Below are 112,740 nucleotides of genomic sequence, written 5' to 3'. Positions count from 1 at the left end.
CCCCGCCACCGGACGTTCGCTTTCTTTCCTCTGGCGCCCTGCCGTCATGCTATGCCGTCAGCGACTTCGCCGCCGCCTCTATGGCGGTGGTGGGCGCCTGGCTTGCCCGCGTGTGCCAAACCCGCGCCGTACCAGGTATAGACCGTCGGCTGGCCTCCTTCTGGTTTCAGGGCAGCGTGACGCCGCTCAATCGCTCTGCGCCTGTGCTGTGGGACCCGTTAACCGGGGATTATCAGACCGCAGATGGCTGGATAAGGCTCCATACCAACGCCGCGCATCACCGGCAGGCCATGGCGTCCGTACTGGGTAAACATGCGGATAAAGCCGCACTTGCTCCAGCGGTGCGGCAATGGCGCGCCGACGCGCTGGAGCAGGCGATCGTCGATGCCGGGGGATGCGCGGCGGCCATGCGCAGCGCAATGCAGTGGCAACAACACCCGCAGGGCTCGTCGGTGATACAGGAACCGCTGCTCCATGAGCAGTATACCGCGCCGGGACAACCGGCCAGCCGCCCTCTCGCGCCTGCGCGCCCGCTGCTGGGCGTCCGGATACTCGATTTAACGCGAATCATTGCCGGCCCGGTCGCGACCCGAATGCTGGCAGGGCTGGGCGCCGACGTCTTGCGTATTGACCCGCCGGACTGGGCGGAACCCGCTCTGGAGGAAGAGATCACGCCCGGCAAGCGCTGCGCGCGGCTGAACTTCCGCCAGGAGATTGACCGGCAGGCCCTGTGTGAAATTATCCGCAAAGCGGATGTCATCGTGCACGGCTACCGTGCCGATGCGCTGGAGGCGCTGGGGCTGGACGCCGCGGCGCGTCAGCGCCTCTCGCCGGGGATAATTGACGTCTCGCTGAACGCCTGGGGATGGAGCGGCCCGTGGCGCAACCGCCGCGGTTTTGACAGTCTGGTACAGATGGCCTGCGGTATTGCCGCCGCCGGACAGCAATGGCGGCAGTCAGAACGCCCGTTTCCCCTGCCGGTACAGGCGCTGGATCATGCGACCGGCTATCTGATGGCGGCAGCGGTACTGAAAGGTCTGCATGTCCGCCAGACGACGGGCCAGGGTTATCAGGCGCGTTTTTCTCTTGCCCGGACGGCGCATGAGCTGATGCGCTGGCCGGCTGCCGGGCAGCATGAATTCGCGCCACGAAATAAGCGCGATGAGCGTCCGGCCCTGGAATGGTCTGCCTTTGGCCTGGCGCAACGCCTGCGGTTCCCGCTACGGCTGCCGGGAACGCCGGTGCTGTGGTCGCGACCGCCGGTGCCGTTAGGCACCGACGAACCGCGCTGGCTTACTGCATGAGGAATTTTTCGAGGAACTGACGGGTGCGGGGCTGCTGCGGATTGGCGAACAGCGCTTTCGCCTCCCCTTGTTCGACGATACGGCCCTGATCCATAAAAATAGCGCGGTCTGCCACGTCGCGGGCAAAGCTCATTTCATGGGTCACAATGACCATGGTGCGCTTTTCCTGCGCCAGCTGACGGATGGTATTGAGCACCTCGCCCACCAGCTCGGGATCCAGCGCCGAGGTAGGCTCATCAAACAGGATAACATCGGGGCGCATCGCCAGCGCGCGGGCAATCGCCACGCGCTGCTGCTGGCCGCCGGACAGCCGCCGGGGGTAGCTCCCCTCCTTCCCGGTCAGCCCCACCTTCGCCAGCAGCTCGCGCGCCCGCGTCGTCGCTTCGGCTTTATTTTCGCCTTTAACGATAACCGGCCCTTCGATGATGTTCTCCAGCACCGTGCGGTGCGGGAACAGGTTGAAGTTCTGGAACACGAAGCCGACGTGCTGGCGCAAACGGCGGATCAGCCCCTTTTGCTGGCTGAGCGGTTTCGCCGTGTCGATGGTAATTTCGCCGACGCGAATGGTGCCGCTGTCCGGCTGCTCCAGCAGGTTGATACTGCGCAGCAGCGTCGTCTTCCCGGAGCCGCTTGGCCCGATGATCGCCACCACTTCCCCCTCTTTCACCTCAAGATCGATACCGTGCAGCACCGTCTGCCCGTGAAAGATTTTTACCAGGTTTTTAACGTCAATGGCGCTCATTTCGGCTCCCTCTCCTGGCGGTTAAGCTGGTTTTCAAAATAGTTCTGCAGCGCGGACAGCACCGTCGCCATCACCCAGTAAATCAGCGATGCCGCCAGGTACATGGTGAACACCTCCAGGGTGCGCGAGGTGATAAGCTGCGCCTGACGGAACAGCTCGGGCACCTGGATGGTAGCCGCCAGCGACGTATCCTTCACCAGGCTGATAAAGCTGTTAGACAGCGGCGGGAGCGCAACGCGCGCCGCCTGCGGCAGAATCGCGCGACGCAGCGTCTGCCACGGCGTCATACCGATACTGGCCGCCGCCTCCCACTGCCCCTTATCGATAGACGAGATCGCCGCACGCAGGGTTTCAGAGGTATACGCCGCCGTGTTCAGCGACAGGCCGATCATTGCCGCCGGAATCGGGTCCAGCTCAATACCAAACTGCGGCAGGCCGTAGTAAATCATAAACAGCTGTGCAATCAGGGGCGTACCGCGAAAAATCGAGATATAAAAGCGCGCCAGCCAGCGCACCGGCAGAACTGGCGACATACGCATCAGCGCCAGCAGAAAGCCCAACAGCAGGCCAAAGAACATCCCGCCAACGCTGAGCTGCAGCGTAAATACCGCGCCTTTAAGCAGGTAAGGCGCGGATTCCAACATCAGGTGAATACTTTCGTGCATTATCGTGATTCTTATCAGACGTGAGGATGATAGGCGAACAGCGCTGGCGCCCCGCCGGTATGAACGAACAGGACAGGCCCCTCATCCTTAAAGCGCTTCTGGCTGATGCCGTCGATAAGGCCGGCCATCGCCTTTCCGGTGTATACCGGATCGAGCAGGATGCCCTCAAGACGCGCCAGCAGCTTCACCGCCTCCATGCCCTCTTCATTCGGCGTGCCGTAGCCCGGGGCAAAATAGTCATCCCACAGGACGATGTCCGCTTTTGCCTGTAGCCCAAGGCTTTCCGCGACCGCCTGCTGCAGCGTGACCACTTTCGGCTTTTGTTCTGCGACCTTACGCGACACCGTCACGCCGATAAGCTCGACGTCCGGCATCAGCTGCTCCAGCCCTACCGCCAGCCCCGCATGCGTCCCCGCGCTGCCGGAAGCCACCACGACGGACGAGAGCGCTACCGCCCCTTCGCACTGCTGGGCAATTTCCAGCGCGCTTTCCACATAGCCCAGCGCGCCGAGCGCGTTGGAGCCGCCGACCGGGATCGCGTACGGGCGAAAACCCTGCGCTTCAAGGCGGGTCGCCAGTTCTTCCAGCTGACGGTTCGGATCGCTCAACGCGTCGCACATTTCCACCTGGGCATTCAGCAGGTCGAGCAGCAGGCGATTGCCGTTGCTGAGATAGTTTTCCGCCCGGGTGCCTATGGGGTTTTCCAGTAACGCGACGCAGTGCAGCCCCAGCTTTGCCGCCACCGCCGCCGTCTGGCGCACGTGGTTGGACTGGATAGCGCCCGCGGTGATCAGCGTATCGGCGCCTTCGCGCAGCGCGTCCGCGGCCAGGAACTCCAGTTTGCGCAGCTTATTGCCGCCCATCGCCATCGGCGTGACGTCGTCACGTTTGATAAAAATATCGCGGCCAAGATGGTCGGACAGGCGCGGCAGGTACTCCAGCGGCGTCGGGGCGCCAATAAATTCAAGACGAGGAAAGCGGGTGAGATTTTGCAGTGACATAGCACCTCCTGATTTTCTTTTTATTATGCACGCAGTTGCCAATGAAAAATAAAAAAAGGCGCTGTAATAGCGCCTTTTTTAAGCAACTGAGCTTAGTGCGTCACATCAGCGCCGAACCATTTTTCAGACAGCGCCTTCAGGCTGCCGTCTTTTTGCATTTCAGCAATCGCATTGTCGACCGCTTTCAGCAGATCGTCGTTGCCCTTGCGCAGCGCAACGCCGGACTCCTGGCGAGAGAACGCTTCGCCGGTTACCGCCAGCGTGTCGTTGGTTTTCTTCACCAGATCCAGCGCGGCCAGGCGGTCAACCAGAATGGCGTCGATACGGCCAACGCGCAGATCCTGGTACTTCGTCGGGTCATCATCATAGGTGCGAATATCAACGCCCTGCACGTTTTTGCGCAGCCACTCTTCATAGTTGGTGCCGAGGCCAACACCGACTTTTTTACCTTTCAGGTCGGCCGCCGTTTTAATGGTGCCTTCATTGCCCTTTTTCACCAGCGCCTGAATGCCGGAAACGGTGTACGGCGTAGAGAAATCATATTTCTTTTTACGCTCGTCGGAGATGGTTACCTGGTTAATCACTACGTCGATACGTTTGGAGTCCAGCGAGGCCAGCATACCGTCCCATTTCGTCGGCTTCAGATCCGCCTTCACGCCGAGATGTTTCGCCAGCTCATTGGCAAACTCCACCTCAAAACCGGTGAGCTTGCCGTCATCGCCCTGGAAGCTAAACGGTGGGTAGGTCCCTTCCAGGCCCACGCGCAGTGAACCGCGCTCTTTCACCTGATTTAACAGATTTTCCGCTGCAAATGTTTTTGCGCTGACGCCCGCCATTAACGCAACGGCCATCACCCCCATCAGCGCCTGACGGCCCAGAAGTGCTAGTTTCATAGTTACCCCGAATATTTGAAATTTCTTTGTAGTGTAAGGTGGTTAACCGGAACGGTAAAACACCGGTGAGCTACATCTTATTCCAATTTAATATATATCAGAGGTTGCCGCATACGCGAACTTCTGCTCGCCACAAACCAGGTGTAAACGCTGAAATTGCGCATATTTGCGTAGCGCAATGCGGTAGTTATTGGTGCTGGTCGACGGCAGCCATGGGGCCAGCGCTTCATCAAGCTCGCCATCGTTGAGCACATCGCGGTCAATTCCGGACTCGGAAAGGTGGTTGCCGAGGCGACGCAGGCGCACAACATACTCGCGCACCGTTCCCGGACTCATATCGGTTTGTTCGAAGAGATACTGCTTGAAGCCGATGATATCGAAGAAGTCGCTCTGCTCCTTGCAGTGCAGATCGCCGCAGAAACGACAAAGCGCCACCCACTCCTTACGCTCCTGCTGCCAGGCGGCATCATCAATCAGCGTATCAAGGCGCGAGATAGCAATCTTATTTACGATTTCACCGCGGCGAACCAGCGTGATGCGGTCGAGCAGCTTATGGCAGTGAGCGCAATGCGTCTGGCTGTGTTTAAAGTCTTTAAGGTAGCGGCTTAGAGGCCGTCTTTTTACGTGCTGCACCGTCATGATAACTCCTGGTTGTCAATGCATGTGCGGCATCTACCCAGGAGAGAACAACTATTCGCCCGCCTGGTACCTACCCAGTTTTGTTCGCAAACGCTTAATGGCCTGGCTGTGCAACTGGCTGACCCTCGACTCTCCCACGTCCAGTACGGCGCCAATCTCTTTAAGATTGAGCTCCTCCTGGTAGTAAAGCGTCAGAACCAGCTGCTCGCGCTCCGGTAAGGCTTCAATCGCCTCAATCACGCGCTGGCGCAAATTGCTCTCCATCAGCTGATGGAGCGGATTTTCCTGCTGATTCTCCTCAGTCACCAGCTCGATACTGTCGCCGTGCTCTTCCCGCCATTCGTCATAGGAGAAAAGCTGGCTGTTATTGGTATCCAGCAGCATCTGACGATACTCTTCAACAGCAATACCGAGCCGCTGCGCCACTTCGGTTTCCGTCGCGTTGCGCCCCAGCTCTTGTTCCAGTTGCCCCATCGCCTGCGCCACTTCGCGGGCATTACGCCGAACGCTGCGCGGCACCCAGTCGCGGCTGCGCAATTCGTCCAGCATAGCCCCACGTATGCGTTGTACTGCGTAGGTGGTAAACGCCGTTCCTTGCAGAGCATCGTAGCGTTCAACAGCATTCAATAACCCGATGCCGCCCGCCTGAAGCAGATCGTCCAGTTCCACGCTCGCCGGCAACCGCACCTGAAGGCGCAATGCTTCATGGCGTACCAGAGGTACGTAACGCTGCCACAGCGAGTGTTTATCCATTACACCTTCAGCGGTATACAGTGAATTCACGATAAACAGCCCTGCATTAAATGAGTTATCGGCATGATTATCCGTTTCTACAGGGGTTTTAATCGGCGGAATAGTGGCTAAAAGGAGGGGTTATTTACACAGTTAAGTGAAATTCGGGGGCAAAAAAAACCCCGCCGAAGCGGGGTTTGTGATACAGGTCAGGATTAGCCCTGCAGCAGAGACAGAACCTGCTGAGGAACCTGGTTTGCTTTGGACAGCACGGAGTTACCGGCCTGCTGAACGATCTGCGCTTTAGACATGTTGGACACTTCGGTCGCATAGTCGGCGTCCTGAATACGGGACTGCGCTTCAGACAGGTTGGTGGTGGTGTTGTTCAGGTTGGTGACAGCAGAACCCAGACGGTTCTGCACCGCACCCAGAGAAGAACGGAATTTATCTACAGACGCGATAGCTTTGTCCAGCAGAGCCAGCGGGTTGTTGCTAGAAGTACCTGCAAACTCAGCAGTCGCAGTAGTGATAGCACCACCAACACTAAGCTGAATACCAGTAGTGGCAGCACCGTTAGTCGGTGTTGCTGAGTCCTTGCTGTTAACCAGGTCAGCTGCAGCCACGCTAAAATTCTTGCCCTGTACAGTTACGTAACCAGTTGCTGCTCCAGTAGTTGGATCAGTACCTACTTTGATATACTGACCAGTAATTGTTGCGCCGTCAGTAGCGATACCATTTGCCGCATCACCATACTTAACATCAGTAGTATTAAGTTCAACTTTACCAGCATCACCTGCAGTTACGCTGCTATCACCAACAGATACTGAATAATAATCATTACCTGACTGAACAACATATTTGTCAGTACCAGTGATGTTGTGCAGAGACAAAGTGCTCGCATCAACCTTCAGGTTTTTGGCAACATCACTCAGATCGACATTTACCATCTGACCTTTATTTGCGCCGGTTCCGTTATCTACCACCTGATTAATGCTGTCGCCAACAGACAGAGATTGTTTAGAAACGGAGAAACCATTCAGACCCAGAGTAGAAGAGTCAATTTTCTGCAGGTCGATGTTGATGGTCTGGCCATCGTTCGCGCCAACCTGGATAGACATTGTGCCGTTTTTCGCCAGCACGTTCACGCCGTTGAACTGAGTCTGGCCGGATACGCGGTCAATTTCAGACAGACGGGATTTGATTTCGTCCTGGATAGAAGACAGGTCAGAGTCGGAGTTGGTGCCAGTCTGAGACTGAACGGTCAGCTCACGGATACGCTGCAGGTTGTTGTTGATTTCAGACAGCGCGCCTTCAGTGGTCTGCGCCAGAGAGATACCGTCGTTGGCGTTACGCGCAGCCTGGGTCAGGCCTTTGATGTTAGAGGTGAAGCGGTTAGCAATCGCCTGACCTGCGGCGTCATCTTTTGCGCTGTTGATACGCAGACCAGAAGACAGACGCTCAATGGAAGTCGAAAGAGCAGACTGGTTTTTGTTGATATTGTTCTGAGTGATCAGCGAAAGGCTGTTGGTATTAATGACTTGTGCCATGATTACGTTTCCTGTGTTTCAAGTCTGTGATTACGATTTGGGCTTCCACCCGTCGGCTCAATCGCCGTCAGTGTGGTTATCGTCGTCACCAGAGCAACCTTTAGAATTTTTTGCGTAATCACCCAAATATTTTTTTAGTCGCAGAAATACTCTTTTCTCCTGCCTTTATTCCCGCCATTAAAAAAACAAAATTAAACGTAAACTTTACGACATTCAGGCCGATAACCCCGGTATTCGTTCTACGTGTCGATACATTTAAGGAATAAATATGGCAAGTATTTCTACACTCGGGGTTGGTTCGGGCCTGGATTTAAATACCGTCCTGAGCAATCTGGAAACCGCAGAGAAAGCGCAGCTGACGCCTATCTCCAACCAGCAGTCTTCCTATACCGCAAAGCTGAGTGGATACGGCACGTTAAAGAATGCGCTGACCGCGTTCCAGACCGCCAACACCACGCTAAACAGCGCCGACCTGTTCACAGCCACGGCCACAACCAGTTCTACTAACGCGTTTAGCGCCACCACCACCGGCAGCGCTATTCCGGGTAAATACACAATTGCCGTTTCACAGCTGGCGCAGGCGCAGACCCTGACCACCACACAAACGCAAAGCGATACCAAAACGGCGATCGCCAGCGGCGATAGCGTGATTACTATTCAGCAGGGCGGCGGCAAAGACCCGGTCAAAATCAACCTCAGCGCAGCTAATTCTTCGCTGGCAGGCATTCGTGACGCCATCAACAACGCCAAAGCGGGCGTGAGCGCCAGTATCATCAACGTCGGCAACGGCCAGTATCGTCTGTCTCTCACCGCCAACAACACCGGCGCCGATAACGCCATGAGTATCAGCGTCAGCGGCGATAGCGCGCTGCAGAGCTTTATGGGCTATGACAAAACCGCCGCCACCAACGGTATGACTGAGAGCGTTACGGCGCAAAACGCCAAACTGACGGTCAACAATATCCCGATTGAAAACGACAGCAACACCATCAGCGACGCGCTGGAAAACATCACGCTGAACCTCAACGACGTCACCACTGGCAACCAGACGCTGAACATTACCAAAGATACGTCGAAGGCCGAGAAAGCGATCAACGACTGGGTCACCGCCTATAACTCGTTGCAGGACACCTTTGCCTCGCTGACCAAATACACCGCGGTCGATCCGGGCTCAGATTCTCAGGATTCCAGCAACGGCGCACTTCTCGGCGACTCGACGCTGCGCACCATTCAGACGCAGCTCAAAAGCATGCTCAGCAACTCGCTCAGCACCTCGTCGTTCAAAACGCTGGCCCAGATTGGCGTAACGACGGATCCGGGCACCGGCAAGCTCAACGTCGATAGCAAAAAACTCGAGGCTGCGCTGCAAAAAGACCCGGACGGCGTCGGACAGATGCTCGTCGGCGACGGTAAAAAAACCGGGATGACCACGACGATCGCCACCAACCTGACCAGTTGGTTGTCTAAAACCGGCATTATCCAGTCCGCAACGGACGGTGTCAGCAAGACGCTGAATAACCTGACGCAGCAGTATAACGATGCCAGTACGCGTATCGATAATATGATGGCGAGCTATAAAGCCCAGTTCACGCAGCTGGACGTATTGATGAACTCGCTGAACTCCACCAGCAGCTATCTGACTCAGCAGTTCACAACGTCCAGCAGCAAAAGTTAATTACGCTTAGGAGACACCATGTACGGCGCAAAAGGCACGCAGGCCTACGCAAAAATTGGAGTAGAAAGCGCAGTGATGAGCGCCAGCCAACAGCAGTTAGTCACTATGTTGTTTGATGGCGCGCTCAGCGCTCTTGTGCGCGCACGCCTGTTTATGCAGGACGGTAATACAGAGGGAAAAGGCCTTTCCCTCTCAAAGGCTATCAATATTATTGAGAATGGTCTCAAGGTCGGACTGGATGAAAAAAGCGATGATGAGCTTACGCAAAACATGATCGCACTTTATTCGTATATGGTCAGGCGCCTTTTGCACGCTAATCTGCATAATGATGTTTCCGCTATTGAGGAAGTTGAGCATCTTCTGCGTAATATTGCTGATGCATGGAAGGAAGTTGCCAACACGCCCAATTTGATTCAGGACGCCATCTAAATGAGTAACGCACCGCATCTGTATACCACGTATCAGCAGTTACTGGAGCAAAGCAAGGTTATGCTGCGGCTTGCCTCTGAAGGGCTATGGGATGAATTGATCGCCTGTGAGATGGACTATGTCAGTGCGGTGCAAACGGTCGTTCAACTCACGCAAGAAAATGCGTCGTTATCACAGGCTCAGGAGCACCTTCGCCCGGTACTGAGACAGATCCTCGACAATGAAAGTGAGATAAAACGCTTACTGCAGGCGCGGATGGACGAGTTAGCCAGGCTGGTTGGGCAATCTTCCATCCAAAAATCGGTGCTCACCGCCTACGGCAAACAGGGCGGCCATGTGCTGGTGCCGCAGGATAGTCTCGATGCGCCCGGCACCTGAGCGCAACGAAACCCCGGCAAGTTTCTGACGCCGGGGCTATTCGCTTACTTCCCTGCGCTTACTAATGGGTGCTTTTTCAGGTAGTCCGCACACGCCTGCGTTGGGTGGTCCACGCGCTTGAGGGTCATCCGGTCGTAACTAATGCGGTCGCCATCGCGCTCGATCAAATAAACATCACGCTTTTCCGTCACGTTATACATATCGTCTTTGTTCAGCATCAGCTTACCAGGCACCGCATGTACGCTGACCCACTGGCGGCAGTCCAGCGTATCCCCTTCTTTGGTGACCACCAGCGTCGCGATTGCCTCCGGGCTTACCATGGCGCTTTGCGGCCCTTCGGACTGCCAGACGCCGCTTAAGCCTGACGGCGCGGGATGTTTGACCACATCCTTGTAGTTATCCACCTGAACACAGCCGGTCAGCGCCAGCAGTGCGCCGATAATTGCAATTTTCTTCATCACTCATCCTGCAAACGGAGAAAAAAATATTGTGGCATTAACGGATTAACTCCGCCAGCCTTTCTCCCTGGAGCGCCGTTTAAAGGTCAGCGCGCAAAGGTACGTTATGGTGTAAAATCCAGCGCGACATTTTTAAATACTTTGTACGTCTGTTCGTCAGGAACAGGCGGCAATGTCGAGAGTTTTACCGCATTAACGGCGGCCTCGCAGACCTTCGGATCGCCCCCCGTTGTGTTCACGCTATTCACTGTGCCGTTTCGCTCCATTGATAACCGGAGAGAACACACTTTTCCCCGATAACGTTTTACGTCAAAAAAGTGTTTTGTAATTTCATCTCTCACCGCCGCGGCATAAGACGACACAGCAGGCGTTATTACTGGGGCCGTATGCGACGTTTTCCCTGCATACGGACCACGTTCGGGCGCCGCTGCTTTTACATCATCACGACTATGCGACATCCCAGTACATCCGGACACCAGGCAGATTGCTATCAGTATTATCTTTTTCATTACCGTCATAATTTTGTTCGGAAAAGAAAGAGTATCCTCTTCTTCCGTCAAATAATCTGCAAGGTGAATTTCAGTGCGAAAGGAGGGTAAATCGTCCATGAAAGCAGGAAAGGAACATCAGACAATACATACGCGTAATAACATCGTTATCACGCGTATAAGAATAATCAGCCGTATTATTCGATGGGAAAACGTCCTGATTACACCTGCATGCCCATCATCTCCTGGTACGCGGTCACCAGCTTATTGCGCACCTGAATACCGAGTTGCAAAGACACGGATGATTTTTGCAGGTCGGTCATCACATCGTTCAACGCCACGCCCGGCTCGCCGATGGCGAATTTTTCCGCCTGCGCGCGGGCGCTGTTCTGCGTGTCGCTGATGCGATCGAGCGCCGCATTCAACTGACCGGCGAAACTGATGCCCGGCTGCTCGTCAACCTGCTGATTGCGCGCGACATTGGCCGCCGCCTGCATCTGCGTCAGTACCCCTTCGATACCCTGAATTGCCATGTTAATCCCCTGATGTGTTACATGGGCAGTGAGATTAACAGCTTGTCAATAAGATAAAGGCGCTAATTAAAGGTAAAAAATCTGGCTATTTGACCCATAGAAAATCCCCGAACCACAAATAATGGCATGGCTATCAGTTTAAGTTTGCCGACCGGGAGTCTGCCTTGTTTTTGTACACGTTTAACGCCATCGGCCAGGATTTACGAGGTGCGCAATGAGCGCCACAGCTACGACCACGCCACAAACAAAACTACCAGAGTGGGTCAGTCGCCTGCGCGCGAACCCGAAGATTCCGCTTATGGTGGCCAGCGCCGCTGCGGTCGCCATTATCGTTGCACTCGTGCTGTGGGCGAAAAGCCCGGACTATCGCACCTTGTTCAGCAACCTCTCCGACCAGGACGGCGGCGCTATTGTCACCCAGCTGCAGCAGATGAACATCCCCTATCGCTTCGCGGACAGCGGCGGCGCGATTGAGGTTCCGGCGGATAAGGTCCACGAACTGCGCCTGCGGCTCGCCCAGCAGGGGCTGCCGAAAGGCGGCGCCGTGGGCTTTGAGCTGCTCGATCAGGAAAAATTCGGCATCAGCCAGTTCAGCGAGCAGGTCAACTACCAGCGCGCCCTGGAAGGCGAGCTGGCGCGCACTATTGAGACGCTGGGGCCGGTAAAAGGCGCCCGCGTTCACCTGGCGATGCCCAAACCTTCGCTGTTTGTGCGGGAGCAAAAGCTGCCTTCCGCCTCCGTCACCTTAAATCTCGAACCTGGCCGCGCGCTCGATGAAGGGCAGATCGCGGCCGTGGTGCATCTGGTGTCCAGCGCCGTCGCCGGCCTGCCGCCGGGCAACGTCACCCTGGTCGACCAGGCCGGTCATCTGCTGACGCAGTCCAACACCGGCGCCCGCGACCTGAACGACGCCCAGCTGAAATATGCTTCGGACGTAGAAGGCCGCATCCAGCGACGCATCGAAACCATCCTGTCGCCTATCGTCGGCAACGGTAACGTGCACGCGCAGGTCACCGCGCAGCTCAATTTTGACAATAAAGAACAGACCGAAGAGCAGTATCGCCCGAACGGCGACAGCAGCCAGGCCGTATTGCGCTCCCGTCAGGTGAATGAAAGCGAGCAGATCGGCAGCCCGTATCCGGGCGGCGTGCCGGGCGCGCTGTCTAACTCACCGGCGCCTGCGCCAAACGCGCCAATCTCCACTCCGCCGGCGAACCAGAACAACGGTCAGCAGCAGACCACCAGCACAACTAACGCCAGCGGTCCGCGCAATACCTCGCGTAACGAGACCAGCAACTACGAAGTCGATCGCACCATTCGCCATACCAAAACGAACATCGGCGACGTACAGCGCCTGTCGGTTGCGGTGGTCGTGAACTATAAAAACCTGCCGGACGGTAAGCCGCTGCCGCTGACCGCCGACCAGATGAAGCAGATTGAGGATCTGACCCGCGAAGCCATGGGCTACTCCGATAAGCGCGGCGATACCCTCAACGTGGTCAATTCCCAGTTCAGCGCGGGCGACGAAACCGGTGGCGAACTGCCGTTCTGGAAACAGCAGTCGTTCATCGACCAGCTGATGTCCGCCGGACGCTGGCTGCTGGTGCTGATTGTCGCCTGGCTGCTGTGGCGCAAAGCGATACGCCCACAGCTGGCGCGCCGTCAGGAAGAGGCCAAAGTCGCCCAGGAAGAAGCGCGTGTTCAGCGTGAAATGGCCGACGCGGTGGAAGTGCGTCTTAGCAAAGACGAACAGCATCAGCAGCGCCGCACCAACCAGCGCCTGAGCGCTGAGGTGATGAGCCAGCGCATTCGCGAAATGTCAGATAACGATCCGCGCGTCGTCGCGCTGGTCATTCGCCAGTGGATGAGTAACGATCATGAGTAATACCCTAAGCGGAACGGATAAAAGCGTCATCCTGCTGATGACCATCGGCGAAGACCGCGCGGCAGAGGTGTTTAAGCACCTCAACAGCCGCGAAGTACAGACCCTGAGCGCGGCGATGGCCAACGTGCGGCAGATATCGAATAAGCAGCTGACCGACGTGCTGGCCGAATTCGAGCAGGAAGCCGAACAGTATGCAGCGCTCAACGTCAATGCTAACGAATACCTGCGCTCGGTGCTGGTCAAGGCGCTGGGCGAAGAGCGCGCCTCGAGCCTGCTGGAAGATATTCTCGAAACCCGGGAAACCACCAGCGGTATCGAAACCCTCAACTTTATGGAGCCGCAGAGCGCCGCCGACCTTATTCGCGACGAGCATCCGCAGATCATCGCCACCATCCTGGTGCACCTCAAGCGCGGTCAGGCGGCGGATATTCTGGCGCTGTTCGACGAGCGTCTGCGCCACGACGTGATGCTGCGTATCGCTACCTTCGGCGGCGTACAGCCAGCCGCGCTGGCGGAGCTGACCGAAGTGCTCAACAACCTGCTCGACGGCCAGAACCTCAAGCGCAGCAAAATGGGCGGCGTGAGAACGGCGGCAGAAATTATCAACCTGATGAAAACGCAGCAGGAAGAAGCGGTTATCACCGCCGTGCGCGAATTCGACGGCGAGCTGGCGCAGAAAATTATCGACGAAATGTTCCTGTTCGAGAACCTGGTCGAAGTCGACGATCGCAGCATCCAGCGCCTGCTGCAGGAAGTGGACTCCGAATCGCTGCTCATCGCCCTCAAGGGCGCCGAACAGCCGCTGCGCGAGAAGTTCCTGCGCAACATGTCCCAGCGCGCGGCGGATATCCTGCGCGACGACCTGGCCAACCGAGGTCCGGTACGCCTGTCGCAGGTGGAAAACGAACAGAAAGCGATCCTGCTTATCGTGCGTCGTCTGGCGGAGACCGGCGAGATGGTAATCGGCAGCGGAGACGACACCTATGTCTGATACCACGCCGTGGAAGGTCTGGCAGCCTGACGATCTGGCCCCTCCTCTTCAGGCGTTTGCCCCCCTCTACAGCGAGCATGAGCCCGTCGTAGAGAGTGAGGAGGAAAACGTCCTTTCCGAAGAGCAAAAGCTCCAGCAGCAGCTGGCGCAGCTGCAAATGCAGGCCCACGAGCAGGGATATAACGCCGGAATGAACGAAGGGCGGACCGCGGGTCACGCCCAGGGCTATCAGGAAGGGCTGACTCAGGGCCAGGAGCAAGGTCTCGCCCAGGCCCAGCAGCAGCAGGCGCCGATTCACGCCCGCATGCAGCAGTTGGTCAGCGAGTTCCAGTATACCCTTGACGCGCTGGACAGCGTGATTGCCTCGCGCCTGATGCAGATGGCGCTGGAGGCCGCGCGCCAGGTGATTGGCCATGCCCCGACGGTCGACAACAGCGCCCTGATCAAGCAAATCCAGGGGTTGCTGCAGCAGGAGCCGCTGTTTAGCGGTAAACCGCAGCTGCGCGTGCATCCTGACGATTTACAGCGCGTCGAAGAGATGCTCGGCGCCACCCTCAGCCTGCACGGCTGGCGGCTGCGCGGCGACCCGACGCTGCATCCTGGCGGCTGTAAAGTCTCCGCGGACGAAGGCGATCTGGACGCCAGCGTCGCCACCCGCTGGCAGGAGCTGTGCCGTCTGGCCGCTCCGGGAGTGGTGTAATGACCGCCCGACTGACCCGCTGGCTTACCGCCCTTGATAACTTCGAAACCAAAATGGCGCAGCTGCCGTCGGTTCGTCGCTACGGCCGCCTGACGCGCGCCACCGGGCTGGTGCTCGAAGCCACCGGGCTGCAGCTGCCGCTGGGCGCCACCTGTATTATCGAACGGCTGGAAAACGGCGACGTTCGCGAAGTCGAAAGCGAGGTCGTAGGTTTTAACGGCCACCGCCTGTTCCTGATGCCGCTCGAAGAAGTGGAAGGCGTCCTGCCCGGCGCGCGCGTCTATGCGCGAAACGCCTGCGGGGAAGGGTTGCAGAGCGGCAAACAGCTGCCGCTCGGACCGGCGCTGCTTGGCCGCGTGCTTGACGGCGGCGGTAAGCCGCTGGACGGCCTTCCGGCGCCGGACACCACCGAAACCGGGGCGCTTATCACGCCGCCGTTCAACCCTCTGCAGCGAACCGCCATCGAGCACGTGCTCGATACCGGCGTGCGCCCGATCAACGCCCTGCTCACCGTCGGACGCGGTCAGCGCATGGGGCTGTTCGCCGGCTCCGGCGTGGGTAAAAGCGTTCTGCTCGGCATGATGGCGCGCTACACCCAGGCGGATGTGATCGTCGTCGGCCTGATTGGCGAGCGTGGTCGCGAAGTTAAAGACTTTATCGAGAACATTCTCGGCGCCGACGGCCGCGCTCGCTCGGTGGTGATCGCCGCGCCGGCGGACGTGTCGCCGCTGCTGCGCATGCAGGGCGCCGCTTATGCGACCCGTATCGCAGAAGATTTTCGCGACCGGGGCCAGCATGTGCTGCTGATTATGGACTCCCTGACCCGCTACGCGATGGCGCAGCGTGAAATAGCGCTGGCGATCGGCGAACCGCCCGCCACCAAAGGCTATCCCCCGTCGGTATTCGCCAAACTGCCCGCGCTGGTGGAACGCGCGGGCAACGGTATTTCCGGCGGCGGGTCGATCACCGCGTTCTATACCGTCCTCACGGAAGGCGACGATCAGCAGGACCCGATCGCCGACTCGGCGCGCGCCATCCTTGACGGGCATATCGTATTATCCCGACGCCTTGCGGAGGCCGGTCACTACCCGGCTATCGATATCGAGGCCTCTATCAGCCGCGCGATGACCGCGCTTATCACCGAGCAGCACTACGCCCGGGTCCGTAACTTTAAACAACTGCTCTCCAGCTTCCAGCGTAACCGTGACCTGGTCAGCGTCGGCGCCTATGCCAAAGGCAGCGATCCGATGCTCGATAAAGCCATCGCGTTATGGCCGCAGCTGGAGGCCTTTTTACAACAGGGTATTTTTGAGAAAGCCGACTGGGAAGATTCGCTGCAGGCACTGGAGCTCATCTTCCCGTCGGTCTGATAACGCAGGAGAGCGACCATCATGGCGCAACATGGCGCATTAGCTACGCTAAAAGAACTCGCGGAAAAAGAGGTCGAAAACGCGGCCCTGACGCTGGGTGAAATGCGGCGCGGCTGCCAGCACGCACAAGAGCAGCTGAAAATGCTGATGGATTACCAGTTTGAATATCAGAATAACCTGAACAGCGACATGACCCAGGGGATAGCCAGCCTGCGCTGGCATAACTACCAGCAGTTTATTCAGACCCTGGATAAAGCCATTGAGCAGCATCGCCAGCAGTTAGCGCAGTGGAGCAGTAAAGTCGACATGGCGCTCAACGTCTGGCGTGAGAAGAAACAGCGTTTGCAGGCATGGCAAACGCTACAGGACAGACAGGCCGCCGCCGCGCTGCTGGCGGAAAACCGTCTCGACCAAAAGAAAATGGATGAGTTTGCCCAGCGAGCAACCTTAAGGAAACCCGAATGATCACTCTGCCGAAACTTGTTGTCAGCGATACCGATCTTACCGCCTCCGGGCTGACGGCCAAAGCCGACAACGGCGCGCAGGATTTTCTCGCCCTGCTGACCGGGGCGCTGTCCGGCGCCGCGGTCACGACCAAAGACGGAAAACCCGCGCTGTCGCTGGCCGACCTGCAGGAAGCCAGTCGCCAGCTGCCGCAGGGGGACATCAAAAATACCCTTAACCAGCTGCTGGCGCAGCAGAGCGCCGACGACAGCCAGCAGGTAGATCTTACCGCGCTGAGCGATGCGCAGACGTTACTTAGCCAGCTGCCGGTCAGTATTAAGGGCGATGCGGCGAAACAGCTGAGCAAAGAGGTCGCCAAAGAGGATGACCAGCCGACGCTCAGCAATGAAGAGCTGGCTGGGCTTAGCGCGCTGATGGCGATGCTGCCGCATACCGCGACCGCCGCAACGGCGCCCGCAGCCGTGACGCCTGCCGCCGCCAGCGCCCTTCAGACCGCCTCAGCCGCAGGACTGGCCGCATCGTCTATCGCCACCGCGCCGCTCGGACAGCCTGGCGATGATAAACCGCTGCCGCTGGCGCATGCCGGCGCCGATAAGGGCCAGACCGTGAGCCACGGCGCAGCGCAGGAAGCGGCCACACCGCTGGTTGCCGCCGCCGCGGCGAAAGCCGATAGCGACAGTACGCCATCGCCCGCAGCGCCCGCGATGGCGCCCACGCCGGTCATCAGTAACGCCACGGCCAGTATCAACACCCACCCGGTTGTGACGGTGAATTCGCAGCTCGGTACGCCGGAATGGCAGCAGAACATCAGTCAGCACATCACGCTGTTCACCCGCCAGGGCCAGCAGACCGCTGAGCTTAAGCTGCACCCTGAGCATCTGGGCCAGGTAAACATCACGCTGAAGCTGGATGACAACCAGGCGCAGCTGCAGATGGTCTCGCCGCACAGCCACGTCCGCGCCGCGCTGGAAGCCGCGCTACCGGTGCTGCGCACCCAACTGGCCGATAACGGTATTCAGCTCGCGCAGAGCAATATCAGCGGCGACGGTTTTACCGGCCAACAGCAGCAGTCCTCCTCCTTCGGCCAGCAGCCATCGCACCGCCCGGCTGAAGGCGGCGCGTTTAATGCCGATGACGAAGAGGCGCTAAGCGTTCCGGCCTCGCTGCAATCTGCCGCACGCGGCGCTGGCGCCGTCGACATCTTCGCCTAACGCCAGAGGTAGCATGATAATTCCCGTCTTTTCCACGCTTTGACCAGCATCTAAGACGGGATAATCATTCGATACGCTGTACCAAACAGCTATACCGAAAACAGGAAAGCCGTATCAGATGACAGACTCCGCGATCACAAAGAAAAGCAAGCGTTCAATCTGGATCCCGCTGCTGGTGCTGGTGACGCTCGCCGCCTGCGCCACCGCTGGCTACAGCTACTGGCGCATGCAGCAACAACCTTCCGCCAGCGCGCCGAAAGAAGCGCCGCCGCCGCCCGCTCCGGTATTCTGGGCGCTGGACACGTTCACGGTTAACCTGGGCGACGCCGATCGCGTGCTGTATGTCGGCATTACGCTGCGTCTCAAGGATGAAGCCACCCGTACGCGTCTGAACGAATATCTGCCGGAAGTCCGCAGCCGCCTGCTGCTGCTGTTCTCCCGTCAGGACGCCGCTCAGCTGGCGACCGACGCCGGGAAACAAAAGCTGGTGGATGCCATTAAAGCCACGCTGGCGCCGCCGCTGGTGACAGGTCAGCCTGGCCAACAGGTGACTGACGTTCTGTACACAGCTTTCATTTTGCGGTAATTCCATGGGCGACAGCATTCTTTCTCAGGCCGAAATCGACGCGCTGCTCAATGGCGACAGCGAGCAGAGCGACGAGCCGCAGGCGGGCGCCGGTGGCGAAACCGACATCCGCCCGTACGATCCGAATACCCAGCGTCGGGTGGTGCGTGAGCGCCTGCAGGCGCTGGAAATTATCAACGAGCGTTTCGCGCGCCAGTTCCGTATGGGGCTGTTTAACCTGCTGCGACGCAGTCCGGATATCACCGTCGGCGCTATCCGTATTCAGCCATACCATGAGTTTGCCCGTAACCTTCCGGTGCCGACCAACCTTAACCTTATCCACCTAAAGCCGCTGCGCGGTACCGGGCTGTTCGTGTTTTCACCGAGCCTGGTGTTTATTGCCGTGGATAACCTGTTTGGCGGCGACGGGCGTTTCCCGACCAAAGTGGAAGGCCGCGAATTTACCCATACCGAGCAGCGCGTTATCAACCGCATGCTGAAGCTGGCGCTGGAAGCCTATAGCGACGCCTGGAAAGCGATTAACCCGCTGGAAGTGGAGTATGTCCGTTCCGAGATGCAGGTGAAGTTTACCAACATCACCACCTCGCCTAACGACATCGTGGTCAATACGCCGTTCCACGTCGAAATCGGCAACCTGACCGGCGAATTCAACATTTGCCTGCCGTTCAGCATGATTGAACCCCTGCGCGAAGTACTGGTTAACCCGCCGCTGGAAAACTCCCGCAGCGAAGACCAGAACTGGCGTGAAAACCTGGTGCGCCAGGTCCAGCATTCCGAGCTTGAGCTGGTGGCAAACTTTGCCGATATCTCCCTGCGCCTGTCGCAGATCCTGAAGCTCCAGCCCGGCGATGTGTTACCGATAGATAAACCGGATCGCATTATTGCCCACGTGGATGGCGTACCGGTGCTGACCAGCCAGTACGGCACGCTTAACGGTCAATACGCACTGCGCGTAGAGCATTTAATCAACCCGATTTTGAACTCGCTGAATGAGGAACAGCCCAAATGAGTGATATGAATAATCCGTCCGATGAAAACGGAGCGATGGACGATCTGTGGGCTGAGGCGTTAAACGAACAGAAAACGACGGGCAGCAAAAGCGCCGCCGATGCGGTCTTCCAGCAGTTAGGCGGCGGCGACGTCAGCGGTACGCTGCAGGATATCGATTTAATCATGGATATTCCGGTCAAGTTGACCGTCGAACTCGGCCGCACCCGGATGACCATCAAAGAGCTGCTGCGCCTGACCCAGGGCTCCGTGGTCTCGCTTGACGGCCTTGCGGGCGAACCGCTGGACATCCTGATTAACGGCTACCTGATAGCCCAGGGCGAGGTGGTGGTGGTCGCCGATAAGTACGGCGTGCGTATCACCGACATTATTACGCCGTCCGAACGCATGCGTCGCCTGAGCCGCTAAGATGAAAACGGAGACAGCCGTCGCCCAGCCGGTTCCAATGCCGGGCTCGCCGCTGCTGGAAGTCAGCGGCGCGCTGCTGGGCGTTATTCTGCTGATCTTCGCCGCCGCCTGGCTTGCCAAACGTTTTGGCCTGGGCGGCGTGAAACATTCGGCTGCGCGCGGCCTGAAGGTCAGCGCCAGTACCGCTATCGGCCAGCGCGAGCGCGTGGTGATTGTTGACGTTGAAGATGCTCGCCTGGTGCTTGGGGTAACCGCAGGCCAGGTGTCTTTGCTGCACACGCTACCGCCTGCGCCTGCCGAAGCCGAGGCGCCGAAAGCGCCCGCCCCTGATTTTTCGTCCCTGATGAAATCCGTTATCAAGCGTTCCGGGAGATCCTGATGCGCCGTTTGCTTTCCCTTTCGCTTGCTGCCCTGCTGCTGCTGTCGCCAGCCGCGTTCGCCCAATTGCCGGGACTGGTCAGCCAGCCGCTGCCGGGGGGCGGCCAGAGCTGGTCGCTGCCGGTGCAAACGCTGGTCTTTATCACCTCGCTGACCTTCCTGCCGGCAATCCTGCTGATGATGACCAGCTTCACCCGCATCATCATCGTGTTCGGCCTGCTGCGCAGCGCGCTCGGTACCGCCTCTGCGCCGCCAAACCAGGTGCTGCTGGGGCTGGCGCTGTTTCTGACCTTTTTTATTATGTCGCCGGTTATTGATAAAATTTACACCGACGCCTACCAGCCGTTTAACGACAATAAAATCACCCTGGAACAGGCTATCGACAAAGGGGCTCAGCCGCTGCGCGAATTTATGCTGCGCCAGACCCGCGAGGCCGACCTGGCGTTGTTCGCCCGCTTATCCCACAGCGAACCGATTCAGGGGCCGGAAGCGGTACCGATGCGCATTCTGCTGCCCGCCTACGTGACCAGCGAGCTGAAAACCGCGTTCCAGATAGGCTTTACCATCTTCATTCCGTTTTTGATTATCGACCTGGTTATCGCCAGCGTGCTGATGGCGCTCGGGATGATGATGGTGCCCCCGGCAACCATTGCGCTGCCCTTTAAGCTTATGCTTTTTGTTCTGGTGGACGGCTGGCAGCTGCTGGTCGGTTCGCTGGCGCAGAGCTTTTACAGTTAAGGAGCCGCGCAATGACGCCTGAATCGGTCATGATGCTGGGCACGGAGGCGATGAAAGTCGCGCTGGCCCTCGCCGCCCCTCTGCTGCTGGTCGCGCTGATTACCGGCCTGATTATCAGCATTCTGCAGGCCGCGACGCAGATTAACGAAATGACGCTGTCGTTCATTCCGAAGATCATCGCCGTGTTCGTGGCCATCATCATCGCCGGGCCGTGGATGCTGAATTTGCTGCTCGATTACGTGCGTACGCTGTTCAGCAATTTGCCCTACATCATCGGATAACCGCCGATGCTGCATCTCACCAGCGATCAATGGCTGCACTGGCTGAGCCTCTATTTCTGGCCGCTGCTGCGCGTGTTAGCGCTGGTATCCACGGCGCCTATCCTCAGCGAAAAAACGGTGCCGAAGCGGGTGAAGCTCGGCCTTGGCTTTATCATTACCGCGATCGTCGCCCCGACGCTGCCGCCGACCGACGTCACGCTATTTTCACCCAATGCGCTATGGCTGGCGATACAGCAAATACTGATAGGTATCGCGCTGGGTTTTACCATGCAGCTGGCGTTTGCGGCGATACGTACCGCTGGCGAAATCATCGGCCTGCAGATGGGGCTCTCGTTTGCCACCTTCGTGGACCCCAGCAGCAACCTCAGCATGCCGGTGCTGGCGCGCATCATGGATATGCTGGCGATGCTGCTGTTTCTGGTTTTTAACGGCCACCTGTGGCTCATCTCGCTGCTGGTGGACACCTTCCACACCCTGCCGATCGGCGGCTTGCCGCTCAACGGCAACGCGTTCCTCGCCCTGTCGCGCGCCGGGGGGCTTATTTTCCTCAACGGGCTGATGCTGGCGCTACCGGTTATCACCCTGCTGCTGACCATTAACCTGGCGCTGGGCATGCTTAACCGCATGGCGCCGCAGCTCTCGGTTTTCGTTATCGGCTTCCCTATCACGCTTACCGTCGGCCTTATTTTGATGTCGGCGCTGATGCCGCTTATTGCGCCGTTCTGCGAGCATTTGTTCAGCGAAATATTCGATCTTTTGGCGGATATTATCAGCGAACTGCCTAAAGTTTCTTCTCCTTAACACCGGCAGTGTTAATCTAAGGAAATTCTCAAAATAAGAATCGAAAAACATATACCAGGATATATCTGGCGCGGATTAATTGTTTTTATGCACCTCACATTACATAACATTCACTTTACTTTGGGAAGATTCCTGGCAAATTATACATAACTTTACGGGATAGTTATGGACGCTTGATTGTTAGCTCTTGATAAATTTATTTTTGGATTTTCCGTTAGCCGGCAAGAGCTAATTATCGTTATGCATTGAGTGAGGGTATGCCATGTCAACGATTATTATGGATATATGCAGTTACACCCGACTGGGATTGACCGGGTACCTGACAAGCCGGGGGATTAAAAAGCGTGATATCGGCGATGTCGACAGTGTGAGCGAGCTTGAGAAAGCCTGCGATACGCAGCATCCGTCTGTTGTGTTCATTAATGAAGACTGTTTTATCCACGACGCAGAGAGCAGTCAGCATATCAAGCAGATCATTAATCAACACCCCAGGACACTGTTTATTGTATTTATGGCGATAGCGAACATCCATTTTGACGAGTATTTGCTGGTTCGGAAAAATCTGTTAATAAGCTCAAAATCGATCACCCCGCAATCGCTGGACGATCTGCTGGCCGATTATCTGCAAAAAGAGAGCGGCGGCATCAGCAACATTAACATCCCGACGCTGTCGCTAAGCCGCACGGAATCCAGCATGCTGCGAATGTGGATGTCTGGCCAGGATACTATTCAAATATCCGACCAGATGAATATTAAGGCAAAAACGGTATCATCACATAAAGGTAATATTAAAAAGAAGATAAAAACGCATAATAAGCAAGTCATATACCATGTTGTGCGTCTGACGGATAATGTTACGACCGGTATTTACGTAAACATGCGCTGACCGGCGAGCACACTGGCAATATGACATTGCCAGTGTGCCAAAATGTTATTCGACTTTTTCGACAAAGATTCCGTCGGGGTGCCCTTTCTCGTTAAAGAACCAGATGCCCATCGGATAGTCTTCCAGCGACACCAGATACATGGTCCCTTCATTAAACTGTTCTATCGCCAGCACGACACCGGGGCGACGCGGCCCGCCATCCGTTTTGACCGTTACACGATCGTTTACCTGCATACATCTGTCTCCTGTCTTTTACTTCAGCCAGTGTAGAACAAAAGCGCCCGCGTAGCAGCGCCCTGTAAAGCGATGGGTATATACTTAAAAGGGTAACACAGAGAGGTACCACTGATGAAACCTGCCAAAGAGTACAGCGACACTGCCAAACGCGAGGTCAATGTCGATGTTGATGCCTTGCTGGCGGCGATAAATGAAATCAGCGAAAGCGAGGTCAGACGCGCGGGCGACGATCTACAGCATGTCAGCGTCGACGGTCGCGAATACCATACCTGGCGTGACCTGGCGGACGCGTTCGAACTGGATATTCACGACTTCAGCGTGTCTGAGATTGGCCGCTGATGATAAGAAAAAGCCCGGTCCATCAGGGCCGGGCAGAAACTTGCCAGAGCAAGAAGCACTTGTAAATTCGTTACACCAGAAAATCTGATGCGGGTATGACATTATCCGCAATTTTTTTGCATGACAAGAATTATTCGTCAAACTTATGGATAAATTCAGGGGGGTTGTCTGCAGGTTGCCGTTACGGTAAGGAAATCCCCCCGCCTTCCAGGTTTTCATTCCGCTGGCGGCGGTTCGCTACAGCAAACGCGATTGCGCCCGTCCTGTTTCGCCTGATACAGGCGTTTATCCGCCACCGACTGCAGGAACTCCACATCGTACTGGCCGCTTTCATCGCTACCGCTGACGCCAAACGAGGCGCTAATGCGCAGCATAACGCCCTTACCCAGCAGCAGCTCCCGGCTGTTGATTCGCTCGCGGATACGCTCCGCGGTAAGGCATGCCGCTTCTTTCGTCGCCCCGGGAAGCACAATGCAGAACTCCTCGCCGCCCACGCGCCCGGCAAGGTCCGCGCTGCCAATCCGGCTGCTGATAAGCCCGGCGGTATGTGCCAGCACCCGATCGCCGGCCTGATGGCCAAAGCGGTCGTTAATGCTCTTGAAACAGTCGAGATCCATCTGAATGACGGCGATGGGCTTCTGCTGCTCCCGGCACGACTTCATCGCCGTATTCGCCCGCTCAAACAGCGTCCCGCGATTGAACAGACGCGTCAGACCGTCGTACCACGCCTGCCACTGCAGCGATTTTTGCAGGGCCGTCATGTTATTCACCATCCGGTGGATAACCACCCAGGCCAGAATAAGCATCGAGGTAAACAGGATCCACAGCACGCCCAGCGCCATTGAAATACTGCCATACTCGCCGCGCAGCCCCTCCTGCAGATGATGGACGCGGATCAGCACGCCGTCGAAATTTTGCAGCTTTTGCCAGCTGATATAGCGCGTGTCCAGACGGAGACCGCCGCGGGTATCATGCTCAAACGCATGGGCGATCTGCGCTTTGTCCGGGTCCGTCAGCGATGTCGCGATGACGCCATCGGTCAACAGCGAGGTTATCTGGTTCATCCGGCGATCGTACAGCCGATATTCGCCCTCCTCCTCGCCTTCCGACGCCACCACCAGGTAGCGTTTGATCTGCGGCAGCGAAAACTCCATCGCCAGCACGCCGTACCAGTAATGATCGTAATCCACCGGCAGCGAAACCGCGACGCTTTGCACATTGCTGTCCGGGGCATGGGGCTGCCAGCGAAAACCGCGGCCCGGGTTATTGCGCTGCGTCTGGCTGGTAAACCATGGGCTGGTCACCAGCGCGTAGTACTGCTCTATTGTGTCTTTAGGGTCGGTTATCGACGGGTTTGTCAGAAAGAAACCGGCGCGGGAGACGTACAGCACCCGCTGCGCAACGCGCCTGACGGAGGTGGATAAGCGCAGGAGATAACCAACCTCAAGCGTCGCGGTCAGCTCGTTGCTCAGCCTTGGGTTATCGCGCGATAGCAGCGCGCTTTGCGCAATGAAATCATCAGATACGCCATAGACGGGCAGCGTCCGGCGATTATCGAGGGCAACAGACCACTGGGGCTGCTGGCGCCTTTGCATGAACGCCTCGGCCGCTCCGCGCAGCCCGCTAAAGGCCAGCGGCGTTTGCAGCGCCGCCTGCATGCCGTTGCGGTAGAACTTCAGGCCATCCAGATTTGCCTGCAGCTGCGCATCCATTTTATTGGCGACGTTTTCAAGGCTGTTGCGCTGGCTGGAGATATACGCTTCCTCCAGCACCACCACCTCGCGCCAGGCCAGCAGCGTCGAAAAGACCAGCACCACAAAAAAGCAGAGACTCACCACCCGCACGGGATTGTTGCGCCAGCTGAGCGTATTTAGCCACTGAAGGCTATCCACCTTTACAACGTGTGACACAGGCACTCCCTGTAAGTCCCCTCAAAACCCGAAACAGTGTCGCCGCGGTCGTCATCATCTCCCGATACTGAGAGTGACGATATCATCATAAATGTCACCCGCGGCGTTGCCCAACAGCCAGACGTTTTTTAATGGACGCCACCGCGCACCCGCGATACCGCCTTCACAATCCCCACCACCACGGCGCCAATGATAAAACCCAGTACCAGGTTCAGCAGCGTCGGAAGCCACCATGACACCGCGGACCCGACCGCGGCTGCCTCAATAGCATGATGCAGCGCCGGGATGCCGTGCGCCACGATCCCCCCGCCCACTAAGAACATCGCCAGGGTGCCGACAACCGACAGCACCTTCATCAGCCAGGGCGCAATAAACAGCAGCCCCTTACCGACCGCCTGCGCCAGAGGACCTCGTTTCTCCACCAGCCAGTATCCCATGTCGTCGAGCTTGACGATTATACCGACCAGGCCATAGACGCCGACGGTCACCAGGATAGCAATACCGGACAAAATGACTATCTGATTGACTAGCGGCGCCGCCGCCACCACGCCCAGCGTAATCGCCACGATTTCCGCCGACAGGATAAAATCGGTACGGATAGCCCCTTTGATTTTATCGCGCTCGAACGCCCTGGGATCCTGATTCGCCAGCGCCTCAAGCCGCTGCTGACGGGCCTGAGGATCTTCCTGATGCTTGCGCGCCTGCAGGCTATGCAGCACTTTTTCTGCCCCTTCGAAACACAAAAATGCCCCGCCCAGCATCAGCAGCGGCGTAATGGCCCAGGGAATAAACGCGCTGATCAGCAGCGCCAGCGGAACCAGGATCACCTTATTAATAAAGGCGCCTTTCGCTACGCTCCAGACGACCGGCAGCTCCCGGTTGGCACGCACTCCGGAGACCTGCTGCGCATTGAGCGACAGGTCATCGCCCAGCACCCCCGCCGTTTTCTTCGCCGCCAGCTTCCCCATCACCGAGATATCATCCAGCAGCGTGGCAATATCGTCGAGGAGTGTTAAAAGACTACTTCCTGCCAAAATCGCATTCCTTTCAAAAAGTGTCGGTATACCACTGAGTATGCAGCAAAACGCAGCGCATGCCACAGCCACCGCATGTCAATCAAAATAGCCCTGCAGCCACCAATTAAAGCACTCGCCAGACGGATAGTTTTACCGTTAACTATATGTGCCCTTCTTATTTTGCCATGAGGACGTATGCGCGTCAGACAATTGTTACCGCTCATTGGAGCGCTGTTTGCACTTTATATCATCTGGGGTTCGACCTATTTCGCCATCAGCATTGGCGTGGCCAGCTGGCCGCCGATGATGATGGCGGGGGTCAGGTTCCTCTCGGCGGGCATTTTGCTGATGAGCTTTTTGCTGTTAACGGGCCACAAGCTGCCCGCACGCAGGCCGCTGCTGAACGCGTGCTTAATCGGGGTGCTGCTGCTGGCGGTAGGCAACGGCTTTGTGACGATCGCCGAACACCAGCACGTTCCTTCGGGAATTGCCGCCGTCATGGTAGCGACCGTGCCGCTGTTTACCCTCTGCTTCAGCCGCCTTTTTGGCATCAACACCCGTAAACTGGAGTGGCTGGGCATCGCCATCGGTCTGGCGGGTATTATTCTGCTCAACAGCGGCGGCAACCTCAGCGGCAACCCCTGGGGCGCGCTGCTGATACTCATCGGCTCTATCAGCTGGGCGTTTGGTTCGGTATATGGGTCGCGCATTGAGCTGCCGACGGGGATGATGGCCGGGGCGGTCGAGATGCTGGCGGCCGGGATCGTGCTGATGTGCGCGTCGCTGCTCTCCGGCGAGCGCATGACGCAGTGGCCGACGCTGTCGGGTTTTCTGGCGGTCGGTTATCTGGCGGTTTTTGGCTCGCTGATTGCCATTAACGCCTATATGTATCTGATTCGCAACGTTTCCCCGGCGGTCGCCACCAGCTACGCCTACGTCAACCCGGTGGTGGCGGTGCTGCTCGGCACCAGCTTCGGCGGCGAGTCGCTCTCCGGCGTCGAGTGGCTGGCGCTGGGGATAATCATCTTCGCCGTGGTGTTGGTCACCCTGGGCAAAACGCTGTTCCCGGTTCGCGCGACGGCTAAGCCGTGCCGGTCTGAGGAGTAATGATTAACGGGGTCATCCCCTGAGTGTCGATCTGCGCGCTGGCCCCCCCGCCGCAGATCCACTCCTCCAGCCGTTCCGCTAGCGCTTTGTCTGAGAGCTTCTGCCGCCCGCGCAGGGCGCACTCCCACACCACCAGCACCCGCCAGCCGTCTGCGGCAAGCGCCGCGATGTCGCGCGCGTCCCGTCGCTCGTTTTTACCAATTTTCTCCAGCCAGAACGCGGTTCGCGTCGCCGGAACCTTAAAGAGATAGCAGTGGTGATGGTGCCAGAAGCAGCCGTGGGTGAAGATAACGCAGCGGTAGTCGGCCAGCGCAAAATCGGGCCGCCCCGGCAGGCTGGCCTCCTGGGCGGTGAAGGTGAAGCCAATTTCGGTCAGTAGCGCCGCCAGCCGCTTTTCGATCGCGGTATCCTGCGTACGGATGGCCCGCATGTTTTTACTGCGCGTCGCCTTGCTATGAACGTCCGCCATGGCGCTTCTCTTCGCCCCGCAGCGCAACCGCCTGCAGAATACGCGAACGCAGCAGTTTCGCCACCGCCGCAAACGCCGGGACAACCACCGAGTTGCCAAACTGGCGATAGGCCTGGGTGTCGGAAACCGGGATACGGAACTGATAGCCCTGCGGCGCTTCAAACCCCATTAACCGCGCGCACTCGCGCGGCGTCAGCCGACGCGGACGACGCCGCTGATTGTTCGGATCGTCGAAATCCCGTTCGCCTAATGCCTTATCCCAACCGCGATCGATCAGAATCTCCGCGCCGTCTTTGTAGTAGCGCGCCGAGAGCGTACGGGCGACGCTGTCGGGGTTAGTGGGGTCGACCAGCCCGTAGCCGAAGCCGTTCCCCCGGGCCTGGTGCTTTTTGGCGTAGCGGTAGAGGTATTTCCACAGCACCGGCGTCAAAATGAATTTTGCGTCGACGGTGGGCTCCAGCAGTTCGCCAAAGGTCGGACGCTGCGCCGGATAGAGCCCGGGCAGCGCGCGCAGGGAAAACCCCTGATGCAGGTTCAGGTCCCGACGAAAACCGACCAGCACGATGCGTTCGCGGTGCTGCGGCAAAAAGTGCCTGCCGTCGATAATTTTCGGGTCGTCGGCGCCCATCTCGGCGGCGTCGGCCACGTCATAGCCCAGGGCGTCGAGGGTTTGCATAATGATGCGGAACGTTTTGCCGCCGTCATGGCTTTTAAGGTTTTTGACGTTCTCCAGCACGAAGATCGCCGGACGGCAGGCATCAATAATGCGGGCGACGTCGAAAAACAGCGTGCCCTGGGTGTCGCAGGCAAAGCCATGGGCGCGTCCAAGCGCATTCTTTTTAGAGACTCCCGCCAGCGAAAACGGCTGGCAGGGAAAGCCCGCCAGCAGCACGTCGTGCTGAGGGATGACCCCGCGGATATGCTCAGCCGCTTCGCCGTCGGTCACGTTGGGCTGGTGGCTCAGGGTAACGCTGCGGATATCGTCATTAAACTGATGGTCCTGCGGGCTGCAGTACCAGTTGGCCTTGTAGGTTCGCACCGCGTGTTTGTTCCACTCGCTGGTGAACACGCACTGCCCGCCAATGGCTTCAAATCCGTGGCGAATACCGCCGATACCGGCAAAAAGATCGATAAAGCGAAACGCGTAGTCCGGATGGTTCGCAGGCGGTACAGGTAGCAGCGACTGGAGATGAGCCAGCTCGTTTTCGCTTGCCCGGGTGGCGATTTTTCCGATATCGACCGCACGTTTCAGAATGGCCGGACTCCAGTGCTGCTCGCCGACGGCATTCAGCCGCGCCACCAGGGTTTTAACGTCGTAAATGCCCTGAAGCTGCGCGAGCAGCGCCAGCGGATCGGCGGCGGGCTGTTCGAACGTCTGCGAAGTCTGTGTGGTGCGAGAAGGGTTTTGCTGCATTTCAATAACCGGAGCGGACAAATATCCCTGAGAGTACCATAAAAACACTCCAGTGCCTGTTCTCAGGGATAAAACCCCTGCGGCCGCTCACATCAGGGATAAAAACGGCGGATCACCGCCTCGTCGAGCCGCATCGGCTCGCCCTTAAGCTCTGCGGCGATTTTCGCCATAAAGTCCACCAGATAGCGCGCATTATGCTCCGCCAGCGCTCTGCCCTTCTCCGTTTGCATGGTGTGCGGCAGGCGCAGCAGTTTGCTCTGGAAGTGATCGAGGGCGTAGCGTTTATCATCCAGCGCCCGGCGATCGGCGAAGGGATCGTCGCTGTCGAATAGCGCGACGTTCAGCGCACCGGCCACGGCAAATACACGCGCCAGACCAATCGCGCCGAGCGCTTCAAGGCGATCGGCATCCTGCACGATTTTGGCTTCGAGGCTCTCTGCCGGGATCCTGGCGCTGAAGCTGTGCGCCTCAATGGCGTGCGCCACCGCCGGATACGCCTGCGCAGGAAAATCCGGGAAATCGTCCCGCAGGATAGTCAGCGTTTTCTCCGCCGCCATCCGGGAGGAGAGATGCCGCTGAGGGTGGTTCTTCGCCAGACTGACAATGTCATGAAAATAACAGGCGGTAAGGATAACCTGTTGGTCGGCCTCGCTCCCCTGCGCCAGCTGGCGGGCGGTCGCCCACACGCGGCGAAAGTGAGAAATATCATGTGCCGCATCATCACTGGCGTGATGTTGCTGCATCCACTGCTCAAAACGTTGCTGCCAGTTATCCAGTATCATGCCGACGCCTTTCGTTTCTTCCTCGGCCCTGCAGCATACCCCATTTTTATGTCATGCTCATGATGACTCTGAGGAGCGCGGACGTGTGTACCACGCGATGCCGCCCAGAATCAGCCCCACCACGCCCAGCACCAGAAACCCGGCCAGCGCCCCCAGCCACTTTCCTGCCGTCGAACTGAGCGAGCCGTCGATGGCCGCGCCGGGTACCGCCGCTATCTGGCTCACGACCCAGACGTAGCGCAGCATCGCCCACGCGAAATACCCGCAAAACGCATAAAAAACCCACAGGGCCAGCTTGCCACCCGGGCTGCGTACTGCTCTCTTCTCCATCATACGGCTCCCTTTTTTAACGTTGTCCTAAGGCCGTGCCTCTCTCGGCACCAATAAATGTGATAATCATCACATTATATCGCCATGAGGCAAACTGAAAAAGCCTTCCGCTACAGATCCCTCTTTACCCACAATTCCCGAGGTTTCGCCAGCACCATCTGAAGTGACAGCAGGCTGCCGATGGAAAAGCGGCGCGCCAGTCGTCAGGCCTCGCCGATTATTTTGGCAAAAGTATTTATCCGCACTTTATTTCAACGCGGCGCCATGCCAGTATTTTCGGCGAATAAACCTTCTGTTATTTTATATTTCACTCGTTTCTTCCAAAGATATTTTTCACCTGGCATTTGCCAGGTTTTTTTTTGCATTCATAATCCTCAACCGCCAATACTTCCTGATCCATTGAGATAGCATCTACTATTCACCAAACAAACACTAAAACATCAACAATAACGCATAAAAATCGATGTAAATCAACATAATGAATGAGTAAGCTTATTCAATAAAAAAGAAATATATATAGCTAGAAATGAAATAATTAGAAATATTTTAAATAATTTATTTACATTTATTCCTTGAATTAAAATGAACTTCACCGCTAGTATTCAAATGGTAATTCGGGTGGAATTACAAATATTCACAGTATCCATTATACAAAGGGAATATATAATGAAAAGAAAAGTACTGGCAATTATTGTGCCTGCATTACTGATCGCGGGCGCGGCAAATGCGGCAGAAATCTATAATAAAGATGGGAATAAAGTTGACCTTTACGGTAAGATCGATGCCCGTCATACCTTCTCCGATCACCCTGGCGATGACGGCGACGAAACCTATGTGCAGATCGGCTTCAAAGGCGAAACACAGATCACCAGCGATCTGACCGGCTACGGCCAGTGGGAATACAAAACCTACGCTAACGATACCGAAGGCGCTGGCGATAAGTCCTTCAACCGCCTGGCATTTGCCGGCCTGAAGTATGCCAACTATGGCTCCTTCGATTACGGACGTAACTACGGTACGGTGTACGACATTGAAGGCTGGACCGATATGCTGCCGGTGTTCGGCGGCGACTCCTACACCTGGACCGATAACTTTATGGTGGGCCGTACCAACGGCGTCGCCACATACCGCAACAGCGATTTCTTCGGCTTGGTTGACGGCTGGAACTTCGCGCTGCAATACCAGGGGGCGAACGAAAGCGGTTCAAACAACCAGGAAGGCACCAAGAACGGTCATGACAGCGTTCGCTTCCAGAACGGCGACGGCTTCAGCATGTCCACCACGTTTGACTTCAGCAGCGCCGTTCCCGCCATGCAGGGCTTCAGCGTCGGTGCCGCTTATGCGTCCTCCGATCGTACCAACGATCAGGTGCTTACCCGCGGCGTAATCAATACCTATGGCAACGGTAAAAACGGTACCGTAAGGGCCGGCGGCGATAAAGCGGATGTCTGGACGCTCGGCGCAAAATATGACGCCAACAACGTCTATCTGGCGATGATGTATGCGGAAACCCGCAATATGACCCCGTTCGGCGACGGCGGTATCGCCAACAAAACGCAGAACTTCGAAGCCGTAGCGCAGTATCAGTTCGACTTCGGCCTGCGTCCGTCTCTGGCGTGGGTCTATTCTAAAGGCGTTGACGTGGGCGTGCACTACAACAGCAAGGGTTCCTACCTGACCGATCAGGACCTGGTGAACTACATTGATGTTGGCGCCTACTACTACTTCAACAAGAATTTCTCCACCTACGTGGATTACAAAATCAACCTGCTGGATAACGACGCAAACTTCTACGAAGCTAACGGCATCTCTACCGATGATGTCGTCGGCATTGGTATGGTTTATCAGTTCTAAGCCCGCGGTTCTCTTTTGGGCCCGCCTCGTGCGGGCCTTTTCATTCCCCGCCGCTTACTCCAGATTCTGATAAATTTCCTCTTCCTGAGCAAAATGCAGCCGCAGGATTGCTTCCAGACCGTACAGAATGCGCTGCAGTTCGGCCACTGTTTCACTTTCAGGAATGCCGTCGACAGGTATTGTGGCGACAATCCGCCTGAGCCTGCGCCCCAGCTCAAAAATCTCCCGGTGCGTCCGGCTCATTGCGGCCATGGGATCGTCTCCTCCCAGGAGGTTCGCCAGGACAGGGTAGACATCCGTATCATCGGCCCGCTCATGAGGAAACAGCTTCTCCTGCAGCAGCAAGTCCAGCTCCACGACCGCTTGTCTTATCTGAGCGGGCGCGATGGTATTAAGCTCTCTCGTGACGCTCGTCAGCCGATCGAGAATGGGGGCGAGCGCAAGGTGATCGGCCCTGAGCGCCTGCAGCTCGACGGCTGACAGGCTGTGCTGACTGACGCGCAGCGGCACAATCCGCAAGGCGCGCAGCGCATTGAGGATAACCGCAACATCGATGACCTCCTGCAGAAATGCGCCGTAGAGCGGTGGGAGATATCCCCAGGCGGCAATGAGCATTGCCACGACGGACAGACCCATTCCGGCAATTACGCTTTGTAGCGCAATCGCCCGCGTCATGTGCGCCGTATGGAGCGCCTCCGCCAGACGGTCCAGCCTGTCCACGAGGAGTACGACATCGGCGGCTTCAGACGATGCCGCGGCGCCACGCGCGCCCATCGCCACCCCCACATCCGCCGCCGCAAGCGCTGGCGCATCATTTACGCCATCCCCCACCATCATCGTGATGCCCCGCCTGCGTCCGGCTTCAATCGCCGCCTGTTTTCCCGCCGGCGTTTGCTCAGCCAGCACCTCGTCAACGCCGACAACCGCGCCGATAGTTTCAGCGATTTGCTGATTATCGCCAGTCAGCATAATGATGTGCTGGATCCCGGCTCTGCGCAGTAATCGCAATGCGCGAGGCGTTTCCATCCGGATCTGATCGGCCAAATGCAGCGCGCCAGCCACCGCGCCCTCTATCGCGACAAACACGGCGACGCCCCCTTCCTCGGCAACGTCATGCAGGAAAGCCTGAGCCCAGTCGGGGGAAGGGATGAGAGAAGTTACAAATTCATAAGAGCCGATGACCGCAGGCTTTCCATCCACGTTGCCGATCAGCCCCGCGCCCCCCAGCTCCTTCACCTCCGTCGGAAGCGACAGCGAAAGACCGCGTTCGTGCGCCGCGTTCACCACCGCGCTGGCAATAACATGCCCGGACATCTGGTCCAGCGAGGCGGCAACGCCGAGAACGACATTAGGGTTAATGCCCCGGCTGGATTTGACAGACATCAGCTGAGCCCGCCCGCTGGTCAGGGTCCCCGTCTTGTCAAAAAACAGCACGCGGGTCTGTGCAAGCTGCTCAAGATAGCCGCCGCCTTTGATCAGCACGCCGCGTTTCGCGCATATCGACATACCGGAGACAATGGCGATGGGCACAGACAGGATCAGCGGACAAGGCGTAGCAACCACCAGTACCGCGAGGGCGCGCACGGGATCGCCGGTCAAAAGCCAGGCCACTCCGGCCATGCCTAACGATAAGGGAACAAACCACAGCGCGTAGCGGTCTGCAAGCCGTGAGGCAGGGGCTTTCGCGCTTTGCGCCGCACTAACCAGCCGGACAATACCGGCGAAAGTGCTTTCATTCGCGCTGGCGGTCGCCCGCATTTCGAAAGGCGCGCCAGCGTTAAGCACGCCGCTGCGCAGGGCGGCACCTTCTCTGCGCTCAACCGGCGTTGACTCCCCGCTTAACGCAGACTCATCAAGAATGGCGATACGCGATGTTAAATCGCCATCAACAGGAATGATTTCGCCACTGCGAACCAGCAGGCGATCGTGAGGCCGTACCTGATCCAGCGGGACCTGGACCACCGCATCATTGTCAAATCGGTTAGCGGTTCTGGGGGCTTTTGCCAGTAACGCCGACATTTCCCGCCCGGCACGACGCTGCGCAAAGCTTTCGAGGGATCTGCCGCTGGCAAGCATCACGGCGATAACCACTCCGGTCAGATACTCCTGCAGCACAATCGCGCCACAGATGGATATGAGCGCCAGCATATCCACCCCCGCCTCGCGTCTGGCCAGCGCGCGCAGGGTTTCATACACTAAAAAAACAAGCGCGGGAACGGCTCCGCCTGTCCATATCCCGTGGGCGAGTTCCTGATGCCCCCAAAGCATAAAACCCAGCCCGCTGACCAGCGCGGCCACAGACACGATAAAGATCAGAAAGTTAACCGAGCACAGCTGTTTCATGATGTGAAACTCCCTTGCTGCTGTAACGGACATATCGGCGTGCGGCAATACAATAGTATTTATACGCTAAAAGGTTCAGCGGATCATATCAGGGCTGGCGTTGCAGACGCATGTGACGCCTTCGCGATACAGTACCTTACTGGCCCCGGGCGATGGGGCCAGCTTCGGTGTTATACGTTCATGGCCTGCACAACGGCCCGCCAGGTCTTATAGCCACCGCTGAGGTTACGGGCGCGGAAACCGTGAGCCTGAAGGATACGCAATACGACATGGCCTCTTAAACCACTCTGGCACCCGATCAGGATCTCTTTGTCCCGGGGAAGGCTATCCAGATGGCTCCGGAGTTCATCCACAGGAATGGCCAGCGCATTAGGGTATTCGCCAAACTGGGCCAACTCCCCAGGGCTGCGGATATCCACCAGGCACTGACGCTCAGTATCCATTGTCACTATTTCTCCGGCATGACAGATGGCCGTATCCCCATTGATGACATTGCTCGCCACCATTCCGGCCTGATTGACCAGATCCCTCGCGCTGTTGAACGGCGGCGCATAGGTGAGCTCCAGATGTTCAAGATCGGTAACGCTTAACCCGGCGCGCTGCGCGACCGCCAGCACATCAATGCGCTTATCGACGCCGTTCTTGCCACTGCACTGGGCGCCCAGAATCGCACCGGAGATCGGGTCAAACAGCAGCTTCAGGCTCATCATCGTCGCGCCGGGGTAATAGCTGGCGCGATCGGCGCCGTGAACATACACCTTCTCGTAGCGGGCGCCATGCGCCTTCAGCTGCTTTTCACTGGCGCCGCAGCTGCCAATGCTCAGGGAAAAGACTTTGCAGATTGCCGTTCCCTGACTCCCGCGATACTGGCTGTGACGGTCAAGCATGTTGTCGGCCGCAATACGCCCCTGGCGGTTAGCCGGCCCGGCGAGAGGAAGTAGCGCAGGTTCGCCGAAGACGAGATCCGGGGTTTCGACCGCATCGCCAACAGCATAAATGTCCGGGAATGACGTCTGCATATTCGCATTCACCTGAATCCCGCCCCGTTTGCCGGAAACAATACCCGCCTCAACGGCCAGCCGGCTTTCCGGTTTAACGCCAATAGCCATCAGCACCATATCCGTACGCAGCGCGTCGCCGGACGAAAGCTCAACGCTCAGGCCGTCAGCCGTTCTGGATACCTGCTTTAATGCCGTCTTCAGCCGTAAATCCACGCCATGCTCACGAATTTCCTGATGTAGCGCGGATGCCATTTCCGGATCCACGGGCGCCATGACCTGTTCCCCCATCTCCAGCAGCGTCACGCGAATGCCCCGTTCGGTCAGAGCTTCCATAACCTCCAGACCGATGAAACCGCCGCCCACCAGCGTAGCGTGAGAAACCGAGCGTTCTGCAATCCATGCCAGGATGGCATCCATATCGCTTATGCTGCGAAGGGAAAATACACCCGGCTCCGCTACCCCAGGTATCGGCGGGATGACCGGCGCGGCGCCTGTACTTAACAGCAGGCGATCCCATGTCTCAGTATAGATTTCCCCGGTAGCGAGGTTCTTAACCGTCACCGTTTTTTGCGCCGGCTCAACCGACATCACCTCGTGACGCACCCGGACGTCAATATTGAAGCGAGCCTTAAACTCCTGCGGCGTTTTCAATATCAGCGACTGGCGCAACGGGATGGTCCCGCCAATGTGATACGGCAACCCGCAGTTCGCGAAGGAAACGTATTCCCCTCTTTCCAGCACCACGATATCGGCATCTTCTGACAGACGACGAGCTCTGGCGGCGGCGGACGCCCCACCGGCAACACCACCGACAATAACAATTTTCATCCTATCTTCCTCCCCAGTAGCGGCCAGGCAAGCGCAGCCAGACCTGGTAATATTATATCAAATTATATTATATAAAATTATATATTGAATAATGTCAACCCTCCTGACAGCGTGCGACGCCAGGAGCCCGCTACCGTCGCAGGGAGTTTGTTACCAGCGGTATTTCACCCCCAGCATCCCCTGGGTGTCGCTATAACCTTTATCACCCATCTGCACGCCCACGTTAGCCCACACGCTCAGCCGGTCATTCACTTTGCCCTCTACCCCGGTGCGAATTTCCGCCAGGTTGCGGGCGCCATCGCGGCGGACCGGGGTGCCGTCCATCCTCACGCCAAAGGTTTCGCTGTTGTGGATCCAGTTCACCTCCACGAACGGCTGGAATTCGCGCTGTTTGCCGTCATCCAGCTTGTGGTGGCTGTTCAGCCAGGTTCTGACACCCAGACGCGTCTGAATGTTGCCGTCGCCCTGGGTTTCGATGCGGGTGCCGTCATGCCGGGTATGTGCGTCGTCCTTCACGCCCATCCAGGTGACCTGCGCCTGCGGCTGGATATACCAGGCGTTCAGCGTCCCCTGGCTGCCGGTAAACTCCCCGGCCTTCAGGGTGTAACCGGCCTCCAGCGATGCGGTCAGCCCTTTTGAGCGGTAGCTGTCGCCGTCACGGTTATCCGCACTCACGCTGTTGTCGAACCAGTTGTACAGCATCCAGCTGTCGACATACGCCCCGGTTTTATCCGCCTCGTTCTGGTACCAGGTGCCGTACAGGCCAGCGCTGTAGCCGCTGATGCGTCCGTCAGAGCCGTACCCGGCGCGGTCGCTGCGGGTGTTGCTGCGCTCACTGGCATAGCCCCCCATCACGCCCAGATGCCAGCGGTCCTGGCCGTCGCGGCTCCACTGCGCGATATCGCCGCCCAGCTGCAGCACATAGCGGTTGCTCTGGGTCTTCAGTTGACCGTCACCAGCAGACGAACGCTCGTGACCGCCGACCTGCCGCATCCACAGACGGCTGGCCGGTCCCTCATCTTTCAGCGCACCAGTGTACTGCGGTTCACCGAGACGGTCGTGCAGACGGGTGTTAAACAGCGTGTTGGCCGCCGCGATATTGCTGATGTAGCTGCCGGCTTCCGGGCGCAGCGCATTCGCGGCCGTCGGATCAACGACCGGCGACGGAACCACCCCGCTCCATTTACTGGTCAGGTACCAGTTATTCGCCGCAGCGTCGGTGCCTTTCGCCAGGGTATAGACCCAGGCGCCAGCTTCCACGGTGCCGGTGGTCAGGGCAAAGTTCCCCGCAGAGCTACCTTCGACCTGAATCATTTCGATACCGTTCACCGTCTGTTTCCCGGTACCGCCGGTATTGGTCACGCTCACCCGAGTGTTGCCGGCTGTGCTGCCGTGGACGATCAGTTTGTCCGTCGGTGAGTCATCCCCGCCCAGCGCGGTGTTCATCGCGATAAGCCCGTCGCTGCCGGTGTAGTTGCCCTCAACGGTCAGGGTTTTGAAATCACTGCCCGTCGGCCTGGAAATCGCAATGGTCCCGGCGCTGCTCAGGTTGTTGACCTGCGAATCGGCAGTCATGTTCCAGCGGCTGGCCGTATCGATATCCACATCGGTCGGATCGATCCACCCGGTCAGTCGTGCGCCGTTTTGCAGGTTCAAGCGGCTGCCGCTGCTGCCGATGATGTTGCTGGTCAGCTGTGCGCCGCCGTTGACGCCATCAAGGATCAGTTCACCCGCGTTCAGCTCTGTGTCTGCGGTCCAGCCGGTCTGCCCCGCCAGCGTCAGGCTACCGTCACCGGTTTTGATAAAGCGACCGCCAGCCACATCGCCGTCGGCGATATCGCCTGCAAAGCGCGTATTGTCAGCGTCTGTGGCGTTAACGGCGGTCAGCGTCGCGCCGTTCAGCAAGAGCGTACCGCCGCTGCCGCTCAGGCGGTTGGCCTGCTGGTCGTTACCGTTCAGATCGAGCACGCCATCGTTGATGATGATGTCGCTGCTGCTGTTCAGGGTATCGGCGATATCGGTCCGCAGCGTGCCCGCATTGACGGTGGTGCTGCCGGTATAGCTATTGATGGCGGAGAAAATCAGCGTACCGTCGCCGGTTTTACTGAGGCTTTTTCCGTCCCAGCCGAAGCCATATGCGGCGGAGAGTGTGTTGTCCTGCAGTGCGTCGCCGAGGGTAAAGCTGTTATTGCCCGCGACGTTGAACGTACCGTGCGCACTGGCGTTTTCGGTGTTTAACCAGACCAGATCAAACTTCGCGATGACATTTTTGCTGTCGTTATCTTTCTTCGCCCATCCAATCAGGAAATGGTCAATATCGACGTAATCCTGCAAAGCCTGTCCGGCGACGGTGTAGCGGAAATCGCCGCCGATCCCGTTCTGGGTGTGGATCAGGGTATACTGATTCTCATCCGTGACGGGCGCGTAACCGGTAATATCCAGCGTATTGTTTCCTGCGAGCTGGAGCGTATCGGCACTCAGCGCCGGGTCGCTGGCAATATCGACCTGTGTGGCCACGCCGTTGCCGAGGTTCGCGTCAGCGGCAATGGTCAGCGTTTTATCCGCATCAATTTTCAACGTACCGCCAGACATATTCAGGCGGTTAGCGCCCACCGAGTTAGCTATCTGCAGGTCGCCGCTACCGGATTTTGTCAGCGTCTGAACGTTTTCCAGCGTCCCGGCAATCATGGCGCGATCGGCGATCGCCAGGTCCGCGCCGCTGTTGCCCATGGTCAACAGCGCACCGGGCTGGACATCCAGCGAGGTAAAACTCTGCGCCATGTTTTGTGCGTTCAGCGTCCCTTCGGCCAGATTGAAGCCGCCGCTATTGAGGAACTGCCAGGCGTTACCCGCCAATAAAACGCCCGAGCCTGTTTTTTCCAGTTTTCCCTGCCCCGTAAGAACGCCGCCGAGCGTCAGCCGATCGGTTCCGTCGGTTGCAATCGTCACCGTATCACCCGCCGCGGCGCCAATCAGTCGGTTACTGGCGTTGAGCTGCAGCGTGCTGTCGCCGCTGCTTTTAATCAGCGAACCATCAGCGAAATTCATTGTGCCGGATGAAAGCACATTCACAGCGTTCGCCGCCGTACCGGTTGATAATAATGTTGCGCCGTCCTTCAGCGTGAAGCTGGTGCTACTGGAGTTCACGCCGTACTGCGCGTTGTCTTTCAGCTCCATCTCGCCGCCATAAACGGTGGTTTTAGCGTAAATCCGCGATTGTGTGCTCAGTGAGCCAGCAGTGAAATCTTCCCCGGTAAAGGTGACTTTCCCGTCGGTACTGTCGCTGCCGTTGGTGGTGTTGATCCCGACAACCACATTCACGACTGCGCCGTTGGCGTTAAAGCTGGTGATCGGGTCGCGAAACAGCACCTGGCGTCCCGCTTCAGCGGCGATGTTCAGGGTGCCGTTCGGCTGGCGGATATTGATGGCGTTAGCCACCGCGTTGGTCAGATTAGGCGTCGTACCGGCGCCGACCTGGGTGAAATTATTATAAAACTGGATATCGCTGTTTTTTGCGTGCAGCAGGCTTGTGCCGGTGTAGCTCGCCCCGTTGCCGATCAAGATGGCGCCCGCAGACTGGGTATTGGAGTAGTTATCATGCACTTTTATGCCATCGGTGCCGTTTGTTTCCATTATCAGACCGGTCTGCGCAACAATGGCGCCCGCAGTATCTCTGATGCCCCGGTTGCCATAAATATCAGCGTTACCATAAAACTGCACATTTCCGTCGGAAAACAGCGCGCCGCCCGAGCTGGTTGAGTAGTTATTACCGATAATAACGATGGCGTCCGTGCCGCTGAAGATGATATCGCCCGTGTAACGTGTCCGAATGACGCCCCCGGAAATGCCGGGATTGGCGTTATTAGTCAGCGTTGCATTGCCTTCAAATATGACATCGCCGTTAATGGTATCAACAGCGGGATCGTAGGTGTATGCGCTGTTGTTATCAAATACGACGGTTCCGTTCGCACCGCGGAAAACCACATCCGAACTGGAGATAATAAGGCTGCGGGAGCCATTACTGGCATGGTTATCGATAAAACGTAGCTGGCTGCCATCGCCGAGCTCGTACACAATCCCTGAGGTAGTGGCAGCACTATAAACCGCCCCTCCCACAGAGTTGCTTATTGTCATATTAATACCGTCCAGCAGTTTAATGACCGCTTGCTGGGTTCCACTCAGGCTAATCAGGTTAACCCCGTTGCCGGTCGCATTAAACAGCCAACTGTCGGAACCCAGAGTCGTATTGCTGTCGACGATAAGCGTTGCCGGTGAGGTGCTGGTGCCATAAAAAATGAGATCAGATAAACGGTTTGCCTGACCTGAACCGGCGCCATAGAGCTGCGACAGATAAGCGGTATCTCCCGCATCGATCGCGACCGTCGCGGCGAACGACGGCGCTATCCCGATCATTGCCGACACGATAATGGCTACCGCCGCAGACAAGCCCGCCAGCGCGCGACGCCCGGTTCGTTTTCCTCGGGCCCTGGCAAACTCGGATACAGCGACCCAGGCACCAGTGGCTTCGCTACGGACAACTCTGAATATTTTGTTCATGTTACACGCTCGTTAACTATTTAAATCTGCCCATCTGTTTCAGCGGTTTTATAAAAATGTATATATGGGCTGCAGGTTTATTACGTTGAAATATAAAAATACCCGTCCCTTCAGAAGAAATATCCGAAAGAATTCTTTAACGGAATGTGAATTGCAGTTAAATAAGTGCCTTATTTATTTCCCACGCATTCCTGTTATGGAATAACTGTTACATAGACGTTAATTCCAATGCATCCTGAAAACGTCATCGGGGGAAATAGCTATCCACTGGAAATTATTACGATTTGCTCTGAAACCTGCATGCCAGATAAATGTTTCACATTGCCTGATAACTCCTTTTAAAAAGCAATGACAGAAAGGGAGTCAGAATATTTATGAAAATATATCCATAGCATTAGCGAGGTTTATCCGTATACCTGCGCTGATGCGATGATATTTAATTAGCACTCTTTAACTATTTCCTGAGTACAGTTTTACATTGCGCTGAAAACGAGTCAATAGAGGGGAAATGGATGGATCAAACGCTAATGACGCATCTTAATTACCTTGGCGAATAAATTCTTAGCGGTCCCTGCTTTTTATGCCTGTTTTATCGTGACTTACGATGCTCGCCTGTTTTTGATTTAAGAAATTTGTGCTGCGATTTAAGAACATTGTCAATTATTAAACTGTCTTATCATTCATTTATGATCGCACGATTTGCCACATGCAGAATGACAGAAATATGCATATAGGCCGTATACCCTTGCATAAGGGCACACGGCGCACTACTGCGCCCAGTCGCGACAAGCAACTTTTCTCCGGACACAAGACAGAAGGACAAGTCCTGGTTTACGCCAGGAAGGTTAAAATTACGCCTACACTTGATGCACCGATCCCTGAAAATATTCCCAATGGATATTCCAGGTAATTCCAAGTGTGATAGTGGTCGTTGAAAGAGGATTACGTAAATGGTTGAATAGTGGCGGAGAGAGGGGGATTTGAACCCCCGGTAGAGTTGCCCCTACTCCGGTTTTCGAGACCGGTCCGTTCAGCCGCTCCGGCATCTCTCCGCTGAGGTGGTTGCCATAATGCCAGGATCTTTGGCATTTTAACAGACCCTGTCCCTTTAATTGTGTTCAAGTGACGAGTTTGCGAGCAAAGCGATGATTAAATGGCCCTGGAAAACACATGATGCGCCCCACGAAGCCGGTATTCAGTGGGAACAGGCACTTGCGATTCCTGTTTTAGCGAACCTTTCGATTGATGAGCAGGAGAACCTGACTCACCTGGCGGAGCGTTTTTTGCAGCAGAAGCGGATTGTCCCCCTCCAGGGGCTCACGCTCACGCCGGAACAGCACGCGCGTATTGCCCTGCTGTTCTGCCTGCCTGTGCTGGAACTGGGCCTTGAGTGGCTTGATGGTTTCCACGAAGTGCTGGTCTACCCTGCCCCCTTTGTGGTCGACGACGAATGGCAGGACGACATCGGTCTTGTCCACAACCAGCGGGTCGTTCAGTCCGGTCAGAGCTGGCAGCAGGGCCCCATCATTCTGAACTGGCTTGATATCCAGGATTCATTCGACGCCTCCGGCTTTAACCTCGTCGTGCACGAAGTGGCGCATAAGCTTGATACCCGCAATGGCGATCGCGCCAGCGGCGTGCCGCTCATCCCGCTGCGCGAAGTCGCTGGCTGGGAACACGACCTCCATGCGGCAATGAACAACATTCAGGACGAGATAGACCTGGTGGGAGAAAGCGCCGCCAGCATTGATGCCTATGCCGCGACCGACCCGGCCGAATGTTTCGCCGTATTGTCGGAGTACTTCTTCAGCGCCCCGGAGCTTTTTGCCCCGCGTTTCCCGGCGCTGTGGCAGCGTTTTTGCCATTTCTACCGTCAGGATCCGTTATTACGAATTCGTGATAATGCCCACAGCAACGAAGGAAATCCGCGTACAGTTCACTAAAACAACACATTGCGCTAATCTCAGCCAGTTGAATCAGTAAGTTAATTTTAGTGTTGACACAAAAAACGACGGCCAGTAGTATTCGCCTCGTTCACACGATTCCTCTGTAGTTCAGTCGGTAGAACGGCGGACTGTTAATCCGTATGTCACTGGTTCGAGTCCAGTCAGAGGAGCCAAATTTAAAAACCCCGCCTCGGCGGGGTTTTTGCTTTCTGTCACGCCGGAACCGGCAAGCGGATACCGCTTTGCGACAGCAGCCCCATTTCGCAATACATCGCGCAGGCCGCACTGACGATCGACATTGCCAGCGCCGCGCCGCTCCCTTCGCCAAGACGCAGGTCAAGATGGATAAACGGTTCCAGCCCAAGGTGCTCCAGCGCCCGTTTAGCCCCCTTCTCAGCCGAAAAATGGGAAGGAATGCAGTAGTTTTTCACTTCCGGCGCAATCTGGCAGGCGGCGATCGCCGCGGCATACGAGAGGAAGCCGTCCAGCACCACAGGCAGTCCGCATGCGCCAGCACCCAGTATTACCCCAGTCATGCCCACCAGGTCATACCCGCCGACTTTTGCCAGCACATCGACGGCGTCACGCGCATCAGGTCTGTTAACCCGTATCGCCTGACCGACGATCGCCTCTTTATGCTGTACGCGGTCCTGCGGTAAATTCGCGCCGATCCCCACCACATCATGCGGGGCGCAGCCGGTCAGTACGCTGATTATCGCCGACGCTGGCGTCGTATTAGCAATACCCAGCTCGCCGACGCCAAATACGGAGATCCCCTCCTGCGCACGCTTTTTAACCAGCCCGGCGCTTGCCAGCAGCAGGCGCTCCGCATCCTGGCGCGTCATCGCTGGCCCCTGGGCGATATTACCGCACCCCCGGGAGAGTTTAAGGCTGAGCATATTGTCGATAGGCTCGCCATCAATACCGATATCGACAGGCAGCACCGAGGTCTGGCTATTGCGGGCCAGCACGCAGACCCCGGTCAGCCCTTTTTGCATGTTGATGGCCTGAATCCAGGTCACTTCTTTCGGCGTCGCCGCCACGCCTTCATCAAATACGCCATGGTCGGCGCACATGACAATAATCTCTTTTTGCAGATTATCGAGCCTGTCGATGCCCCACATCCCCGATAGCTGTATTGCCAGACTTTCCAGCCGCCCAAGGCTGTTAGTCGGCTTCACCAGGCCATCAATATGCCGGGAGGCCCCCTGCATTTTTTGCGTATCCAGCGGTCTGATGGCCGTCACCAGCTCCGTCAATGTCCCCATCCTCGTCATCCTCACTCTTCAGTTTGCCAAACGCTTCTGCCATTAAATACGCGCAACACCCAAAATCCGGCCTGATTATCAACGACCGTGTAGGCATCGTGCCCGAAAGGGAAATGCCACATCGCCTCCACGGGCATCCCTAGCCAGGTCGCCAGCATCAGGCTCAACACGCCCTGATGCGCCACAATCAGCGTGTCTGTATTCTCCCGCTGTTTACCTGTCTCATCCGCAGCCTGCCTGACGCGCGCGGCAAAGTGCGAGAAGGCCTCGCCGCCGTCCGGCGTGGCGTTTTGCCAGTCATCCATCCAGCGCTGCCACGACGCGGGGCTCTCTTTTTCGATGTCGCTGAAATGCCGCATTTCCCATTCGCCAAAATCCAGCTCATTGAGGCGCGAATCAACATGCAGCTCCGCCCCCGCCGGAACGACCAGCCGCGCCGTTTGCTGCGAGCGCTGCAGCTGGCTGACTATCGTCCGTCCAAAGGAGACCCCAGACAGATACCCGGCGACGCGCCGGCTTTGTCCAATCCCCTGTGGCGATAGCGATAAATCGGTGCTGCCGTAAAATACGCCGCTGACGTTGGCCGTTGTCTGACCGTGCCGAACCAGAAAAAAACGCATAAATCAGACCCACAATAGCGCCAGCAGGAAGACCATTTCGCCGATCTCTTCCATCGCCCCCAGGGTGTCCCCGGTCAGCCCTTTCAGCCGGCGGCTTAAAAAGGATTTCACCGCGTTGACGGCGGCCCAGGTGATAATACTGGCGATAAGCCCGCGTATCCCCGCCATGCCCACCACAAGCGCCATCCCGATGCATAAGGTGACGACGACCTCTTTGCCGCTAATGCACCCGAGATAGGCGTTCGCCATTCCCGCCCCTTCGCGCGCATAGCGCTGCCGGTACATGGCCAGTACCATGCCCGTACGCCCGACGACAGGGGCGCACACCAGCAGCGCAAACAGGGTATTTACCGGCAGATGCGCCAGGGAGATCACCGCAGCCACTTTGATGAGGATACAAAAGACAATCGCCAGACCGCCGTATGTCCCGAGCCGGCTGTCGCGCATAATCTCCAGCATACGTTCGCGGGTGCGCGCGGAAAAAACGCCATCGCAGGTATCCGCCAGACCGTCAAGGTGAAAGCCGCCGGTCAGCAGCACCAGCGCCAGTACCCAGGCGACCGCGCCAATATAGATTCCCCCGCCGGTCTGGCTCACCGCCAGATAGCCTAATCCGGCCAGTACGCCGACTATCACGCCGACTATCGGGAACCAGGGGACGCCACGGCCATACTGCGAAAACTCAACGCCATCGCTCCATTTTTCCGGTACCGGAATGCGGGTGATGAACCGCAGCGTCGCCCATAACATTTTTAACGGCATTTAATTTTTACTCCAATACCGGAGACGACCAGCCACACGTCCTGCGCGGCCTGCGCCAGCTTTTGATTCGCCCGCCCGGAAATATCAACAAAATGACGCGCCAGCCGATTTTCTGGCGTGATGCTCATCCCCAGCTCATTGGTCACAATGTAGACCGGCGCCGCCGACTGCTGGCATGCCGCAATCAGGTCGTCCACCTGCTGCTGCAACACCGCCTCGAGCGCCGGGAAATCGAGGGTGTCCGGCGAAGCGCCGCCGCTGGCCTCATAGAGCAGGTTCGACAGCATCGTGGTGATGCACTCCAGTACAACGCCTTCCCCTGGCTGCACCTGGTGGCGAATCACGTCGCCCAGACCGCGATACCCTTCCCAGGTTCGCCAGTGCGAGGGGCGCTGGGCGCGGTGCTTATCGACACGCAGCGCCATTTCGTCATCCGTGATAACGGACGTCGCAATATACAGAACGCGTTCACACTGCTGAGCCGCCAGCCGTTCGACGTGAGCGCTTTTCCCGCTGCGCGCTCCCCCGGTGACTAAAATCATGCGCCTTCCTCCCGATGCTCCTGCATTATTTTATAAATCTTTTGAATATCAATGTGCTCTCTCATGGCGCTCGCTAATATATCAAACTGCTGAGCCTTATACGCCGCGTAGTCTACCGCCACATCCAGCGGCGCTAATCCTTTGCGCTGGCGCAAACCGTCCACCATTGCGCGCGTGAAAGCATCGTTATCGAACAGGCCGTGAAGATACGTCCCTAGCACCGTCCCATCATCGCTAATGGCGCCGTCCGCTACGCGCTCGCCGTCTTTCTCCAGGAACAGCGCCGGGCGACAGCCGGAGGCCAGCTGCGTCTCCCCCATATGAATTTCATAGCCTTGCACCCTCACGCCTGAAGCCTGCGTCAGCCACGCGGGCAGCGATAGCGCCATTTGCGCCGAAACCTGGGTCGTGGTTTTGCGCTGCGCGAAGTGGGTCACGGTATTGAGCATGCCGAGCCCGGGCATCGTCCCCAGCCCCGACTCCACCTCATCGATAATGGTATCGCCGAGCATCTGATAGCCGCCGCAAATTCCCATGACAGGCACCTGCTGCCGATGAGCCTGCAGCACGGCATGCGCCATGCCGCTTTCCCGCAGCCAGACCAGGTCGCCCAGCGTATTTTTACTGCCCGGCAGGATAACCAGGTCGGCCTGCGCCAGCTCATGCGGATAGCGGACATAGCGCACGCGGACATCCGGCTGCGCCGCCAGAGCGTTAAAATCGGTGAAGTTGGAGATATGCGGTACCTGCACCACCGCAATATCGATCTCGCGCTGCGCTGTTTGCCGGTATTTTCCCTTTTGCAGCGCCACGCCGTCTTCATCTTCGAGATCCACATCCAGCCACGGCATGACCCCCAGTACCGGTACGCCGGTCAGGTTTTCGATCTGCTCAATGCCGGAATACAGCAGCGCCACATCGCCGCGAAACTTATTGATGATAACCCCTTTGACCCGCGCCCGTTCACCGTCGCGAAGCAGCGCCAGCGTGCCGTAGATGGACGCAAAGACGCCGCCCCGGTCGATATCCGCCACGAGGATCACCGGGCACTGCGCCATTTCGGCCATGCCCATGTTGACGATATCGCGATCGCGCAGATTGATCTCCGCCGGGCTGCCCGCCCCTTCCAGCACCAGCACATCGTGCTCCTGCGCCAGGCTGGTATAGACCTCCAGAATCTGTGCGCGCAGACGCGGTTTGTACTCGTGATAGCTGACGGCGTCCATATCGGTCGCCATCTGCCCCATCAGCACCACCTGCGCCTTGCGATCGCTGGTCGGTTTCAACAGCACCGGGTTCATCCGCACGTCCGGCGTAATCCCCGCCGCCTGTGCCTGAAAAATCTGCGCACGCCCCATCTCTTTGCCATCGGGCGTGATGCCGGAATTGAGCGCCATATTCTGCGACTTAAACGGCGCGGTCCGCAGGCCATCCTGATAAAAAATACGGCACAGCCCCGCCACCAGCACGCTTTTACCGACGTCAGACGCCGTTCCCTGCAACATAATCGCCTGCGTCATGAGGCCTCCTTCATTACGTTTTGTTGTCGCATACGGCTGAAAAATTCATCTTCTGTTTTGCATAACGGCAGCCCCAGCTGCGCATGCAGTTTAACCAGCCAGGGCTGCGTCAACCCGGCCTGCTCAATCAGCTCAGTACGGGCGAAGACGTCGCCCGGCGCGCCGTGCGCCAGCACTTCGCCGTGACGCAGAACGTAAACGGCATCGCTGACTTCATATATCAGGTCGATATCATGGCTGGAGATCGCGACGTGGTTTCCCTGCGCCACAATACGCCTGATAATCTCGATCATCTGCGCGCGTCCGGAAGGATCGAGGCCCGCCGTTGGCTCGTCGAGCAGCAGATATTTCGCCCGCAGCACCAGCGCCCCGGCGATAGCCACCCGCTTTTTCTGCCCATGGCTCAGGCACTGGATCGGCTGCTGGCGAAAGTGCTGCGCGTCGACCAGCGTCAGCGCATCGTCGACGCGCCGGGCAATTTCCGCCTCCGCCACGCCCAGGTTGCGCAGGCTAAAGGCGATATCGCTGTCGATATCGGTGTAAAAGATTTGCTGATCGGGGTCCTGAAACACCGTCGCCACCTGTTGACGTAGCGCCAGCAGGCCGCGCTTGCTGTAATCCAGCGGTTTTCCCTGCCACAGCACCGCGCCCTGCTGCGGCCGCAACAGGCCGCTCAGGTTCATAAACAACGTGGATTTTCCGCAGCCGTTCGCCCCTACCAGCCCGGTGACGGCATGCGTCGAAAAATCCAGCGTCAGCCCTTTAAGTACCTGCGCATCCTGATAGCGAAACCAGAGATCGGCGGTGGCAAGCATGGTGCAATTCCTTACAGGTGAAAATCACCCTGATACAGTTTGATATCAAGCACAGTGGCCATCTGCTGATAGCGGATCAGCACCCGGGTAAACAGCAAGCCGACCAGCATCGCCAGCGAGCGATAGCCCTGCGGCAGGCTACGATAACCAAAACGCAGCGTCTGCGCGCGGTGAATAGCCAGCGCTTCGTCTAACAGAATAAAAATAAAGCGCCAGGTCAGCAGAATCTGTTCGGTGAGCAGCCGCGGCACGCGCGCCCGCTTAAGCAGCACAATCAGCTGCGGAAACGGCAAATTCAGCACCAGCCAGAACGTCGACGCCAGCGCGGCAAGGCTGCGCCAGAAGGTTTCATTGGCGGTAGCCAGCCCCGAAGACGTAACCCCCAGCCAGTAGCCGCCAATCGGGACTCCCGCCGCCAGCGTCTGCGGGTCGCGGCTGACGCTGAACAGAATGGTCAGCACGCCGACCAGCAGAAAGCCGAACGGCAGCGCCATCCAGCGACACCAGCGCCAGAAGGTAATGCGCAGCAGCCAGCAGGTCAGCGCGGCAATCAGCGCCAGTTCGATAGCCTGCCCCGACGGCGGCAGGACAAACGCCAGGATAATCAGCAGCAGCCAGAGCAAAAATTTGCGCTCTGGCGCGACGTGAAACCAGCGGCTCTGGTAGCTAAGCCTGTCAAGCCCGGTCATCACGGCGCTGTCTGCCTTTGGTGTAGCCCAGAATGTAGAAGATAACCGCAGCGCCCAGCGAACCCTGTAGGGTAAACAGCAGGCTTTCAATTTCACCGCTGGCGGGTTCGTACAGCGGCGTAAACCACGGTTTGTAATGCGGAGCCACCACCTGGATCTGGCTTTCGGCTTCGCCATCCGAGCCGCCAAACTCACCGCCATGATCGATAAAAAATGGCAGGATCATCAGGGCGATCACCATCGCCAGCAGTATCAGCATCTTTTTCATTTCAGTGTCCTTGTGCGGTAATCAGCTGGCGTTTGGTCAACTGGTCGTAAATCATCACCGTCAGCAGCCCCTCGGCGATAGCGATTGGGATCTGCGTCAGGCAGAAAATGCCCATAAACTTCACGATAGAGCCCGTCGCGCCCGCCGTCGGGTCCGGAAAGGCCACGCCCAGCTGTACCGAGGTCACAAAGTAGGTCACCAGATCCGCCAGCATGGCGCACAAAAATACCCCGACATCGCGACGGATCCCGGCGCGGCAGGCCATTTTCCACACCATATACCCCACCACCGGGCCAATCACCGCCATCGACATGCCGTTAGCGCCCAGCGTGGTTAAACCGCCGTGCGCCAGCAGCAGCGCCTGAAACAGCAGCACAATGGCGCCAAGAATGGCGACAACGCCCGGCCCGAACAGGATAACGGCCAGCCCCACCCCGGTGGGATGCGAGCAGCTGCCGGTTACCGACGGGATCTTCAGCGCCGACAGCACAAAAATAAACGCCCCGCACAGCGCCAGCAGGACCTTCTGATGGCTGTCCTCCTGCACAATACGGCGCAGGCGCACCAGTCCGTACCACAGACACGGTAAAAAGAGCAGCCACCACGCCAGCGCCCACATCGGCGGTAAAAAACCCTCCATGATGTGCATCGCAAACGCCTGTTCCGGCACCACCATCAGCAATAGCGCCGCAGCCAGGCCGCTGAATGACAGCTGTTTAAGCTGTTGTTCGAGCTTCATTCTGCATACTCCCACTGTTTGTTGACCAGAATGGTCGAAAAATACGGTAACGGCTGGTCGTCCTCGACCTCGTTCAGATGCCGCCAGCACTGCTCGCCGGGGAGCGTGGCCTCGGACATCATCAGCGCGCAGCCCAGCAGTCCCGCCTGCCCCAGCAGCGCTTTAATACGCGCAAACCGGCCATAAACCTTCATCAGCACCAGGCTGTCGTGCTGCTTTAACGCCTGCGCAATTTCCGCTTCCGGCGCGGTACAGGAGATCACCGCCAGCGACTGCTGCTCCATCGCCAGCGGCGTTTTTGAACGGGCGGCAATGGCGGCGAACGAGGTCACGCCGGGAACAATCTCCAGCCAGTCCGGACAACCGATGCGCTGAAGTAAGAACACCCAGGTGCTGAACAGCATGGCGTCGCCCAGGGTGATGAAGCCGACCCGTTTGCCGCCCTTTACCTCACCGATCAACGCGGCGGCCACGTCGTCCCATACCGCCTCTTTTTCAGCGCTGTCGGCGCTCATGGGAAAATGGCAGCAGCGGATTTCGGTCTGCTCGCCGACGTACTCCCGGACGATTGAGAGCGCCAGGCTGTCGCCGCCTTTGCGCCCCGCCGGAGCGTAGAGGATATCCAGCGATCCGAGGATCCGTGAGGCGCGAACGGTAATCAGGTCGGCTGCGCCCGGCCCGGTGCTCAGGGCATACAGTTTACCGCTCATGCCGCTTCCTCCATCGCCACGCCCAGCGCCTGCTGTAAATGGGCGACAAACATCTCCCGCACCGCCGGGTTTTCCCCCAGTCCGCTCAGCCACGGCGTCGCCGGGATCCCGGCCGCGTTAAACAGCGTCTTCCAGGAGTCCTCTTCATCAGACGCCATGTCGTTGATGGCGTGATCGCCCGCCACCAGCATCAGCGGCATCAGATGCACGGCGGTGACGCCCTCTTTGCGAAGACTGTCAATCAGGATATCGACTTCCGGGTAGCTCTCCACCGCGCCAACGCGAGCCGGGAAACCCTGCGCCATCATCATGTGGTCAAGGCAGGCATAGGCCGCAAAGGCGTGGTGGCTGGCGCCGTGGCCCATAAACACCACTTTTTCCGTCGCCCCGAGCGTCGGCATCTGCTGTTGCAATGCGCGCATCAGCTGCGCGTAATCGTCGTGGCTGCTCAGCAGCGGTACGCCCAGCGTCAGGCGGGTAAACAGCGGACGCATACTCTGTACTTCGCGGACGATTTTTTCATATTCATCGCCGTTGATGATGTGCAGGGACTGAATCGCCACATCCTGATATCCCTGGTCCGCGAGCTTTTGCAGCGCCTGCAGCGGCGTATCAATATCAATACCGTCGCGCTGTTTGAGCTTGCGAATGATCATCCCGGAGGTGAACGCCCGAAACAGGTGGCGGTCAGGGCAGCTTGCCGCCAGCGCACGTTCGCAGGCCACAATGTTCTTCTCGCAGGTATCGTGATAGCTGGTGCCAAAGCTGACCACCAGAAGCGCCTTTTTCATCTCTAACTCCTTAAGCAGCGGCCAGCCAGCGCGACAAACGCTGTTTAAATGCGGCCTGACTTTCCAGTAACTCGTCTCCCGTCACCAGCGGCGCCGGGCGTGAAATCACGATGCAGGGAATACCTGCATCCAGACAGGGTTGAACCTTTTCCTGATAGCCGCCTTCTGCGCCGGAGGCTTTGGTAATCACGACGTCAGCCCGACACTGGCGATAAAACGCGGCGTTAAATTCAGCGCTGAAGGGCCCGCACATCGCGAAGATCTCTGCGACGCCAAAGCCGAGACCGGCGCACTGTTCAATCACATCGGGCACCGGCAGCACCCGGGCCAGCAGCGTTTTCTCCGGCAGCCCCGCGCGCCAGCGCGCCAGATCCTTACTGCCGGTTGTCAGCAGCACGCGCTCGCCAAACCGCCGCGCGATATCGCAGGCCTGTTCGATTCCCGGCACGCTGTAGAGCAGCGGATGGGTCAGGCCGCTGAGCTGCTCGGGGCGCTGATAGCGGCTGAGCGCAACGCCCGCAGCCTTACAGGCCAGCATGATGTTGCGGCTTACCACTTCGGCATACGGATGCGACGCGTCAATCACCCAGCGGGTCGCATTCTCCGTAAGCCAGGCAACCATCTGCTGCTGCTCCATGCGGCCACAGCGGACCTGGCCCTTAATGTCGCCCGCCAGGCGCTCCCCGGTCGGCGTCGCCACCGACAGGGTGTAGGCCACTCCGGCCGCATCCAGCTGCTGGCACAGCGCGCGGGCATCGCTGGTGCCGCCGATGACCAGCACATCGCCATCATTCACAGCACGTAACCTCGTGGTGTAATCATCAGTCCGTCCTGCACATAGGTGGCTTTATTCCCCACGATGACCAGGCTGGTCATATCCACCGGTTCAAAATCCATATCGCCCAGCGTGGTCAGCCATTTCTCCTGCTTTTTCCGCCCGGCGGACTTCACCACCCCCACCGGCGTCTGCGCGCTTTTACTGGCGCAGAGCAGCTCAAATGCGCGCGCCAGATGACCTTCGCGACCCCGGCTGCGCGGGTTATAGAAACAGATAACAAAGTCCGCTTCCCCGGCGGCGATAATGCGTTTTTCAATGACCGGCCACGGGGTCAGCAGATCGCTTAAGCTGATGTGGCAAAAGTCATGCATCAGCGGCGCGCCGAGCAGGGACGCGGCGGCGATACTGGCGGTCATCCCGGGAATCAGGCGAACCTCAACATCCAGCTTCTGTTTGCTGACCAGTTCCAGCACCAGCCCGGCCATGCCATAAATTCCGGCGTCGCCGCTGCTGATAAGCGCCACGTTATGTCCGGCCTGCGCCAGCTCAATCGCCGCCTGACAGCGTTCAATCTCTTTGCACATGCCGGTTTTGATCACCTGCTTGTCGCCGGTAAAGGCCTTCACCAGATGGGTATAGGTTTTGTAGCCAACGATGATTTCTGCCGCCTGCAGCGCCTCTACGGCTTCCATGGTCATCATGGCCTGCGAGCCAGGGCCGATCCCAATTACGGTTAACATCAGTGTGAAACTCCCAAAGTAATAGTGACGCCCTGTTCACGCAGGGTTTCGCCTAATAGTTGCCCATGACTCAGCAGCCAGGCTGCCGGACCAGAGACACTCCCCACCCCAACCGTCTGGCGCACAAACGATGACGTCGGGAAGCGGTGTTCATGCTCACGCAGCGCGTCAGCGGTAAAGGTTTCAAACGGCACGCGCCAGCTGGAGGCAAGCTGAATCAGTCCCGTTTCGTTTTTCTTCAGCGAGACGCTGCCGATCGCTTTCAGCGCCAGAGGATCGAACCGCTGGGCCTCAAGCTGGCGCGCCAGCAGCGCGGCCAGCAGCGGGAACGGCGTGTCGCGACGACAGCCAATACCCGCCACCACGCGCTGGGGCACCAGCTTCCAGTGCGGCAGCGGAAGTTCCGGCAGCTCGTTTCGCAGCGTGATGCACACCAGCGCATCCAGTTCGGGAAGCTGCTGCAGGCTGGTCACGGTGATAAATCCCCGGCGATCGCAACGGCTGACGTCTTCTGTCAACGCCTCATCCCACCACAGACCGACCCGCTGACGGCTGACCAGCATCTGGTTGACGATTTTTACCGCCGTCCGGAAGTCGGTCATCCGGGCGTTTAGCTGGAACGCGAGGGTATCCAGCGCCGCCATCTCATTAACGTCAGTGGCGGTGGTAATCACCGGGTCAGCCCCTATCATCCCTGCCAGATAGCGGGTTAACGCATTTGCGCCTCCCGCATGACCAGAGAGCAGGCTGATAACGTGCTGCCCGCGCTCATCGATCACCACGACCGCCGGATCGCTGAACTTGTCGCCGATCAACGGCGCCAGTACGCGTACCGCAATGCCGGCGGCGCCGATAAAGATCAGCGCAGAATAGTTAGCGAATGCCTCGCGAACCGTCCGGGCAAACCCGCCGTCAAACGGCGTAAACCCCTCTTCCAGCAGCTTTTCACTGGTAAAACAGGTCAACGGCAGCATCGCCGCCAGGCGTTTCGCCAACGCCACGCCGCCCGGCGTCAGGCAAAACAGCGCAATAGATTCAGGCTTTACGGTATTCATGGCTAAAATCCGCGGCATAGAGTTTTGAGTAGTGATACTCATCCCCCAGGAAATTCCCGACCAGAATGAGCGCCGTTTTACGGATCCCCGCGTCGCGCACTTTGTCGGCGATATCCGCCAGCGTGCCGCGCACCGTCTGGCTTTCCGGCCAGGTTGCCTTATAGATAACGGCGACGGGCGTGGTCGCCGGATAGCCGCCTTCAACCAGGCGTTCCGCCACCCGGTGAATGCGCTGAACAGAGAGATAAATCGCCATCGAGGTCTGATGGCTGGCAAACGACTCCAGCTGCTCGCGCTCCGGCACCGGCGTACGGCCTTCAAGGCGGGTGATAATCAGGCTCTGCGAGACTTCCGGAACGGTGTACTCAACCCCAAGCTCCGCCGCGGCGCCGAGGAAAGCGCTGACGCCCGGCACCACCTGCCAGGCGATGCCGCGTTTGGTCAGCTCTTCGCCCTGCTCGCGTACAGAACCGTAAAGCGAAACATCGCCGGTCTGCAGACGTACTACGGTCTTCCCGGCCTTCACCCCGGCCTCCATCAAATCGAGGATCTGCTCCAGATGCAGCTCCGCGCTGTCGTGGCACTGCGCCCCGCTCGGGCAATACGCCAGCAGTTCGGTATTGATAAGCGATCCGGCATAAATCACCACCTGCGCCTGTTGCAGCAGCCGGTAACCCTTAAGGGTGATCAGTTCGCGGTCGCCAGGACCTGCGCCGACAAACCACACACAGCGGGGATCAAACGTCTCAGACATGGTGTTCTTCCTTCTGACAGGCGATAACAAAAACGGGATTATTCGGTTTGAAATAGTGGCCGCTGCCAAGCGTAGCGAGCGTTGATACCTGCATTTGCAGACAATCCACATTCTGCGCGCCGGTCTGCTGGAGGTGAGCCAGCGCGCTATTGAGGTTTTCCATCAGGATAAAGGTCATCACCAGACGACCGCCGGGATGAAGCTGACGCATGGACCAGTCGATAAGCGGCGTCAGATGGCCGCCGCTGCCGCCCATAAACACCGCATCGGCTTTTTCGGCTACCGCTATCGGCGCCACGCCGGGCAGAATATCGATATTGCTACAGGCAAAATGCTGACGGTTTTCATCAAGCAGCCGCAGGGCCGACGGGTTGCGCTCGATGGCCGTCACGTGCAGAGAAGGAAACTGCAGCGCGGCTTCAATCGACACGCTCCCGGTCCCGGCCCCGACGTCAATCAGGTGGCTGGCGCGATGCAGCTCCAGTTTCGCGAGGGCCAGCGCGCGTACCGCCTCTTTGGTCATCGGCACTGTCTCACCGCGCAGGAAAAGCTCATCTTTCATCAAGGATCACCACTGCGTTCATCTCATAATCGGCACTGACCTCACTGACGGGCAGCCAGTGGATCCGTTCGTTTTCCATCGCCAGGTTTTCGCCAATCACCATCCAGCGCTGGCCTTTCCCGCGCGCCACCAGCTGCGCGGCGATGTCTTTCGGTCCACACAGGCCGTCGGTGACCATCGCCACTTTGTTATGGCGGACCAGCTCATCAAAATTGACGCTGCGGCCGTGGCTGCTGGTGAGCCACATCTCATTCATATCGATGCCCGCCTGCGCGCACAGGTACTGCACCGCGCTGATGCCCGGAATAATGCGCACGCGCGCAATGCCAAAATGCGCCACCATCCGCGTACCGATGCCGTAAAACAGCGGATCGCCGGAGGCCAGGATCACCACATGCTTGTCCTGCCGGGACGCAATCCAGTCCAGCAGCGCCGAAACGTTAGCACCAAGGGCAAACGTCTCGCCGCGAAACGTCGGGAACTGCTGTAAATGGCGTTTTCCCCCCACCAGCGCCTCCGCGCGATCAACGGCGTCGCGTGCGGCGGGCGTCATCAGATGCAGCCCCGAGGGCCCCATTCCCACTACTGTTAACATTGCATCTCCAGGGCGATCGCCTCGACCGGGCGGTTACTGCCCAGCACCTGGTTATCAAAGGAGAACATAATGGCGTCGCAGGTCGGCGGATTGTTGGTAAAGCGCAGCATCTGCATGACGCGCTGGCAGATTCGTACGGCAAGATGGCTGTAGAGATGCTGAAAACCGTACGCATCGATATGCTCCATCGCCGCTTCGGTGGTATCGCAATCGCTGACCAGCGTCAGCAGCTCCAGCGGCGCGCCGAGCAGCGCCAGGTGCGCCACCAGGGTTTCCATGCGCGCGTCGGCAATATGGCTGTGGGTGTGGAAGATCCCGGCGGCAATTTTGATAAGCTTGCCGGGGTGGCCGACCAGCACAATCTGGCGAAATCCCATGCGTACCGCTTCTTCAATCATGTAGCCGACAAAGTTGCTCATGGTGACCACCACGTCAGCGTCGAGACCCATCTGCTCGCGGACAAACCGCTCGCCGTGATTGCCAGGCACCAGCACCACCCGCTCCAGCCCGGCGGCGCGTTTTATTTCCAGCTCCAGGGATAACGAGCGTTTCCAGCTCTCCTCCGACATCGGCGTCACGATGCCGGTCGTGCCGATAATCGAGATACCGCCCAGAATGCCGAGGCGTGAGTTATAGGTTTTCTGCGCCCGCGCTTCGCCTTCAGGCGCAAAGATTTCAATGTCGGCCCCGCGCGCCGGACCAATCGCCTCACGGACGGCGGATTCAATGGTGTGGCGCGGGGTGCGGTTGATCGCCGCGCTGCCGACGGGCAGACCGATCCCTTTGCGCGTCACGGTGCCCACGCCTTCGCCGCCCCGCAGCGCTATCTCGCCGCTGTCGTTCAGCGTCACGCGCGCGAAAATCAGCATTCCGTGCGTGGCGTCGACATCATCCCCGCCGTCTTTGCGGATGGCGGCAATCGCCTGCTGCCCTTCGATGTGCGGCGACTCCACGTTCAGGCACAGCGTGACGCCGGAGGGCGTCACTATCGATACCTGGTGAATCAGATGCTGGCGCAGCACCATCAGCGCGGCGACCTTTGCCGCCGCGGTGGCGCAGGAGCCGGTGGTGTAGCCTTTACGCAATGCCTTGCCGTTATGCCATACCGGGGCATCGAAGGTTCGATCGCTCATCGTGCCCCCTGCAGGTGGTAAAGCATGGCGTTAACAATCGCCGCCGCCACGTTGCTGCCGCCCTTGCGCCCGAGCGCCGCAATGGCGGGAAGATGGCTGTGCGTCAGCGCCTCTTTCGATTCCGCCGCCCCGACAAACCCGACCGGCACGCCCACCACGCCGCTAACCGCAACCTCATGTTCGAGCAGGCGGAACAGCGCCGTCGGCGCATTGCCGAAAACAAACACCTTCTCGCTCTCTTCCGTTACCGCAATATCCACCGCCGCCATCGAGCGGGTGATCCCCTGCGCTTTTGCCTCCGCCACCACCCGCGGGTCGCTGATGTAGCAGCGACACTCGCCGCCAAATTTGGCCAGCAGCGTTTTGTTGATCCCGGAAAGCGCCATCGTGGTATCGGTGTAGATAACGGACGGCCGACTCAGCGCCGCACAGAGCCGCTCCAGCGCGTCGTCGGAAAACCAGAGAATATCCAGCCAGTCGAAATCCGCGGTGGTGTGGATCACCCGTTTGACGATCGCTTCGTGCAGCGGGCTGGCGAACCGGTACTCCGGCCGCGTTTCGCGGACTATCTCGCCGATGATGTCAAAACTTTTGGCTTCAATCGCCTGGGGCTGCTGGATGTATTGCATTGTCTTTTGTCCTCAGGCCGCGCCAACCGCCAGCCAGCGCGCGACGATAAACAGCGCCAGCGCCAGGGTGGAAGCGACCCACATCAGTCGAATCGTTCGGGAAATGTCGTCTACGGCAATCGGGCGCAGCGCGTCGCCGATCCACGGCTTTTCCACGCGCTGGCCAAAATAGTCGTTGGGGCCGCCGAGCCGGATGCCCAGCGCGCCGGCAACCGTCGCCTCCGCCCACGCGCAGTTGGGGCTGCTGTGGTTGTAGCGATCGCGCCAACCTGTGCGCAGCGCGCGGGAACCGTCGTTACGGCACAGAAACGCCGCAACGCTCAGCAAAAGCCAGCTCAGGCGCGCGGGAATATAGTTCGCCACATCGTCCAGCCGGGCGCTGACCATACCGATCGCCCGGTATTTTTCATGTTTGTAGCCCACCATGGAGTCGAGGGTATTGACCGCTTTGTAGGCCATCGCCAGCGGCGCGCCGCCCAGCAGGAGGAAAAACAGCGGCGCGATGATGCCATCTACGGTGTTCTCCGCCACGGTTTCCACCACCGCCCGATTGATCTGTTCCGGCTGAAGCTGCGAGGTATCGCGCCCCACGATCCAGGAGAGCTTTTCGCGGCTCTCGGCAAGGGCGCCAGCGCGCAGCGGCCGCTCAACGTCCTGCGCCGCTCGCGCCAGGCAGCGTCCGGCCAGCACGGTAAAAATCATCCATACCTCAACCGCCCAGCCCAGCCACGGATGAATCGTTCGCGCCAGCGCCAGCACGCCCCAGGCCACGGCCCAGGTCATCCCCACCACCACCAGCCACATCGCGCCGCCGCCGATGCGTAGCGCGCTGTCGCTATGGCAGTAGCGACGAATCACCCGCTGTAGCGCATTGATAAGATTGCCAATCCAGCGCACCGGGTGGGGCCAGCGTTGCGGATCGCCGATAATGACGTCGAGCAGCCAGGCGACGCACCATGCCAGCAGCGTCATAGCGCCTCCCTTGCCGCCGCCAGCCAGCGGTTAAGCATCTGCGGCCGCTGGGCAAAATGGACGTGCAGATAGCTGGCGAAGGCGTTGCCCACCTGCCAGCCGCCGGACCACGCCTGCAGCGTCAGCCCATCGCGTACTTTACGGCAGGCCAGCACCGCGGGGGTTTCAGGGGAAAAATCGGAGTAGTGGAACTCATGTCCACGCAGCAGCTCGCCGGTATCCGCTAACAGCGTTGGCTGCTGCGCCTGCGCCTCGCAGTAGCCAAAACGGGTCAGCCGTTTACCCATTTTGCTGTGGCCGGGAATGATATTGGCCATCCGATGGGTGACGCCATTGGCATCCTCAAGCGTGCTGCCGAGATACATCAGCCCGCCGCACTCGGCGTAGATCGCCGCGCCGCGCCGATGCGCCTCGCGCAGGCTTGCCAGCATGGAGGTATTTTCAGCCAGCATCGCCGCATGCAGTTCCGGATAACCGCCGCCCAGCCAGACCATCTGACAATCAGGTAAACGGCTATCGCGCAGCGGGCTAAAGCGGATAATCTCGACGCCGGTGCGTTCGAGCAGCGTAATGTTATCCGGGTAATAGAAGTTGAAGGCGTCGTCGTCGGCTAACGCCAGCGTCAGGCCTCTGCCCGCCTCTTCACCCGGCCGTTCCGGCCACGCTCCCTGCACAAGGGCCGGCAGCAGGCTCAACGCCAGCAGCTGATCAATATCCAGCGTGCGTTCGAGGGTTGCGGCAAACTCCAGCCAGGGTCGCTTATCGGCGACCGATTCGCGGGCCGTCACCAGCCCCAGATGGCGTTCGGGCAAGGAGACGCCATCCACGCGCGGAACATAGCCGAGAACGGGGACAGAACAGTAATGCTCGACAGCGGTTTTGAGCAGCTGAAAATGGGATTCGCTGTTGACGCGATTGACAATCACGCCCGCAATATTCAGGGCGGGATCAAAGTGCTGGAAGCCCATTACCGTGGCGGCAATGGAGGTGGAAACCGCTTTTCCGTCCACCAGCAGGATCACCGGACAGCCAAGCTGCTTCGCCATCGCAGCGGTACTGCAGTAATTCGGGTCGGTGCCGTAACCGTCGTACAGCCCCATTACGCCCTCAATGACCGCAACATCCGCCCGCTGCATGTGCTCGCAAAACAGCGCATTGAGTACCGGTTCGGGAAGCATGAAGCTGTCGAGGTTGCGGGAAGCGGTGCCGCTGACTTTCGTATGCCAGCCGGTATCGAGATAATCAGGACCCACTTTGCACGGCTGGACGCGTAGCCCACGCTGTTTTAACGCACTCAGCAGGCCCAGAGTCACCGTGGTTTTACCACAGCCGCTACCGGTGCCTGCCAGAACAAACGCGTACTGCTTTGCCGCCATGACCCTGATCCTGTTCAGGGTGGTAAGGGTGTATAGATACACGTAAACCCAGTCTTTCGACTGTATGTACCAGTGCAATCCACTTCCCACCGAAGTTGTTGAACGTTCCCGACAGGCAGGTCTTCTGGCTTAGCGTCCTCCTCGCCCGTCCTTCCCAATCTTGCGATCAGTGGTCTTCACGGGGTTGTCAGCATCACAGCAGCGGGGGCTGCGGGGGATTTTCACCCCCTTCCCAGGCACAATTGTGCCAAACCTGTCGGCTTACATTATGAGAAAATGGTATGTTCTCATAACAGCAATTAAATGCTTACGGCGCGTTCTTCATCTCAGATAAATACGTAAAAATGAAGCATGCGCTGAATAAAACTCCACGCCAGAATAATTGACGCCATTCTCAATGACTCAGTGCTTTATCACAAAAAATAAAAACCGCAGCTAATTGCACTTAAAATCTCAATATTTATTGCGCTATGACAAATTATCGCGCCACTTCATTTTTTTTCATTTTATAATGTTCAAAATGCATTACGATATCAAAAATCGGCAATGACAAAATATTGCTACTCAGGCCGAACCGGCAGGTAAATTATCAGTTGCCTGCTGACGATAAGCCTGAGGCGTGACCTGGTAGGTTTGGCGAAACACTTTGCAAAAATAGCTGGTTTGCGAAAAGCCTAAATTTCGCGCAATGCTGGCAATGCTCCAGTCGCTGTGGCAAAGCAATTCTCTGGCGCTGGCCATGCGCTGCTGGTTAACCCAGGCGTTGAAACCGATCCCCTGATATTTTTTGAACAGTTTGCTGAAATAGTACGGGCTAAGATAAACGTGCGACGCCACGTCCTCCAGACGCAGTTCGTCCGATAAATGCGCGTCGATATAGCGCAATGCCTTTTTCATTTTGCCGTCATGCGGGTTGGGTCCGCGGTTCTGACGCGCGGGCTCTGCCTGCTGCGGCGTATCTTTGATGACAACAAAATTAAGCTGTTTTTTCAGACAGTTTTCGACAATCAGCTTTAGCAGATCGGCAGATGCCATCACCCGCGAGTAGTCCATCTCCGGAACATTGCGAAACTCATTGAGCAGCTCGGGATCCGCCTGCCAGCGATCGTCAACGTTCAGAATATCGACCAGACTGACATCGCTGTCGTTACGCAAACGCACCTGCCCGCAGAGCACAAACCCCACCAGATGGCCAGAGATAACGAGGGGAATAGAGAAGTCGGTTAACCCGGCATGGCAGCGATAAATACAGGGCTGGTCTGATTTTGATGCCTCCAGCCCCCCGCAGCGATCGCTCATACGGCAACGGATACTGTGCTGAGGATGCTGCCGCATCAGCTGACAGAAAGGCGTGAAATTAAAGAGTTCAGAAATTTCATCACCGTGAATATTGACAACCACAACCGCCAGACTGGTGGCTTGCGCAAAATCCTGTGCGATTTTATTGATGAGTTCTGAGTTCAGTGTACTCGCAGAAATCATGATAAAACCCCTCAGTTAATCCATTGTTATAATAAACAACAATTATTTTACAACCACCGTTTCATGCGTCATCACCATCCTCTGTAAATGACCAGAAACTTGCCAAGACAATAACAAAAGTCTCCCAGGGTCGGGAGACTTTTTAGTCAGTTCGCGAAAGGAGATCACGAAATAATATTGAGAAATCTGATATCCGGTAAATTTTTACGTACTGCCCCGCACTTTATTCAACTTTACAGGTATTACAGGGCAAATTCGCGCCAATGAGGACACGGTAAATAGCGGCCCCCGCGCAAGCGCCAATCACCGGAGCCACGATCGGCACGATAAAATAGGGGATCTCGCGCCCGCCGGTCATGGCGATATTGCCCCACCCCGCTATCCATGCGAACAACTTCGGCCCAAAATCACGCGCCGGGTTCATGGCAAACCCGGTAAGCGGTCCGGTTGATGCGCCAATTACCGCGACCAGGATCCCTATCAGCAAAGGCGCCAGCGCGCCTTTGGGCACGCCGTTGCCGTCATCCGTCAGCGCCATAATCAGCCCCATCAGAATGGACGTGATCACCACTTCAACCAGCGCCGCCTGCCATACGCTGAGCGCTGCGGCCGGATAGGTGCTGAAAATGCTGGCCAACTGCAGGCTTTCCACGCTTCCGCGCACCATATTGTGCGTCGTTTCAAACTCGGTGAATAAACTTCCGTACAGCAGATACGCCAGCAGCGCGCCGCCGAACGCCCCGGCCACCTGGGCAAGCGTGTACGGTAAGACTTTACGTCCCGGAAAACAGGCAAACAGCCATAACGCGACGGTGATTGCCGGGTTCAGGTGTGCGCCTGATATGCCCGCGGTCAGATAGACCGCCAGTGAAATCCCCAGCCCCCAGATAATGCATATCTCCCATAACCCCAGACTCGCCCCTGCAACCTTGAGTGCGCTCAGACAGCCGATACCAAAAAACAGAAACAGCCCGGTGCCCAAAAACTCGGCAATGCATTGCGCTTTTAGTGAATCATTCATTGTGACACCTTTCTTCAAGAGTTCGTGTCTTTACCAGCGGACGCCCTGCTGGTAGCGAAGTACATCGAGACTTACTATAAAAAGCGCGGTCTGCAAATTGTTGGCAACCTGAGTACCACCCCCTTCGAAAAATCGTGTTGCGATAACAAATTCTTGTCTTTCATTTATTAATAAGGGGATGAATAACGGGCGCCTGGGCCATAAAAATAAAACACTCATGATAATAAAATATTGCCAATAGCAGAGTGTTAATTTCAAACCAGCATCACATAATGATTTTATCGCATAGCAAAAGATATTTACCCTGTCACCTGTGAAAATGTAAATATGGAATAACAATAACCAAATAATCACATCACGAATATATAAATACATATTTAAAATCATAGATATACGAAGTTATAAAACAATTTTATACCATTGCTAAACCACTATTTTTCCACACTCGACTTCAGGTCAGCCATTCTTTTTCCTCGCTTCTTTTTATAGTCATCAACATCGGGAAAACCCAGGCGAGGTCTTTATGCAACAAGAAGCGTTAGGAATGGTAGAAACCAAAGGCTTAACTGCAGCCATAGAGGCCGCAGACGCAATGGTGAAGTCGGCCAATGTGATGCTGGTCGGCTACGAAAAAATTGGCTCAGGGCTGGTGACCGTCATCGTTCGCGGTGACGTTGGCGCGGTAAAAGCGGCAACAGACGCCGGTGCCGCAGCCGCACGTAACGTGGGAGAAGTGAAAGCCGTACACGTCATTCCACGCCCTCATACCGACGTAGAAAAAATCTTACCGAAGGGAATTAACCCATGAGCAGCAATGAACTGGTGGAACAGATCATGGCGCAGGTGATTGCCCGTGTGGCGACGCCGGAGCAAAGGGTCATCCCTGATACCCCTCATCCAAAACGAGACACGGCTATGGCAGAAAAGAGCTGCAGTTTAACGGAATTTGTTGGCACCGCCATTGGCGACACCGTCGGTCTGGTGATCGCGAATGTGGACAGTGCCTTACTGGAAGCGATGAAGCTTGAAAAGCGCTACCGCTCCATTGGCATCCTGGGCGCGCGCACCGGCGCAGGTCCGCACATCATGGCCGCCGACGAGGCGGTAAAAGCGACCAACACCGAAGTGGTCAGCATTGAGCTGCCTCGCGATACCAAAGGCGGCGCCGGTCACGGTTCGCTGATCATTTTAGGCGGCAACGATGTCTCTGACGTGAAACGCGGGATTGAAGTGGCGCTCAAAGAGCTCGACCGCACCTTCGGCGACGTGTACGCCAACGAAGCCGGACACATCGAACTGCAGTACACCGCTCGTGCCAGCTATGCGCTGGAAAAAGCGTTTGGCGCACCGGTTGGCCGCGCCTGCGGCGTGATTGTCGGCGCTCCGGCCTCTGTTGGCGTGCTGATGGCGGATACCGCCCTGAAATCCGCCAACGTCGACGTTGTGGCTTACAGCTCTCCAGCCCGCGGCACCAGCTTCAGTAACGAAGCCATTCTGATTATCTCCGGCGACTCCGGCGCGGTGCGACAGGCGGTTATCTCCGCACGAGAAATCGGCAAAACCGTTCTTTCAACGCTCGGTTCGGCGCCGAAAAACGATCGCCCGTCCTATATCTGAACTCCGTGAGGCTGATTCATGAGATCGAAAAGATTTGAAGCACTGGCGAAGCGCCCTGTGAATCAGGACGGTTTCGTTAAAGAGTGGATCGAAGAAGGCTTCATCGCGATGGAAAGCCCCAACGATCCAAAACCCTCGATAAAAATCGTTAACGGCGCCGTCGCTGAACTCGATGGCAAAGCGGCCAGCGCCTTTGACTTGATAGACCACTTTATCGCCCGCTACGGCATTAACCTGGCGCGCGCTGAAGAGGTCATGGCGATGGATTCGGTGAAACTCGCCAATATGCTGTGCGACCCCAATGTGAAACGCAGCGATATCGTTCCGCTCACCACCGCGATGACGCCAGCAAAAATCGTCGAAGTGGTGTCGCACATGAACGTGGTCGAGATGATGATGGCAATGCAGAAAATGCGCGCCCGTCGGACCCCCTCTCAGCAGGCGCACGTCACCAACGTTAAAGACAACCCGGTACAGATCGCTGCCGACGCCGCCGAAGGCGCATGGCGCGGATTTGACGAACAGGAAACGACGGTGGCGGTGGCGCGCTACGCCCCGTTCAACGCTATCGCTCTGCTCGTCGGCTCTCAGGTTGGCCGCCCTGGCGTGTTAACCCAGTGTTCGCTGGAAGAGGCCACCGAACTGAAGCTCGGCATGCTGGGCCACACCTGCTACGCCGAAACCATTTCTGTTTATGGCACTGAGCCGGTCTTTACCGACGGTGACGATACGCCGTGGTCGAAAGGTTTTCTGGCCTCTTCCTATGCCTCCCGCGGGCTGAAAATGCGCTTCACCTCCGGTTCCGGCTCCGAAGTGCAGATGGGCTATGCCGAAGGCAAATCCATGCTCTATCTGGAGGCCCGCTGCATCTACATCACCAAAGCCGCTGGCGTTCAGGGGCTACAGAACGGCTCCGTTAGCTGCGTGGGCGTGCCGTCAGCGGTACCGTCAGGCATTCGCGCTATTCTGGCGGAAAACCTGATCTGCTCGGCATTGGATCTCGAATGCGCCTCCAGTAACGATCAGACCTTTACCCACTCCGATATGCGTCGTACCGCGCGCCTGCTGATGCAGTTCCTGCCGGGTACCGACTTTATCTCCTCCGGTTATTCCGCCGTACCGAACTACGACAACATGTTTGCCGGTTCGAACGAAGATGCTGAGGATTTCGACGACTACAACGTTATCCAGCGTGACCTGAAGGTTGACGGCGGTCTGCGCCCGGTGCGTGAAGAAGACGTTATCGCCATTCGTAACAAAGCCGCCCGCGCGCTGCAGGCCGTCTTTGCCGGGATGGGGCTGCCGCCTATTACCGACGAAGAGGTCGAGGCCGCGACCTACGCGCACGGCTCAAAGGATATGCCGGAACGTAACATCGTTGAAGACATCAAGTTTGCGCAGGAGATCATCAGCAAAAACCGCAACGGTCTGGAAGTGGTGAAAGCGCTGGCCCAGGGCGGGTTTACCGATGTCGCCCAGGACATGCTCAATATCCAGAAAGCCAAGCTGACCGGGGACTATCTGCATACCTCCGCCATTATCGTCGGCAGTGGACAGGTGCTCTCGGCGGTCAATGACGTCAACGATTATGCCGGTCCTGCAACGGGTTATCGCCTGCAGGGCGAACGCTGGGAAGAAATTAAAAACATCCCTGGCGCACTTGATCCCAACGAGCTTGGCTAAGGGGTGAACAATGGAAATCAATGAAAAACTGCTGCGCCAGATAATCGAAGACGTCCTGTCCGAAATGCAGACCAGCGATAAGCCGGTTTCGTTCCACGCGCCGGTGTCGGCCGCGCCCGTCGCGACCGCTGGCGACAGCTTTCTGACCGAAATTGGCGAAGCCAGACAGGGTACCCAGCAGGATGAAGTGATCGTGGCCGTGGGTCCGGCGTTTGGCCTCTCCCAGACCGTCAATATCGTCGGGTTACCGCACAAAAGCATTCTGCGCGAGGTGATCGCCGGGATTGAAGAGGAAGGCATTAAGGCGCGCGTGATCCGCTGCTTTAAATCCTCTGACGTCGCGTTTGTCGCCGTTGAAGGCAACCGCCTGAGCGGATCCGGTATCTCCATCGGTATCCAGTCAAAAGGCACTACGGTCATCCATCAGCAGGGGCTGCCGCCGTTGTCGAATCTGGAGCTGTTCCCGCAGGCGCCGCTGCTGACGCTGGAAACCTATCGTCAGATTGGTAAAAACGCCGCGCGCTACGCCAAGCGCGAATCGCCGCAGCCGGTACCCACGCTGAATGACCAGATGGCGCGGCCGAAATATCAGGCGAAGTCCGCCATTTTGCACATTAAAGAGACGAAGTATGTCGTGACGGGCAAAAACCCGCAGGAACTGCGCGTGGCGCTCTAATAAGGATCCCTTTATGAATACCGATGCAATTGAATCGATGGTTCGGGACGTGTTGAGCCGCATGAACAGCCTGCAGGGCGATACGCCCGCGCCTGCTGCGGCAGTTAGTCACTCAACGCATGCCGCAAAAGTGAGCGACTATCCGCTGGCGAATAAACACCCTGAGTGGGTAAAAACCGCGACCAACAAAACGCTGGATGAGTTCACTCTGGAAAATGTCCTCAGCGACAAGGTTACCGCGCAGGATATGCGCATCACGCCGGAAACGCTGCGTATCCAGGCGGCTATCGCCAGAGATGCCGGACGCGATCGCCTGGCGATGAACTTTGAGCGTGCCGCCGAACTGACTGCCGTGCCGGACGATCGAATCCTCGAGATCTACAACGCTCTGCGTCCGTACCGCTCCACAAAAGAGGAGCTGATGGCCATCGCGGACGATCTTGAACGTCGTTACCAGGCGAAAATTTGCGCGGCGTTTATCCGTGAAGCCGCTGCGCTGTACGTCGAACGTAAAAAGCTCAAAGGCGACGATTAAGGGGCCGCTATGCAATATATCGCTGGCATTGATATAGGCAACTCATCGACAGAAGTCGCGCTGGCGACCCTGGATGAGGCCGGTGCGCTCACGATTACCGGTAGCGCGCTGGCGGAAACCACCGGAATCAAAGGCACATTGCGTAACGTGTTTGGGATTCAGGAGGCGCTTACGCTTGCGGCCAACAACGCAGGCATCAGCATCAGCGATATTTCGCTCATCCGCATCAACGAGGCTACGCCGGTCATCGGTGACGTCGCGATGGAGACCATCACGGAAACCATCATCACCGAGTCCACCATGATCGGCCACAACCCGAAAACGCCGGGCGGCGCCGGCCTGGGCGTGGGCGTCACCATTACGCCGGACGCTCTGTTAACCCATCCGGCGGATACGCCCTACATCCTGGTCGTGTCGTCGGCGTTCGATTTTGCCGACGTCGCCGCCATGATTAACGCCTCTGTCCGCGCCGGATATCAGCTAACCGGCGTTATTTTGCAACAGGACGACGGCGTGCTGGTCGGCAATCGTCTGGACCAACCGCTGCCCATCGTTGATGAAGTGCTGTACATCGACCGCATTCCGTTGGGGATGCTGGCGGCTGTTGAGGTCGCGGTTACTGGCAAGGTCATTGAGACGCTTTCCAACCCCTACGGGATCGCAACGGTGTTTCATCTCAATGCCGACGAGACCAAAAATATCGTGCCGATGGCGCGGGCGTTGATTGGCAACCGCTCCGCCGTGGTGGTGAAAACGCCGTCGGGCGATGTGAAAGCGCGCGCCATTCCCGCCGGGAATATTGAGCTGCAGTCGCAGGGACGCACGCTGCGGGTCGATGTTGCCGCAGGCGCCGACGCCATTATGAAAGCCGTCGGCGAATGCCCGAAACTGGATAACGTGACCGGTGAGGCCGGGACCAACATCGGCGGCATGTTAGAGCATGTGCGCCAGACGATGGCGGAGCTGACCAACAAGCCGAGCTGCGAGATCTTTATCCAGGATCTGCTGGCTGTCGATACATCCGTTCCGGTCAGCGTTACCGGCGGTTTGGCCGGTGAGTTCTCACTGGAACAGGCCGTAGGGATTGCCTCAATGGTGAAGTCCGATCGCCTGCAGATGGCAGCGATCGCCCGCGAAATAAAGCAGAGGCTGAACGTTGATGTCCAGGTCGGCGGCGCCGAGGCCGAGGCCGCCATTTTAGGCGCCTTGACCACCCCAGGTACGACCCGTCCGCTGGCGATTCTGGATTTAGGCGCTGGCTCTACCGATGCCTCTATCATTAACCCGAAAGGCGAAATTATCGCCACTCACCTCGCCGGCGCGGGCGACATGGTCACCATGATCATCGCCCGCGAGCTTGGTCTGGACGACCGCTATCTGGCCGAGGAGATCAAAAAGCATCCGCTCGCCCGAGTGGAAAGCCTGTTTCATCTGCGCCACGAAGACGGCAGCGTGCAGTTCTTCCCTGCTCCGCTGCCGCCTGCGGTATTTGCCCGCGTTTGCGTGGTGAAACCTGATGAACTGGTGCCGCTGCCCGGCGACCTGGCGCTGGAAAAAGTCCGCGCTATTCGCCGTAGCGCCAAAGAGCGTGTTTTTGTCACCAACGCCCTGCGCGCGCTGCGTCAGGTCAGCCCAACCGGCAACATTCGCGATATTCCCTTTGTGGTGCTGGTCGGCGGCTCGTCCCTGGACTTTGAGGTTCCCCAGCTCGTCACCGATGCGCTGGCGCACTACCGGTTGGTGGCCGGGCGCGGCAACATTCGCGGAACCGAGGGGCCGCGGAATGCCGTCGCCACGGGGTTAATCCTGTCATGGTACAAGGAGCTCGCCCGTGGACGGTAACAGCAGCGCGCCGGCAATCGTTATTTCCCCCCTCGGCGACAGTATCCAGGCCTGGAACGACGTGCTGCTCGGCATCGAAGAAGAGGGGATTCCCTTCGTTATTCAGCCGCAGGATGACAGCGATGTCACCCGCTGCGCCTGGCTGGCGGCGCGACGGTCGCCGCTGCTCGTCGGCATTGCCTGCGACAGAGAAACGCTGGTTGTGCATTACAAGAATTTACCCGCATCAGCGCCGCTTTTTACGCTGACGTATCGCCAAAACAGCCTTGACCGACGACGCACCGGCAACAACGCGGCAAGGTTAGTCAAAGGGATCCCCTTTCGGGATCTGAATGCCTAAGCAACAGGAGAATCGCAGTATGAATAACGCACTGGGACTGGTTGAAACAAAAGGGTTAGTCGGCGCAATTGAAGCCGCAGATGCCATGGTGAAATCCGCCAACGTGCAGCTGGTCGGCTACGAAAAAATTGGCTCAGGACTTGTGACCGTAATGGTTCGCGGCGACGTTGGCGCCGTGAAGGCAGCCGTTGACGCAGGCAGCGCTGCAGCCAGCGCGGTTGGCGAAGTGAAATCCTGCCACGTGATTCCGCGTCCGCACAGCGACGTGGAGGCCATTTTACCGAAGTCAGCCTGAAGTCAGCAATGAAGGAGCACAGCGTGAAGCAATCACTGGGATTACTTGAAGTTAGTGGTCTGGCATTAGCCATCAGTTGCGCGGACGTCATGGCGAAAGCCGCCTCCATCACGCTGGTTGGCCTCGAAAAAACCCAGGGTTCAGGCTGGACGGTGATCAAAATCACCGGTGATGTGGCATCCGTGCAGTCCGCCATCATCACCGGCGCCAGTTTTGCCGACCTGCAGAATGGTCTGGTGGCGCAAAAGGTTATCGCCAGACCCGGAGAGGGGATTCTGTCTCGTGAAACGGTGACGGAGTCATCGTCCGTTCCCCCCCTGCAACCTGACGCTGAAGCCGCTGGCGAAGAGCCGGTGCCGGAAGCGGCACCTGAAGAGCGGGTTATCAGCTGCAATCTGTGTCTGGACCCGGCCTGTCGGCGGCAAAAAGGCGAACCCCGGTCACTCTGCCTGCATGCCGGTAAACGAGGTGACGCGTAATGGATAAGCAACTTCTGGAGACGACGGTCAGCAAAGTGCTGGATGAAATGCGGGAGCGCCCTATTCCGCTGGGCGTTTCCAGCCGTCATATCCATCTCAGCGCGAAGGACTATGCACGCCTTTTTCCGGGCCAGCCCATAAGCGAGAAAAAAGCGCTGCTGCAGCCCGGGCAATATGCGGCGGACCAAACCGTCACCCTGGCGGGCCCAAAGGGCGAGTTAAACAACGTTCGCCTGCTGGGACCGTTGCGGAACGTAAGCCAGGTGGAGATTTCCCGTACCGACGCCAGAACATTAGGTATCGCCGCGCCGCTGCGGATGTCCGGCAACCTCAGCGGCACACCGGGCGTACGGCTTATCAGCCCGTATGGCGAGCTGGATTTAACGTCTGGTGTGATCGTCGCCCAGCGCCATCTCCATATGTCTCCGCTTGATGCGCTAATCCTGCGCGTTGCCCACGGCGACAGCGTATCCGTTGCCATTGAAGGCGGTGAGCGGCGGCTGATTTTCGATAACGTCGCCGTTCGCGTCTCGCCGGATATGCGTCTTGAGATGCATATCGATACCGATGAGGCCAATGCGGCGGGGGCCGATAGCCCGCAGGCGTTCGCAACGCTGGTAACCCCGCGATGAACGGTGAACGGCTGCAGCACGTCATTGAGGAGGTGATCTCCCGCCTGCAACAACGCGCGCAAAGCTCGGCCACGCTCAGCGTCAGACAGCTGCGGGAAGCGAATCTGCGGTTCCTGCTTTGCCAGTATTCCACCCTGCGCATTCTGCAGGTTGACCTGCCGCTGCTGGAGCAGATTGCCCGGCGGGATTCGTCAGATAACACGGCGGCCATCATTCATGAAGCGCTGGCGTGGGGAGCCTGTATACAGCTGTCGGTACAGCATCAATTACTGTCAGCGCTGCCGGTGACAAGGCTGGCCCGTTTGCCGCTGGCCTTCTGCGATGAGCGGGGACAGCCCGTTATTTTGCACCCGGCCCGGCTTTTAAGTTACGCCGACGTTGCGCGCCTTCGCGGCGAAACGCTGGTGCTATCTCGCCGGTGCGTGGTAACTGCCCTGGCCCACGATGCGGCGAGTTCGCGACATATCCAACTTATTACGCAGGAGTAAACCATGCATCTTGCTCGCGTTACAGGCGCGGTGGTATCCACGCAAAAATCCCCCTCGCTGGTAGGGAAAAAACTCCTGCTGGTGCGCCGGGTAAGTGCCGATGGAGAGCTTCCGCCCCACCCTGTCGCCGGGGACGAAGTGGCGGTTGATTCGGTTGGCGCTGGCGTCGGCGAGCTGGTGTTGCTCAGCAGCGGCTCCAGCGCCAGGCACGTGTTTTCCGGGCCGAACGAAGCCATCGATCTGGCCGTGGTCGGCATTGTCGACACGCTTTCTCGCTGAGGGGGAATTATGGCGATTTACACCCGTACGGGCGACGCAGGCACTACCGCCCTGTTCAGCGGGCAGCGCGTCAGCAAAACGCACCCGCGCGTTGAAGCCTACGGCACGCTTGATGAACTCAATGCCGCCCTGAGCCTGTGTTTCTGCGCCGTAGCCAGTGAGCCGCATCGTGCGCTGCTGGAGTCTGTCCAGCAGCAAATTTTCTGGTTCAGCGCCGAGCTGGCCTGCGAAGACCAGGCGCCAGCGCCGGATCAGCGCATCATCAGTGCGGAACAGATAGCCGCGCTGGAGGCGGCGATTGATACCGCCATGGGGCGCGTGGCGCCACTGCGCAGTTTTATCCTGCCCGGCCGCTGCGAAGCCGCAAGCCGCCTGCATTTGGCCCGCACGCTGGCCCGGCGGGCCGAGCGACGTCTGGTGGAGCTCTGCGCAAGCGTGCCCGTCAGGCATGAGCTACTGCGTTATATCAACCGGCTCTCGGATTGTCTGTATGCGCTGGCGCGCGCCGAAGATAGCGATGCTCATCAGCGCAACATCATTCAGGAGGTGACGACGCGTTATCTGGCGTCAGCGCACGCTCCATCCGCGAAGGAACCCGCTATGTCTCTCTCTTTTCAGGATCTTCATCAGCTCACCCGCACAGCCGTGGAGCGGGCGCAGGCGCTGCTGGTGCCGGTTGTCGTCAGCATTGTTGATGCCAACGGCACCGAAACCGTGACGTGGCGAATGCCGGATGCACTGCTGGTCAGCAGCGAGCTGGCGCCCAAGAAAGCCTGGACCGCCGTGGCGATGAAAACCGCAACGCATGAGCTTGCCGGCGCCGTACAGCCTGGCGCGCCGCTATACGGGCTGGAAAGCCATATGCAGGGAAAAGTGGTCACCTTTGGCGGCGGCTACCCGCTGTGGCGCGACGGATTACTCATTGGGGGTCTTGGCATCAGCGGCGGCAGCGTTGAGCAAGACATGGAGATTGCACAGGCCGCCATTGCGGCCATTAACGTGGGAACACATCAATGAAGACTTCTGAGCTGGAAACCCTCATTCGGCGCATTTTGAGCGAACAGCTGGCCCCCGCGAAAGCGGAAACAAAAACGCACGGTATTTTTTCGTCCGTCGACGAGGCCGTCGATGCCGCCCACCAGGCCTTTTTACGTTACCAGCAGTGCCCGCTTAAAACCCGCAGCGCCATCATCAGCGCCATTCGAGACGAGCTGGCGCCGCAGCTCTCAGCGCTGGCGGAAGAAAGCGCAGCAGAAACGGGAATGGGTAACAAAGAGGACAAGTTTCTCAAAAATAAAGCGGCGCTGGATAACACGCCGGGCATCGAAGATTTAACCACCACCGCCCTGACCGGCGACGGCGGCATGGTGCTGTTTGAGTACTCGCCGTTTGGGGTAATAGGCGCCGTGGCCCCGAGCACGAACCCGACGGAAACCATCATCAACAACAGCATCAGCATGCTGGCTGCCGGCAACAGCATTTACTTCAGCCCACACCCTGGCGCGAAAGCGGTGTCGCTCAAACTGATTGCGGCGATCGACGATATCGCCTTCCGCTCCTGCGGGATCCGCAACCTGGTAGTGACCGTGGCTGAACCCACGTTTGAAGCGACCCAGCAGATGATGGCGCACCCGAAAGTTGCCGTGCTGGCGATCACCGGCGGTCCGGGCATTGTGGCGATGGGAATGAAGAGCGGTAAAAAAGTGATTGGCGCAGGCGCAGGCAACCCGCCGTGTATCGTTGATGAAACCGCTGACCTGGTAAAAGCGGCGGAAGATATCATCAACGGCGCGTCGTTTGATTACAACCTGCCCTGTATTGCCGAGAAAAGCCTGATTGTTGTTGAGTCGGTTGCCGGGAAGCTGATTCAGCAGATGCAAAGCTTTGGCGCGCTGCTGCTTACCCCGGCAGAAACCGACAGGCTGCGCGCAGTTTGCCTGCCCGAGGGGCTGGCGAATAAGCGGCTGGTCGGCAAAAGTCCGTCGGCCCTGCTTGAGGCCGCCAGCATCGCCGTTCCCGCAAAAGCGCCGCGCCTGCTCATTGCCGTGGTGAATGCTGACGATCCCTGGGTCACCCGCGAGCAGCTGATGCCGATGCTGCCGGTAGTTTACGTGCCGGATTTTGACCGCGCGCTGGCGCTGGCGCTGAAGGTTGAGGAAGGTCTGCACCACACCGCCATCATGCACTCGCAGAACGTTTCACGGTTGAATCTGGCTGCCCGGTCTTTGCAAACCTCCATTTTTGTGAAAAACGGACCGTCCTATGCGGGCATTGGCGTCGGCGGCGAAGGTTTCACCACCTTCACCATCGCCACGCCCACCGGTGAAGGCACCACCTCAGCGCGAACGTTTGCCCGTTCCCGCCGCTGCGTGCTGACTACCGGTTTCTCAATCCGCTAACGAGGTGGCGATGAATACCTTTTCACTGCAAACCCGTTTGTACAGCGGACCGGGAAGCCTGAAAGCGCTTGGCCGCTTTACGAATAAGCATATCTGGATTATCTGCGATGGATTTCTGGCGCGATCGTCGCTTATCGACACGCTGCGCGCTGCGCTTCCGGCCGATAATCGCATCAGCATTTTCAGCGAAGTCACCCCGGCCCCCACGATTAGCACAGTGGCGCAGGGGATTGAACAGATGCAGTCTCTGCGTCCCGATGTGGTGATCGGTTTTGGCGGCGGCTCGGCGCTTGATGCAGCAAAGGCGATTGTCTGGTTCAGCCGTCAGTCTGGCGTCGAAATCGAAACCTGCGTGGCAATCCCCACTACCAGCGGCACCGGTTCAGAAGTGACCAGCGCCTGCGTCATCAGCGACCCGGACCAGGGGATTAAATACCCGCTGTTTAACAATGCGCTGTACCCGGACATGGCAATTCTCGACCCGGTGCTGGTGGTCAGCGTTCCGCCCGCCATCACCGCCAATACCGGTATGGACGTCCTGACGCACGCGCTCGAAGCGTATGTCTCTTCGCGCGCCAGCGACTTCACGGACGCGCTGGCAGAAAAGGCCGCTCAGCTTGTATTTCAGTATCTCCCCGTCGCGGTTCGCAAAGGCGATTGTCTGGCAACGCGGGGCAAAATGCACAATGCCGCCACGCTTGCCGGGATGGCCTTTAGCCAGTCGGGGCTTGGGCTCAATCATGCGATTGCCCATCAGTTGGGCGGTCAGTTCCATCTGCCGCACGGCCTGGCGAACGCCCTGCTGCTCGCGCCGGTGATCCGCTTTAACAGCGCCGATCCGCGTGCGGCAAAACGCTATGCCCGGTTCGCGAAAGCCTGCCATCTGTGTCCGGACAGCGCAAACGACACGGCCAGCATCAACGCGTTAATTCAGCACATCGGGCAGCTTAAAAAAGCCTGCGCGATCCCCGCGCCGTCCGTCGCGCTGCACGAGGGTAGGCAAAGCTGGCCGCAGCGCATACCGGCGATGGCTAAGGCGGCGCTGGCGGACGTAACGCTTAAAACCAACCCCCGTACGGCGGATATGGACGCCATTGCTGAACTGCTTGAGGAGCTGTTATGAATACGGCGCTGAATACTGAATCCTCTTGTTACGATGCGCTGACCATCCGCGACGCTGTTCGCGCGGCTGGCGTGGTCGGCGCCGGTGGCGCAGGGTTTCCGACACATATCAAACTGCAGGCGCAGGTCGATACCTTTCTGGTGAACGCTGCGGAATGTGAGCCGCTGCTGAAAGTCGATCAGCAGCTGATGGTTCAGCAGGCCGACCGCCTGATTCGTGGCGTACAGTACGCAATGAAAGCAACGGGCGCCAGCGAGGGCATTATTGCGCTAAAAGAGAAATATCAGCCTGCTATCCACGCGTTAACCCCGCTATTGCCCACCGCTATCAGGCTGCACATTCTGCCTGACGTGTACCCGGCAGGGGATGAGGTGCTCACTATCTGGATGGCGACGGGTCGTCGCGTGCCGCCCGCCGCGCTCCCCGTCAGCGTCGGCGTGGTGGTTAATAACGTACAGACCGTGCTGAATATCGCCAGAGCCGTTGAGCAGCAGTATCCGGTGACGCGCCGGACGCTGACCGTCAACGGCGCGGTCGCGAAGCCGCTAACGCTGACCGTACCTGTCGGCATGTCCCTACGGGAGGTTCTGGCGTTGGCCGGGGGCACCACCGTGGACTCACCCGGATTTATCAACGGCGGCCCGATGATGGGCAGTCTGATCGCCTCGCTGGATAGTCCAGTAACAAAAACCACCGGCGGCCTGCTGGTTCTGCCGGGCTCTCACCCGCTGATCCAGCGCCGTATGCAGGATGAGCGCACCGTGCTGTCCGTGGCCAGAACCGTGTGCGAACAGTGTCGTTTGTGCACCGATCTCTGCCCGCGGCATCTCATCGGCCACGCGCTGTCGCCGCATCTGCTGGTACGCGCCGTCAATTTTCAGCACACCGCCACGCCGCAGATGCTGCTCAGCGCCCTGACCTGCTCGGAATGCAGCGTCTGTGAAAGCGTGGCGTGCCCGGTCGGCATCTCGCCGATGCGCATTAACCGTATGCTCAAACGTGAGCTCCGGGCGCAGAACCTGCGCTACGAAGGGCCGCTGAACCCTGCCGATGAGATGGCGAAATACCGCCTTATACCGGTGAAACGGCTGATTGCCAGACTGGGGCTGAGCCCGTGGTATCAGGAGGCGCCGCTCTCAGAGGTTGCATTCACCACCGAAAAAACCACGCTGCTGCTGCGCCAGCATATTGGCGTGAGCGCCACCCCCTGCGTGCAAACGGGCGACCGCGTCGTGCGGGGTCAATGTGTTGCCGATATCCCGCCGAATGCGCCAGGCGCGCCGGTTCACGCCAGCATTGACGGTATTGTCAGTGACGTGACGGAACAGGCCATTACCGTTGTAAGAGGTTAACCATGTCTCAGGCTATAGGTATTTTAGAACTCACCAGCATCGCCAAAGGGATGGAAACCGGCGATGCGATGTTAAAAAGCGCCAGCGTGACGCTGCTGGTCTGCAAAACGATCTGTCCGGGTAAATTTCTGCTGATGCTGGGCGGCGATGTCGGCGCGGTACAGCAGGCAATCGCCACCGGCGTCTCTCTTGCCGGGGAAATGCTCGTCGACAGCCTGGTGTTACCCAACATTCATGCCAGCGTGCTCCCGGCAATCAGCGGCCTGAACGGCGTTGACCAGCATCAGGCCGTGGGGGTCGTTGAAACCTGGAGCGTGGCGGCCTGCATCAGCGCAGCGGACCGCGCGGTAAAGGCCGCGAACGTCACGCTGGTGCGCGTGCATATGGCGTTCGGCATTGGCGGCAAATGCTACATGGTGGTCGCCGGAGAGGTTTCCGACGTGAGCAATGCCGTGACCGTCGCCAGTGAAAATGCGGGTGAAAAGGGCTTACTGGTCTCCCGCGCCGTGATCCCCCGCCCGCACGAAGCGATGTGGCGTCAGATGGTGGAGGGATGATGGACAGACAGCCGACGACGGATCGCATGATCCAGGAGTATGTGCCGGGTAAGCAGGTCACGCTGGCGCACCTGATCGCAAATCCCGGTAAGGACCTGTTTAAGAAGCTGGGTTTGCAGGATACGGTTTCCGCCATTGGCATTCTGACCATTACGCCAAGTGAAGCCGCCATTATCGCCTGCGACATTGCCACCAAGTCCGGCGCCGTAGAGATAGGTTTTCTCGATCGCTTTACCGGCGCGGTGGTGCTGACGGGCGACGTCTCAGCGGTCGAGTATGCGCTTAAGCAGGTGACCCGCACGCTGGGGGAAATGATGCGCTTCACCGCCTGCCCCATCACGCGGACATAATGCCATGAAACGCATGATGCTAGTTGGGCCCAGCCGGTGCGGAAAAACATCGCTCACCCAGTGCATGCGCGGGGAGGCGCTGCACTATCAGAAAACGCAGGCGATCGTCTGGTCACCTGCCGCCATCGACACTCCCGGCGAATACCTTGAGAACCGCTGCCTGTACAGCGCGCTGCTGGCCAGCGCCTGCGAGGCGGATGTTATCGCCCTGGTACTCAGCGCGGATGCGCCCTGGTCGCCTTTCTCGCCCGGCTTTACCGGGCCGATGAACCGGCCGGTGATTGGCCTGGTCACTAAAGCGGATTTAGCAAACGCACAGCGCATCTCCCTGGTCGCAGACTGGCTGACGCAGGCCGGTGCGGAAAAAGTCTTCATCACCAGCGCGCTGACCCACTCAGGACTCGACGAGATGTTCGCCTTTTTGAATACAGAGGAGCCCTCATGTCTTACAAAATAATGGCCATTAACGCGGGCAGTTCATCCCTGAAGTTTCAGCTACTGGCGATGCCGCAAGGGAGTACGCTCTGCCAGGGGCTCATTGAGCGTATTGGGATGCCGGATGCGCGGATAACGCTAAAAACGCCCGCCGAGAAATGGCAGGAGACGCTGCCCATCGCCGATCATCGTGAGGCGGTCACGCTGCTGCTGGAAAAGCTGTCGGGCTATCGCATTATCCGAAGTCCAGAGGAGATTGACGGCGTGGGTCACCGCGTGGCGCACGGCGGTGAAATCTTCAAAGATTCCGTGCGCGTCACCGACGAAACGTTAGCGGAAATTGAGCGCCTTGCCGAACTGGCACCGCTGCACAATCCGGTTAACGCTCTGGGCATCAGCGTATTTCGCCAGCTGTTACCTGACGTGCCCGCCGTCGCCGTTTTTGATACCGCTTTTCATCAGACGCTGGAAGAACCCGCCTATATCTACCCCCTGCCGTGGCGCTACTATTCGGAGCTGGGTATTCGACGCTACGGGTTTCACGGCACCAGCCATAAATATGTCAGCGCTACGCTCGCCGAAAAGCTGGGCGTGCCGCTAAGCGCGCTGCGCGTCGTGTGCTGTCACCTGGGCAATGGCAGCAGCATTTGCGCCATCAAGGGCGGTCGGTCGGTCAATACTTCTATGGGATTTACGCCCCAGTCCGGCGTGATGATGGGCACCCGTAGCGGCGATATCGACCCCTCCATTCTGCCGTGGGTCGCCCTGCGCGAAGGCAAATCGCCTCAGCAGCTTAATCATCTGTTAAACAACGAGTCGGGGCTGCTGGGGGTTTCCGGCGTATCACCAGATTACCGCGACGTGGAACAGGCCGCAGAGGGCGGAAACCGCCAGGCGCAGCTTGCCCTTACGCTGTTTGCCGAACGCATTCGCGCCACCATCGGCAGCTATATCATGCAAATGGGCGGTCTGGATGCGCTGGTTTTTACCGGCGGTATTGGCGAGAACTCCGCTCGCGCCAGGGCGGCAATCTGTCAGAACCTGCACTTCTTAGGGCTGATCGTCGACGAAGAGAAAAACCGGCAAAACGCCGCCTTTATTCAGGCTGAAAACGCGATGGTTAAAGTTGCGGTCATTAATACCAATGAGGAGCTGATGATTGCCAGAGACGTGATGCGTGTCGCCCTGACGGAAACTGTGACCCAGCGCGTGCCTGCCTGACATTGCCGCACGGCAAATTGCGGCAAATCATGGTAATAGCGCGATCGCCATGACACTATGCCCCGGGAATTGCTGACCAGAAAGGTGAAAACGTGGCTGTTGCGCAGTGCCCCGCATCGTGCGGAGAACTTATCCAGGGCTGGATTTTGGGCAGTGAGAAACTGGTCTCCTGCCCCGTCGAATGGTACAGCACCGTTGAGGTCAGCCACGGCTCGCCGTTGGCGAATGAACGCCCGCTGTCACGCGCGATGGTTGAACGGCTGCTGCAGCACTGGGATTACCCGGCGCATCTGAGCCAGGACATCCGTATTGATGTCCATTCGACGATCCCCGTTGCCAAAGGCATGGCCAGCAGCACGGCGGATATCGCCGCCACCGCCGTTGCCGCCGCCCACCATCTGGGACATCAGCTGGATGAAAGCACGCTGGCGGCGCTGTGCGTTTCGCTTGAACCCACCGACAGCACCGTGTTTCGCCAGCTAACCCTTTTCGATCACAACGATGCCTCCACGCAGATCGCCTGCAACACGCAGCCTGAGCTCGACCTGCTGGTGCTCGAAAGCCCGCAAACGCTGCGTACCGCAGATTACCATCGAATTCCACGCCAGGCGGGGCTACACGCCGGCGCGCCGGCGCTGAAGCGCGCATGGGAAAAGGTGCAGGAAGCCTGCATGACGCAAAACCCCTACCGGATGGGCGAAGCAGCCACCCTCAGCGCCATCGCCAGCCAGACGCTGTTGCCCAAACCGGATTTTGATGCGCTGCTGTCACTGGTGGAAGAGTGTGATTTGTACGGCGTGAACGTGGCGCACAGCGGCAGCGTTGTGGGGCTGATGCTGGACAGACGCAAAGATGACGTAGACCATGTCAAATGGCTGCTGGCGAAAAAACAGCTCGCCCGCCACTGGCCTGAACAGCATCTGCTGCGGATGGTAAACGGCGGCGTGATCCTACGCTGATAGCAGCCGGTGCCGGATAAGCCATTCCACCTGCTGCTCAACCTCCGCCGAATTGCCCTGCTGTAAAGCCTGCTGTAGAGGGCCGTGCTGAAAAAACGCGGTCCAGAATGTCCGTTTGCGCTCCCGATCGCTGCACGCGTTATTCACTCTCTCACGGAGGCTTCCCGCCAGTAGCACTCTCTCACGCATGCCTGCGGGAAGGTGTCCGGCAACATGCGCTTTCAGAATTTTGCTGTACACCGGCGCGTTGCCCCCGCAGCTCAGGGCGATAATGACCGGCGAACGGTCGATAATGGCCGGAGTGATAAACGAGGCCGCCGAAGGGTCATCAACCACATTGCAAAACACGCGCTCCGCGCTGGCAGCCTCAGCAACCTGGCGGTTCACCACGGGGTCGCTGGTCGCAGCGATCGCCAGCCAGCACGACTCAAGATGCTGCGGCGAAAAAGGCGCCTGCCGCCACTCGATATCATACTGCGCGCGCAGATTGTCCAGCTCCGGCGTAATGGCTGGCGCCACCAGACGCAGCAGCGCCCCGGCCGCCAGCAGGCCTTGCGCCTTATGCGTCGCCACCCGTCCGCCGCCGACGATCAGGCAGCGTTTATCCTGCAGGCGGCAAAAGATTGGAAAATATTCCATCGTCAGCGTCGTGTAAAACGTGAGTAAGCGCCTCGATAAACCGGCGGTTTTCCGCTTCGGTACGCACGGCAATCCGGTACCAGGCGCTATCAAGCCCCGGATAGTTTTCGCAGTGGCGGATAAGAATATGGTGGCGCAACAGCGCCGCCTTCAGGTTGAATCCCTGGCGCAGGCAGCGAAAGAAAATAAAGTTGGCCTCCGGCTTCCAGACCATCAGTGATGGAAAGCGCGCCATCGCCTGCAACAAAACGTCGCGCTGCCGGGCGATATACGCATGGCTGCGCGAAATATAGTCCTCATCCGACAGCAGGTGTTGCCCCACAAGCGCGGAGAAGGCATTCACGGACCAGGGCTCGCGGGTGCGTTTCAGATGGTGAATGGTTTCCTTATTTCCGCTCAGCAGATACCCAAGGCGCAGTCCGGGAATGGCGAAAAACTTGGTCAGGGAACGCAGCAGGTAGAGATAGCGTGACCCGGCCAGCCGCGGCGCCAGTGTTGAGCCCTGCGGCAGAAAATCGATGAAAGCTTCATCAACAATCAGCGCGATGTGCAGCTCTTCGCACAGCGAGGCCAACCGGTCGAGCAGTCCGGCGTCAGGCATTAATCCGGTCGGGTTATTGGGTGTTGCAATAAACAGGCAGTCGGGTCTGTGGGTACGCACAGCGTCCAGTAACGCGAAGTCCACCTGGAACCCGTCCTGCTCACTCAGCGCATAGTCAATTATCTGGCACCCCTGCTGCTGCAGCGCCCGACGGTATTCAGCGAACCCCGGCACCAGCAGCATCGCGCTACGGGGAGCAAGGGTACGCACCAGGCCGTAGATCAACTCCGTTTCGCCATTACCGGCAATCGTCTGGTCATACTCGCACCGATTGGCGCTGGCCAGCGCCTGATGGAGATGCCGGTACTCAACGTCAGGGTAATGCGTGATGATATCCAGGTGGGACACAATCAGCGCCCTGACGCGCTCAGGCAGCCCTAACGGATTGATATTCGCGCTGAAATCCAACAGTAACGCGGGGTCAATACCCAGCTGCTGCCCCGTTTCTACCACGTTACCACCGTGCTCGCTCATTCGTTTCTCTCGCAAAAGAGGCAGAATAACATCAGACAATATCCTGACTGATATTTATCTGCGATGCGGAAAACGCCAGTATCTCCTGTAGGTTAACGACGTCCCCAATGACGATCAGGGCCGGAGCATGCAGTTTTTGCCGTTCGACTTCGAGGTGAATATCGGTCAGCGTGCCTTTGGCGATCTGCTGACGGGGCTGGCTGGCATACATCACCACCGCCACCGGCGTCTCGGCGGACATCCCCCCCTCGATAAGCTGCTGACAGATCTCCGTCAGCCGGGTCATGCCCATCAGAATGACCAGCGTACCGTTGATTTGCGCTAATGCATGCCAGTTTTGCGGGTCGTTCCCCTGGCACAAATGCCCGGTCACAATATGGAAACTGGAGGCATACTGGCGATGCGTGACCGGGATCCCGGCATAGGCCAGCCCGCCAATCGCGGAGCTGATGCCGGGGACAATTTCGAACGTCAGGCCGTCTTTCGCCAGCTGTTCAGCCTCCTCGCCCCCACGCCCAAAAACATAGGGATCGCCGCCTTTCAGGCGTACAACCTGCCGACCGTCTCTGGCATGCTTGACCAGCAATGCATTGATCTGCTCCTGAGGCACCGGATGATGGTTCGGGGTTTTGCCGACGTCGATAATCAAAGCGTTTGTCGGCGCCTGTTTTAGCAGCTCGGGGTTGACCAGGCGATCGTGCACAATCACCTCCGCGTGGCGGATGCAGTGCAGGCCTTTTACCGTAATTAAAGACGCATCGCCAGGCCCCGCGCCAACAAGCCAAACCTTCCCTTTACTCATCGTTATATCCTCGGCTTAAATATTAAGACACGCAAAAATTTGCTTAATTAAAATCAACGCTGAATTATACAGCCCCTCCAGACGGTAAAAATTTGATGCATTTATCACTCTTTATTAATTTTACAAATAGAGTTTATGACCAATATCAATAAAACAGCGAATACCGCATTACGCCGGCGTGACGGGCAATAAACCGCCCGGCGGCAAGACTTTAAATAATCCGCATTTCATGCCATCAATAATAAAACTGGCGCTTGATCACAAATATAAAATCCATTTTACCAAAGGCGTTTACAAATAAATAATACCGCGCAAAACACAATCACACAATACATTGATTTTAAACACATTTTATAAAAACAGTCCGATATCATCGTTTTCGGAAGGATTTTTTGAAAATAGATCAATTGCTTCCCCATTCTCTTCCACAGAAACTCCACCACCATTAACAGACCATCAGCGCATTACCCATTTTTTTAATGCGTATCGTATTTTTACTACCAGCCCTACAGAGGATTACCCATGAAGAAATCAACACTTGTTATTGGCGTCATTGGTGCTGACTGCCATGCGGTAGGCAATAAAGTTCTGGACCGCGTTTTTACTGCCCACGATTTTCACGTAATCAATCTTGGCGTGATGGTGAGCCAGGATGAATATATTGATGCCGCCATCGAAACGGGTGCTGATGCCATTGTCGTTTCATCCATCTACGGCCATGGCGATATCGACTGCCTGGGGCTGCGCGAGCGCTGCATTGAGCGCGGTATCGGCGACATTCTTCTTTTCGTTGGCGGCAACCTGGTCGTCGGTAAGCACGACTTTGCCGATGTCGAAGCCAAATTCAAAGAGATGGGCTTCAACCGCGTTTTCGCCCCAAGCCACGACCTCGAAGACGTCTGCCAGCTGATGGCGAACGATATCAATAAGCGCCACGGCATTGAACAGCGCTGTCTTGAAGAGGCCTTCTGATGCAAACCGTCTCTGTCGATATCGGCTCGACGTGGACCAAAGCAGCCCTCTTCGCACCGGAGGGAGATGAGCTGACGCTGGTCAATCACGTTCTCACCCCGACGACGACCCACCATCTGGCGGAAGGATTTTTTGCCAGCCTCAACCAGGTGCTGAACGTTGCCGATGCGCGTCCGTTACTGAACAGCGGAGAAGTGACGCTGAAATACTCTTCGTCGGCAAAAGGCGGACTGGCCGTTGCCGCCATGGGTCTGGTACCGTCGATAACCCTGGAGTCAGCAAAAGTCACTGCCCATTCGGCGGGCGCCAAAATCGCCCAGTACTACTCGTATAAACTGAACCGCCACGATATTCAGGCGCTGGAGGCCTCGCCGCCAGACATTCTGCTGTTCACCGGCGGTACGGACGGCGGCGAAGAGAGCTACGGTCTCGCCAACGCCCGCGCGCTGGCCGCGTCAAAACTGGATTGCGCGATTATCTACGCCGGCAACCGCGACATTCAGGACGACGTGCAGGCCATTCTCGGCCACAAAGATCTGACCACGGTCGACAACGTTCTGCCCGACCTCGATCACCCGAATCCGTATGCCGCCCGCAAGGCCATCTGCGATGTTTTTCTGTCCCGCATCGTGAAGGGCAAAGGGTTAGACGTCATCGTCGGGGAAACCGGTGAAGAGCCGATGCCAACGCCGTGGACCGTTTACGAGCTGGTGAAAGCCATCAGCGATGTCGACAGCGCGTGGAAAGAGTTCATGCTGATCGACATGGGCGGCGCCACCACCGACGTCTATTCCGCCAGCGCCAACACGCTCTCCCCGGATACCGTGCTGCACGGCGTACCGGAGCCGTTTGTCAAACGCACCGTCGAAGGCGACCTCGGCATGCGCGTCTCGGCGGTCGTGGTAGGCGAAAGCACCGCGGAGCTGGTAAACGTGGTGTTCGCCAACCAGCCGCTGCGCCAGGACGCCTTTTATCGCTACCTGCGTCACCTGGTTGCGCACCCGGATTATCTGCCTGCCAACGAAGAGGAAAAATTCTTCGATACCCTGCTGGCCGGGCTGTGCGTTGGCTACGCCAGCGAGCGCCACGCCGGTACTAAAAAGCAGGTCTGCACCTGTGTGGGCAACGTCGATCTGCAGATGGGGCGCGATCTGACCACCGTGCGTAAAGTGGTCGGTTCCGGCGGATGGCTGTCCCGCGCCAGCCAGTTCGACGTTCACCGCTGGCTGAAATACCGCGAGCTGGACGACGAAGGCAGACGCATTCTCTTACCTGGGCAATTTGACTATTACCGCGATGCAAAAGGCCTGCTTCCTCTGCTGGCAAACGTTGCCAGGCTGTACCCGCAGGCTGCGGCCCGTACCAGTATTCATTGTTTAACCCTATAAAACCTAAGGCAGCAACGAATGGAACTTCGAAATAAAAAGCTAACCCATGACGAATTCATGACCGAGCGGCAACAGGTATTGCAGACCTGGCATACCGGCAAGGACGTTGAGAACTTCGAAGATGGCGTGAAATACCAGCAAACCATTCCTGAGAAAAAACGCTTTTCTCACGCTCTACTGAAGGCCGACCAGGAAGGTAAAACGCTGAGCCAGCCGCGCGCCGGCGTGGCGCTGATGGACGAACACATCGCCCTGCTCAAAACGCTGCAGGAAGAGTGCGATCTGCTGCCCAGCACTATCGATGCCTATACCCGCCTGAACCGCTATGAAGAGGCGGCGGTAGGGATCCAGAAATCTATCGAAGCGGGCACCTCCAAGCTCAACGGCCTGCCGGTGGTTAACCACGGCGTCGCGGCCTGCCGTCGAATGACCGAAGCGCTGGAGAAACCGATTCAGGTGCGTCACGGCACCCCGGATGCCCGCCTGCTGGCAGAAATTTCCATGGCCAGCGGCTTTACCAGCTACGAAGGCGGCGGCATCTCCTACAACATTCCGTACGCCAAGCGCGTCACGCTGGAAAAATCCATCCGCGACTGGCAGTACTGCGACCGCCTGATGGGCCTGTACGAAGAGCACGGCATTCGCATTAACCGCGAGCCGTTTGGCCCGCTGACCGGCACCCTGATCCCGCCGTTTATGTCGCACGCGGTGGCGATTATCGAAGGTCTGCTGGCGCTGGAACAGGGCGTCAAGTCCATCACCGTCGGCTACGGCCAGGTGGGCAGCCTGACGCAGGACATCGCCGCAATTCAGTCCCTGCGCGAGCTGTCCCACGAATACTTCCAGAATTACGGCTTCGATGATTACGAGCTGAGCACCGTCTTCCACCAGTGGATGGGCGGCTTCCCGGAGGACGAATCCAAAGCCTTCGCCATTATCTCCTGGGGCGCGGCGGTGGCCGGTATGTCCGGGGCAACCAAAGTGATCACCAAGAGTCCGCACGAAGCCTTCGGCATTCCGACCGCGGCCGCAAACGCCCAGGGGCTGAAGGCTTCGCGCCAGATGCTCAATATGGTCAGCGACCAGAAATTCCCGCCGTGCGCCGCCGTCGAGCAGGAAGTCGAGCTGATTAAGAGCGAAGTCCGCGCCGTGCTGAAGAAAGTCTTCGAGCTGGGCAACGGCGATGTCGCGCGCGGCACGGTGCTGGCTTTTGAAGCGGGCGTGCTGGACGTACCTTTCGCTCCGGCCTCCTGTAACGCAGGCAAAATCCTGCCGGTGCGTGATAACGCGGGGGCGATTCGCGTGCTGGAAGCCGGTGCGGTTCCGCTGCCGAAAGATATTCTTGCCCTGCACCACGACTACGTCGCCGAACGCGCGCAGTTTGAAGGACGCAAACCCTCATTCCAGATGGTTGTTGATGACATCAACGCGGTATCCCACAGTAAATTAATAGGAAGACCATAATGAAAATTAAACAGGCCCTTTTCACCGCTGGCTACTCCTCATTCTATTTCGACGATCAGCAGGCGATTAAAAACGGCGCGGGTCACGATGGGTTCATTTATACCGGTGCGCCGGTAACCCCTGGCTTTACCGCCGTGCGCCAGGCCGGGGAATGCGTTTGCGTACAGCTGATTCTGGAAAATGGCGCGGTGGCCGTCGGCGACTGTGCCGCCGTACAGTACTCCGGCGCAGGCGGTCGCGACCCGCTGTTCCTCGCGCAGCATTTTATTCCGTTCCTGAACGACCACATTAAACCGCTGCTGGAAGGCCGCGATGTGGATACCTTCCTGCCGAACGCCCGTTTCTTCGACCAGCTGCGCATCGACGGCAATCTGCTGCACACCGCCGCGCGCTACGGCCTGTCTCAGGCGCTGCTCGACGCCACCGCGCTGGCTACCGGCCGCCTGAAAACGGAAGTGGTTTGCGACGAATGGCACCTGCCGCGCGTTCCGGAAGCCATTCCTCTCTTTGGCCAGAGCGGCGACGATCGCTACATCGCCGTCGACAAGATGATCCTTAAAGGCGTTGACGTGCTGCCGCATGCGCTGATCAACAACGTCGAAGAGAAGCTGGGTCTGAAAGGGGAGAAACTGCGTGAGTATGTGCGCTGGTTGTCCGACCGCATCCTGAGCCTGCGCACCAGCCCGCGCTATCATCCGACGCTGCACATAGACGTGTATGGCACCATCGGTCTGATTTTCGATATGGATCCGCTGCGCTGCGCTGCGTACATCGCCAGCCTGGAAAAAGAGGCGCAGGGTCTGCCGCTGTACATTGAAGGCCCGGTGGATGCCGGTAACAAACCGGATCAGATCCGCCTGCTGACCGCCATCACCAACGAGCTGACCCGTCTGGGCTCCGGCGTGAAAATTGTCGCTGACGAGTGGTGCAACACCTATCAGGACATCGTCGACTTCACCGATGCCAAAAGCTGCCACATGGTGCAGATCAAGACGCCGGACCTCGGCGGCATCCACAACATCGTGGACGCGGTGCTGTACTGCAACAAGCACGGGATGGAAGCCTATCAGGGCGGCACCTGCAACGAAACCGAGATCAGCGCCCGCACCTGCGTGCACGTCGCATTAGCCGCACGCCCCATGCGCATGCTGATCAAGCCGGGGATGGGGTTCGACGAAGGCCTCAATATCGTGTTTAACGAAATGAACCGCACCATCGCGCTGTTGCAGACTAAGGATTAAAGATGGCACGTACATTTAAGATCTTATCACCGACGGCTATCCTGGGTTATGGCTTCCCGGAAGAAAGTTTTCGTAAAGCCATGGAAGAGTCGCCGGACCTTATTGCTGTTGATGCAGGTTCATCCGACCCGGGCCCCCACTACCTGGGAGCCGGTAAGCCCTTTACCGACAGGGCCGGGGTGAAACGCGACCTGCGCTATATGATCGTGGCAGGCGTGAAGAACAACATTCCGGTGGTGATCGGCACCGCCGGAGGGTCCGGCGCCGCGCCGCACCTGGAATGGTGCCGGCAAATCATCCTGGAGATTGCCCGGGAAGAGAAGCTGTCATTCTCAATGGCGCTGATCCCGTCTGATGTCGATAAAGAGACTGTTCACCAGGCGCTGGATAACGGCAAAATCACCGCGCTGGATTTTGTCCCGGCGCTGACCCACGAGGCCATCGAAGAGAGTACCTACATCGTTGCGCAGATGGGCGTCGAGCCTTTCCAGCGGGCGCTGGAAGCTGGCGCGCAGGTGGTGCTGGGCGGCCGGGCGTACGATCCGGCCTGCTTTGCCGCGCTGCCTATCATGCAGGGCTTCGATGAAGGTCTGGCGCTGCACTGCGGCAAAATCCTTGAGTGCGCGGCCATTGCCGCCACCCCGGGGTCAGGCTCCGACTGCGCGATGGGGATTATCGACGACAACGGCTTTACGCTCAAAACGTTCAATCCGAAGCGCAAGTTCACCGAAACCTCGGCGGCGGCGCACACCCTGTATGAGAAGTCCGATCCGTACTTCCTGCCGGGACCGGGCGGCGTACTGAACCTGAAAGGGTGCAGCTTCAAGGCGGTGAACGACGGCGAAGTGTACGTCAGCGGCTCCCGTCACGAAGAGACGCCGTACGCGCTGAAGCTGGAAGGCGCGCGTCAGGTGGGCTTCCGCTGCCTGACCATTGCCGGAACGCGCGACCCGATTATGATTGCCGGGATCGATAAGATTCTCGAAGAAGTCCAGATCAGCGTAAAACGCAACCTCTCGCTCAACGACGACAGCATCCGCATGACGTTCCACCTGTACGGGAAGAACGGCGTGATGGGTAGCCATGAGCCGATGCGGTCTGCCGGTCACGAGCTGGGCATTTTGCTTGACGTGGTCGCGCCGACGCAGGATATCGCCAACAGCGTCTGTTCGCTGGTGCGCTCTACCCTGCTGCACTACGGCTATGAAAACCGGATCGCGACCGCGGGCAACCTCGCCTTCCCGTTCTCGCCCTCCGATATTCAGAGCGGCCCGGTGTATGAGTTCTCAATCTACCATCTGATCGAGGCAAGCGACGCGCTGCGGTTTGATTTCCACATTGAGCAGGTGACGCCAGAAGGAGTTCAGTCATGAAACACGGGATTTGCTCACTGGCGCAGGTGATTCGTTCCAAAAACGCCGGGCCGTATGAGCTGGTTTTAGATATTTTATTTAAAACCCGGGAGGACTATCAGCGGGTAAAAGCCTCGGAGCAATTAACGCCACAGCTTATCGCCCGCTTATATAACGTCGAGCCCGACTTTATACACCGTATTATCTGGTTCGATCCGGCAAATGCGGTAAAAATTGTCATGCCTCGCGATATTATCTCCGGCAACGTCGGTGACAATGATGTTTATGGTGCCCAGCAGCATGCACCGTTATTAAGTATTGAGTTCGACCTGTAGCAATAACAATACAACAACGCCCATTGGCATACAGATATTTGCTGTATCACTGTATGCCAGATAATTCATGCGGTTGGTCACAACAGGCGTGCGTCTGAGCCTCTGTCCGGGTTCAGGCGTACGCGACCCTACACATTAACCAACCTTTATCCGATGGAGTAAACATGAAGAAAATTAGTTTAACTAAAATGATCATATCCGGTCTGATACTCGGCATGATTGCCGGGGTGATCATTAATAATATGGCATCAGCAGATACAGCAAAGTCGTACGCACAAGATATTTCTATTTTTACCACCATATTTTTACGTATGGTAAAAATGATTATCGCCCCGTTAGTCATTTCAACGCTGGTGGTCGGCATTGCCAAAATGGGCGATGCGAAAACGCTGGGGCGTATATTCTCAAAAACCTTTTTCCTCTTTATTTGCGCCTCGCTGCTGTCCATTGCGCTGGGTCTGATTATTGTCAACATCTTCCAGCCCGGTGCCGGTATTAACTTTGTGCCCCATGATGCCGGGGCCGTCGCGGCCGTGCAGTCCGAGCCCTTCACGCTGAAAGTGTTTATCTCCCACGCGGTGCCGACCAGTATCGTTGACGCCATGGCCCGTAACGAAATTCTGCAAATCGTCGTGTTCTCGATTTTCCTCGGCTGCAGCCTGGCGGCCATTGGCGAGAAAGCGGAGCCTATCGTTAAGGTGCTCGATTCGCTGGTGCACGTCATGCTGAAGCTGACGGGTTACGTCATGCTGTTTGCGCCGCTGACCGTTTTTGCCGCAATCTCCGGGCTGATTGCCGAACGCGGCCTGGGCGTGATGGTCAGCGCCGGTATCTTCATGGGCGAATTCTACATGACGCTGGGCATGCTGTGGGCCATCCTGATCGGCCTGTCCACGGTGATTGTCGGTCCGTGCATCAGCCGTCTGACGAAAGCGATTTTCGAACCCGCGCTGCTGGCGTTCACCACCTCAAGTTCTGAAGCCGCTTTCCCCGGCACACTGGACAAACTGGAAAAATTTGGCGTCTCCTCCAAGATTGCCAGCTTCGTGCTGCCGATTGGCTACTCCTTCAACCTGGTCGGCTCGATGGCCTACTGCTCGTTTGCCACCGTGTTTATCGCCCAGGCGTGCAACATTGAGCTGAGCATGGGCGAGCAGATCACCATGCTGCTGATCCTGATGCTGACCTCCAAAGGGATGGCGGGCGTTCCGCGTGCGTCGATGGTGGTTATCGCCGCCACGCTAAACCAGTTCAACATTCCGGAGGCGGGGCTGATTCTGCTGATGGGCGTCGATCCGTTCCTCGATATGGGCCGCTCCGCGACCAACGTGATGAGTAACGCGATGGGCGCGGCAATCGTCGGCCGCTGGGAAGGCGAGCACTTCGGCGCGGGCTGCCGCGGCAAGGTTCCGGCCAAAGAGCGCGCGGCGACCGAAACCGAAGTCGCCATGTACTGATTACTCAGGCCAACGCATGTTGGCCTTTCATCTCCCCGATGACCAGGATCGTCCCATGAAGACCACTATTTTCGGCGCAAGCCTCTTATCCGTCAGCTTATTGTTTAGCGCCGCCACGCTGGCGCAACCCACGCCGGACTACGCCCAGCTTATTGAGCAGGCGCACCAAAAATATAAAGGCAACCATGAGGGAAAAGTCGCCGACTACATCCCTGCCCTGGCAACCTATAGCCCCAACAATTTTGCCATCACTATCGCGACGGTGGACGGCAAAATTTACCAGGTTGGCGATGTGAAAAAAGCCTTCCCGATGGAGTCCCTGAGCAAAGTTTTCACGATGGCGCTGGCGATGGAGCAGCGCGGCCCGCAGGAGGTGCTGGATAAACTCGGCGCCAATGCCACCGGCCTGCCCTTCAACTCCGGTTTAGCCGTCGAGCTCACAAGGGGCGCGCCGGAAAACCCGCTGGTCAATGCCGGGGCGATGAGCACGGTAAGCCTGATCGAGGCGAAAGATAAAACCGACCGCTGGAACAAAATCCTCAACAACCTGAACGCCTGGGCCGATGCTTCGCTGACCGTCAACGAGCCGGTATTCAAGTCAGAAATGGAAACCAATCAGCACAACCAGGCGCTGGCGATGCTGATGGCGTCTTACAACAGCTTCTATGGCGACACGCGGGAAGCCGTCGAAATCTATACCCGCCAGTGCTCGGTGGATATCACCGTTGAGCAGCTTGCCAAAATGGGCGCGGTGCTGGCCAACAAGGGTAAATCGCCGTTCAACGGCAAACAGCTGCTGAATGAACGCTATGTGCCGCAGGTGCTGGCGGAAATGGCGATTGCCGGTCTGTATGACGGTAGCGGCAAATGGCTGTACAGCGTGGGCATTCCGGCGAAAAGCGGCGTCGGCGGCGGAATGGTTGCCGTGGTGCCGGGGCAATACGCCATCGCAGTCTATTCGCCGCCGCTGGATGCCGCCGGCAATAGCGTCCGCGCCCAGCAGACGATTGAGTATGTCGCCCATGCGACGCAGGCCAACCTCTTTTTAGCGCATTAAGCCCGTGCCGGATAAGGCGCTCGGCCGCCGTCCGGCAAAAAACTCAAAGGTGAGAAGTACTATGTCTAAACCATTTGTCTGGCAGGAACTGTTTGTTCAGAGTAAAGATACAACGGAATATGAGTTACTCAGTAATCAACATGTTACGGTGACGGAATTAGAGGGAGAAGAGGTCATCAAGGTCGCGCCCGAGGCGTTAACCCTGCTGGCTCGCCAGGCGTTTTATGAAGCGTCATTTTTCCTGCGCGCCGGACATTTAAAGCAGATAGCCAGCATCCTGCATGACCCGCAGGCCAGCAGTAACGATAAGTATGTCGCCCTGCAGCTGCTGCGCAACGCCGAGGTGTCGGCAAAAGGCGTTCTGCCGAACTGCCAGGATACCGGGACCGCGACCATTGTGGCATGTAAAGGACAGCGCGTATGGACCGGCGGCGATGACGCCGAAGCCCTGAGCAAAGGGGTTTACGCTACGTTTAGCGAGTGCAATCTGCGCTACTCGCAAAACGCGCCGCTGGATATGTACACCGAGGTGAATACCGACACCAACCTGCCGGCACAGATTGACATCAGCGCCACGCCGGGCAACGAATACAAATTCCTGTTCGTCAACAAGGGCGGCGGCTCAGCCAACAAAGCGGCGCTGTTCCAGGAGACGAAATCCATTCTGCAGCCGGAAAAGCTGACCGCGTTCCTGATTGAAAAGATGAAATCGCTCGGCACCGCCGCCTGCCCGCCGTACCACATCGCCTTTGTCGTCGGCGGTCTCTCCGCCGACCAGTCGCTGAAGGTCGCGAAGCTGGCCTCGACAAAATATTACGACAACCTGCCCACCAGCGGGAACGAGCTGGGCCAGGCGTTTCGCGATACGGCGCTGGAAGCCGCGCTGCTCAACGCCAGCCGTGAGTTCGGCATCGGCGCGCAGTTTGGCGGTAAATACTTCGCCCACGATATTCGTGTGATCCGCCTGCCGCGTCACGGCGGCTCCTGCCCGATTGCCATGGCGCTCTCCTGCTCCGCCGATCGCAATATCAAAGCGAAAATCAACAAGCACGGCATCTGGCTGGAGAAACTCGAGCATAACCCGGGGAAATTTATTCCTGACTCCTGCCGCGTGGAAAACAGCGGCCAGACCGTACAGCTCAATCTCAACCGCCCGCTGCGCGAGATCCTCCACGACATGTCCGCGCTGCCGATTGGCACCCGGCTGTCGCTGAGCGGTCCGATTGTCGTCGCCCGCGATATCGCCCACGCGAAAATCAAAGCGCGTCTGGATAACGGCGAGCCGATGCCGGACTACATGAAAAACCATATCGTCTATTACGCGGGCCCGGCAAAAACGCCGGACAATCAGGCCTGCGGCTCGCTTGGCCCGACCACCGGCGGGCGCATGGACGGCTATGTCGATGCCTTCCAGGCCGCAGGCGGCAGCCTGATCATGCTCTCCAAAGGCAACCGCAGCCAGCAGGTCACCGATGCCTGCCATAAGCACGGCGGCTTCAACCTCGGCAGCATCGGCGGCGCGGCGGCCCTGCTGGCGCAGCAGTATGTGAAAAGCCTGCGCTGCCTTGAGTATCCTGAGCTGGGGATGGAGGCGGTGTGGATGATGGAAGTCGAAAATCTGCCGGCCTTCGTGCTGGTGGACGACAAAGGGAATAACTTCTTCAGCCAGTTTGAGCAGCAGCATCGCTGCGCATCCTGCCCGGCCGGACATTAAGGAGCCATGATGGAAGCGCGAGCCAATGCAGACAGACACCGCCAGCGGCAGCAAAAGCTGAAGGAGCAGGTCGATACCCGCGTGGCGGCGGCAACGGAGAAGAAAGGGATTCTGATAGTCTTCACCGGCAACGGGAAAGGGAAATCCACGGCGGCCTTTGGCACGGCGACGCGCGCCGTCGGGCACGGTAAAACCGTCGGCGTCGCGCAGTTCATCAAAGGCCAGTGGGATAATGGCGAGTACAACGCCCTGCACCCGCTCGGCGTCGAGTTCCACATTATGGGCACCGGCTTTACCTGGGAAACGCAAAACAGGGAGGCGGATATTCAGGCCGCCACGGCGGTCTGGCAGGAGAGTAAACGCATGCTGGCCGACCCGGGTTACGATCTGGTGGTGCTGGACGAGCTCACCTACATGCTGGCCTATCACTATCTGGATACCCAGGAGGTGATCGCCGCGGTTAAGAACCGTCCGGCGCAGCAAAGCGTGATCGTCACCGGACGCGGCTGCCACGTTCAGCTGCTGGAGATTGCCGACACGGTAAGCGAAATGCGCCCGGTGAAGCACGCGTTTGACAGCGGTATTCAGGCGCAGGAGGGAATCGACTGGTAGTTATCTTTACCGGATGGCGCGCTGAACAGCCGTCATCCGGTACGATTACCCCACCGGGGAGACCACCGATTTTTGCAATAACCACTCGCGGAACGTTTGTAACGGCAGGGACTGGGACTTCTCCTCCCGCCACGTCATGACAAAACGGTTGCCGGTACGGATGGGAACATCGCAGGGAATAACCATCTCGCCACAGTCCAGATCGTGCTGAATGGCAAAGCGGGGAAGCAGCGCCACGCCAAGATTCGATCGCACGGCGGCAATCAGCATAGAGAGGAGGTCAAACCGCGGGCCAAGATTCACGTCCGGGCTGGTAATGCCGGAAAGCGCAAACCACTCCTGCCAGCCGTTTATGCGGGTACTCTGGTGTAACAGAGGAAACTCTCTCAGCAGCTCTTCGACCCCCAGCTTCTGTTCCGCATTGGGGAGCAGGCTTCTGCTGCAGACCGGCAGGATTTCCTCTTCGAATAAATAGTCGACTTCCGACCACGGCGGACAAAAATCTGCGCGCATAATAGCCGCATCGTATTCGCGATTTAAAAAATCGCCGATGTTCGCCAGAGAGTGAATATTGACAATTATATCAGGATTTAATTTATTAAATTCCCATAAATTAGGGATCAGCCAATGCGTGCTGAAGGTCGGGTTTACCGCCAGCTCCACAACCTGGACAGCAGGCTGCCAGGTCATTATCATATTTGTGTCGCGTTCCAGCTTATTAAGCGTTTCTTTAACAATCGTCAGATAATGCTTTCCGGCTGCATTCAGAAAAATCCGTTTTTTAGCATGGCTAAATAATGATGTGTGTAAAAAATCCTCCAGGGCCGTCACCTGTCTGAACACTGCACTTTGCGTTAACGCAAGCTCTTCTGCCGCGCGGGTATAGCTCTCGTGACGCGCCACAACTTCGAACGTCACCAACAACTCGGTCTTGGGTATCTTGCCTCTCATCATGTCTTCCATTCATGGCGGGTAACAGTAATTTTTTGAAGCGAATAAACCTTGCTTCTGAAGAATGTGCCAGTTATATTTTAATTATGCGCAGGCGTCATTGATCCATACCATGATTTAATCATTTTAGATTGCAACACTAAACTATTTGCTGAAGTTTCAACGAAACATGAAAGATTATTAAGAACCTGCTCACCTGTGCGCTTTGCGGAATGGATACAGCAGTTTATTAAACGGAAACGCCCGCCGCCGTTAATAATCCCACCAGCATAATATGCTAAAAGCTAAAAAGGTTAAAAACAAACCCCGCGCCAGAAATAGCCCGGGGTTTGTTTTATTTTATAAAAATGTCTTCAGCTGCCCGTTTGCCGCGGCAGCGCCCCGCTGCTGATATTCACCGGCATACCGGAACGCCGCTCAAGCGCCGCATCGGCCCGGTAAACGTCGACGCCCGATCCCTGAACAAAGTTTCGCAGCTCCGGGGTCATCGGCAGCGGTACCTTCCTGTCCGACTCGAACTCGGCGCGGTTACGCGACAGCGGCTCATGAACCTCCACCCAGCGCTTACCGTCCGGCTCCGTCGTATACTTCACCGGTCTGTCGATAACCTGCACGCGGGTGCCGACCGGCACGTTGTCGAACAGGTATTTGATGTCATCGTTACGCAAACGAATACACCCCTGGCTTACCCGCAGCCCGATACCAAAGTTCGCGTTCGTGCCATGAATGGCGTACAGCCGACCAATATAAATGGCATATAACCCCATCGGGTTTTCCGGCCCGGCAGGCACCATGGCGGGCAGTGTTTTGCCCTCTTTGGCATATTCCCGCCGCGTGTTCGCCGTCGGCACCCATGTGGGTCCCTCCTGCTTACGCTCAACGGCCGTGACCCAGTTTCGCGGCGTTTCGCGCCCGGCCTGCCCGATACCAATCGGCAATACCTGAACCGTATTGCCGCCCGGCGGGTAGTAGTACAGGCGCATTTCCGCCACGTTAATAATAATACCTTCCCGTACCGTATCCGGCAGAATAAGCTGCTGCGGCACGACCAGCGTCGAGCCGGACCTCGGCAGGTAAACATCCGCGCCGGGGTTAGCCTCAAGCATATTACTCAGCCCCTGCCCATACCGGGCGGCAAACGCCTCCAGCGGCAGCTTATTATCATGTGGAACAGTGATGGTCTGCGTGCTCCCGACCAGCCGACTCCCTTCAGGCGGTAGCGGATAACTCACCGCCAGTGCGCTCTGGCTGGTAAGCAAAACGGACAATACACAAAGCAAATTAAAACGACGCATGATTTCCCTTCCTCAGTAGCGACAACCGTCACTGAATTATAGCGTTTTTACTCGTTTATCGATCGTCGGTAAAACGTGGCGCTGTCGGCAGGTTAACCGGCCGGTAGTCCGTCACCTGCGCCATCCTCTCCCGTACAGAAAAGTGGATCAGCGCATCGTCAGGAAGGCGACGAGGTTCGCCCATCGGCAAATACCAGCCCCACAGCGCCCTGCGCGCCGGCCACTCGCGCCAGCGAACGCGCTTAGGCAGCCACTCCAGGATCCACCAGCCGCCGGTCAGCGAGCGGTGCAGTTCGGCACCCGGATTGGGCGCAACAAACGTCTCTTTACCATGCGGCGACGTGCCACCGTCGGCGATGCTCCGGCGGAGGCTGTCGTGAAAGGTCAACCCGGCGGCCTGCGCTTCGTCAAGCATCCACCCCAGCGGGTATTTCGCCAGCCCGCTGGCGGATTCCGGGTAGCCGCCGCCGACATCCGCATGCACACCGGCAAACCACACCTGCAGAATATCTTGCGGCGTTTCGCTGGATTTATCATAGGGGTCGGGGCGATACGACTGCGGCGACGTCCAGCGGTTTAACCGGAACATACGACGGCGCTCGTCGATGGATATCGCCTGGCGGAAGGTTTTTACCGCCGCATTAGTACGGGTAAAACGCAACGTTTGCAGGCTTGGGATCAGCCGGTCGCCGCGCGGTACGATAATTGACGCTACGGTATCCCAGACGCCGATAAATTCAATTCGCGCGGGACGCCCGCCTGCGACGTTGCCAAACAGCCAGGCGGTCTGGAGTTCAGCGCTGGCCAGGGGCTCGGGTTTGTCGCCGCTGGCTTTTTTGTAGGCCGTCAGCCCGTAACCCGCGAGATTTCGCTGATCGGGCGGTAAAATTCCGATGGTTTCCACCAGCGCGGCCACGACGCGTACGGTGTAGGCACCGCGGCTAAACCCCAGCAGGTAGATACGATCGCCCCGCTCCCAGTGCTGGCAGAGAAAATCGTACGCTTCCAGTACGTCGTCATCAAGACCGTAGCCGGTAGCCACACCAAACACCGAACGCACCTTTTGCCGTAGCCGCTGCCAGGCGTTGTCCTGGTTCAGCGTCCCGATACCCGGGGTATAAAGCACCCGCTGTTCCGGGGTTTTCTCGAGGATCCGGTAAAACTTAAGCACGTTCGACATCGTGGTATTCAGCTCGTTGCCGGTGCCATCGCAACAGATCACTATCCGTTTACTCATCATGCCCCTCCGTTATACCGTTCAGAGGAAAAATAGCATGGGGAACGGCGCTATGCGTTACACAGCGCACAGAATAGCGCGTCGAGGCTGTTTTAGATCTGGTAGTCAATAGCGGCTTCTTCCGGCTCCATGACCTGACGCCGGATATCGTCGACCGACAGCCCGGCATTGCACAGCTCGATAAACCGCCATACGTAGTTACGCTGCAGCTGGCCGCGCTTGAGCCCCAGCCAGACGGTGCTGGCATCGAACAGATGATGGGTATCCAGACGGCGCAAACGCCCGGACTCCAGGCTGTCGTTCGACTGCTCGGCCACCAGCCCAATGCCGAGGCCCAGCTCGACGTAGGTTTTAATTACGTCGGAGTCCTGCGCGCTTAGCACCACATCCGGAATAAGCCCCTTGCGGTTAAAGGCCTCGTCAATGCGCGAACGGCCGGTTATCCCCTGGCGGTAGGTCACCAGCGGCCAGCGGGCGATGGCCTCCAGCGTCAGCGGGTTTGTCTGGGTGAGTGGATGATCCTCCGGCACCAGCAGGTTGTGGTGCCAGCGAAACCAGGGAAACGCGACCAGAGACGGGTCGTTGCTCAGCCGCTCGCTGGCGATACCGATATCCGCGCCGCCGTTTTGCAGCAGCGTTTCAATTTCCTGCGGCGTACCCTGAATCAGCTCAAGGCGAACGTCGCTGAACAGCTCGCGAAAGGCTTTGATCACCGGCGGCAGGCTGTAGCGCGCCTGGGTGTGGGTCGTGGCGATAGTCAGCACGCCGGTGGCGTCGTTGGTGAACAGATCGGCCAGGCGGCGCACATTGCTTGCCTCATTGAGGATCCGCTCGGCGATCACCAGCAGGGCCTTACCAGGCTCGGTCATCCCCAACAGGCGCTTACCGCGACGGATGAAGATCTCAATGCCTAGCTCTTCTTCCAGTTCGCGGATATGGCGGCTGACGCCGGACTGCGAGGTATAAAGCATATTGGCGACTTCCGTCAGGTTGTAGTCCTGTCGCGCCGCCTCGCGGATAATTTTAAGTTGCTGGAAATTCACCCTTCCCTCCGGGACTGTCAGACGTAAGCCTATTGTTAGCGCCTGCCTTCGGGGGAACAAATAATAAAAACCAGCAACTTATGCTTTTAAAGCATAACGCTAGCTGACCAGCTGCAGCTCTCGATTCTCCAGCGACGGACGGCTCACCAGCGACAGCAGGATCTCTTTTACCGCCTGCGCCTGCGGCGACAGCCCGCCGCGCGCCGACATGTTCAGCGCCAGCGGCAGATGCATCGACGGCGTGGCGATCCGCGCCATCCAGCCGTTTGCCGCCTGGCACAGCGAGCGCGCCGCCGACTCCGGCAGTACCGTCACCCCCATCCCGCTGGCAATGGCCGCCGTGAGCGTAGAGATGGAGTCAATCTCGCCAATGATTTTCGCCGTCAGACGACGCAGCGAAAACGCCTCGTCCACCCGGGCGCGCACCGCGCTGTAGTCGCACGGCAGCAGCAGGTTCATTTCCGATACCGCCAGCAGATCGACGCTCTGCCCCGGGCAATCACAGGTGCCCACCAGCCAGAGATCCTCTTTCAGCAGCGGCTGGCTGGTGATCCCGGCCACCGGCGAGCGCTCATACAGTACCGCCATATCCAGCTGCCCTTTCAGCAGCTTGTCGTTGAGGACCGAACCGCTGTTTTCGTGCAGATAAACCTGCACTTCCGGCAGCTCGTTGCGCACCGCCTGCAGCAGCGGCATGGTCAGCGACGACGTCGAGGTACCGGGCGCCAGGCCAATCGCCACCTGGCCGCGCAGCGTCTGCCCGATGCTGTTCACCGCCAGCTGCGCCTGTTCGCACTGACGCAAAATGGTTCGCGCGTGGGTATAGAGTATTTTGCCCGCCTCCGTCGGCGTGACGCCGCGCTTGGTGCGAATCAGCAGCTGCTGATCCAGCTCCCCCTCAAGCGTCGCCACCTGTTGGCTCAGCGCCGGCTGCGCGATATGCAGGACTTCCGCGGCCTGGGTCAGGCTGCCGATATCGACGATTTTTACGAAGTACTTCAGCCGTCTTAAGTTCATGTTGCCTCCTGTAAGGGATGCCAGTGCCAACGCCGGCAGTTCAGATATCGGAGGTATTGCAAGATGCCTGCCAGTTTTTACCCTCACCGCTAACAGGCCGGAGAATAAGCGTTTCTGATAATCCCGACGCGCTTCGCCATACGTCAACGGATTACCCTATGCCCTATCAGGGGGTAGAGATGCACCATCGGCGTGCAGTTCGCTGAAACTTTCGCCAAAGATGCGCGTTTTGATGAAATAGTCAGCAAACGAACCCGCAGAGCGCACTCAGCCTTTGACATGCGCGGGGCGCATCGTTACTATGCGCCCCGTTCACACGATTCCTCTGTAGTTCAGTCGGTAGAACGGCGGACTGTTAATCCGTATGTCACTGGTTCGAGTCCAGTCAGAGGAGCCAAATTTAGAAAAGCCTGCTTTCGAGCAGGCTTTTTGCTTTTGTGCGTCCGGCCGTTTTCTCCGCTCAAAGCGTGGGCGTCCACAATGTCATGAAGGCCAGATATACTCCGGTGCTGCCTGATTTACATCTTTTGGCACGTGCCGGGTAAATGTATTTTCCAGCCCTTCAGGTTCATACACTCCCTTCGTCGATAAGCGTCACACCGCAGGGAGTTCTGAGCCAGCGCGGCGCTTTCATTTCCGCAGTGAAGTAGTTAATCAAATCATACAGCAGAGAGCTAAGCTGTTTTTCTGTTTCAGCGGAAAGCCCCTGAGCAGACAACGTCTGCGTCAGCGCGAGGCAGTAGCTACAAAGCTCGGTACACTCAGGAGAGAAACGCGGCGCCTGGGTGGGACGAACATCCACCGTAAGGCTTTCAATAAGGTGGGTGGGAATCGGGTCCAGTAAGGTCGGTTCTAATAGCGCCAGGCAGGCGTTTATTCTGCCGTAGAGCGCCATTCTGAGCGTGGGGTCATCGCTTTCAATCAGGGTGCTTACGAAGGTTTCGCAGCGTTCGGCCAGTACCGTGAAATCCGTGGCGGCACTGAGGGGAACAGCAAGTAACGGGTGTGTTTGCGTGGGGATAGTAGCCATAGTGGCAGCCTCCTGTAACAGGTTTAAAACCCACCACCAGAGGTTCCAATCTCATGGTGATGGACTGAACGAGGTTGGAACTACCGGCGTTACAGGTAACCGGCGCACCTTACGGTGCCCTCGCCCAGCCCACCATTGAGATGTAGCCGAACGCACGACATAAAAATGACGCTAGCGCGTCATATGTCGCCTGTAACGTTTCCAGGGTTCCAATCCTGACACCTGATTTTGCAGGTGCGAGCTAAGGATACTGCGTTACTTCATCAGCGGCAAGGAATATCCTCATAAAAACACAGGAATTAATTCATAAATTCAATAGGTTACCGGCAATGATATTCCACATGAATTTCTCGCGGTAACTCCATCCTAGAACATATTTACAGACACAATGGCTGTCCGGATAGACGAGTGTGAATGCACTTTTGATACGAAACTACCTGTATGGACCTCTATGAGCGAGGAGCTGACATTCGTAACTGTTCTAACCACTGATAATAGCATTACTTAAATAGCGGTGTGTTACTCAATATGGAGCAAGTTAGAAGAACTAACAATTTAATATTTCCTGTTATTGTGGTAACGTCGGTTTTCATCTAACTTATCTGAATAAATGCTGATGAATTTATTCTAATTATGCAAGGTTTGACTATGGATGATATCTCATTATCTATTGCAAGAAACATGTTTCACCTCCAGGTTTATGAGTCTGACGGAGTTCGCTTTGAAGACTTGTTTTCAAAAATTATGTACTATAAATCGCCAGGTTTTCAGCAGGTGAAACCGCATGGTAATGTTGGTGATAGAAAGAATGATGGTTTTATTAAGGATGAAGGTGTCTATTATCAGGTGTATGCGCCGGAAGATGCATCTAACAATGTATTAACTGCTGTAAATAAAATAAAAGATGATTTTCAAGGTTTAATGGAATACTGGCATGATATATGCCCCATTAAAAAATATTATTTTGTCTTAAATGATAAATATAAGGGTTCCTTGCCTCAGTTGCACAAAGAGTTAATTAACTTGCAACGTAATTTCAATTTGATTGATACTGGGGTTTTTGTAGCGAAAGATCTTGAACGCGACCTTTTCAACTTACCAGATGATATGATTCGTTCAGTTGTTGGGCACCTACCAGATATTGACCATGAAGAATATATGTTTGTATCCGGATTTACTTGCTTCATCTCTGCTTGGATTAATTTTGAAAAAGTTGCTAGGTATAATATTTGTTCGGTAAAAGAACCTAATCGTCCTCTTTTTATAGGGAGAATAGTAGATGTTTTAGTTCAAAATAAAATAATTTCTACGCAGGATGCAGCTTTTATTAAACACATTACTCAAATTAGAAATCGTCTTGTGCATGGGGTTTCGATGATAGTCCCTAAGAAAAGTGAGATAGATGTATTAATTCTCATTACCGAAAGAGTAAAACTAGCTGGTGTATATCGTCTAGAATGAATGTAATAAGTGAATTCATAGGTTGCATTACTAATTTTTATTTTGATTGCCACTAGATAAAATACTGCAATGGAAACTCCGGTAATGACTCCAATTTACTGATAGTGTTTTATGTTCAGATAATGACCGATGACTTTGTCATGCAGTTCCATCGACTTTGAGAACGACAACGACTTCCTGCTCAGCCTGGCCAGATGCTGCCTCAGAACCAGGTTATGCCGCTCAATACGCTGCGTATACCGCTTGCTGATGACGTGCAGCTTTCCCTTCAGGTGGGATTCATACAGCGGCCAGCCGCCCGTCATCCATACCACAACTTCAAACGCTGACAACAGGCTCAGAAGATGCTCCAGTGTGGCCATCGTACGTTCACCAAAGACGTGGGCCACAACCGTTCTGCGTATCCTATCATACGCGTAAAACAGCCAGCGCAGGCGTGATTTAGCGCCGACGTAGCCCCCACTGTTCGTCCACTTCCGCACAGACAATGACGTCACTGCCCGGCTGTATCCGGGAAGTTACTGACTGCGGCCTGAGTTTTTTAAATGGCGAAAAATCGTGTTGAAGCCAACACCCATAACGCGAGCACTGGCTCGACATCCGACCCCATTCATGGCCATATCAATGATTTTCTGGTGTGTACCGGGCTGAGAGGCGGTGTAAGTGAACTGTAGCTGCCATGTTTTACGACAGTGAGAACAGAGATAGCGCTGATGCCCGGGAATACTTTTACCGTTGCGCATCACGCCTTCAGTAGCAAAGCAGGAGGGACAGCAGACGGAGACGGAAGCCACAAAAGCACCTCAAAAAAGCCATCATAATCTAAATCAGTAAGTTGGTAGCATTACCATAATTTGGGTCCACACTATCCGCTTCGGTAACCGCAAGTTATCCTAGTTCTGATTTCGATTCAGATGCTGAAAACTCTGTACCAAGTACTTTTTCTGTTGAGGCCAGATATGGATAGCGATCAAGAGTTAGAAGATGTATTTTTGCCTCAAGTAAATCACCCTCTTTGAAAAATTCTCCTTCATTATATGGCGTAGTTTCCCACGACAGTTTGTCCTTATATCCGTCTTCAGTTTTAAATGAAACGACCCGGCATCTCTTGTCCTCAGGTACTTCGACTAATGCTGCATGGTCGCCACGTGGATTACGATGGATGACTTCGCAGAACTGGCCCATATAAGGTTTTCCTCGCAGATGTTCGCATTGAGAGTAACGCTTACCGCAAATAGAGCAATCCAACCTATCTGAAACAAATCCTGCACTAATGAATACCTGTTGCGGGAAAAGTTTAGCTTCAAGCTGCTCCAAAACCTCTCTCCGTTGGTCGCAGTGCGCAAATCCCCTATGTGCACGACTTGCGTCTAAACAGCCCATTTGAGCTGCAACAAGTTGGTCCCATGCCTCATTCGGCATATCACGTTTCAGCAAGATCCACATCATTAATTCTGACCTCACAGCACCAATGGCACACTCGAAGCCTAAGAAAAGGTTCGCATTTTCTTCATTACAGCGAAGTATCTCTTCGTGCTTAAACCGAGTGGCGTTATATAACAAATGATCTAGTGCCAAACATTGTTCTAGTTGCAACTGACTAGAACGGGTTAGAAATAGGAACGTTTCAGCTTGCTTCATGCCATTATTGAAGAAATTGATTACCTGTTCGAAGGTCATCTTCCCTGATTGCTTTACGATTGTGTCGTTCACTATTCTCCCCCTAATTCCTTAACAATTTGGGCAATATTAATCAACCCATCAGGAGGTCCACTATAGTGAACCTCTTTGCAAGAACCATCTGCTTGTTGGATGATGACATCGAGCGAGGCCTTGCTATTCTTGGCTCCTTTGAACAAGTCATACAGATAGTTCGTGATAATTCCGAGAGTTATGGATAGAACATTGGGATTCTGCGATAGCAGGCCTGTCGATATAAAAAGTGTAGGTCCAAACCACTCAAAGCCGTACTGTTGCAGATACGAAGGCTGATTATCCTCGTCGAAAATCTCGACATAGGGGATCTTGCTTATCTTGAGCAGAGTCCGCACTGTGTCAGATTCAACGTGCTGACGAAGGTCATCGACAGACTTTGCAGTTGCTAGATTACTAGGTAGGATTGCAAGTCCGTTGGGAACAGAAACTCCAAAGTCTTTCAATTTATCAGAAATGGAAACGTAATCGCGCACTTCTGTACTCATAGAGTTCATCCCTCTGTTATGTTGTTTCGGAAATGACCACAAGCAAATGTATATATTAACCGTTTGCGAAGGCATCCATACCGATCATGCGTGGTGTAGTTGCGTACTAATTTACGCTATCTATTTAGAATTGTGAAAGGTCAGCTTCTGGCACAAAACCGACTTTCCGTTCCCCGCAAAATCCCCGTCCATCCGGTTTTACTCTTTATCTCCCCTCCCCCGCATCCCCAGTCTTTTGTTTCACATTCCTGTGACATACTATCGGGTAACACCACAGCACTGCTGAAACAAGGAGCGAAGGATGAACACGAAGGGTGCCGGTCTGACCCCTGAACAGGCGCTGGACCAACTGGAAGCGCTGTATAACCAATCGGTCGCCGCGCTGCGCGAAGCCATTGGTCGCTATATCAACGACAACACCCTCCCCGATAGTGAAGCCCGCGCACACGGGCTTTTTGTTTACCCGGCGCTGTCGGTCTCCTGGGATGGCGAAGCGCACAGCGCGCTGAAAACCCGCGCCTGGGGCCGCTTCACTCACTCCGGCTGCTACACCACCACCGTCACCCAGCCCGCGCTGTTTCGTCATTATCTGCTGGAGCAGCTCACCTCGCTGTACCAGGACTACGGCGCGCACATCGTGGTGGAGCGCTCGCAGCATGAAATTCCCTATCCGTACGTGATCGATGGCTCAACCCTGACGCTTGACCGCTCGATGAGCGCCGGACTGACCCGCCACTTTCCGACGACCGAGCTGTCGCAGATCGGCGATGAGACGGCGGACGGGCTTTTCCACGGCACCGAGTACTACCCGCTATCGCACTTTGACGCCCGTCGCGTGGATTTTTCCCTCGCCCGCCTGCGCCACTACACCGGCACGCCGGTCGAGCACTTTCAGCCGTTCGTGCTGTTCACCAACTACACCCGCTATGTCGATGAGTTCGTGCGCTGGGGCTGCAGCCAGATCCTCGACCCGGACAGCCCCTACATCGCGCTCTCCTGCGCCGGCGGCGTGTGGATCACCGCCGATACCGAAGCGCCGGAAACCGTCATCTCCGACCTGGCGTGGAAAAAACACCAGATGCCCGCCTGGCATCTGATCACCAAAGACGGCCAGGGCATTACGCTGATTAATATCGGCGTCGGCCCGGCGAATGCCAAAAATATCTGCGACCACCTGGCGGTACTGCGTCCGGACGTCTGGCTGATGATCGGCCACTGCGGCGGCCTGCGCGAAAGCCAGACCATCGGCGATTATGTGCTGGCCCACGCCTACCTGCGCGACGACCATGTGCTCGACGCCGTCCTGCCGCCGGATATCCCGATTCCAAGCATCGCCGAGGTGCAGCGCGCGCTGTATGACGCCACCAAACAGGTGAGCGGTATGCCGGGCGAAGAGGTCAAGCAGCGCCTGCGCACCGGCACCGTGGTCACCACCGACGATCGCAACTGGGAGCTGCGCTACTCCGCCTCCGCCCTGCGCTTCAACTTAAGCCGCGCGGTGGCCATCGATATGGAAAGCGCCACCATCGCCGCCCAGGGCTACCGCTTCCGCGTCCCCTACGGCACCCTGCTGTGCGTGTCCGATAAACCGCTGCACGGCGAGATAAAGCTGCCGGGCCAGGCAAACCGTTTTTACGAAGGCGCCATCTCCGAACACCTGCAGATCGGCATTCGGGCGATTGACCTGCTGCGCGCCGAGGGCGACAGGCTGCATTCGCGCAAACTGCGTACCTTCAACGAACCTCCGTTCCGTTAAGTTTCAGGAAAACAACAATGACCACCACAACACCGCTTTCCGCTTTACGTAGCCTGCTGCTGGCCGATGGCCTCGACGGTATGATCGTGCCGCGCGCCGACGCCTGGCAGAGCGAATATGCCGCGCCGTACGATGACAAACTGGCCTGGCTCACCGGCTTTACCGGCTCCGCCGGGCTGGCGCTGGTACTGCGCGAAAAGGCGCTGATCTTCGTTGACGGCCGCTATCAGGTCCAGGTACGCGAGGAGGTGGATCTCAGCGCCTGGGAGATCCACCATCTGCATAACGAGCCGCTGGATGCCTGGCTTGCGGATAACCTGCCCGCAGGCAGCCGCATCGGCTTTGAGCCGATGCTGATGGTCAACAGCCAGTATGAAGCGCTTAGCGCCACCCACTGCGCGCTGGCGCCGATGACCGACGACCCGCTCAACGCCCTGTGGCATGACCGCCCTGCCGCGCCGCGCGGGCCCGTTCGCGAAATGCCGCTGGATGTCGCCGGGGAAAGCAGCGCCGAAAAACGGGCGCGCATCGCCGCGCTGCTGGCGAAAAAAGGCGCTGATTACCTGGCCATCACCCAGCCGGACAATATCGCCTGGCTGCTGAACGTTCGCGGCGCCGATATCGCCATGAGCCCGGTGCCGCTCTCCTTCGCCCTGCTGAGCCACACCGGCGAGGTGGAGTGGTTTATCGATCGCCAGAAAACGGCGGATCTCTCCGACGCCCTGCTCTCCACGCTCACCCTGCTGCCGCAGGAGGCGCTGCTCTCCCGCGTCGCCCAGCTGGCGCCGGGTAAACGTATTTTGCTGGATGCCGACAGCGCGCCGGTGGCGCTGCGCTTCGCCGCCGAGCAGCACGGCGGCAGCGTCCTGTGGAGCGCCGATCCCATTACCTTTATTAAGGCCAAAAAGAACGACGTCGAGCTGGAGGGATACCGCGACAGCCACCGCAACGACGGTGCAGCGTGGGTGAATTTCCTCGCCTGGCTGGCGCATGAGGTCCCGGCACGGCTGGCGGCGGGCAATCCGCTGACCGAACTGGAGGCGCAGGCAAAACAGCTGACCTTCCGCCAGCAGCAGAAAAACTTTATCGAGCAGAGCTTCGGCACTATTTCCGCAGCAGCGGGAAACGCGGCGATGTGCCACTATCACAGCAGCGAGGCGACCAATACCGCCATCACCAGCGCCAGCTTCTATCTGAACGATTCCGGCGGCCAGTACCATAACGGCACCACCGACGCTACTCGCACGCTGGCCTTCGCCCCGCTCGATCCAAAGCGTCGCCTGCACTACACCGCGGTACTCAAAGGCTTCCTGTCGCTTATCACGCTGCAGTTCCCGAGCGGTACCTGCGGCCATCAGATTGACGCTTTCGCCCGTCGCGCGCTGTGGGAGCTGGGGCTGGATTTCGACCACGGCACCGGACACGGCGTCGGCCACCAGCTGCTTATCCACGAAGCGCCGCAGCGCATCGCCAAAAAGGTGAACCCGTGGCCGCTGGAGGCGGGCAATATCATCACTATCGAGCCGGGGTATTACCTCGGCGGCGAGTACGGCATCCGCATTGAGAACCAGGTGGAGATCGTCGAGTCCGCGCCGGGCTTTTGCCGCTTTGCGTCGCTGACGCTGATCCCCATCGACCTCAGCCAGGTGGAAATGCACCTGCTGAGCGAGCAGGAAAAACAGTGGCTGGATGACTACCACCAGCGGGTGCGCGATACCCTGTCACCGCAGGTGAGCAGCGATGCGCGTCCGTGGCTGTTCGCCGCCACGGCGCCGGTTCGAAAGCAAATGGGTTAATACAGAAAGAGGCAAGGAGACGTCTGGCACAATGCGTCAGTTTATCAGGAGAAGCATTGGCCAGACTTTCAGCGGTGTGACGGTATTACCACATATACTTGATAGCGACTGCGGCTATATTGTCAGTCGAGATCTTAGCGTTTTTGGTAAAGGTGTTGTCATTGAGCAGATTCACTTTGTAATCCACATAGGTCTGCATGTTTTTGTTAAAGTTGTAGGTGAAACCAAAGTCAACAAACTTCACCAGATCCTGGGCGTCGTATGTATTGCCCTTTTTATCAGTCCCCAGGTCATTACCGCGGGTCTGGTTATAGGCAACAAACGGCACCAGACCATTCTCAAAGGTATATCCCGCATACAGCTCAACGGACTCAGACTCGTTGGCGTAACCATACGCCGTGCTGCTCGTTGAACCAAACTTGATGGCGTTGTAGGCCTGGGTGTACATGGCGGCCAGATAGAGGTTGTTGGCGTTATATTTGATGGCGCCAGTATAACCTTCCGCTTTCTTGCCGTTGCCCATAATACCTGCGGCATTGTTCTGCGTATCAAGCCGGTTGGAATTAAAGAATGCCCCCGCAATACTCACGCCGATATCCGTATCGTAGCTCAGCGAAGAGCCATAGCCATCGCCGTTCTGGGTGAGCACGTTACGGCTATCCCCGCCATTCTCTCCCTGATATTGCGCCGCGAACTTCAGACCATCCACCAGGCCGAAGAAATCGGTGGTGCGATACGTCGCAAGACCATTGGCGCGTTTGAACACGAAGTTATCATTGCTGTAAGAAGAACCATCGAACTCAGGCTGCATATCCGTATAGGATTCCGCATCATAAAGAATGCCCGTGTTTCGGCCATAGTCGAATGAGTTATTGCCGTAAAATCTCAGTCCCGCATAGGCATAACGGGTCCAGGCGTTACTTGATGTTGAGCTCTCCGTCTGGTTACCCTGAACCTGATATTCCCAACGGCCAAAACCGGTTAAGTTATCATTGATTTGCGTCTGGCCTTTAAATCCAAAACGCATATAGCTCATATCGCCATTTTTACTGCTATCGGACGAAAAGTAGTGCAGACCATCAACAAAGCCATATAAATCCAGCTTATTGCCATCTTTGTTATAAATTTCTGCCGCCCCGGCGGTGGCAGACATCAGTAGGGAAGACACTAACAGTGCAATAATTTTTGTTTTCATCATTAATATCTCTTGCTATTTTTTAGAATTGCCAAATTATAATGGTGGCGATAATATTCAGAATAATAAACCCAACCAATAAGAAAGTTTAAAATGCATCAGCCAGCCATTCTTGTATTTAGTAAAAACTGAGACACCATCACTTTTGATACTAATATTTATACTGACAATTTTTAATAGTGTATTGCCTGCCAAAGACAGAACAATCGTTAAACCCTCACTCCGCGTTTTCTATGCCGTGAGCAGTGAACCTGTACGTCACCGCATATTTCATTGCAACAAATAAAAAACAATTAATTTACAGCATTTACCCTGTACGGCGTACGCTTCACGGCCAGGGCTGCTGGTGCGCTGCATTTTACGTGATAAACAAAAAGTTTCACGTTGAAATACATTCATCAGAAAATGTAACTTTATTACAAATGTAAATATCTTGTTATGCATACAGTGAATAAAACTACCTGTATCCCCTTAGATTAACTTTTAATGCTGCCTTCTTTGTTTTTTGAATCTTCTTTTCATTTTTTTACTTTAATCAGATAAATTTAATAGTAATACAAATGTATTAAATAAATTAATACCCATCTTTCGCTGCCAGATTCAGGTCTTCGCCTGGAGAATTCAGCGGCGTCAGCGTGAGAGAAAGGCAGGATGATGGTGCAGGAAATGAAGACGCAAGAGATGAAGGGCGCGCATGGCCGTGCGACAAAAAGCAAAAAGCCTGCTCGAAAGCAGGCTTTTCTAAATTTGGCTCCTCTGACTGGACTCGAACCAGTGACATACGGATTAACAGTCCGCCGTTCTACCGACTGAACTACAGAGGAATCGTGTGAACGGGGCGCATATTAGCGATGCGCCCGGGGCTTGTCAAAGCCTGTTTTCACAAATTCAATCGTTTGCTGATTTCTTCTCCACTGCGGGTAAAAATCACTCCCAGGCCTGCTCGGCCTTTGCAGCCTCAAACTGCGGCGGCGGTTTACGAAAACGCCCGGTGAGGTAAGCAAGATAGACCAGACCAACCCCGGCCCACACCAGCCCCAGCGTCAGCGACGTCACCTCAAGGTTTACCCACAGCACCGCCACGGTCGCCGCGCCAACCAGCGGCAGCACCAGGTAGTGCAGCTTCTCCTGCCAGGTTTTATTCCGCCCTTCGCGACGCCAGAAGTGGTTAAACACCGACAGGTTGACGAAGGTGAACGCCACCAGCGCGCCAAAGTTGATAAGCGCGGTGGCGGTGACCAGGTCGAAGAACAGCGCCGACAGCGCCACGATCCCCACCATGATGACGTTCAGCGCCGGCGTCCGCCACTTCGGATGCACATAGCCGAAGTACTTCTCCGGGAAGACGTTATCGCGCCCCATCACGTACAGCAGGCGGGAAACGCTGGCGTGCGACGCCAGACCCGAGGCCAGCGTGTTCACAAAGGTGGTGCACAGGAAGATAGACTGGAACAGCTTGCCGCCGACGTACAGGGCAATCTCCGGCAGCGCCGCATCCGGGTCCTTAAAGCGGCTGATATCCGGGAAAAACAGCTGCATAAAGAACGACGCGGCGATGAAGATAAACCCGCCGTACAGAGCGGTAAGGAAAATCGCTTTCGGGATAGTCCGCGCCGCATCCGGCGTCTCTTCGGAGAGCGTGGTGACCGCGTCAAACCCGAGAAACGAGAAGCAGACGATGGTCGCCCCGGTGATGATGGGGATCAGGTGCGCGTTCTGGCTGATAAACGGCTGTAGCGACCATATCGTCCCCACCCCTTCGCCCTTGTGCAGCCCCTGCACCACCAGGAAAATGAACACCACGATGATCGCCACCTGCACCAGTACGAACAGCGCGTTGAAGTTCGCCACCAGGTTGACGCTTTTCAGGTTTGCGGCGGTGAGAATTGCGACAAACATCACCACCCACACCCATGGCGCCACGCCCGGGAACAGCGCGGAGAGGTAGATCTTCGCCAGCAGCACGTTAATCATCGGCAGGAACAGGTAGTCGAGCAGCGACGACCAGCCGACCATAAAGCCAACGTGGGGGTTTATCGCTTTTTGCGCATAGGTATAGGCCGAACCGGCCTGCGGAAACTGGCGCACCAGCTTGCCGTAGCTGATGGCGGTAAACAGCACCCCCGCCAGCGCCAGCAGATAGGAAGCAGGAACGTGACCGTTGCTGACGCCGGAAACAATCCCGAAGGTATCAAACACCGTCATCGGCGTGAGATAGGCCAGGCCCATCACCACCACCTGCCAGAGCTTAAGGGATTTACGCAGCTGCGGCTTGCCCGGGCGGGCAGAGAAATTCAGAGAAGTATTAGTCGCCATAACGATCCTCCCCGATGCGCGTACAGGTCTGCGTTCGGAACGTCGGTACAGCAAACCTGGGTAGCCTCGGGGCGGATCTAAAAGAGAAAGGAGTTAACGTCGCACAGCACAGGTGCGGCCCGTACTCGCAGCGGGAGCCGCAAACGCTCTCGTTAGGGGGATACTTAATCATTGGCATCATCTCATTTCCTCGTCACAAACTCTGTCGGTTATCTGAAGACCCGTTGTCGCCTGCGCTCCATTACGCGACACCCGGGAAATGGCAGGTTGACCTGCAATAAATCCGGCCTGGCTCCGCGCAGGCCGCATGATGCTACTTCTTTTTTTTACCGCGCCGGACCGTATCACGGTCAGGCGTTTTTCAACATCCACTCAATTTCGGTATCGGTGATAAGACGTTCAAACTGGATAAGCTCATCGTTCTTGCAGGCGTGGTAAACGTGGCTGAAACGTTCGCCCAACAGCTCGCGCAGGGCGTCGTTCTGCGCAAATTCCCACAGGGCGTCGCTCTGGCGGATCGGGAACGGCAGCCCGTCCTGCTCCAGCCCGTTGCCTTCAACCTCTTCCTGCAGCGGCAGATCGTTATCCAGCCCGTGGAGGATCCCGGCAAGGATGGTCGCCATCACCAGATACGGGTTCGCATCAGCGCCCGCCACGCGGTACTCCACGCGGTGGTTGTCGCGATCGCCGCACGGAATACGCAGCGCGACGGTGCGGTTGTTGTGCCCCCAGGAGGCCTGGGTCGGGACGTACATCCCCGGCTGGAAGCGGCGATACGAGTTCACGTTCGGCGCCAGCAGCGCCATTGAGGCCGGCATCAGGTCGATCATCCCCGCCAGCGCGCGCTTCAGCAGCGCCGAATCTTCGCCGTCGACATCGGCCAGCACGTTCTTGCCTCTGTTATTCATGATGCTGATATGAATGTG

At 57.4% G+C, this 112,740-nt stretch carries 114 protein-coding genes, 4 tRNA genes, 2 pseudogenes and 1 riboswitch (2 of these 121 only partly in view); of the genes and pseudogenes, 59 read left to right on the top strand and 61 right to left on the bottom strand.

All coding sequences use genetic code 11. The features are described 5' to 3' along the window. Positions 1-1,304, top strand: the 3' portion of a protein-coding gene (locus tag ENTCL_RS09100; protein WP_013365822.1) for a CoA transferase. Its footprint begins 61 nt before the window's first position; only the last 1,304 of its 1,365 coding nucleotides appear in the window; its start codon lies beyond the left edge, outside the window; the stop codon is at positions 1,302-1,304. Here ENTCL_RS09100 and tcyN read toward each other — a convergent pair. From tcyN to ENTCL_RS09065, 7 genes are all read right to left on the bottom strand, one after another. Further along, positions 1,294-2,046, bottom strand: coding sequence for an L-cystine ABC transporter ATP-binding protein TcyN (gene tcyN, locus ENTCL_RS09095; protein ID WP_013365821.1), 753 nt, complete (start codon positions 2,044-2,046; stop codon positions 1,294-1,296). The genes ENTCL_RS09100 and tcyN overlap by 11 nt on opposite strands. After that, positions 2,043-2,711, bottom strand: coding sequence for a cystine ABC transporter permease (gene tcyL / locus ENTCL_RS09090; protein ID WP_013365820.1), 669 nt, complete (start codon positions 2,709-2,711; stop codon positions 2,043-2,045). Before tcyL ends, tcyN begins: the two co-directional genes overlap by 4 nt. 14 nt (positions 2,712-2,725) lie before the next feature. After that, positions 2,726-3,712 (bottom strand): D-cysteine desulfhydrase, encoded by a 987-nt coding sequence (gene dcyD, locus ENTCL_RS09085; protein ID WP_013365819.1) that lies wholly within the window; start codon positions 3,710-3,712, stop codon positions 2,726-2,728. Positions 3,713-3,804: 92 nt separating this feature from the next. Continuing rightward, complete coding sequence (gene tcyJ, locus ENTCL_RS09080; protein ID WP_013365818.1) at positions 3,805-4,605, bottom strand: cystine ABC transporter substrate-binding protein; 801 nt, start codon at positions 4,603-4,605, stop codon at positions 3,805-3,807. A gap of 87 nt (positions 4,606-4,692) precedes the next feature. Next, complete coding sequence (gene fliZ / locus ENTCL_RS09075; RefSeq protein WP_013365817.1) at positions 4,693-5,244, bottom strand: flagella biosynthesis regulatory protein FliZ; 552 nt, start codon at positions 5,242-5,244, stop codon at positions 4,693-4,695. 51 nt (positions 5,245-5,295) lie between these two features. Beyond that, positions 5,296-6,027, bottom strand: a complete 732-nt coding sequence (locus ENTCL_RS09070) for an RNA polymerase sigma factor FliA (protein WP_013365816.1) — start codon at positions 6,025-6,027, stop codon at positions 5,296-5,298. Positions 6,028-6,191: 164 nt separating this feature from the next. Continuing rightward, entirely contained in the window at positions 6,192-7,523 is a 1,332-nt protein-coding gene (locus tag ENTCL_RS09065) for a flagellin N-terminal helical domain-containing protein (RefSeq protein ID WP_013365815.1), read from the bottom strand. A 268-nt stretch (positions 7,524-7,791) separates the two neighbouring features. Between ENTCL_RS09065 and fliD the strand changes: the two genes are divergently transcribed. The 3 genes from fliD to fliT are packed head-to-tail and all read left to right on the top strand — an operon-like array spanning position 7,792 to position 10,005. Further along, positions 7,792-9,198 carry a flagellar filament capping protein FliD gene (gene fliD / locus ENTCL_RS09060; RefSeq protein ID WP_013365814.1) on the top strand — a complete coding sequence of 469 codons (1,407 nt, stop codon included), beginning with the start codon at positions 7,792-7,794 and terminating at the stop codon, positions 9,196-9,198. 18 nt (positions 9,199-9,216) lie between these two features. Then, positions 9,217-9,627, top strand: coding sequence for a flagellar export chaperone FliS (gene fliS, locus ENTCL_RS09055; RefSeq protein WP_013365813.1), 411 nt, complete (start codon positions 9,217-9,219; stop codon positions 9,625-9,627). Then, positions 9,628-10,005, top strand: a complete 378-nt coding sequence (fliT, locus tag ENTCL_RS09050; RefSeq protein WP_013365812.1) for a flagella biosynthesis regulatory protein FliT — start codon at positions 9,628-9,630, stop codon at positions 10,003-10,005. Between the two features lie 44 nt (positions 10,006-10,049). Here fliT and yedD read toward each other — a convergent pair whose 3' ends face one another. The 3 genes from yedD to fliE form a co-directional block, all read right to left on the bottom strand. Continuing rightward, positions 10,050-10,463 carry a lipoprotein YedD gene (gene yedD / locus ENTCL_RS09045; RefSeq protein ID WP_013365811.1) on the bottom strand — a complete coding sequence of 138 codons (414 nt, stop codon included), beginning with the start codon at positions 10,461-10,463 and terminating at the stop codon, positions 10,050-10,052. A gap of 104 nt (positions 10,464-10,567) precedes the next feature. Then, positions 10,568-11,071, bottom strand: coding sequence for a cell envelope integrity protein TolA (gene tolA, locus ENTCL_RS22885; RefSeq protein ID WP_013365810.1), 504 nt, complete (start codon positions 11,069-11,071; stop codon positions 10,568-10,570). A 101-nt stretch (positions 11,072-11,172) separates the two neighbouring features. Then, entirely contained in the window at positions 11,173-11,484 is a 312-nt protein-coding gene (gene fliE, locus ENTCL_RS09040; RefSeq protein WP_013365809.1) for a flagellar hook-basal body complex protein FliE, read from the bottom strand. A 214-nt stretch (positions 11,485-11,698) separates the two neighbouring features. Between fliE and fliF the strand changes: the two genes are divergently transcribed. The 14 genes from fliF to rcsA all read left to right on the top strand — a co-directional run bounded on the left by fliF (position 11,699) and on the right by rcsA (position 23,192). Then, positions 11,699-13,369 carry a flagellar basal-body MS-ring/collar protein FliF gene (gene fliF / locus ENTCL_RS09035; protein WP_013365808.1) on the top strand — a complete coding sequence of 557 codons (1,671 nt, stop codon included), beginning with the start codon at positions 11,699-11,701 and terminating at the stop codon, positions 13,367-13,369. Continuing rightward, the gene (gene fliG / locus ENTCL_RS09030; protein ID WP_013365807.1) at positions 13,362-14,360 is read left to right on the top strand and encodes a flagellar motor switch protein FliG; all 999 of its coding nucleotides are present in this window, start codon (positions 13,362-13,364) and stop codon (positions 14,358-14,360) included. Before fliF ends, fliG begins: the two co-directional genes overlap by 8 nt. Then, on the top strand, positions 14,353-15,060 hold the full coding sequence (gene fliH, locus ENTCL_RS09025; RefSeq protein WP_013365806.1) for a flagellar assembly protein FliH: 708 nt from the start codon (positions 14,353-14,355) through the stop codon (positions 15,058-15,060). Before fliG ends, fliH begins: the two co-directional genes overlap by 8 nt. Continuing rightward, a complete protein-coding gene (gene fliI / locus ENTCL_RS09020; RefSeq protein WP_013365805.1) occupies positions 15,060-16,430 on the top strand; it encodes a flagellar protein export ATPase FliI in 1,371 nt (456 codons plus the stop codon). Before fliH ends, fliI begins: the two co-directional genes overlap by 1 nt. Before the next feature lie 21 nt (positions 16,431-16,451). After that, a complete protein-coding gene (gene fliJ / locus ENTCL_RS09015; protein ID WP_013365804.1) occupies positions 16,452-16,895 on the top strand; it encodes a flagellar export protein FliJ in 444 nt (147 codons plus the stop codon). Beyond that, a complete protein-coding gene (gene fliK / locus ENTCL_RS09010; protein ID WP_013365803.1) occupies positions 16,892-18,106 on the top strand; it encodes a flagellar hook length control protein FliK in 1,215 nt (404 codons plus the stop codon). Before fliJ ends, fliK begins: the two co-directional genes overlap by 4 nt. Positions 18,107-18,224: 118 nt before the next feature. Next, complete coding sequence (gene fliL / locus ENTCL_RS09005) at positions 18,225-18,692, top strand: flagellar basal body-associated protein FliL (protein ID WP_013365802.1); 468 nt, start codon at positions 18,225-18,227, stop codon at positions 18,690-18,692. 4 nt (positions 18,693-18,696) lie between these two features. Beyond that, positions 18,697-19,701 (top strand): flagellar motor switch protein FliM, encoded by a 1,005-nt coding sequence (gene fliM / locus ENTCL_RS09000; RefSeq protein ID WP_013365801.1) that lies wholly within the window; start codon positions 18,697-18,699, stop codon positions 19,699-19,701. After that, entirely contained in the window at positions 19,698-20,108 is a 411-nt protein-coding gene (gene fliN / locus ENTCL_RS08995; protein ID WP_013365800.1) for a flagellar motor switch protein FliN, read from the top strand. The genes fliM and fliN overlap by 4 nt, the downstream gene beginning before the upstream one ends. A gap of 1 nt (position 20,109) precedes the next feature. Beyond that, the gene (gene fliO / locus ENTCL_RS08990; RefSeq protein ID WP_013365799.1) at positions 20,110-20,487 is read left to right on the top strand and encodes a flagellar biosynthetic protein FliO; all 378 of its coding nucleotides are present in this window, start codon (positions 20,110-20,112) and stop codon (positions 20,485-20,487) included. After that, positions 20,487-21,224 (top strand): flagellar type III secretion system pore protein FliP, encoded by a 738-nt coding sequence (gene fliP, locus ENTCL_RS08985; protein WP_013365798.1) that lies wholly within the window; start codon positions 20,487-20,489, stop codon positions 21,222-21,224. Before fliO ends, fliP begins: the two co-directional genes overlap by 1 nt. An 11-nt stretch (positions 21,225-21,235) precedes the next feature. Further along, entirely contained in the window at positions 21,236-21,505 is a 270-nt protein-coding gene (gene fliQ, locus ENTCL_RS08980; protein ID WP_013365797.1) for a flagellar biosynthesis protein FliQ, read from the top strand. Between the two features lie 6 nt (positions 21,506-21,511). After that, positions 21,512-22,306 carry a flagellar biosynthetic protein FliR gene (gene fliR, locus ENTCL_RS08975; protein WP_013365796.1) on the top strand — a complete coding sequence of 265 codons (795 nt, stop codon included), beginning with the start codon at positions 21,512-21,514 and terminating at the stop codon, positions 22,304-22,306. Positions 22,307-22,568: 262 nt separating this feature from the next. Further along, complete coding sequence (gene rcsA, locus ENTCL_RS08970) at positions 22,569-23,192, top strand: transcriptional regulator RcsA (protein WP_013365795.1); 624 nt, start codon at positions 22,569-22,571, stop codon at positions 23,190-23,192. A gap of 45 nt (positions 23,193-23,237) precedes the next feature. Here the strand turns inward: rcsA and dsrB are convergent, their stop codons facing one another. Continuing rightward, positions 23,238-23,426, bottom strand: a complete 189-nt coding sequence (gene dsrB / locus ENTCL_RS08965) for a protein DsrB (RefSeq protein WP_013365794.1) — start codon at positions 23,424-23,426, stop codon at positions 23,238-23,240. A 114-nt stretch (positions 23,427-23,540) separates the two neighbouring features. On the opposite strand from dsrB, the gene yodD reads away from it, so the two are divergent. Further along, positions 23,541-23,768, top strand: coding sequence for a YodD family peroxide/acid resistance protein (gene yodD, locus ENTCL_RS08960; RefSeq protein ID WP_013365793.1), 228 nt, complete (start codon positions 23,541-23,543; stop codon positions 23,766-23,768). 215 nt (positions 23,769-23,983) lie between these two features. On the opposite strand, the gene dgcQ is transcribed toward yodD, so the two are convergent. Together dgcQ and ENTCL_RS08950 are read right to left on the bottom strand one after the other, a co-directional pair. Further along, positions 23,984-25,678, bottom strand: a complete 1,695-nt coding sequence (gene dgcQ, locus ENTCL_RS08955; protein ID WP_013365792.1) for a cellulose biosynthesis regulator diguanylate cyclase DgcQ — start codon at positions 25,676-25,678, stop codon at positions 23,984-23,986. 128 nt (positions 25,679-25,806) lie between these two features. Then, positions 25,807-26,712: a DUF808 family protein gene (locus ENTCL_RS08950; RefSeq protein ID WP_013365791.1), complete on the bottom strand. Its 906-nt coding sequence runs from the start codon at positions 26,710-26,712 to the stop codon at positions 25,807-25,809. A 177-nt stretch (positions 26,713-26,889) separates the two neighbouring features. Here ENTCL_RS08950 and yedA point away from each other — a divergent pair, with 177 nt between their 5' ends. Then, positions 26,890-27,801, top strand: coding sequence for a drug/metabolite exporter YedA (gene yedA / locus ENTCL_RS08945; RefSeq protein WP_013365790.1), 912 nt, complete (start codon positions 26,890-26,892; stop codon positions 27,799-27,801). Here yedA and ENTCL_RS08940 read toward each other — a convergent pair. The 4 genes from ENTCL_RS08940 to drpB form a co-directional block, all read right to left on the bottom strand. Beyond that, complete coding sequence (locus ENTCL_RS08940) at positions 27,776-28,270, bottom strand: very short patch repair endonuclease (RefSeq protein ID WP_013365789.1); 495 nt, start codon at positions 28,268-28,270, stop codon at positions 27,776-27,778. The genes yedA and ENTCL_RS08940 overlap by 26 nt on opposite strands. Beyond that, positions 28,254-29,684 (bottom strand): DNA cytosine methyltransferase, encoded by a 1,431-nt coding sequence (locus ENTCL_RS08935; protein ID WP_044611927.1) that lies wholly within the window; start codon positions 29,682-29,684, stop codon positions 28,254-28,256. Before ENTCL_RS08935 ends, ENTCL_RS08940 begins: the two co-directional genes overlap by 17 nt. A 92-nt stretch (positions 29,685-29,776) precedes the next feature. Beyond that, positions 29,777-30,466: a phosphohydrolase gene (locus tag ENTCL_RS08930; protein ID WP_013365787.1), complete on the bottom strand. Its 690-nt coding sequence runs from the start codon at positions 30,464-30,466 to the stop codon at positions 29,777-29,779. 57 nt (positions 30,467-30,523) lie between these two features. After that, positions 30,524-30,796 (bottom strand): cell division protein DrpB, encoded by a 273-nt coding sequence (gene drpB, locus ENTCL_RS08925; RefSeq protein WP_013365786.1) that lies wholly within the window; start codon positions 30,794-30,796, stop codon positions 30,524-30,526. Positions 30,797-31,462: 666 nt separating this feature from the next. Here drpB and ompC point away from each other — a divergent pair. Beyond that, entirely contained in the window at positions 31,463-32,650 is a 1,188-nt protein-coding gene (ompC, locus tag ENTCL_RS08920; RefSeq protein ID WP_013365785.1) for a porin OmpC, read from the top strand. 54 nt (positions 32,651-32,704) lie between these two features. Here ompC and ENTCL_RS08915 read toward each other — a convergent pair whose 3' ends face one another. From ENTCL_RS08915 to ENTCL_RS22880, 3 genes and pseudogenes are all read right to left on the bottom strand, one after another. Continuing rightward, positions 32,705-34,993: a heavy metal translocating P-type ATPase gene (locus tag ENTCL_RS08915; protein ID WP_013365784.1), complete on the bottom strand. Its 2,289-nt coding sequence runs from the start codon at positions 34,991-34,993 to the stop codon at positions 32,705-32,707. Between the two features lie 170 nt (positions 34,994-35,163). Then, positions 35,164-36,822, bottom strand: coding sequence for an FAD-dependent oxidoreductase (locus ENTCL_RS08910; protein ID WP_013365783.1), 1,659 nt, complete (start codon positions 36,820-36,822; stop codon positions 35,164-35,166). Positions 36,823-36,972: 150 nt separating this feature from the next. Then, positions 36,973-41,367 (bottom strand): annotated as a pseudogene (locus ENTCL_RS22880) (autotransporter outer membrane beta-barrel domain-containing protein); the annotation flags it as partial. 787 nt (positions 41,368-42,154) lie between these two features. Between ENTCL_RS22880 and ENTCL_RS22875 the strand changes: the two are divergent. Continuing rightward, positions 42,155-42,289: pseudogene (locus ENTCL_RS22875) on the top strand (tyrosine-type recombinase/integrase); the annotation flags it as partial. 52 nt (positions 42,290-42,341) lie between these two features. On the opposite strand, the gene ENTCL_RS08900 reads toward ENTCL_RS22875, so the two are convergent. Further along, positions 42,342-42,431, bottom strand: a tRNA-Ser gene (locus tag ENTCL_RS08900). 93 nt (positions 42,432-42,524) lie between these two features. On the opposite strand from ENTCL_RS08900, the gene mtfA reads away from it, so the two are divergent. Both mtfA and ENTCL_RS08890 read left to right on the top strand, forming a co-directional pair. Further along, the gene (mtfA, locus tag ENTCL_RS08895) at positions 42,525-43,322 is read left to right on the top strand and encodes a DgsA anti-repressor MtfA (RefSeq protein ID WP_013365781.1); all 798 of its coding nucleotides are present in this window, start codon (positions 42,525-42,527) and stop codon (positions 43,320-43,322) included. A 100-nt stretch (positions 43,323-43,422) separates the two neighbouring features. Continuing rightward, positions 43,423-43,498 (top strand) — tRNA-Asn (locus ENTCL_RS08890). 39 nt (positions 43,499-43,537) lie between these two features. On the opposite strand, the gene cobT is transcribed toward ENTCL_RS08890, so the two are convergent. The 23 genes from cobT to pduF form a co-directional block, all read right to left on the bottom strand. Beyond that, positions 43,538-44,593 carry a nicotinate-nucleotide--dimethylbenzimidazole phosphoribosyltransferase gene (gene cobT, locus ENTCL_RS08885; RefSeq protein WP_013365780.1) on the bottom strand — a complete coding sequence of 352 codons (1,056 nt, stop codon included), beginning with the start codon at positions 44,591-44,593 and terminating at the stop codon, positions 43,538-43,540. Positions 44,594-44,604: 11 nt separating this feature from the next. Then, positions 44,605-45,213: an alpha-ribazole phosphatase gene (cobC, locus tag ENTCL_RS08880; protein WP_013365779.1), complete on the bottom strand. Its 609-nt coding sequence runs from the start codon at positions 45,211-45,213 to the stop codon at positions 44,605-44,607. Between the two features lie 3 nt (positions 45,214-45,216). Then, positions 45,217-45,975 (bottom strand): adenosylcobinamide-GDP ribazoletransferase, encoded by a 759-nt coding sequence (cobS, locus tag ENTCL_RS08875; RefSeq protein WP_013365778.1) that lies wholly within the window; start codon positions 45,973-45,975, stop codon positions 45,217-45,219. Beyond that, complete coding sequence (cobU, locus tag ENTCL_RS08870; RefSeq protein WP_013365777.1) at positions 45,966-46,517, bottom strand: bifunctional adenosylcobinamide kinase/adenosylcobinamide-phosphate guanylyltransferase; 552 nt, start codon at positions 46,515-46,517, stop codon at positions 45,966-45,968. Before cobU ends, cobS begins: the two co-directional genes overlap by 10 nt. Next, the gene (locus tag ENTCL_RS08865; protein ID WP_013365776.1) at positions 46,514-48,037 is read right to left on the bottom strand and encodes a cobyric acid synthase; all 1,524 of its coding nucleotides are present in this window, start codon (positions 48,035-48,037) and stop codon (positions 46,514-46,516) included. Before ENTCL_RS08865 ends, cobU begins: the two co-directional genes overlap by 4 nt. Beyond that, positions 48,034-48,852, bottom strand: a complete 819-nt coding sequence (locus ENTCL_RS08860) for an energy-coupling factor ABC transporter ATP-binding protein (protein ID WP_013365775.1) — start codon at positions 48,850-48,852, stop codon at positions 48,034-48,036. The genes ENTCL_RS08865 and ENTCL_RS08860 overlap by 4 nt, the downstream gene beginning before the upstream one ends. Positions 48,853-48,863: 11 nt before the next feature. Continuing rightward, positions 48,864-49,541, bottom strand: a complete 678-nt coding sequence (locus tag ENTCL_RS08855) for an energy-coupling factor ABC transporter transmembrane protein (RefSeq protein WP_013365774.1) — start codon at positions 49,539-49,541, stop codon at positions 48,864-48,866. Then, complete coding sequence (locus tag ENTCL_RS08850; RefSeq protein WP_013365773.1) at positions 49,528-49,809, bottom strand: energy-coupling factor ABC transporter substrate-binding protein; 282 nt, start codon at positions 49,807-49,809, stop codon at positions 49,528-49,530. Before ENTCL_RS08850 ends, ENTCL_RS08855 begins: the two co-directional genes overlap by 14 nt. A 1-nt stretch (position 49,810) precedes the next feature. Beyond that, complete coding sequence (gene cbiM, locus ENTCL_RS08845; protein WP_013365772.1) at positions 49,811-50,548, bottom strand: cobalt ECF transporter S component CbiM; 738 nt, start codon at positions 50,546-50,548, stop codon at positions 49,811-49,813. After that, positions 50,545-51,258 (bottom strand): cobalt-factor II C(20)-methyltransferase, encoded by a 714-nt coding sequence (locus tag ENTCL_RS08840; RefSeq protein WP_013365771.1) that lies wholly within the window; start codon positions 51,256-51,258, stop codon positions 50,545-50,547. Before ENTCL_RS08840 ends, cbiM begins: the two co-directional genes overlap by 4 nt. Next, a complete protein-coding gene (gene cbiK, locus ENTCL_RS08835) occupies positions 51,255-52,049 on the bottom strand; it encodes a sirohydrochlorin cobaltochelatase (protein ID WP_013365770.1) in 795 nt (264 codons plus the stop codon). The genes ENTCL_RS08840 and cbiK overlap by 4 nt, the downstream gene beginning before the upstream one ends. 10 nt (positions 52,050-52,059) lie before the next feature. Further along, a complete protein-coding gene (locus ENTCL_RS08830) occupies positions 52,060-52,845 on the bottom strand; it encodes a cobalt-precorrin-6A reductase (protein ID WP_013365769.1) in 786 nt (261 codons plus the stop codon). After that, positions 52,842-53,567, bottom strand: a complete 726-nt coding sequence (locus tag ENTCL_RS08825; RefSeq protein WP_013365768.1) for a precorrin-3B C(17)-methyltransferase — start codon at positions 53,565-53,567, stop codon at positions 52,842-52,844. Before ENTCL_RS08825 ends, ENTCL_RS08830 begins: the two co-directional genes overlap by 4 nt. After that, a complete protein-coding gene (gene cbiG / locus ENTCL_RS08820; protein WP_013365767.1) occupies positions 53,567-54,622 on the bottom strand; it encodes a cobalt-precorrin 5A hydrolase in 1,056 nt (351 codons plus the stop codon). The genes ENTCL_RS08825 and cbiG overlap by 1 nt, the downstream gene beginning before the upstream one ends. Next, positions 54,603-55,376: a cobalt-precorrin-4 methyltransferase gene (locus ENTCL_RS08815; protein WP_013365766.1), complete on the bottom strand. Its 774-nt coding sequence runs from the start codon at positions 55,374-55,376 to the stop codon at positions 54,603-54,605. Before ENTCL_RS08815 ends, cbiG begins: the two co-directional genes overlap by 20 nt. Next, a complete protein-coding gene (locus ENTCL_RS08810) occupies positions 55,369-55,938 on the bottom strand; it encodes a decarboxylating cobalt-precorrin-6B (C(15))-methyltransferase (protein ID WP_013365765.1) in 570 nt (189 codons plus the stop codon). The genes ENTCL_RS08815 and ENTCL_RS08810 overlap by 8 nt, the downstream gene beginning before the upstream one ends. After that, a complete protein-coding gene (locus ENTCL_RS08805) occupies positions 55,928-56,533 on the bottom strand; it encodes a cobalt-precorrin-7 (C(5))-methyltransferase (protein ID WP_013365764.1) in 606 nt (201 codons plus the stop codon). Before ENTCL_RS08805 ends, ENTCL_RS08810 begins: the two co-directional genes overlap by 11 nt. Further along, positions 56,527-57,666: a cobalt-precorrin-5B (C(1))-methyltransferase CbiD gene (gene cbiD, locus ENTCL_RS08800; RefSeq protein WP_013365763.1), complete on the bottom strand. Its 1,140-nt coding sequence runs from the start codon at positions 57,664-57,666 to the stop codon at positions 56,527-56,529. Before cbiD ends, ENTCL_RS08805 begins: the two co-directional genes overlap by 7 nt. Beyond that, positions 57,663-58,295: a cobalt-precorrin-8 methylmutase gene (locus ENTCL_RS08795; protein ID WP_013365762.1), complete on the bottom strand. Its 633-nt coding sequence runs from the start codon at positions 58,293-58,295 to the stop codon at positions 57,663-57,665. The genes cbiD and ENTCL_RS08795 overlap by 4 nt, the downstream gene beginning before the upstream one ends. Positions 58,296-58,307: 12 nt before the next feature. After that, complete coding sequence (gene cbiB, locus ENTCL_RS08790; RefSeq protein ID WP_013365761.1) at positions 58,308-59,267, bottom strand: adenosylcobinamide-phosphate synthase CbiB; 960 nt, start codon at positions 59,265-59,267, stop codon at positions 58,308-58,310. Beyond that, positions 59,264-60,643 (bottom strand): cobyrinic acid a,c-diamide synthase CobB, encoded by a 1,380-nt coding sequence (locus ENTCL_RS08785; RefSeq protein ID WP_013365760.1) that lies wholly within the window; start codon positions 60,641-60,643, stop codon positions 59,264-59,266. The genes cbiB and ENTCL_RS08785 overlap by 4 nt, the downstream gene beginning before the upstream one ends. A gap of 97 nt (positions 60,644-60,740) precedes the next feature. Then, positions 60,741-60,915, bottom strand: a riboswitch (cobalamin riboswitch). 292 nt (positions 60,916-61,207) lie between these two features. After that, a complete protein-coding gene (gene pocR / locus ENTCL_RS08780) occupies positions 61,208-62,125 on the bottom strand; it encodes a transcriptional regulator PocR (RefSeq protein WP_013365759.1) in 918 nt (305 codons plus the stop codon). A gap of 223 nt (positions 62,126-62,348) precedes the next feature. Then, positions 62,349-63,146: a propanediol diffusion facilitator PduF gene (gene pduF / locus ENTCL_RS08775; RefSeq protein ID WP_013365758.1), complete on the bottom strand. Its 798-nt coding sequence runs from the start codon at positions 63,144-63,146 to the stop codon at positions 62,349-62,351. Positions 63,147-63,669: 523 nt separating this feature from the next. Between pduF and pduA the strand changes: the two genes are divergently transcribed. The 21 genes from pduA (at position 63,670) to ENTCL_RS08665 (ending at position 80,408) form a co-directional block, all read left to right on the top strand. Next, positions 63,670-63,954, top strand: coding sequence for a propanediol utilization microcompartment protein PduA (gene pduA, locus ENTCL_RS08765; RefSeq protein ID WP_012906330.1), 285 nt, complete (start codon positions 63,670-63,672; stop codon positions 63,952-63,954). After that, positions 63,951-64,763, top strand: coding sequence for a propanediol utilization microcompartment protein PduB (gene pduB, locus ENTCL_RS08760; RefSeq protein WP_013365757.1), 813 nt, complete (start codon positions 63,951-63,953; stop codon positions 64,761-64,763). The genes pduA and pduB overlap by 4 nt, the downstream gene beginning before the upstream one ends. Before the next feature lie 18 nt (positions 64,764-64,781). Next, positions 64,782-66,446 (top strand): propanediol dehydratase large subunit PduC, encoded by a 1,665-nt coding sequence (gene pduC / locus ENTCL_RS08755; RefSeq protein WP_013365756.1) that lies wholly within the window; start codon positions 64,782-64,784, stop codon positions 66,444-66,446. 10 nt (positions 66,447-66,456) lie between these two features. Continuing rightward, positions 66,457-67,122, top strand: a complete 666-nt coding sequence (pduD, locus tag ENTCL_RS08750) for a propanediol dehydratase medium subunit PduD (RefSeq protein WP_013365755.1) — start codon at positions 66,457-66,459, stop codon at positions 67,120-67,122. A 13-nt stretch (positions 67,123-67,135) separates the two neighbouring features. Beyond that, positions 67,136-67,657, top strand: a complete 522-nt coding sequence (pduE, locus tag ENTCL_RS08745; protein ID WP_013365754.1) for a propanediol dehydratase small subunit PduE — start codon at positions 67,136-67,138, stop codon at positions 67,655-67,657. 9 nt (positions 67,658-67,666) lie between these two features. Continuing rightward, the gene (locus ENTCL_RS08740; RefSeq protein ID WP_013365753.1) at positions 67,667-69,499 is read left to right on the top strand and encodes a diol dehydratase reactivase subunit alpha; all 1,833 of its coding nucleotides are present in this window, start codon (positions 67,667-67,669) and stop codon (positions 69,497-69,499) included. Further along, on the top strand, positions 69,489-69,839 hold the full coding sequence (locus ENTCL_RS08735; protein ID WP_013365752.1) for a glycerol dehydratase reactivase beta/small subunit family protein: 351 nt from the start codon (positions 69,489-69,491) through the stop codon (positions 69,837-69,839). The genes ENTCL_RS08740 and ENTCL_RS08735 overlap by 11 nt, the downstream gene beginning before the upstream one ends. A gap of 19 nt (positions 69,840-69,858) precedes the next feature. Beyond that, positions 69,859-70,134, top strand: coding sequence for a propanediol utilization microcompartment protein PduJ (gene pduJ / locus ENTCL_RS08730; RefSeq protein ID WP_004853788.1), 276 nt, complete (start codon positions 69,859-69,861; stop codon positions 70,132-70,134). Positions 70,135-70,142: 8 nt separating this feature from the next. Further along, entirely contained in the window at positions 70,143-70,613 is a 471-nt protein-coding gene (locus tag ENTCL_RS08725; protein WP_203415272.1) for a BMC domain-containing protein, read from the top strand. Further along, the gene (locus tag ENTCL_RS08720; RefSeq protein WP_013365750.1) at positions 70,613-71,245 is read left to right on the top strand and encodes a phosphate propanoyltransferase; all 633 of its coding nucleotides are present in this window, start codon (positions 70,613-70,615) and stop codon (positions 71,243-71,245) included. Before ENTCL_RS08725 ends, ENTCL_RS08720 begins: the two co-directional genes overlap by 1 nt. After that, positions 71,242-71,733: a microcompartment protein PduM gene (gene pduM, locus ENTCL_RS08715; protein WP_013365749.1), complete on the top strand. Its 492-nt coding sequence runs from the start codon at positions 71,242-71,244 to the stop codon at positions 71,731-71,733. Before ENTCL_RS08720 ends, pduM begins: the two co-directional genes overlap by 4 nt. Positions 71,734-71,736: 3 nt before the next feature. After that, the gene (locus tag ENTCL_RS08710; RefSeq protein ID WP_013365748.1) at positions 71,737-72,012 is read left to right on the top strand and encodes a EutN/CcmL family microcompartment protein; all 276 of its coding nucleotides are present in this window, start codon (positions 71,737-71,739) and stop codon (positions 72,010-72,012) included. Positions 72,013-72,021: 9 nt separating this feature from the next. Further along, positions 72,022-73,029, top strand: coding sequence for a two-domain cob(I)yrinic acid a,c-diamide adenosyltransferase PduO (gene pduO, locus ENTCL_RS08705; protein WP_013365747.1), 1,008 nt, complete (start codon positions 72,022-72,024; stop codon positions 73,027-73,029). Continuing rightward, complete coding sequence (gene pduP, locus ENTCL_RS08700; protein WP_013365746.1) at positions 73,026-74,411, top strand: CoA-acylating propionaldehyde dehydrogenase PduP; 1,386 nt, start codon at positions 73,026-73,028, stop codon at positions 74,409-74,411. Before pduO ends, pduP begins: the two co-directional genes overlap by 4 nt. Positions 74,412-74,421: 10 nt before the next feature. After that, positions 74,422-75,534 (top strand): 1-propanol dehydrogenase PduQ, encoded by a 1,113-nt coding sequence (locus ENTCL_RS08695; protein WP_013365745.1) that lies wholly within the window; start codon positions 74,422-74,424, stop codon positions 75,532-75,534. Beyond that, positions 75,531-76,886 (top strand): 4Fe-4S dicluster domain-containing protein, encoded by a 1,356-nt coding sequence (locus tag ENTCL_RS08690; protein WP_013365744.1) that lies wholly within the window; start codon positions 75,531-75,533, stop codon positions 76,884-76,886. The genes ENTCL_RS08695 and ENTCL_RS08690 overlap by 4 nt, the downstream gene beginning before the upstream one ends. 2 nt (positions 76,887-76,888) lie before the next feature. After that, the gene (pduT, locus tag ENTCL_RS08685) at positions 76,889-77,443 is read left to right on the top strand and encodes a propanediol utilization microcompartment protein PduT (RefSeq protein WP_013365743.1); all 555 of its coding nucleotides are present in this window, start codon (positions 76,889-76,891) and stop codon (positions 77,441-77,443) included. Beyond that, positions 77,443-77,793, top strand: a complete 351-nt coding sequence (gene pduU / locus ENTCL_RS08680; protein WP_013365742.1) for a propanediol utilization microcompartment protein PduU — start codon at positions 77,443-77,445, stop codon at positions 77,791-77,793. The genes pduT and pduU overlap by 1 nt, the downstream gene beginning before the upstream one ends. 4 nt (positions 77,794-77,797) lie before the next feature. Beyond that, positions 77,798-78,250 (top strand): propanediol utilization protein PduV, encoded by a 453-nt coding sequence (pduV, locus tag ENTCL_RS08675; protein WP_013365741.1) that lies wholly within the window; start codon positions 77,798-77,800, stop codon positions 78,248-78,250. Then, entirely contained in the window at positions 78,235-79,449 is a 1,215-nt protein-coding gene (locus ENTCL_RS08670) for an acetate/propionate family kinase (protein WP_013365740.1), read from the top strand. Before pduV ends, ENTCL_RS08670 begins: the two co-directional genes overlap by 16 nt. 92 nt (positions 79,450-79,541) lie before the next feature. Next, a complete protein-coding gene (locus ENTCL_RS08665; RefSeq protein WP_013365739.1) occupies positions 79,542-80,408 on the top strand; it encodes a GHMP family kinase ATP-binding protein in 867 nt (288 codons plus the stop codon). Here ENTCL_RS08665 and ENTCL_RS08660 read toward each other — a convergent pair. Genes ENTCL_RS08660 through cobA form a run of 3 tightly spaced genes read right to left on the bottom strand, consistent with a single transcriptional unit; the run spans position 80,400 to position 82,924 of the window. Continuing rightward, positions 80,400-81,047, bottom strand: coding sequence for a precorrin-2 dehydrogenase/sirohydrochlorin ferrochelatase family protein (locus ENTCL_RS08660; RefSeq protein ID WP_013365738.1), 648 nt, complete (start codon positions 81,045-81,047; stop codon positions 80,400-80,402). The two genes, ENTCL_RS08665 and ENTCL_RS08660, sit on opposite strands and share 9 nt — an antisense overlap. Continuing rightward, on the bottom strand, positions 81,010-82,122 hold the full coding sequence (gene cobD, locus ENTCL_RS08655; RefSeq protein ID WP_013365737.1) for a threonine-phosphate decarboxylase CobD: 1,113 nt from the start codon (positions 82,120-82,122) through the stop codon (positions 81,010-81,012). The genes ENTCL_RS08660 and cobD overlap by 38 nt, the downstream gene beginning before the upstream one ends. Before the next feature lie 31 nt (positions 82,123-82,153). Next, positions 82,154-82,924 (bottom strand): uroporphyrinogen-III C-methyltransferase, encoded by a 771-nt coding sequence (cobA, locus tag ENTCL_RS08650; protein ID WP_013365736.1) that lies wholly within the window; start codon positions 82,922-82,924, stop codon positions 82,154-82,156. 522 nt (positions 82,925-83,446) lie between these two features. On the opposite strand from cobA, the gene glmS reads away from it, so the two are divergent. The 10 genes from glmS (at position 83,447) to cobO (ending at position 94,516) form a co-directional block, all read left to right on the top strand. Next, entirely contained in the window at positions 83,447-83,896 is a 450-nt protein-coding gene (glmS, locus tag ENTCL_RS08645) for a methylaspartate mutase subunit S (RefSeq protein ID WP_013365735.1), read from the top strand. Then, positions 83,896-85,284 (top strand): methylaspartate mutase accessory protein GlmL, encoded by a 1,389-nt coding sequence (gene glmL / locus ENTCL_RS08640; RefSeq protein WP_013365734.1) that lies wholly within the window; start codon positions 83,896-83,898, stop codon positions 85,282-85,284. Before glmS ends, glmL begins: the two co-directional genes overlap by 1 nt. A gap of 18 nt (positions 85,285-85,302) precedes the next feature. Further along, on the top strand, positions 85,303-86,748 hold the full coding sequence (locus ENTCL_RS08635; protein ID WP_013365733.1) for a methylaspartate mutase subunit E: 1,446 nt from the start codon (positions 85,303-85,305) through the stop codon (positions 86,746-86,748). Beyond that, positions 86,748-87,989 carry a methylaspartate ammonia-lyase gene (locus ENTCL_RS08630; RefSeq protein ID WP_013365732.1) on the top strand — a complete coding sequence of 414 codons (1,242 nt, stop codon included), beginning with the start codon at positions 86,748-86,750 and terminating at the stop codon, positions 87,987-87,989. Before ENTCL_RS08635 ends, ENTCL_RS08630 begins: the two co-directional genes overlap by 1 nt. Before the next feature lie 2 nt (positions 87,990-87,991). Continuing rightward, positions 87,992-89,362 carry an acyclic terpene utilization AtuA family protein gene (locus tag ENTCL_RS08625; RefSeq protein ID WP_013365731.1) on the top strand — a complete coding sequence of 457 codons (1,371 nt, stop codon included), beginning with the start codon at positions 87,992-87,994 and terminating at the stop codon, positions 89,360-89,362. After that, positions 89,359-89,676, top strand: coding sequence for a DUF4387 domain-containing protein (locus tag ENTCL_RS08620; RefSeq protein ID WP_013365730.1), 318 nt, complete (start codon positions 89,359-89,361; stop codon positions 89,674-89,676). The genes ENTCL_RS08625 and ENTCL_RS08620 overlap by 4 nt, the downstream gene beginning before the upstream one ends. Positions 89,677-89,840: 164 nt before the next feature. Further along, positions 89,841-91,133, top strand: coding sequence for a dicarboxylate/amino acid:cation symporter (locus tag ENTCL_RS08615; protein ID WP_013365729.1), 1,293 nt, complete (start codon positions 89,841-89,843; stop codon positions 91,131-91,133). Between the two features lie 55 nt (positions 91,134-91,188). Then, positions 91,189-92,190 carry a glutaminase A gene (glsA, locus tag ENTCL_RS08610; RefSeq protein ID WP_013365728.1) on the top strand — a complete coding sequence of 334 codons (1,002 nt, stop codon included), beginning with the start codon at positions 91,189-91,191 and terminating at the stop codon, positions 92,188-92,190. Between the two features lie 61 nt (positions 92,191-92,251). Further along, on the top strand, positions 92,252-93,904 hold the full coding sequence (locus ENTCL_RS08605) for a class I fumarate hydratase (RefSeq protein WP_013365727.1): 1,653 nt from the start codon (positions 92,252-92,254) through the stop codon (positions 93,902-93,904). Positions 93,905-93,913: 9 nt separating this feature from the next. Continuing rightward, a complete protein-coding gene (cobO, locus tag ENTCL_RS08600) occupies positions 93,914-94,516 on the top strand; it encodes a cob(I)yrinic acid a,c-diamide adenosyltransferase (protein WP_013365726.1) in 603 nt (200 codons plus the stop codon). Positions 94,517-94,561: 45 nt separating this feature from the next. Here cobO and ENTCL_RS08595 read toward each other — a convergent pair whose 3' ends face one another. From ENTCL_RS08595 to nac, 5 genes are all read right to left on the bottom strand, one after another. After that, positions 94,562-95,467: a LysR substrate-binding domain-containing protein gene (locus ENTCL_RS08595; RefSeq protein ID WP_013365725.1), complete on the bottom strand. Its 906-nt coding sequence runs from the start codon at positions 95,465-95,467 to the stop codon at positions 94,562-94,564. A gap of 353 nt (positions 95,468-95,820) precedes the next feature. Next, entirely contained in the window at positions 95,821-96,762 is a 942-nt protein-coding gene (gene ldtA / locus ENTCL_RS08590; RefSeq protein ID WP_013365724.1) for a L,D-transpeptidase, read from the bottom strand. Positions 96,763-96,817: 55 nt separating this feature from the next. Next, entirely contained in the window at positions 96,818-97,999 is a 1,182-nt protein-coding gene (locus ENTCL_RS08585; protein ID WP_013365723.1) for a DUF2235 domain-containing protein, read from the bottom strand. A gap of 92 nt (positions 98,000-98,091) precedes the next feature. Then, a complete protein-coding gene (gene cbl, locus ENTCL_RS08580) occupies positions 98,092-99,042 on the bottom strand; it encodes an HTH-type transcriptional regulator Cbl (RefSeq protein ID WP_013365722.1) in 951 nt (316 codons plus the stop codon). Positions 99,043-99,141: 99 nt separating this feature from the next. Continuing rightward, positions 99,142-100,059, bottom strand: coding sequence for a nitrogen assimilation transcriptional regulator NAC (gene nac / locus ENTCL_RS08575; RefSeq protein WP_013365721.1), 918 nt, complete (start codon positions 100,057-100,059; stop codon positions 99,142-99,144). A 321-nt stretch (positions 100,060-100,380) separates the two neighbouring features. On the opposite strand from nac, the gene ENTCL_RS08570 reads away from it, so the two are divergent. Further along, positions 100,381-100,456, top strand: a tRNA-Asn gene (locus tag ENTCL_RS08570). 171 nt (positions 100,457-100,627) lie between these two features. Here the strand turns inward: ENTCL_RS08570 and ENTCL_RS08565 are convergent. Then, a complete protein-coding gene (locus ENTCL_RS08565; protein WP_013365720.1) occupies positions 100,628-101,089 on the bottom strand; it encodes a hypothetical protein in 462 nt (153 codons plus the stop codon). Between the two features lie 633 nt (positions 101,090-101,722). Here ENTCL_RS08565 and ENTCL_RS08560 point away from each other — a divergent pair. Then, positions 101,723-102,550: a hypothetical protein gene (locus tag ENTCL_RS08560; protein WP_157865536.1), complete on the top strand. Its 828-nt coding sequence runs from the start codon at positions 101,723-101,725 to the stop codon at positions 102,548-102,550. A 95-nt stretch (positions 102,551-102,645) separates the two neighbouring features. On the opposite strand, the gene ENTCL_RS24135 is transcribed toward ENTCL_RS08560, so the two are convergent. From ENTCL_RS24135 to ENTCL_RS22390, 4 genes are all read right to left on the bottom strand, one after another. After that, positions 102,646-103,032, bottom strand: a complete 387-nt coding sequence (locus ENTCL_RS24135) for an IS1 family transposase (protein WP_420805095.1) — start codon at positions 103,030-103,032, stop codon at positions 102,646-102,648. Positions 103,033-103,068: 36 nt separating this feature from the next. Further along, a complete protein-coding gene (locus tag ENTCL_RS24130) occupies positions 103,069-103,344 on the bottom strand; it encodes an IS1-like element transposase (protein WP_071841388.1) in 276 nt (91 codons plus the stop codon). A gap of 94 nt (positions 103,345-103,438) precedes the next feature. Further along, on the bottom strand, positions 103,439-104,263 hold the full coding sequence (locus ENTCL_RS08550) for a hypothetical protein (protein ID WP_013365718.1): 825 nt from the start codon (positions 104,261-104,263) through the stop codon (positions 103,439-103,441). Next, entirely contained in the window at positions 104,263-104,751 is a 489-nt protein-coding gene (locus ENTCL_RS22390; protein WP_013365717.1) for a hypothetical protein, read from the bottom strand. Before ENTCL_RS22390 ends, ENTCL_RS08550 begins: the two co-directional genes overlap by 1 nt. A gap of 301 nt (positions 104,752-105,052) precedes the next feature. On the opposite strand from ENTCL_RS22390, the gene ENTCL_RS08540 reads away from it, so the two are divergent. Continuing rightward, positions 105,053-106,507, top strand: coding sequence for an AMP nucleosidase (locus tag ENTCL_RS08540; protein ID WP_013365716.1), 1,455 nt, complete (start codon positions 105,053-105,055; stop codon positions 106,505-106,507). A 17-nt stretch (positions 106,508-106,524) separates the two neighbouring features. After that, entirely contained in the window at positions 106,525-108,303 is a 1,779-nt protein-coding gene (locus ENTCL_RS08535) for an aminopeptidase P family protein (RefSeq protein WP_013365715.1), read from the top strand. An 85-nt stretch (positions 108,304-108,388) separates the two neighbouring features. Here the strand turns inward: ENTCL_RS08535 and ENTCL_RS08530 are convergent, their stop codons facing one another. The 4 genes from ENTCL_RS08530 to ENTCL_RS08515 all read right to left on the bottom strand — a co-directional run. Beyond that, positions 108,389-109,498 carry a porin gene (locus tag ENTCL_RS08530; RefSeq protein ID WP_044612098.1) on the bottom strand — a complete coding sequence of 370 codons (1,110 nt, stop codon included), beginning with the start codon at positions 109,496-109,498 and terminating at the stop codon, positions 108,389-108,391. Positions 109,499-110,246: 748 nt separating this feature from the next. Continuing rightward, positions 110,247-110,322, bottom strand: a tRNA-Asn gene (locus ENTCL_RS08525). Positions 110,323-110,425: 103 nt separating this feature from the next. Next, positions 110,426-111,814, bottom strand: coding sequence for an APC family permease (locus ENTCL_RS08520; protein ID WP_013365713.1), 1,389 nt, complete (start codon positions 111,812-111,814; stop codon positions 110,426-110,428). A 350-nt stretch (positions 111,815-112,164) separates the two neighbouring features. Beyond that, positions 112,165-112,740, bottom strand: the final stretch of a protein-coding gene (locus ENTCL_RS08515) for a glutamine synthetase family protein (RefSeq protein WP_013365712.1). It continues 843 nt past the right edge of the window; 576 of the gene's 1,419 nt are visible here — the last part of the coding sequence; its start codon lies beyond the right edge, outside the window; the stop codon is at positions 112,165-112,167.

Origin of the sequence: [Enterobacter] lignolyticus SCF1 (genome assembly GCF_000164865.1) — a bacterium.
GTDB classification, from domain to species: Bacteria; Pseudomonadota; Gammaproteobacteria; order Enterobacterales; family Enterobacteriaceae; genus Enterobacter_B; species Enterobacter_B lignolyticus.
Note: the sequence above shows the minus strand (reverse complement) of the source record. Positions and strands in the feature narration are given on the sequence as shown.

Excerpts from the sequence above, each read along its gene's own strand:
- ENTCL_RS08940 (WP_013365789.1), bottom strand. The coding sequence starts at position 28,270 with ATGGCGGACGTTCATAGCAAGGCGACGCGCAGTAAAAACATGCGGGCC.
- fliM (WP_013365801.1), top strand. The coding sequence starts at position 18,697 with ATGGGCGACAGCATTCTTTCTCAGGCCGAAATCGACGCGCTGCTCAAT.
- nac (WP_013365721.1), bottom strand. The coding sequence starts at position 100,059 with ATGAACTTAAGACGGCTGAAGTACTTCGTAAAAATCGTCGATATCGGC.
- ENTCL_RS08530 (WP_044612098.1), bottom strand. The coding sequence starts at position 109,498 with ATGAAAACAAAAATTATTGCACTGTTAGTGTCTTCCCTACTGATGTCT.
- ENTCL_RS08585 (WP_013365723.1), bottom strand. The coding sequence starts at position 97,999 with ATGAGTAAACGGATAGTGATCTGTTGCGATGGCACCGGCAACGAGCTG.
- ENTCL_RS08625 (WP_013365731.1), top strand. The coding sequence starts at position 87,992 with ATGGCACGTACATTTAAGATCTTATCACCGACGGCTATCCTGGGTTAT.
- cbiB (WP_013365761.1), bottom strand. The coding sequence starts at position 59,267 with ATGACGCTGCTGGCATGGTGCGTCGCCTGGCTGCTCGACGTCATTATC.
- ENTCL_RS08805 (WP_013365764.1), bottom strand. The coding sequence starts at position 56,533 with ATGTTAACAGTAGTGGGAATGGGGCCCTCGGGGCTGCATCTGATGACG.
- glsA (WP_013365728.1), top strand. The coding sequence starts at position 91,189 with ATGAAGACCACTATTTTCGGCGCAAGCCTCTTATCCGTCAGCTTATTG.
- glmL (WP_013365734.1), top strand. The coding sequence starts at position 83,896 with ATGCAAACCGTCTCTGTCGATATCGGCTCGACGTGGACCAAAGCAGCC.
- pduO (WP_013365747.1), top strand. The coding sequence starts at position 72,022 with ATGGCGATTTACACCCGTACGGGCGACGCAGGCACTACCGCCCTGTTC.
- dsrB (WP_013365794.1), bottom strand. The coding sequence starts at position 23,426 with ATGCAGGTAAACGATCGTGTAACGGTCAAAACGGATGGCGGGCCGCGT.
- dcyD (WP_013365819.1), bottom strand. The coding sequence starts at position 3,712 with ATGTCACTGCAAAATCTCACCCGCTTTCCTCGTCTTGAATTTATTGGC.
- ENTCL_RS08795 (WP_013365762.1), bottom strand. The coding sequence starts at position 58,295 with ATGCAATACATCCAGCAGCCCCAGGCGATTGAAGCCAAAAGTTTTGAC.
- ENTCL_RS08630 (WP_013365732.1), top strand. The coding sequence starts at position 86,748 with ATGAAAATTAAACAGGCCCTTTTCACCGCTGGCTACTCCTCATTCTAT.
- ENTCL_RS08720 (WP_013365750.1), top strand. The coding sequence starts at position 70,613 with ATGGATAAGCAACTTCTGGAGACGACGGTCAGCAAAGTGCTGGATGAA.
- ENTCL_RS08815 (WP_013365766.1), bottom strand. The coding sequence starts at position 55,376 with ATGTCTGAGACGTTTGATCCCCGCTGTGTGTGGTTTGTCGGCGCAGGT.
- ENTCL_RS08560 (WP_157865536.1), top strand. The coding sequence starts at position 101,723 with ATGCAAGGTTTGACTATGGATGATATCTCATTATCTATTGCAAGAAAC.
- ENTCL_RS08595 (WP_013365725.1), bottom strand. The coding sequence starts at position 95,467 with ATGAGAGGCAAGATACCCAAGACCGAGTTGTTGGTGACGTTCGAAGTT.
- cobA (WP_013365736.1), bottom strand. The coding sequence starts at position 82,924 with ATGAGTAAAGGGAAGGTTTGGCTTGTTGGCGCGGGGCCTGGCGATGCG.
- ENTCL_RS08865 (WP_013365776.1), bottom strand. The coding sequence starts at position 48,037 with ATGACGCAGGCGATTATGTTGCAGGGAACGGCGTCTGACGTCGGTAAA.
- pduJ (WP_004853788.1), top strand. The coding sequence starts at position 69,859 with ATGAATAACGCACTGGGACTGGTTGAAACAAAAGGGTTAGTCGGCGCA.
- ENTCL_RS08695 (WP_013365745.1), top strand. The coding sequence starts at position 74,422 with ATGAATACCTTTTCACTGCAAACCCGTTTGTACAGCGGACCGGGAAGC.
- pduF (WP_013365758.1), bottom strand. The coding sequence starts at position 63,146 with ATGAATGATTCACTAAAAGCGCAATGCATTGCCGAGTTTTTGGGCACC.
- pduM (WP_013365749.1), top strand. The coding sequence starts at position 71,242 with ATGAACGGTGAACGGCTGCAGCACGTCATTGAGGAGGTGATCTCCCGC.
- ENTCL_RS08565 (WP_013365720.1), bottom strand. The coding sequence starts at position 101,089 with ATGGCTACTATCCCCACGCAAACACACCCGTTACTTGCTGTTCCCCTC.
- ENTCL_RS08810 (WP_013365765.1), bottom strand. The coding sequence starts at position 55,938 with ATGAAAGATGAGCTTTTCCTGCGCGGTGAGACAGTGCCGATGACCAAA.
- fliQ (WP_013365797.1), top strand. The coding sequence starts at position 21,236 with ATGACGCCTGAATCGGTCATGATGCTGGGCACGGAGGCGATGAAAGTC.
- ENTCL_RS08840 (WP_013365771.1), bottom strand. The coding sequence starts at position 51,258 with ATGAGCGGTAAACTGTATGCCCTGAGCACCGGGCCGGGCGCAGCCGAC.
- cbiK (WP_013365770.1), bottom strand. The coding sequence starts at position 52,049 with ATGAAAAAGGCGCTTCTGGTGGTCAGCTTTGGCACCAGCTATCACGAT.
- cobO (WP_013365726.1), top strand. The coding sequence starts at position 93,914 with ATGGAAGCGCGAGCCAATGCAGACAGACACCGCCAGCGGCAGCAAAAG.
- fliR (WP_013365796.1), top strand. The coding sequence starts at position 21,512 with ATGCTGCATCTCACCAGCGATCAATGGCTGCACTGGCTGAGCCTCTAT.
- ENTCL_RS08740 (WP_013365753.1), top strand. The coding sequence starts at position 67,667 with ATGCAATATATCGCTGGCATTGATATAGGCAACTCATCGACAGAAGTC.
- yedA (WP_013365790.1), top strand. The coding sequence starts at position 26,890 with ATGCGCGTCAGACAATTGTTACCGCTCATTGGAGCGCTGTTTGCACTT.
- fliL (WP_013365802.1), top strand. The coding sequence starts at position 18,225 with ATGACAGACTCCGCGATCACAAAGAAAAGCAAGCGTTCAATCTGGATC.
- fliS (WP_013365813.1), top strand. The coding sequence starts at position 9,217 with ATGTACGGCGCAAAAGGCACGCAGGCCTACGCAAAAATTGGAGTAGAA.
- fliJ (WP_013365804.1), top strand. The coding sequence starts at position 16,452 with ATGGCGCAACATGGCGCATTAGCTACGCTAAAAGAACTCGCGGAAAAA.
- pduU (WP_013365742.1), top strand. The coding sequence starts at position 77,443 with ATGGACAGACAGCCGACGACGGATCGCATGATCCAGGAGTATGTGCCG.
- ENTCL_RS08785 (WP_013365760.1), bottom strand. The coding sequence starts at position 60,643 with ATGGCGGCAAAGCAGTACGCGTTTGTTCTGGCAGGCACCGGTAGCGGC.
- ENTCL_RS08825 (WP_013365768.1), bottom strand. The coding sequence starts at position 53,567 with ATGTTAACCGTAATTGGGATCGGCCCTGGCTCGCAGGCCATGATGACC.
- ENTCL_RS09065 (WP_013365815.1), bottom strand. The coding sequence starts at position 7,523 with ATGGCACAAGTCATTAATACCAACAGCCTTTCGCTGATCACTCAGAAC.
- ENTCL_RS08605 (WP_013365727.1), top strand. The coding sequence starts at position 92,252 with ATGTCTAAACCATTTGTCTGGCAGGAACTGTTTGTTCAGAGTAAAGAT.
- ldtA (WP_013365724.1), bottom strand. The coding sequence starts at position 96,762 with ATGCGTCGTTTTAATTTGCTTTGTGTATTGTCCGTTTTGCTTACCAGC.
- fliZ (WP_013365817.1), bottom strand. The coding sequence starts at position 5,244 with ATGACGGTGCAGCACGTAAAAAGACGGCCTCTAAGCCGCTACCTTAAA.
- mtfA (WP_013365781.1), top strand. The coding sequence starts at position 42,525 with ATGATTAAATGGCCCTGGAAAACACATGATGCGCCCCACGAAGCCGGT.
- ENTCL_RS08930 (WP_013365787.1), bottom strand. The coding sequence starts at position 30,466 with ATGATACTGGATAACTGGCAGCAACGTTTTGAGCAGTGGATGCAGCAA.
- fliF (WP_013365808.1), top strand. The coding sequence starts at position 11,699 with ATGAGCGCCACAGCTACGACCACGCCACAAACAAAACTACCAGAGTGG.
- tcyN (WP_013365821.1), bottom strand. The coding sequence starts at position 2,046 with ATGAGCGCCATTGACGTTAAAAACCTGGTAAAAATCTTTCACGGGCAG.
- fliG (WP_013365807.1), top strand. The coding sequence starts at position 13,362 with ATGAGTAATACCCTAAGCGGAACGGATAAAAGCGTCATCCTGCTGATG.
- tcyJ (WP_013365818.1), bottom strand. The coding sequence starts at position 4,605 with ATGAAACTAGCACTTCTGGGCCGTCAGGCGCTGATGGGGGTGATGGCC.
- fliO (WP_013365799.1), top strand. The coding sequence starts at position 20,110 with ATGAAAACGGAGACAGCCGTCGCCCAGCCGGTTCCAATGCCGGGCTCG.
- fliI (WP_013365805.1), top strand. The coding sequence starts at position 15,060 with ATGACCGCCCGACTGACCCGCTGGCTTACCGCCCTTGATAACTTCGAA.
- yedD (WP_013365811.1), bottom strand. The coding sequence starts at position 10,463 with ATGAAGAAAATTGCAATTATCGGCGCACTGCTGGCGCTGACCGGCTGT.
- ENTCL_RS08535 (WP_013365715.1), top strand. The coding sequence starts at position 106,525 with ATGACCACCACAACACCGCTTTCCGCTTTACGTAGCCTGCTGCTGGCC.
- ENTCL_RS08725 (WP_203415272.1), top strand. The coding sequence starts at position 70,143 with ATGAAGGAGCACAGCGTGAAGCAATCACTGGGATTACTTGAAGTTAGT.
- ENTCL_RS08520 (WP_013365713.1), bottom strand. The coding sequence starts at position 111,814 with ATGGCGACTAATACTTCTCTGAATTTCTCTGCCCGCCCGGGCAAGCCG.
- ENTCL_RS08855 (WP_013365774.1), bottom strand. The coding sequence starts at position 49,541 with ATGACCGGGCTTGACAGGCTTAGCTACCAGAGCCGCTGGTTTCACGTC.
- fliD (WP_013365814.1), top strand. The coding sequence starts at position 7,792 with ATGGCAAGTATTTCTACACTCGGGGTTGGTTCGGGCCTGGATTTAAAT.
- pduT (WP_013365743.1), top strand. The coding sequence starts at position 76,889 with ATGTCTCAGGCTATAGGTATTTTAGAACTCACCAGCATCGCCAAAGGG.
- fliH (WP_013365806.1), top strand. The coding sequence starts at position 14,353 with ATGTCTGATACCACGCCGTGGAAGGTCTGGCAGCCTGACGATCTGGCC.
- yodD (WP_013365793.1), top strand. The coding sequence starts at position 23,541 with ATGAAACCTGCCAAAGAGTACAGCGACACTGCCAAACGCGAGGTCAAT.
- ENTCL_RS08710 (WP_013365748.1), top strand. The coding sequence starts at position 71,737 with ATGCATCTTGCTCGCGTTACAGGCGCGGTGGTATCCACGCAAAAATCC.
- ENTCL_RS08860 (WP_013365775.1), bottom strand. The coding sequence starts at position 48,852 with ATGCTTGCCACCGCCGATCTCTGGTTTCGCTATCAGGATGCGCAGGTA.
- ENTCL_RS22390 (WP_013365717.1), bottom strand. The coding sequence starts at position 104,751 with ATGAGTACAGAAGTGCGCGATTACGTTTCCATTTCTGATAAATTGAAA.
- ENTCL_RS08620 (WP_013365730.1), top strand. The coding sequence starts at position 89,359 with ATGAAACACGGGATTTGCTCACTGGCGCAGGTGATTCGTTCCAAAAAC.
- ENTCL_RS08850 (WP_013365773.1), bottom strand. The coding sequence starts at position 49,809 with ATGAAAAAGATGCTGATACTGCTGGCGATGGTGATCGCCCTGATGATC.
- cbiD (WP_013365763.1), bottom strand. The coding sequence starts at position 57,666 with ATGAGCGATCGAACCTTCGATGCCCCGGTATGGCATAACGGCAAGGCA.
- pduV (WP_013365741.1), top strand. The coding sequence starts at position 77,798 with ATGAAACGCATGATGCTAGTTGGGCCCAGCCGGTGCGGAAAAACATCG.
- pduB (WP_013365757.1), top strand. The coding sequence starts at position 63,951 with ATGAGCAGCAATGAACTGGTGGAACAGATCATGGCGCAGGTGATTGCC.
- tcyL (WP_013365820.1), bottom strand. The coding sequence starts at position 2,711 with ATGCACGAAAGTATTCACCTGATGTTGGAATCCGCGCCTTACCTGCTT.
- drpB (WP_013365786.1), bottom strand. The coding sequence starts at position 30,796 with ATGGAGAAGAGAGCAGTACGCAGCCCGGGTGGCAAGCTGGCCCTGTGG.
- ENTCL_RS08670 (WP_013365740.1), top strand. The coding sequence starts at position 78,235 with ATGTCTTACAAAATAATGGCCATTAACGCGGGCAGTTCATCCCTGAAG.
- fliN (WP_013365800.1), top strand. The coding sequence starts at position 19,698 with ATGAGTGATATGAATAATCCGTCCGATGAAAACGGAGCGATGGACGAT.
- ENTCL_RS08660 (WP_013365738.1), bottom strand. The coding sequence starts at position 81,047 with ATGGAATATTTTCCAATCTTTTGCCGCCTGCAGGATAAACGCTGCCTG.
- cobD (WP_013365737.1), bottom strand. The coding sequence starts at position 82,122 with ATGAGCGAGCACGGTGGTAACGTGGTAGAAACGGGGCAGCAGCTGGGT.
- pduD (WP_013365755.1), top strand. The coding sequence starts at position 66,457 with ATGGAAATCAATGAAAAACTGCTGCGCCAGATAATCGAAGACGTCCTG.
- pduA (WP_012906330.1), top strand. The coding sequence starts at position 63,670 with ATGCAACAAGAAGCGTTAGGAATGGTAGAAACCAAAGGCTTAACTGCA.
- tolA (WP_013365810.1), bottom strand. The coding sequence starts at position 11,071 with ATGGACGATTTACCCTCCTTTCGCACTGAAATTCACCTTGCAGATTAT.
- ENTCL_RS08635 (WP_013365733.1), top strand. The coding sequence starts at position 85,303 with ATGGAACTTCGAAATAAAAAGCTAACCCATGACGAATTCATGACCGAG.
- ENTCL_RS08910 (WP_013365783.1), bottom strand. The coding sequence starts at position 36,822 with ATGAAAATTGTTATTGTCGGTGGTGTTGCCGGTGGGGCGTCCGCCGCC.
- cobS (WP_013365778.1), bottom strand. The coding sequence starts at position 45,975 with ATGCCGTTAAAAATGTTATGGGCGACGCTGCGGTTCATCACCCGCATT.
- cobT (WP_013365780.1), bottom strand. The coding sequence starts at position 44,593 with ATGGGGACATTGACGGAGCTGGTGACGGCCATCAGACCGCTGGATACG.
- fliP (WP_013365798.1), top strand. The coding sequence starts at position 20,487 with ATGCGCCGTTTGCTTTCCCTTTCGCTTGCTGCCCTGCTGCTGCTGTCG.
- fliT (WP_013365812.1), top strand. The coding sequence starts at position 9,628 with ATGAGTAACGCACCGCATCTGTATACCACGTATCAGCAGTTACTGGAG.
- pduC (WP_013365756.1), top strand. The coding sequence starts at position 64,782 with ATGAGATCGAAAAGATTTGAAGCACTGGCGAAGCGCCCTGTGAATCAG.
- glmS (WP_013365735.1), top strand. The coding sequence starts at position 83,447 with ATGAAGAAATCAACACTTGTTATTGGCGTCATTGGTGCTGACTGCCAT.
- ENTCL_RS08935 (WP_044611927.1), bottom strand. The coding sequence starts at position 29,684 with ATGCAGCAAAACCCTTCTCGCACCACACAGACTTCGCAGACGTTCGAA.
- ENTCL_RS08540 (WP_013365716.1), top strand. The coding sequence starts at position 105,053 with ATGAACACGAAGGGTGCCGGTCTGACCCCTGAACAGGCGCTGGACCAA.
- fliK (WP_013365803.1), top strand. The coding sequence starts at position 16,892 with ATGATCACTCTGCCGAAACTTGTTGTCAGCGATACCGATCTTACCGCC.
- ENTCL_RS08690 (WP_013365744.1), top strand. The coding sequence starts at position 75,531 with ATGAATACGGCGCTGAATACTGAATCCTCTTGTTACGATGCGCTGACC.
- pduE (WP_013365754.1), top strand. The coding sequence starts at position 67,136 with ATGAATACCGATGCAATTGAATCGATGGTTCGGGACGTGTTGAGCCGC.
- cbiM (WP_013365772.1), bottom strand. The coding sequence starts at position 50,548 with ATGAAGCTCGAACAACAGCTTAAACAGCTGTCATTCAGCGGCCTGGCT.
- fliE (WP_013365809.1), bottom strand. The coding sequence starts at position 11,484 with ATGGCAATTCAGGGTATCGAAGGGGTACTGACGCAGATGCAGGCGGCG.
- ompC (WP_013365785.1), top strand. The coding sequence starts at position 31,463 with ATGAAAAGAAAAGTACTGGCAATTATTGTGCCTGCATTACTGATCGCG.
- cobC (WP_013365779.1), bottom strand. The coding sequence starts at position 45,213 with ATGCGTTTTTTTCTGGTTCGGCACGGTCAGACAACGGCCAACGTCAGC.
- pocR (WP_013365759.1), bottom strand. The coding sequence starts at position 62,125 with ATGATTTCTGCGAGTACACTGAACTCAGAACTCATCAATAAAATCGCA.
- ENTCL_RS08915 (WP_013365784.1), bottom strand. The coding sequence starts at position 34,993 with ATGAAACAGCTGTGCTCGGTTAACTTTCTGATCTTTATCGTGTCTGTG.
- rcsA (WP_013365795.1), top strand. The coding sequence starts at position 22,569 with ATGTCAACGATTATTATGGATATATGCAGTTACACCCGACTGGGATTG.
- ENTCL_RS08615 (WP_013365729.1), top strand. The coding sequence starts at position 89,841 with ATGAAGAAAATTAGTTTAACTAAAATGATCATATCCGGTCTGATACTC.
- cobU (WP_013365777.1), bottom strand. The coding sequence starts at position 46,517 with ATGATTTTAGTCACCGGGGGAGCGCGCAGCGGGAAAAGCGCTCACGTC.
- cbiG (WP_013365767.1), bottom strand. The coding sequence starts at position 54,622 with ATGAATACCGTAAAGCCTGAATCTATTGCGCTGTTTTGCCTGACGCCG.
- pduP (WP_013365746.1), top strand. The coding sequence starts at position 73,026 with ATGAAGACTTCTGAGCTGGAAACCCTCATTCGGCGCATTTTGAGCGAA.